The organism is Niallia taxi (assembly GCF_004005475.1).
GTDB classification, from domain to species: Bacteria; Bacillota; Bacilli; order Bacillales; family Cytobacillaceae; genus Niallia; species Niallia taxi.
In genome coordinates this window covers 1-115,343 of the sequence record NZ_RZTZ01000011.1, presented here as the reverse complement: position 1 = coordinate 115,343, position 115,343 = coordinate 1, and the positions used below count along the sequence as shown (strand labels likewise).

Here is a 115,343-nt window from a genome sequence, read left to right as displayed (position 1 = left end):
CACCGCATGTGTCTGGATTTCTGTTTGATGTGGAAAGTAAATGCCATCGGCGACGAACGGATAATCCTTCACTTCTGTATTAGATGTGACGGCTACGATTTTTGCTTTTGTATGCTTGAATACATTCTTTTTTGGTGTTCCTGCTCGCAGCTGTTGTTTCGCTAAGAAATTCCCTGAATTGGAGAAAATAATGATAAGCGTATCCTCGTTTGCTTGCTCAATATACTCCTCCTGCTTTATATCACTTTGGAATGTCACAATGAATTTGCCGTTATATGCTAATTTATATTGTAAATCAATTGCTGCTGATTCAGAGAATAGTAATCCAAAGGCAGCTACGTTTTCGTAGTTTAATAGATCACTTGCTAATCGATCGATAGCATCTAAATCAATTTGATTTTTGTATGCTTCGATATCTTTGATAATGGCATCAAAATAGCTTTCTGTTCCAAGTCTCTCAATGGATGAAAGGATGTTTGAGACATAATTTAAATCATTTTGAAAGCGATTTTCAATAAAGACGGCCGCGTCCTTCAAATCAAAATAATCGTCAAAGCCAATCGAACGCGCAAATTTAGATACAGTTGACTTAGATACATTACATAGCTTTGCAACCTCTGTAATGCTTAAAGTGTTTATATTATGATAATGATTCAATAAAGTCATCGCAATGTGATAGTTGGTAGAATCTAATTTCTCATTATTAAGCACAACAAGTAATCGTAAAATTAATTGCCCCATTTTTTAATCTCCTTATATAATGTAACGGTTTCCAAAAATCGAAATTTTAATGAAAGCGTTAACTAAATTGTTATAGTAAATGTGCAAAGAAAAACTTCATAAAGTAAAGGGAGCGTTCAATATGTCAAAAGATTATGGTAAGCTTTCGCAGGAAATCATTGACAGCGTTGGTGGGGAACAAAATATTGTGAGCCTGTACCATTGTGTGACAAGATTACGTTTTAAGTTAAAGGATGCTGATATTGCTAAAGCAAATAAGGCCAAAATTCAAGATCTGCCAGGTGTTCTGTCCATTGTTGAGGCCAATGGTCAATTCCAGGTGGTGATTGGTAATGAAGTTGCTGACGTGTATCAGTATATCATGAATAAATACAAAATAAAAAGTGCACTTGGTTCAGATAGTGATGATGTGTCACAGGACGAAAAAGAAGAGAAATCAGGCAATATTTTCATACGCTTCTTCAACGTAATCTCATCCATATTTAATCCGATTATCATTGCTTTAGCCGGTGCGGGAATGACGAAAGCTCTATTAGTGCTATTATCTCAATATCATATTTTAGATGCAGAAGGCAGTACGTATAAAATTTTATCTGCTGCAGGCAATAGTGTCTTTTACTTTCTACCATTATTTCTTGCTGTGAGTGCAGCAAGAGTATTTAAGGTAAATCAGTTCGTAGCATTAGCAATCGTTGCCGCATTATTAGAACCGAATTTCACAGGGCTTGTGACAGAGAATGGTGTGACAGTTGACTTCCTTGGCATACCTGCAGTTCTTATGAGTTATTCAGGAACAGTTATTCCTGCCATTGTTGCCATCTATGTTTACTCTCATTTAGAGAAGCTTTTAAAGCGCTTTATTCCAAAAAGCATTCAAATTTTTGCATTATCGATGGTTGCGTTATTAATCATGGTTCCGTTAACAGTTATGGTCATCGGTCCAATTGGTGTTGGTTTAGGGAATGGGCTTGGCGACTTGATGAACTTTATTAGCAGTAAGAGTGGTTTATTAGCTGGATTAGTGATTGGTGCAGGCTGGACATTCTTAGTGATGCTCGGTATCCATTGGGGCATTGTGCCAATTATGATCAATAACCTCTCCACATATGGCTTTGATACACTTCGTCCAATGATTGCAGCAGCTACGTTTGCAAGTGCCGGTGTTGCCCTTGGCGTATTCTTACGAAGCAGAAACAAAGGGACGAAAACATTAGCATTGTCTTCGATTCTGCCAGCATTACTTGGTGGCATCACAGAGCCAATCGTATACGGCTTATCTGTTCGCTTTAAGCGACCGCTTATAGCTCAAGCGATTGCCGGCGGAATTATGGGTGCCTTTATGGGTGCGATGCAAACCAAAGCAATTGTTTATGTTTTCCCAGCAATAACAACATTGCCTGCCTTTCTTGGAGATACATTTATCTATTATGTTATCGGTATAGCAGGCGCCTTTATCTTAAGTGCTGCACTAACCTACTTTATTGGGATTAAGGAAGATGAGATAGAGATTAAACCGACTGCAGATGCAGATCCTTCTAAAATTCAGTTGCCTGTTATTGGTCATGCTATTTCCCTTGATGAGGTGAAAGATGAAGTTTTCTCCTCTCGTGCTATGGGAGATGGGATTGCGATTATACCAGAGAAAGGCATTCTTTATGCACCAGTTTCAGGTACAGTTGAGGTCGCTTTCCCAACAGGTCATGCATTTGGGATTACTTCCTCTTCTGGTGTAGAAATCCTGCTTCATATTGGTATTAATACAGTCGAGTTAAACGGCAAAGGATTTAAGCCTAAGGTAAAAGTCGGTGATAAAGTTGAAAAAGGTCAAGTGCTGGCAGAGTTTGATTTAGAAGTAATAAAAGAAGCAGGGTTTGATCCGACAACGATGATGATTTTTACGAATGTGCCAGAAGCAGCGCAAGCAGACATTATCAAAAACCATGCTAAGGACTTTGTGCCTTTAATGAAATGGAATAACAGTGGAGGTGCAACAATATGAGTAAATTTCCAGAAGGGTTTTTATGGGGCGGTGCGATTGCTGCTAATCAAGCAGAGGGAGCATATCTAGAGGATGGCAAAGGGTTAAGTGTTTCAGATATTCTGCCAGTTGGAAAAAATAGATTCGATGATTTAAAGCTAGAGGTGCGAGATGGCGTGTTTTATCCAAGCCATGAGGCGATTGATTTTTACCACACATACAAAGAGGATATTGCATTATTAGCAGAGATTGGCTTGAAATGCTTCCGCACATCGATTGCGTGGAGCAGAATCTTTCCAAATGGAGATGAACAAGAACCAAATGAGAAAGGCCTTGCCTTCTATGAGGATATGTTTCAAACATTAAAGTCTTACAACATCGAGCCAGTCATTACCTTATCCCATTTTGAAACACCGCTTCATTTAGTGAAGGCATATGGTGGCTGGAAGAACCGCAAGCTGATTAGCTTCTTTGAAAGATATTGTGAAGTTGTCTTTAATCGCTACAAAGGGTTAGTTAAGTATTGGATGACGTTTAATGAAATAAACCATACCCATACGCTTCCACTTTTAGGTGCAGGACTTCATATTGGTGATGTAGATGAAAAAGAAAAGCTTGAGGATATGTATCATGCAAGTCACCATATGTTTGTGGCAAGCGCAAAGGCTGTTTTAATTGGTCATCAAGTCGATAACGAAAATCAGATTGGCTGTATGCTTTCATTAAGCCCGGTATATCCAGCAACATGTAATCCAGAGGATATATTTGCAGCAAATGAGCTAAGAAGAAGATCGTTATTTTACAGTGATGTGCAATTAAGAGGAGAGTATCCGGCTTACTTTAATAGAATAGTAGAAGAACATGAATTGAATTTAACTATACCAAGTGAAGACTTAGCTGTAATTAAAGAGGGTGTGTGTGACTATCTTGGCTTCAGCTTCTATCGCAGTTCTCTACATGAAGCAGGCATGAAGATTCTTGGAAATACGGGTGGCATCATAGGCAAAAAAAATCCGTATTTACAGGAAACTCCTTGGGGATGGCCGATTGATCCATTAGCACTTCGCTATGTATGTAATGAACTGACAGATCGCTATCAAAAGCCGCTCTTTATCGTAGAAAACGGAATTGGCCTGCATGACAAGGTAGTCGATGGGAAAATTGACGATCGAGACAGAATGGTCTATTTAAAGGACCATGTAGAAATGATGGCAGAGGCAATCAAGGATGGCTGCAATATTATTGGCTATACATGGTGGGGACCGATTGATATTGTCTCAGCCGGAACAGGTGAAATGGAAAAACGCTATGGCTTTATCTATGTTGATAAGCAAAATGACGGCAGTGGCAGTATGAAACGTTTAAAGAAAGAAAGCTTCCATTATTATAAAAAGATTATTGAAACAAATGGTGCTAGCCTTGAGCTTCCAGCAGCAGATGAAAAGGGGCAGATATAAATGGCAGAGAAAAGTTATTTTCCAAAAGGTTTTTTATGGGGTGGAGCGATTGCAGCAAACCAAGCAGAGGGTGCTTGGGATAAAGACGGCAAGGGAATGTCTGTCGCAGATGTAGCAATGTATAAGCCCAACATTGATAAAAGCGATTATGTCAGTCAGTGGCATGTTAGTCCAGAGCAAATAGAAGAAGCCATGCAAACAGATGATACTGTTTATTATCCGAAAAGACGGGGCATTGACTTTTATCATCGCTATGAAGAGGATTTAGCGTTAATGGAAGAAATGGGCATGAAGGTTTTAAGGGTTTCGATTGCTTGGACAAGGCTTTTTCCAACAGGAACAGAAGAAGAGCCGATTCAAGCGGGCATTGATTACTATGTACGTCTTTTTAAAGAAATGCGCAAACGAAAAATCGAACCACTTGTTACCCTGTCTCATTACGAGATGCCGCTTTATTTAGTTAATCATTATGATGGCTGGGTTTCACGTGAGGTAGTGGATATGTTTGTTACCTATTCGAAGGTTTGCTTTGAACACTTTGGAGAGTATGTGAAATACTGGCTAACCTTTAATGAAATTGACAGTGTCTTTAGACATCCATTCACAACAGTTGGTGTTGTTGAAGAAAAGTATGCAAGCAAAAAAGAGGCAGAGGCAGCGATCTACCAAGCCTTGCACCATCAATTTGTCGCAAGCAGCTTAGCAACGAAATACGCACATGAAATGATTGAAAATGCACAGGTTGGCTGTATGCTGACAAAAACGCTAGCTTACCCATTAACCTCTAATCCAGAGGATGTCCTGCTTGCGCAAAGACATAATCGAGATAACTCCTTCTATGCAGATGTCCAGGTATTTGGCGAATATCCGCTGTTCATGAAGCGTTATTTGGCAGAAAATGATATTATCATTGATAAACTCGCAGGAGACGATGAAATATTAAAACAGCATACCGTTGACTTTGTTTCCTTCAGCTACTATATGTCGATGATTAAAAGCGTAAATGAAGATAAAATGGAAAAGGTTGGTGGCAATTTAATTACGAGCGTAAAAAATCCCTACTTAGATATTAGTGACTGGGGCTGGCAAGTAGACCCTGTCGGTTTACGCATATCACTGATTGATTTGTATGATCGTTATCACTTACCATTGTTTGTCGTCGAAAATGGGATTGGCTCGATTGATGAATTAGTCGATGGCAAGGTCCATGATGAGTATCGCATCGATTACTTCCGCAAGCATTTTGAGCAAATGAATCTTGCCTGCAAGGAAGGAGTCGAAATGTTCGGCTATACTTCATGGGGCTGTATTGATATCGTTAGTGCGTCCACCTCTCAAATGTCAAAACGCTATGGCTTTATCTATGTTGATGCAGATGATTTAGGTAATGGTTCTTATGACAGAATCAAAAAGGACTCGTTTTATTGGTATAAAAAAGTGATTGAGACAAACGGTGCACAGTTATAAAACAAAAAGGAGAAATGGAGCACCATCCATTTCTCCTTTTTAATGAAAAACACCGAAAAAAAACCGAGTTTCTTCCATTATATATAGCAAATTTCCACATTCACAAATTCCGCAAAACACTACTCGCATTATTCCGATACCTTTGCCCTGCCTGTACATACCGATCAACCATTTCTCTTGTTTTATGACCAGTCTGTTTCATGATGGCAATATCGGTCATGCCCATCATCGCCGCACTTGTCGATAATCCGCTCCGCAGGCTGTGCCCGCCAAATTGTCTTGGGTCCATGCCAGCTAATGCAACATACTTCTTAATGATTAATGAAATGGACTTATCACTAAGGCGTCCCTTCATATTGCCGTGTCGATCAATCGACCGGAACAATGCTCCATTAAAAAGCTTGGCAGTTTCGATCCAATCCTCTGTTGCTTTCACAGGGCAATAATCATTATTCGAAAACACAACCCCTTTAATCAAATCATCGTTTCTCGTTTTCGTATCCCGTACACTAACGTCCATGCCAAAATCATGAAACTCCAAATCATCCACATTTATCGCCACTAACTCTGACCGTCTGCTTGCAAGGGCAAAGCCTAAAAGAATAATCGCTTTATCTCGGACACCTGCTAATGTCGATGTATCAATCTCACTTATTAAATCAGGCAGATTTTGAAGCATCAATGCTTTCTTCGGCTTTTGCCGTGAGCCTTTTTCTCTGCGTATTCCATCCATCAGTGCAATCACTTCTAAGCTTTTTGTCGGACTGACATGCATGCTCATTTTATGTGCCTCACTTATAGAAGCAATCCGTCGTCTTAGTGTCGAGAACCGATGAGTTTCTGCCAGCTCTGTTAAGTAGAAGCAAATCGTTTCTACCTCAGCTGGAAGGGGTGAAACATTATGTAATGTGCACCAATCGGTGAAATGCTTCCAATCCGCATAATAGCTCTTTTTCGTATTGCTGCTTTTCGAGTGGGAGATATAATAGTTTATTTTGTCCATTTGCTGCTTGCTGAATGCGGGGGTGTTTTTATTGTCTGGAACGAGCATTTTTCCTCTCCTAACTGTATTTCTTGACTTCCGATAACTATATATTATCGGAAGTCAGCTTAAAAGAGAAGCATTAAAGCCCTATTTATATAAAAAAAACAGCATTATTTCAAAATGGACTTCGTAACAAGCTGAAATTAAATGGTTGATATCCGCATAAAACAGGTCGTTTCTAGAAAGCTCTAGAAGGAAATTAAATGAACGTAGATACGTGAAGATGAAGTTAATTTCGTCTGAGGGCGAATCTCTGCATACCTAAAATTTGGCATTAAATGAGTAGGAATATAGATAATAACTACTTATTTTGTAACACATACTAAGTTTGTGAAAATTTTCTTTTTACATGTGCATTCATTAGTAAAAAATCAAATCTTGTCTACATAGGAGGATTACCATGAAAAGTATAAAACAACTAGGCTACGTTTTAATGGTGTTAGCATTAATGGTGATTGCCACTGGATGTGGTGGAGGTAAGAATAATACAGATAGTGACGATGGAAACTCTGGTTCTCTTGTTGTTTCTGGTTCGTCTGCCATGCAGCCGTTAATTGCTGCTGCAGCAGAGGAATTTATGGCAGAGAATCCAAATGCGGACATTCAAGTAAACGCAGGCGGTTCTGGTACAGGCTTGTCTCAAGTTTCGGAAGGATCTGTCGATATTGGAAACTCTGATGTGTATGCAGAAGAAAAGGAAGGCATTGATGCAGCGAAGCTGGTTGATCATAAAGTAGCGGTTGTTGGTATTGCTGCTGCAGTAAATCCGAATGTTGGTATTACGGATATTTCAAAGGAAGATTTAATTAAGATTTTTACTGGTAAAATCACAAACTGGAAGGACGTTGGTGGCAAGGATCAAAAGATTGTCCTTGTGAACCGCCCAGATTCTTCAGGAACTCGTGCTGTTTTTAATAAATTTGGATTAGATGGTGCTACACCTGCTGAGGGAATTACAGAGGATTCCTCTAATACGGTAAAGAAAATCCTTAAAGAAACAGAAGGTGCTGTCGGTTATCTGGCTTTCTCATATTTTACAGATGATTCCGTAAAAGCATTGTCTGTTGATGGAGTAGAGGCAAAAGAGGAAAATGTGCAAACTGGAAAATTCCCTATTTGGGCATACCAGCATTCTTACACAAAGAGTGAAGCAAAAGGTCTTGGAAAATCGTTCCTTGATTACGTGATGTCAGATGATATTCAAAGCACATTACTCAAGGAACAAGGCTACTTGCCTGTTACGGAAATGAAGGTAGAAAGAGATGCTGAAGGTAATCTAAAAAATCTTTAAAAATTGAACAGGGTAAATGCATGAAAAGCATTTACCCTGTTTCTGTAAAGGGGTAAATTTCGGCATGGAAGAAAAAACGATTCCTGCAAAACAAAGATTATTAAAATCAGGAAAAACCGGCCTTGGGAATGAGTTTCGCGGAAAAGTCTTGGTAACATTATGTGCCGTTATCATGATTGCCGTCACTATTTCCATTACGATATTCCTTGGTGTAAAAGGACTACAATCGTTTATTAAAAACGGAATCAGTCTTACTGAATTTCTGACAAGCACGGATTGGAATCCGACCGATAAAGCGAACCCGAAGTTTGGTGTACTGCCATTTATTTTTGGTTCCTTTGCCGTAACGTTTTTGTCTGCACTTGTATCAGCCCCACTTGGAATTGGTGCAGCAATCTTTATGACAGAGATAGCTCCTTCCTGGGGAAAAAAGATCATTCAGCCTGTAATCGAGCTGCTTGTTGGTATTCCATCTGTTGTGTATGGATTTATTGGTTTAACCGTACTTGTACCTTTCATTCGTGATCATATTGGCGGACTTGGGTTTAGCTTGCTTGCTGGAACTGTCGTACTGTCCATTATGATATTGCCAACCATTACGAGTATTGCGACAGATGCAATGAGCTCATTACCAAAGAATCTCCGTGAGGGCTCGTATGCTTTAGGTGCAACAAGATGGCAGACCATTCGCAAAGTCCTTATCCCTGCAGCATTGCCAACACTGTTAACAGCAGTCATTCTTGGTATGGCAAGAGCTTTTGGCGAAGCGTTAGCCGTGCAAATGGTTATCGGTAATGTGAAGGTGATACCATCAAGTTTGCTTGATGCTGCCGCAACATTAACGACAATTATCACCTTGAATATGGGCCATACAACATATGGCAGTGTGGAAAATAATACGCTTTGGTCTATGGGATTAATTCTCCTTATTATGTCATTCATCTTTATCATCCTCATTCGCTATGTATCGTCAAGGAGGAAAATGTAATGAACAGTAAAACAGCAGACCGTATTGCTACTGTCGTATTGGTAGTCATTGCCGCTGTGATTGTATCCATTCTCGTTGGTCTTTTTGCTTATATTCTTTTTAATGGGTTACGGTACGTTTCATTTGATTTCTTAACATCCCCTTCAAGCAATGTACGTGCAGGCGGCGGGGTGCGAGATCAGCTATTTAATTCCTTATATATCCTTGTTATTACGATGATTATTTCCCTTCCACTTGGTATTGGCGGCGGGATTTTTATGGCCGAATATGCGCGACCAGGAAAAGTGACAGACATTATTCGTTCCTGTATTGAAGTATTATCTTCTTTACCATCGATTGTTATTGGGATGTTCGGACTATTAATGTTTGTTAATTTAACTGGCTGGGGCTATACGATTTTAGGTGGAGCGTTAGCCTTAACAGTATTTAACCTACCTGTACTAGTTAGGGTTAGTGAGGATGCGATTAGGACGGTTCCAAGAGAACTGAAGGAAGGAAGTCTTGCTTTAGGAATTACTCATTGGCATACCATTAAAACAGTAATCCTGCCAAGTGCTTTTCCATCTATATTAACAGGGGCAATATTAGCATCAGGTCGTGTTTTTGGGGAAGCGGCAGCACTGTTATTTACAGCAGGTCTGTCTACTCCAAGATTGAATTATCTTGATTGGAACCCGTTTTCTGACAGATCACCATTAAATATTTTCCGACCTGCCGAAACGCTTGCTGTTCATATTTGGTCTGTTAATACACAAGGATTAATTCCTGATATAGAGCAGGTTTCCAATGGTGCTTCTGCTGTATTAATTTTAGCGGTCCTAATTTTTAATCTGCTAGCAAGATGGATTGGCACACTTATTCATAAAAAAATCACGGCAACGAAATAGAAGGCTGGTGAATACGTTGACAACAACTATTTTAGATGTAAAAAATTTGGAGTTTTTTTACGGAGAAAAACGGGCAGTTAATGGCATTTCCATGCAAATAGAAAAAAACTCGATTACAGCTCTTATTGGACCGTCTGGCTGCGGAAAATCAACATTCTTGCGAACGGTTAATCGTATGAATGACCTTATACCTGGTGCGAGAGCGGAGGGTGAAATTCTCTACGAAGACATTAATTTATTATCAGACGATATTAATGTGGTAGCATTGCGCAAGGAAATTGGCATGGTGTTTCAAAAGCCAAATCCCTTTCCAAAATCCATTTATGATAATATTACACATGCTTTAAAATACAATAGAATAAGAAGGAAGGCAGAGCTTGATCAAATTGTCGAGGAAAGCTTAACAAAAGCAGCACTTTGGGAGGAAGTAAAGGACCGTCTGCACAAATCTGCTTTATCTCTTTCCGGCGGACAGCAGCAAAGGCTTTGTATTGCTAGAACAATTGCGATGAAACCGACTGTTATGCTGCTGGATGAACCTTCTTCGGCATTAGATCCAATTTCTAACGCAAAGGTGGAGGAATTGATACTGGATTTGAAGAATGATTATACTATCATCATCGTGACGCACAATATGTCACAGGCTTCTCGTATTTCCGATAAAACAGCCTTTTTTTTCTCTGGTGATCTCATTGAATATGATGTAACAGAAAAGATTTTCACAGCGCCTTCCAATCAGAAAACGGAAGAGTATATCTCTGGACGGTTTGGGTGAGGAGGAAAAGATTTGTCTACAAATACTGGTGTGAAGGCGATATTTGATTGTGTAGATCTTAACTTATGGTACGGAGACCACCATGCGTTAAAAAACATCAACTTTCCAATTAACGAGAAAGAGGTTACTGCCATTATTGGTCCTTCTGGTTGCGGGAAATCGACTTTTATTAAAACGCTGAACCTGATGATTAACTATGTACCAAATGTAAAAATGGCGGGACAAATTAATTTTGACGGTCAAAATATTTTAAGGGAAAGACTAGACCTCGTTGAACTAAGGAAGAAGGTAGGCATGGTCTTCCAAAAAGGAAATCCTTTTCCGCAATCGATTTTTGATAATATTGCGTATGGTCCAAGAATTCACGGTATAAAGAAAAAGGAAGAACTAAATAAGATTGTCGAAAGCTCGCTAAAGGATGTAGCTTTATGGGAGGAAGTGAAGGATAGACTTACAGCGCCTGCACTCGGCTTGTCTGGCGGACAGCAGCAAAGACTATGTATCGCAAGAGCGTTAGCGACAAAGCCAGACGTGCTGTTGATGGACGAACCAACTTCCGCGCTTGACCCGATTTCCACCTTAAAGATTGAGGAATTGATCCTTGAGCTTAAGCAAAAGTACACGATTGTTATTGTCACACATAATATGCAGCAGGCATCACGCGTATCAGATAAAACAGCCTTCTTTCTAATGGGTGAGCTTATTGAGCTTGACAAAACAGCCAAGATCTTCTCCAACCCGGCCGATGACCGAACAGAGGGCTATATTTCAGGAAGATTCGGATAAGAGGAGTGAGTAAACTCATGAATATAAGATCAAATTTTGACAGCAACTTAAACCAATTAAAGGATATGCTAATGGATATGGCTCGTCTTACGGAAAGCTCTATTCAAGATAGTATCCATGTGCTAATTAAACAAGATCTCAAACAGGCGAAAGATATTATAGACCGTGATAATGCCATAGATGAATTAGAGAACGATATAAACGATAAAGCTATTTCCCTCATTGCGATGGAAGCCCCTGTGGCAAGGGACCTGCGCAAAATTATCGTTGCATTAAAAATATCCTCTGAGGTGGAACGGATTGCTGACAATGCAGTGAATATCGCCAAGTCTACCTTACATATTGGCAATGAAAAGCTCATTAAGGAAATAGTCGATATTCCAAAGATGATGGATATGGCTTTGAAAATGCTGAGCGATTCCTTGCAGTCTTTTCTGCAGGAGGATGTAGATTTGGCAAGAAAATGTGCGGAGGAAGACGATAAGGTGGATGAAATGTATGGCATGCTTGTGAAGGAATTGATGGGCTATCTTCAGCAAAATCCTAACAACACAAACCAAATTACACAGCTAGCCTTTGTATGCCGTTATATTGAAAGAGTGGCAGATCACTCCACTAATATTGCAGAGCATGTCATTTATTTAGTGACAGGGAAGCGCTATGATTTAAATGCTTAATAAAAGCAGGAGGGGAATAATAGCCTCTCCTGTTTTCTTTTTATACCGATGCATGCTTGGTGTGTGTGGTAGATGTTCGGTGATATACATACATTGTAAGATGAGAATATATCCATGGTATGACAGAAGTGGGTACTATTTATTAAATCTGCGTAAACAGAAAAAGAACCTGAACAGTATTAGTTCAGGTTCTTTTTCTAATTGCTTTTTACAGTTCTTCACCATTTGTTTCAATAACGTTTTTATACCAAGCAAAAGATTCCTTTTTATAACGCTTCATGCTGCCGTTTCCTTCATTATCACGGTCCACATAAATCATACCATAGCGTTTTTTCATTTCTCCTGTTGTGAAGGAAACGATATCAATGATTCCCCACGGAGTATAACCAATTAGATCCACACCATCATACTCAACGGCTTTTTCTAATGCTTCGATATGTGATTTTAAATATTGAATTCTTTCTGGGTCATGAATGGAGCCATCTTCACCAATCGTGTCAATTGCACCAAAACCGTTTTCTACAATGAAAAGAGGGATTTGGTAGCGATCGTAAAAACGATTTAATGTGTAGCGCAAGCCAGTCGGATCAATAGCCCAGCCCCAGTCACTTGATTTAATATATGGATTTTCCACACCATTACGCAAGGCACCGTTCACGATGTCACCAGTGTTGTCATTGACTACATCACTTTTAACAGTTGTTGACATATAGTAGCTGAAGCCAAGGTAATCAACAGTTCCGTTACGTAGGATTTCATCATCGCCTTCTTCAAATTTGATGTTATAGCCCTCACGTTCAAATTCTTTTAAAGCGTATTTCGGATAAGCACCGCGTACATGTACATCTGGGAAGAAGTAGCGTTGTCTCATTTCTTCTTCTGCAAGCATGATGTCTTCTGGATTGCAGGAGAATGGATAAATAGGTACATGTGATACCATTGCGCCAATTTGGAATGCAGGATTAATTTTTTTACCAGCAGCTACAGCAAGGGCACTTGCAATTAGCTCATGATGTCCTGTTTGGTACATTACTTCTTTAGGATTTTCGCCTTCTTGAACCGTAACACCTGAATTTGTCCAAAGGAAGAGCGGGTTGTCAACATCCATTTGGTTATTGATTTCATTAAAGGTCATCCAGTATTTCACTTTGTCTTTGTAGCGGTCAAAGCAAGCCTCTGCAAATGTCACAAAGTGATCAACTACTTTGCGATTGCGGAATCCGCCAAGTTCTCTTGCTAAATGAAGCGGCATTTCAAAGTGAGAAAGGGTAATAACCGGTTCGATTCCATGCTTTAACAGCTCGTCAAACACATCATCATAAAATTGTAAGCCTGCTTCATTTGGTGTTTCCTCGTCACCGTTCGGGAAGATTCTGCTCCAGCCGATAGATGTTCGTAAGCATTTTAAGCCCATTTCTGCGAACAAGGCAATATCCTCTTTATAGTGATGATAAAAATCAATTGCTTCATGGTTTGGATAAAACTCATTTTCCTCAATTGTATCGGTAATTTTTCGTGCTACGCCATGTGCACCTGCTGTCATAACATCGACAACACTTGGGCCTTTTCCACCAGCATTCCAGCCGCCTTCAAATTGGTGTGCAGCAAGTGCGCCGCCCCATAGAAAATCCTTCGGTAATTTACTCATGTTTGTCTTCCTCCTTATTTAACTACTGTAAACAATTTTTGATTAAATGTACAATTTTCCAAATCCTCACTGATGATTTGTTCATAAGCAAAGGAATTTGTAATGATTACAGGTGTAATCGTTTTTAAGCCTTTTTCCAAGATATAGTCTTTATCAAATTCAATTAATAAATCACCTTTATTGAATTTTTCTCCATCCTTTACTTTGACAGTGAATGGACTGCCATCAAGTGTCACCGTATCCAAGCCAATATGAATCAATAGTTCTACATCGTTTTCTGCTTTTAATCCAATAGCATGCTTGGTTGGTGCAATCATTACGACCGTTCCTTCAAAAGGAGCATACACTTTTGCCTCTGTTGGTTCAATCGCAATACCTTGACCCATTGCACCTGAGCTGAACACTTCATCAGGCACAGCAGTTAGAGGTACTACTTTACCGCTGAGCGGGGAACCAATTGTTACTTCGTTTTCGGATGCAGCTGCCATTTCCATCGCAGCTGGTGTAGCTTCAGGCTGTTTGTCTGTCTTCTTTGTGCTTTCTTGCTTTTCACCATATCCAAAGATTTGGACTAACACAACAGGTAGAATGATCGCAATTGCAGACCCGATAAGAATTCCCCAAACGGATGATGGATACTCTGAATTGATGCCATTCACAATTGTCAATGGACCTGGTAGACCTGCATAAGCAAAGTAATATGGATTAAAGAAGCTCGCTGTAATAGCTCCAATACCACCGCCAATGCAACCAAAGATAAATGGCTTCTTAAAGCGCAGGTTGACACCGTAAATAGCTGGCTCTGTTATTCCGAAAACCCCTGTTACACCAGCAGAGATGCTGACTTTTCTCGTTTCCTGGTTTTTCGCTTTTAAAATAACACCAAGTACTGCACCAACCTGTGCGATAACAGCGATTGTTTGATACGCTTGGAAGGAATCTCTTCCATACAAATCAAAGTTAGCCAGAACCATCGGCGTTACGCCCCAATGGACACCGAATATAACGATAACCTGCCATAAAGAGCCAATGATAGCTCCTGCCACGATAGGCGCATTTTCTGCTAAAAAGTTATAGCCGTTTGCAATTCCGTTTGCACCCATTGTTGATAAAGGACCAATAAGCACGATTGTTAACGGTACCATAATTACTAAACTGAAAAAGGGAACAAATAATGGCTTTATCACTTCATTGATTCGCTTGTTTAAGAAGCGCTCCAAGTACGATAAGATCCACACTAGAAACAATGGTGGCAATACAGAAGATGTATAAGTTGTTTCTGTTAACGCAATTCCGATAAAGCTGATGTTTGAACCTTCAGAAATTTGCGCAGCGATTTCTGCCCATGTCGGACTCACCAATGCCGCACAGCATGCTACTGCGATGTACATGTTTGTCTTAAAATGCTTGGAAGCCGTTATGGCAATGAAAATCGGTAAAAATGTGAATGGTGCCCAAGAGATGAAGCTGAAAACTTGATATGTACCAGATTCTGCGAAGCTATCAAACAATAAGCTTATGAGAATTAACAAACCTTGCAGTATACCAGCTGCTGCTAATATGTATACAAATGGTGCAAATACAGCAGACATTGTGGCGATAATCCGATTAAGGATCGTACCTTTATGTTCAGCTGCTGTGTCGTTTGTTGTATCTAAGTTTATGAGACTGGAAAACTCCTCGTAAACCTCGCCAACATGCTGACCGATAACAACCTGGAATTGACCGCTGTTTTCGACAACTGTCACAACACCTGGCATAGCAGATACTTCTTCTTTTGCTTTTGGATTAGAACGCTTTAATACTAGGCGCAGCCTTGTAGCACAGCGCGTCGCTCCTACAATGTTCTCCTCACCGCCAACAGCTTCTAAAATATCCTTGGCCAGCTTTGGATAATCTCTAACATTTCCTGCCAAATTGTACCCCTCCTTCATGCTTTATACGCTTACATTATAATTGTATCGGTATAATTTATCAAGTACCAACAAATTATTTTATGTGTGAATACTAGAAAATGAGTTTTTCGCTGATTTATGCTATAATCCTGTTTAAGTGACTAAATAAGAGGGAATGTATTATGCTAAAGTATCAGCAAATCGCAACAGAAATCGAAAAATACATTGAAGAAAACTCGCTTCAGCAAGGAGATAAGCTGCCTGTAATCGAAGCATTAATGAACCAGTATGAGGTCAGCAAAAGCACCATTACAAAATCACTTGAGCTGCTTGAGAAAAAGGGCATTATCTTTCAGGTGCGAGGAAGCGGGATTTTTGTTAGAAGACATCATAGAAAAGGCTATATAAGTCTCCTTTCTAATCAAGGCTTTAAAAAGGATCTAGAGGATTATCAAATAACCTCACAAATCATTGATTTTGATGTCAGAAAACCGACACAAGAGGCTGCACAAAGCTTGAATCTCCAGGAGACTGATGAGGTTTATTACGTAAAAAGGGTTCGATATATCAATGGCCAAACATTATGTTTGGAGGAATCTTATTATCATAAAGGCATTATCACGTATTTGAATAAAGAAATAATTTCCGAATCAATTTTTCATTATATTACAGAAGGTTTAGGATTGAAGGTAGGATTCTCTGATATGTATCTTCAAGTCGGCAAACTGCAGGAAGAAGAGGCAAGCTTGCTTGGGCTAGAAAGCGGGGACCCTAAACTGTGTGCAGAAAGTATATTTCATTTAACTAATGGCCAACCATTTGATTTTTCTAAGGTTACCTACAATTACGAGCAATCGCAGTTTTTCGTGCAAGGAAACAGTCATTTGCTGTAATTCATAGTGTGTATTATGTATGAAGACCATACGATAAAACCCGTATATTCTGAAAAGTCCCCCATATAAATAAATTAGGGGGTGATGTTTTAATGACTGTTCACGTTGTGGAGAGCGGGGAGAATCTATGGTCTATTTCTGTACGCTATAATATAGATATTAATACCATTATCACCACAAACGGTTTACTCACACCTGCTTCTATTGTCCCAGGGCTTGCTCTCTACATTCCAGACGATATGTTGCCAGTTCGGTCCTATAAAGTAAAAAGCGGAGACTCGCTTTGGAGTATAGCACAAAGCTTTAATACATCCATTTCCTCAATAACTGCCGCAAATCCTGGGGTTAATTTATCTACATTAACAATTGATCAAGTGCTTAATATCCCTTCCGCAACAAAACTCTCCATAAGCACAATAGGATTTATCCTGCCTTCCAATACGGTCAAAGATCTTGCGAGTATCGATGCACTTGCAAATGAGCTGACCTATATCGCAATCGCAAACTATAGTTTCACTGCACAGGGATATGCTTATGTTCAAGCAGATGATACAGCACTTATAACAAGATGCAAGCAATTAAATACCATTCCATTATTAATGATCAGAAATTTTACCTCTGCAGGCTTTGACGCAGCCTTAGCTGGAGCTGTATTAGAAAATGCTACATACCGGCAAAACTTTGTAGCAAGTATTGTCAACTTAGCAACAACTCGTGGTTTTGGTGGAGTCAGTCTCGATTTGGAGTTTGTCCCGCCAGCACGAAGGCAGGAATTTAATTCGTTTATACGGGCATTAAAACAGCAGTTAGGGACATTGATTTTACAAGTAAATGTGCATGCTAAAACAGCTGACCTGCCGACAAATAGAATCGTTGGCGGGTATGATTATGCCTTTATAGGTAATACTGCCGATTTAATGGCAGTCATGACACTTGATTACGGCTATCCAGGCGGTCCGCCTGATGCTGTTTCACCAATCGGATTTGTTGAACAGGTCGTGGCATATGCACTAAGTTTAGTTAGTCCACAAAAGCTATTGATCGCGATGGCTTTATATGGTTATGACAAAGAAGTTTCCACAAATGTTACAAAAGGCTTGTCCGTTTTAGCAGCACAGAATAATGCTATTTCATTAGGGGTAACAATCCAATATGATACAGTAGCACAATCACCCTGGTACCAATACTTTACTGGGACGTTAGAGCATATTGTCTGGTTTGAGGATATAAGAAGCTTTATGGAAAAGTATAAATTAATAGATAGAAATCAATTAGCAGGCACCACGTTTTGGCAAATTAATTTACCTGCACCACAAAATTGGGCTTTTTTAAGGAGGGAGATAACGATTATTAAATGATGTGTCACCTTTAATAAGAGATTAATTTATCATGAACGGTGTATTTGAAACAAGGAAGATTAGATATACTTCTAAACTTAAAGAAAAAGGCACTCCATATTAGGCGAAGTGCCTTGCTGTTAATCATCCTTATTTTGCCGCCTTTTATCCAGTAATTCTGCCGCCATCTTTGCTTTTTCTCTTGATGTATTAATATAAAGGAGGGAAATATCTGATTGAGTATGGCCTAATTGATTCATGATAAGGGGAATATCACCGCCAGTATGCTCTGCTAAGTTCGTAGCATACGTATGGCGCAGTTTATGAGGCGACATTCGCTTATCAAACGACTTTGTATATTTATAGACAATATCCTCAACCGCTCTATTTGTTAACGGCTCTGGATTGCCTTTATACAATTTAATAAACAGATACTCATTTTCACCACTGCCAGCCTTATACTTTGTTGCTCTTACTTCTAAATATTTAATGACATCCTTTAACGAAGAGGGAGTGACAGACACTGTATCCTTTTTTCCACCTTTACGAATGACACTGATTTCACCTGCTGTAATATCAACATCCTTCAAGCGCAGGGAGGTCAATTCATTTACACGAATTCCACTTCCTAAAAAAAGGGAAAGAATGGCGAAATTCCGTTCTTTATCACGCTTATAGTAGCGCAGCTCTGTTGTGGTAAGTGTTTCTTCATAATGATTTTCAATGTAGTCCAAAAACTCGACATCATTGTCATTGATAAAAATCTTTTCGGTGATTTTCTTGGCTCGTTCATTAAATGTTTCGGACACTTTTTTTATCGGAATTTTTTTCATGACATTACGGTGGAAATACGGTTCACCGCCGTCGACCTCTGCTTCTAAAGTGAGATAATTAAACAAAGAACGTAATGCCGACTTCTGCCTATTGATTGTTTTCGGGCTGATTTTTTTCGTAATATCGTCTTTTTCTGTTATTTTGTATTTTTTCCTTGCCGCAAACTTAAAATAATTTTGCACGTCAGCAAGCGGTAATTCTCCTAATGCGGTAACAGGGATTTCCTTTATATTTGGACATGCCACAATATTCTCTGCGAGCAGCCATGAGAAAAATTCCTTATAATCCCGAACATAATTAAATAAAGTGAGAGGGGAGCGAATATCCAATTTGTCGTCAACATATTCAACGACATAATAAGGCATTTCCTTCAGCAATTCCTGGAGCCTCTTTTCATACATTTCATGTTGTTTCGTTATTGCCATTATCACACCTCATATCAGGATAACAAGATCTTTTCGTTTGAATTTATAGATAGGGAGGGGGAGCTTCCCACCTCTCGTGTACTTCAATAGAGAACATATGTACTTACATTTTTATTATATCACTTTATCCTCCACATATCATAGTATTTATACGATCTTTTCTTTTTTTAATGGATAATTCTTCTGTGTGAATAGATGATATAATTTTTAGTAGTAAGCGCTGTTAATAAACTTCAATAAAGTGGGTGTGGACATGCAAAAAATTATTTTTATGGATGTGGACGGAACACTTGTAACAGATAATGGGGTAATTCCTTATTCAGCTATTCAAGCAATTCAAACAGCTAGGAGAAACGGTCATTTAGTTTTTTTATGTACAGGTAGATCTAAATCAATTTTATTTCCAGAGGTATTAGATATTGGTTTTGATGGAATTGTTGGAGCAGCAGGTGGTTATATCGAGCTAGATGGAGCTGTATTTTCACATGATGTAATCGTGAAGGAGGACCTGCATAGATTAATCGATTATTTTAATGAGCAGAAAATTGATTTCTTTTTTGAATCGAATGCTGGATTATTTGCTAGTAAAAGCTGTAAGCAGCGAATAAGGGGTATTATTGATTCTTTACTAGTAGTACAGCAAGAGTCAAAAGAGGATCTGCAGAATTGGCTGCAGTCCTTTTATGACAGTTTAATAGAAGAAGATGAGATAGTAAGAGAAGATATCAATAAGGTAGCTTTTTTAGGATCTGATTATCCTATTGAGAAGATCAGCCAGCAGTTTTCATCAACGTTTACGGTCATTCCAAGCACAGTACCGTTTTTCGGTGAAAACAGTGGGGAGATATCGTTATTAGGGATACATAAAGCAACTGCCATTGAGAAGATTATTCAGCATTTAAACATAAACAAAGAAAATACGTTTGCATTTGGAGATGGACTGAATGATATCGAAATGCTTTCATTTGTTCAATATGGGATTGCCATGGGCAATGCTAATGAGGAAGTGAAGAGAGCAGCAGCTGATATTACCAATCGCCATGATGAAGACGGGATTTATAATAGCTTTAAGAAATACGGACTTATATAAGACAAAAAGACCAACACATTTATTGTGAAGGTCTTTTTGTCTGCTTATTTACAATAGCTAATTCCCTTTTCAAGGATTTCCATTGATAGCAGGGTTTGCTCATCTTTAATAATTTTGTCTGCTCCGTTAATAATAGCCTCATACATGCCATCATAGACGCGGCCATAATCGCCGACTTCGGAAACAACCTTTTCTTCATGATAGTTGCCGTCTTCGTCTAAATACGTTAATACGCCATAATGCTCTGGTAAATCTATGCCGAAATCTTCATTGTCAGGCATATAAAATAACTTTAAATGCTCCTCTTGGCGATCCTTCGTTTGTTTAACAAACACACCTTTTTTTCCGTAAAGAACGAAGCTTGGACGCTCTTTCAAACGGAAGAAGCTGGACTTAATGGAAACCTTCAGCTTGTCATAATAAAAATCCAAGTCAAAATAATCATTCATACGGCCAGGGCCAAGTAGCTGTCTAACATCATAGTTAATATGATCTGGCTTGCCGAAATACGAAATCACTTGGTCAATTGTATGGCAGCCATGTCCATATAAATAGCTATTATAGTACGTAAATGTGTGTGTAGATTCTGGAGTTTGTGGTCTGAAGTAATCATAATGCATTTCTACTTCAAGCAGGTCGCCTAATTTTCCACTTTCGATAATCTTTTTAGCAGTCAAAAAGTCAGAATCGAAGCGGCGATTTTGATAACACTGCACTAATAATCCTTTTTCTTTGGCATATGCATAAATTTCTTCCGCTTCTTTTGCTGTCAGCATAAATGGCTTTTCTACAAGAACATGTTTATTGTGATCTAAAGCCATTTTTGCATATTCATAATGAGATTCAACAGAAGTATTGACAACAACTAACTGAATTTCTTCATCCTTCATTATTTCATCCAAATTCGTAGTATAATTAACACCAGGATGTTTCTCCCAAGCATCACGTGCAGCATTTCTACGGTAAATTGTTTTTACTTTAATATTATCGCGCTGTAAAACGAACGGTAAATGATAACGGTTTGTACTTTTTCCATTGCCAATATAGCCAATTGTTAACATTATTTTCACTCCTTAATTCTCTTGATAGTTATATTATAGGGGCAGGAGAGGAAGAATACTATCATCTATCATGGAAACGCTTATTTAGGTAAAATGGTTCTGGATTTCTTTTGTTTTTCGAGAGATTTCCGGAACAATAGTTCAGGTGCAAAGGAGCGTTTAAGCTTGTTGTTAAGACAGATTGAAAGTAAAACAAATTTTACGACAACAGAGAAAACAATTGCTGATTTTATACTAGAAAATACAGCTTTAATGGAAAAGATATCAATTCAAGAGTTAGCTCGGCAAACATACACCTCTAATGCATCGATCATTCGGTTTGTGCAAAAGCTGGGAATCAAAGGCTTTAAGGAGTTCAAAATCCTGCTTTTAAAGTCGATTGAACAAAGAGCTGATTTAGATAAAGAAATAAATCCAGATATTCCTTTTGAAGGTGACTCGTCCCTTATGAATATAAGTGAGGATATTATGTATTTGTCGCAGCTAGCGATTAAAGAGACATATCATCAGTTAAAGGAAGAATCATTACTGGAGATGACAAAGCAGTTATATCATGCCAAGCGTATTTTTCTGTTTGCTGCAGGTGATTCGCATATTCGAGCAGAGGGCTTTCAAAATAGGCTTTGGAAGATTAACAAGTATGCTATCCTTGCTAAGGAGCGGGAAGAATGGGCATTAAATGCAGCAAACCTAATGCCAGAGGACTGTGCCTTATTCATTAGCTATGATGCAAAATCTATAAATGATTTGCATGCAGCACAACTAATAAAGAAACATAAGGTACCAATTCTGCTACTAACTTCTATACCAGAAAGTGAGCTAGGTAATCTAGCTGATGTAATCATTACTGTACCTCGCTTAGAAACGAAGGAAGTGGAAAAAATAGCTACATATTCCTCGCAAATAGCATTTGACTACATATTAAATGTCCTTTTTTCAGCAATGTATCAAATGGAATACCAAGAAAATCGACTGAACCAATTAAAAAGGGCAGAGGTTTTACAGCAATTGTACTAAATTACATCTGTTCGCATTTTGTTCGCGTTTCTGCTTAGAGTAGGAACGCTTATGAAATTTACACTGATATATGGCAGAGAGGTAGCTGCTGAGATATGATCTAAAACACATCAAAAAAGGCTTGAAAACAACTGTTGATTTCAAATTTAATCACGATTTACAATCGGTAATGTTATTATTAAACAAAAAAATGCCCTTTTTCGCACGACCGAACAATTGTTCGTATAATACAATTTTTACGAATACTAGTTTACATAATTAAATTATAGTAAAGTTGATTTATGGTATGATAAATGTTTTTTTGTATCTTCATAATGAGGATTTTTAAAAGGATATACAGCCAATTACTCCAACTAATAAGCATTAGTATTTAAACAGGAAAAAAGGGAGGGGAACCAATTGCAGTCTGCTTTTAAACAGATTTATTCAATGATATTGTGACTGATTTCTGTACTTTATTTATAGATCAAACCTGTTTGATAGCAATCTTACGGTGATCCATTATAAATCCATAATAAGATTATTGTTAACAAAATGTTTTATATTAGATTTTCAGCTGAAATTTTTAACTTATTGATCAAAATGCATGCTTGTAATACTAGACAAATTACGACATATGAAAATTTTTATGCATATTAGCCATTAATCATCATGAAATTGCTCCAGAATATAATTGGCTTAAAACCAGCGCTGCATGCATTTATATTATAGATTATCGTTATTATGTTAACTAAGCTGTCTTCAATCTAATAATAATTTACCTTAAAACAACTATTCGTAAAATGAGTATTATACGAATAGTTCTATTTTCTTTAAATTACTCCCTTTTGTGCCATTAAGCATAAAATAAAGCGATTTTTTATGTATTGTCATTTAAATTGCATTAATGTATCTTCGTCCGTTTGTCAAATGATCTTTGCTAAGTATAAGGTTGCAAACTTAAAATCTTCTTTCCTTGCGAATTCAGTGTGCTAAATAGTAAATAATTACGTGAATTTACCAGCTGTAGATTAAATTTAAAATTTCTTAATTAGTCGTTTTGTATTTAACTACAAGTTAAATCTTATTAAGTTCGTTAACTAAAACGGAATTTTTTATAATACTTAGACCTTATGGATATTGGCTTTTCAAACCATAATAAAACTCATTTATATTTCATTGGCCAACATAATTCATATTATCCTTTTTGGGTTTTTTTGGGAAAGTTTTGCAATGCGTCTCTATACCTTTTAAATTTAAGATTTTCTCCAACATAACTATTCGTAAAAGGAGTCTTATACGAATAGTTCTTTCGAAGAGGATTATTCTACTCTCTTTTCATAGTTACTAAGAGCATGTTGCTTTCAACAGATGCAATAAAAAAAGACAATCAAGATACACTTCATTGTCTTTTTTTAATGGCTGCCTTGATTATATGCTAACAAAGCAACCATTCTATCTAATTACTAATCTCATCATTTAAACTAATAAACAATCACGGGTTCGTATGTGTCAAGATTATCATACACTTTTTTCATAATGTTCGCAGGTGTATTAACACAGCCGCCAGAACCTGCTGTTAAATAGGCATCGCTTGCCCAGTTTGTTCTCCAGCTAGCATCGTGGAAGCCTTGACCATCGTTTGTAAATGGTGCCCAATAGTCAACTTCTACTTCATATGCACCGCCATGGCCAACAGATGTTCCTTTAAGTGTGTATGGTGTTCGTTTATAAAGGATATACCATACACCTGGATGTGTATCTTCATTTGTGTTATGTCTTCCTGTTACGACATCTGTTGTTACTACTAACTTTCCGTTTTTGTAAATCCATGCTTTTTGTTCTGCAATGGATACTTCGGCATATGTATCGCCTATACCGTTATTGCCTGTTGTTTCATAACCAATTCCTTCATTTGTCCAGCCATTACCGTAAATATTAGCAGCAGAAAGGGATTTATCGCCATTTTCAAAGGCTGTTTGAACACTTGCAGCCTCTTGTTCTTCATTCAGCGCCCATCCGTATCCCTGTCCTTTTACTTGGATAACTGAACCTGTATGTGTCTTAAAGCTAAAGTTTTTATTTAAGGTTGATTGAGTTTCATTTATTTCTGCTACTTTATTTTCGATGTCACCTGGATCAACAGTAATTTTCAAATCCTTGGTGATAGTTGCATTTTTTATGACATCACTGCCTTTTAAAGCATAAGTTTTATCCTGTACCTTGTAATCAATTGTTTGATCCAAAAGCTCTTGTAGTTTTTGCTCTTCTAGTTTTACCATTTGATTATCTTCTTTAATAGGTGTAATATACGCAGCTTCTAAATGGATTTCACTTTTAAATGGCTGTTTTTCATATTGCTCGAGAAGTCCGTCAATGTCATATTGCTTGCCGTCTTCACTTTTTGTAATGACAATTTTACCATCTTTAAGCTCTGCTTGTGCGTCCTTTGGTGGTGTTAAGCTTTTATTTCTGTCTGTTAGCTCAGCTTGGAGCTGCTGCTTTATTTCTGCGAATGATGAAGCATCTGAGCTTGGCTCCAGCTCAAATTCCTTTGCTTTGGAAGAAGGCAGCCATGTACGCTGGCTTTTTAACAATTTTTTGATAGTAGGTAAGTCATCATCTGTATATTCAATTTTCGTATCCTCACCATCAAAGACTTTGTCTTCTCCAATATAAACGACATTTTTGTATTCGGTTGAGCCTAATTTCTTTAATGCTTGGTCAGCAGTCAATCCGCCTATGTTTATACCGTTAATTTTTATTTGAGAATTAAAATGAGTGCTTTGATAATAGAAAAATCCTCCTAAAATAAGTGCTATTCCTACAATGGCAGCGGCAATTCCTATAATAAGCTTTGATTTACCTTTCTTGTTGAACCTGTTTCCTCTTTTATTCTCGTCATCTGCAATAAGATTACGTGCTCCATTCTCCATATTGTACCCTCCGTACCTTTTAAGCAATTCTTTAAAACCAATTCAAATAACTAATCAAGTAGTTCCTTCAAGTCATTTAAAACAGTGGATGAGGATAGTCTGTTAAAGGCTTTCTAATAATATTCTGTACCTTTTTATAGTAACGCTTTCCTTCGTTTCCTACAATTAAAAACTCATGATTTTGTAAAAAAAGGGAATTTTCCACCTGTAACAAAATCACGGCTTATAATATGTGAATTATAGTCTTATCATCCTTATTATTTATCGACAATTTTGTCGCTTAATTAAGCCTGTTCCCTATTATATAAGAACCGCTTTTATACAAAAAACAGCTGTCCTTTGACAACTGAATTCTGTTGAAAGAATAACCACATTCTTTCGCTCTTATTCCATTGTCATTACAGCTTCATACCCATTCTGCTTTTATATCTTTTAATAAGGATTTGGCAATCTACACTTACAACGCCTCGAAGTGGATACATTTTTTCTGTCATAAACTTTTCCATTTCATGATTATCTTCAAAGATACCGTGCATATGTAATTTACTTGGCCCTGTCATATGATACAAGCTTGTGACAGAATGCTCTTCAGCAAGCTTTGCCGCTACCTCCTCTAAATATTGAGGCTCTACCTCAACATTAAAAAAGGCAGATACATGAATACCGATTTTTGTCGGATTAATAACCGTTGTGAATTTTTCAATGACGCCTTTTTCTGTTAAATTATTAATGCGCATTTGGACTGCAACCCTGGACAAATCCACTTCTTTTGCAATATCAGTATAAGAAACACGACTATTTTCATGCAGCATGGAAAGGATCGTTTTATCAATTTCATCTAGCACTAAATTGGGGACACTATAACTCGATGACAACCTAATCATGACCTCTCTTTCGTATGCTTTCTTTCAATATAAGAAAAGCATTGTTGACTGTATTTAACCATATTGATATTTAATAGTAAATAAAAAAGAATATGTATTTCCTTTTGCAAGAAAACTAATTTTATTTAGTTAAATAATTAAAGAAATCATTCTCAAACACTTACATTTCGTAACAAGATGTGATATAAATAAAAATATTAATTATTATTCATAGTATTCATCATTGTAAAAAAAGTCAGAATTTTGCATTTTTACATCTGACTTTAAAAACATCGAGATTTACTGCAGAGAAAGGAGAAATTTTTTTATAATTTTTTAAGTCTGAAAATTTTTAATCTTGTATTTTTATTCATTGTATATTAGGAGGATCTACATGACTATTAATGAACCGGTTTATGCAGCTATGTTAGTTCTTGCATTAATAGCTATTGGGGAAGTTGTTTCCATTATAACGCGTGCACGTGTACCAATGTTACTTATTGCAATATTAGGATTTCTTATTTTCATTTGGACAGGAATATTCCCTGCCGATATCGTAGATACATCTTCATTTAGTGCTATGGGGACTTTACTGACAGGTCCACTTGTTGTTCATTTAGGTACCCTTATACCACTTACCTTAATGGCTAAACAATATCGTGCCGTCCTTATCGCTTTAGGTGGTTCTCTCGTTGCCTTATTATTCGTCTTACCTATCATCACCATGCTCTTTGGCTATGAAACAGCTGTTGCTGGAACAGGCCCGTTAGTCGGTGGAATCGTTGCATTTATTGTTACTTCTGAAGCATTAAATGGGTCTGGCTTTGAGTATTTAGTTGCAATACCAGCACTTGTTTTAGCAGTACATAAATTATTTGGTCTACCAGTAGCATCCATGTTACTTCGTAAGTATGCATTGATTCTTCGTAATAAATGGGATCAAACGGATTCAAGTTCTTATATTGCCGCTGCTGCAGAGGTGCCGCTCCATGGAGCGGCCGTTGTCAGCACACCGAAGAAAAGAAAGAAATATGAGTTCAATACAGCGAATATTTTATTGTTTAAATTATTTGTTGGTGCGTCGCTTGGTACGGTGCTTGGTGAACTAACTGGTATAAGCGGAACAATCTGGTGTTTGTTCATCGGTGTATTAGGTACTAAAGTTAACTTCTATAATGAAAACATCATGGATAAAGCGAAAGCTTCAAGTATCGCAGTATTAGGAACGATTTTTATCGTAATAGCTTCCATGAGCAAAGTAAGCCTTACACAATTCCTGCACTTTATCCCACAGGTTGTTACGATTATCATTATTGGTGAAATCGGCATTCTAGTTGGTGGCTATATCGTTTCAAAATTAGTGAAATGGCATCCATACAAAGGAATGTCACTTGCCCTTACTGCGATGTTTGGATTCCCAGCTGATTATATCCTTTGTCAGGAAGTAAGCCGAAGTGTCGGTAGAACGGAAGAAGAAGAAAACCGCCTGTTAAATGAATTATCTCCGCCGATGTTAATCGGAGGTTTCACAACAGTTACGGTAGCATCTGTTCTTATTGCAAGTATTCTCGTTAAAACATTATCATGATACAAAAAACACTTACCTTGTTCACATTGAATTTGGTAAGTGTTTTTTTTGTGGAAAAAGCGAGCGCCACTTACTTTTATAAGCATTTTATTCGAGCCTAGTTATCTATATAATAGAAGGTAATAAACCGTCCAAATACAAAAATCAATACGTAACAGAGGGTACCAATTCTATATTTGGTTCCCTCTTTTCTGTGGAAAGCATCACGGTGAAACACATCTAAAAGAGGTTTAAACGTGGTGATATTTCTTCTTTGCGATCCATTGATGTGACACCAGTATAACTAATACACTTAAAAGCAGTGTTAGCAGAAGATTCCAACCTAAAGTAGAACTGATTGTGCTCATCGTCAGCACTTCCATCGCATGCTTGCTCATTGCAGCAGGATTAATCAAATCAATAGCAGGACTTAGGCCAACAATAACTCTGCATAGTAATAAAAATACAATGGATAGTAACGCGATTATACCTTGGCCATTAAATAATGTACTTATCATTGTCGTGAACAAAACGATAAATAGTACCCATACTAAATAGATAAGCAGTGCTAACAGCATATCAACAGGATTCACATTGGAAAATAAAAAGTTCACATATAAGTAGGATACAAGATAGCCTATTGCAACACTCGCTGCAACAAAAAGATAATTAGAAAACACTTTAGCTGAAAGATATTCTACAATACTTACTGGTCTTGTCAGGATAAATGCTAACATGCCGTTTGCTTTGTCGGATTGTACTGCACCCATTAAAGATACGATGATAATAATAACTCCTAATTGATCAAATTGTGAGCCTAGCGTACCTGCTAACACCTCTCCACCTTTTTGAGCTATCATATGAGGATCAATGATTATTCCTTGATTTCCTCCTAAAGATTTTATAATAGCAGGTAAATAATAGTTCAAAATTGGTTGGCTCATTCCTAAAAAGATAAACACAAGCGGGAACCAAACGATTTTTAATTCACGCAGCATTTGCACGAATTCTTTTTTAGTTAACACGGCAAAGTTAGTCATTTTTACACCACCAGCTTTAGAAATATTTCTTCTAAACTATCGTTTTCTATGGCAAATTTTATAATATCTACATGATGCTCTAGAGCACTTGCTAATAACATATCTTTATTCGACTGTATATCTTCCACTTCTATTTTCACTTTATTACCAAAGACCTCGACGTTCTTAACATAGGAGAACTCGTTAATAATATTAAGCCAATGCAAACTAGCTGCAGTAATTTCAAAATTAATTTTATTATTGCTATTTCTATTTAATAATTCGACGATTGTAGTATCCTCGATTTTTTGTCCTTCTTTAATAATGACAAATCTTTCACAAATTTCTTCTGCATCCTGCAAAATATGAGTAGACAAAAGAATCGTGGTTTCTTTTTTTATTTCTTGAATGATGTTTAAGACCTCTCTTCTGCCGATAGGGTCTAATGCTGAGACTGGTTCATCCATTACAATAAATGCCGGTTTATGTAATAAGCTTTGAGCAATTCCTAGTCTTTGCTTCATCCCACCTGAGAAGGTTTTAACTCGCGTGTTCCCCTCTTCACTTAAGCCGACTTTCGTTAGTAGTTGCGGAATTTCCCTCTCTAGCGTATCTTTCTTCAACCCCGAAAGCTGTCCCATGAACATAAGCGTTTCCGTTGCTGTCATCCAGTGATAAAAGTTTGGGAATTGTGGCAAATAGCCTATTTCTTTCCTCATGGATGATATTCTCTTTCCATCCAATAAAATTTGTCCTGTATCGGATTCAATAATATTTGCGACCATGTTAATTAACGTTGACTTCCCTGCTCCATTTGGTCCAATTAAACCAAGACATTCACCAGTTTGAACTTCCATAGAAAAGTTATGAACGGCAATTTTTTGCTTATATGCTTTCGTTACATTCTTTATTTCTAATTTCATCGTTACTCTTTCCCCTTTCTTCCTATAATAAAATACAAAATTGGGCCAATTGGATTAACAAGCACAATGATAAGCGTCCACACCAAAACATACTGCCGATATGTTCGATTTCTAAATAAATCAATTAATGCAAGGAGAACTAAAATAAAGCCTATTAAAAAAAACGGCAATATAATTGGCAACATCGCTACAATATCAAAGTCCTTTAAATCATCAAATCCGTAATGTAAATTCATTAAATTTTACCTCCTTTTTATTATCATTATCGATAACGATAACATAAGTTTTTCCTTTTAGCACTCATTTTTTACCTATTATTGTTAAATTCATTATTATTCTATATAATGATAACATTATCAAAATATAAAATTAATTGGCAGAAGTGGATCGATGTGAAGAAGAACAGTTAAGATCTGGTGCTCCCATTACCCCAAATCGACTATAATAACTGTGTTTTAGAGATATACCACTTTAAGATTGGAGCAAATTATGGTAAATAAAGCGGAAGCATTAATCCATCCCGTACGAATAAAAATATCTCAAGCCCTAATAAGAAGTGGTGAAAACGGGCTGACACCGTTAGAAATGGTAAAGATGATAAAAGATGTACCGCAAGCAACTGTGTATCGACATATTCAAGTCATGCTGGATGCCGGTATTATACGGATTGTAAAGGAAAAAAAAGTTCGTTCTGTTGTGGAAAAGTATTATGTATTAAATGCAGAGGAAGCGAAATTAAAGGGTGAAGATTGGAAGAACGCAACAATGGAGGAGAAGCTGAATTATTTTTCGTATTACCAAATAACGCTTTTAAATCAATACGAAAGCTATTTAGCAAAATTAAAAGACCAAGAAAGGACAGAGGATCTTTCCACCTTCTCTTTAGCTGAAATGAAGCTCGATGAAAAGAGCTTTCACCATTTCCAGCAAGAACTGAACGAGCTAATAGTTAAATACCATAACAGCTCGCAAACAAATAACGACAGTGAGCCTTTTAGAACCGTCGCAATAACCATCATACCAGAAACTTAAAAGAGTATGGAGAAAGGAGCATATAAAACATGCTCCTTTTCCATACTGTTATTGTCCTTATGGTATTAGCTCTTTACATAATCACAAAACTCAATCAATGTACCATTCGTTGAAGCTGGGTTTAAATAAATGAGCCGTCTTCCTCTTGCGTTTACTCTTCGTGTATCATCGAGAAAACGGACTCCTTCTTTGCGTGCTTCATATATTGCATCATCTAAATTATCAACACGATAAGCAAGATGGTGTACCCCTTTTCCTCGCTGTTTAATAAAACGGGCCATTGGCGAGTTTTTGTTTGTAGGTTCTAGTAGCTCGATTACTTTATCTTCCGTTCGCACAACAGCTACATGCACTTCAACACCTGGCGCATCACTTGTATAACGGTCCTCTAATGTGCCTTTTAATACAGTAAGATAAAATGGTAATGTATCATCAATACTTCGTACGGCAATTCCGACATGGTCTAAAACATAGTTCAAAATAAATCCCCCATTAAGTAGTTCTTATCCAATTAAAGCATAAATGCTTCTTGTTATTATACCATTTCTATGTATATGATTTTCTATTTACAAATACGGCTTATAATTTCTCTTTAATCTCCTGTAATAATTCAATCAATTCTTTCTGTCGTTGTGCTTGCTTTTTCATGTTGCCTTCGATTGATAAGCAGCTAATCATAATAATTAACACCATTATGGCAATAAAAAATCCCAACTGAATTTCCCCCTTAAAAATCACTATTTACCATATAATACCACACATTCAATTTGCATTTCTCGGTAATTCTTCCAACAAAAAAGACAACCGAAAAATTCGATTGTCTTTTAAGAATAACGTTTCATTAATTCATCTATGTATGCATTGCCGCGTGGAGTTACTACCGCTTCCTTAAGGAATACGACTAGCACTTCATCATGAGCACCTCTTGCGTATTTAACATTCGCAATAATGCCTTCGTGCTCCATTCTTTGCACCTCTGTATTAAACTCTTCTGGGGAAACAGCCATACCAACATCCTTTGGCATTGGCTCACGTCCCTCTAGTAATCCAAGTAGTATCGCAAATCTAATGGTAATAGAATTCTCTGTCATGATAACACCTCCGTATTCCATTATAGCGGCACCTTACGTGCATGTCTTTTTCTAAGGCTGGAAAATCCGTATTTCAGAACTGTCTGTCTATTTTTTCATAGTTGTCCTGCGCAAACAGTCTTATTTCTTAACCCCACTAAAAGATAAACGGTGAAATGTATTAATATAAACGAACAGCTCTTCCCCGTGTTTCTCCGTCACTTTATCTGTTAACGGAAGATACATCGCCTGATAGGTTTCTGGAACCCAAATATATGTTTGGATATACGCAGTGAGCTGAAAGCCGCATGTTTGCCAAAAGGCCATACGCCTTCTATTGTCTGGTGTCATTTCTGACTCTGCTTCGATAATTAACATTTCGTATCCTTCTGCAATTGCCTTTTGTCTCATTTTTGCAACAAATTGTTTGCCAATACCTTGATTTCGCTCTGTTTCTGATACGGCCAAATAGTCAATGAGCATTACCTTATCATTTGTTAGCTTACCAGTGAGTGCCATAACTACTGGTTTTTTGTCACTGTAGCCGACATGTAGCTCGGCTATGCCTTTTGCCAGCATATTTTTGATGATTTTAACTGGCTTTGCCCCTTTTTCTCCAAATGCTTCATTGTACAAGGTATTAGCATCCTGCCAAAGCTCTTCGTCCCATTTGGCCACTGTTTTTATTTCCATGAAGATAACTCCAATCCAGCTTTTTATCCATATTTTACACCAAATGCTGGTTTGCATCCTACAAATAGACTTATTCACTTGCTTTCTATTTTTACACTGTCTCTCTATGCTAAAATAAATATAAAAACTAGCCTAAAAAAAGAGGAAATGGCATGAGTGTTATAAAAAAATTAAAGCAATATACTAACTACTCGGAAACAGAGAAAGACATTGTCAAATTTATTTTTAAAAATCCTGATGTACTGTTAAAATCCACGGCAAAGGATTTAGCTTCCCTTACACAGAGTTCCCCCTCTACCATTGTAAGGTTTTGTCAGAAACTTGGCTTTTTAGGTTATAATGACTTTAAAATTCAATTTGCACATGACAGTCAAGCGACGATTCCTAGCTTTGATTCTGATGCTAATTATCCTTTTAATCATGGTGATGATTTACATACAATTATTCAAAAGATGTCAAAGTTACAATTAGAGGCGATTAACGAAACACTTTTATTAGTGGAATTAAATGAGTACAAAAAGGCTGTTCAATTATTATATGATTCTGAAGTCATTGATATATATGGGGCAGGAATTAATATTCATTTAGCTGCTGATTTCAACTATAAACTAAGACGGATCGGCAGACGTATTGATTTGCCTTTAAATTCTCAGGATCAGCTTTTTAATGCGGCTCGTTCCTCTTTCAACCATTGTGCATTAATTATTTCTTATTCTGGGGAAAGCGAAAATGTATTAAAATATGCCAACATATTGAAACAGTCACATACTCCTATTATCAGTATTACTAGTTTAGGAACAAATACATTATCACAGCTTAGCGATATTACTTTGCATATTGCTTCTAAAGAAACCTTATCTTCAAAAATTGGTACATTTTCCTCGAGACTATCGATTATGATGATTTTAGACTTTTTATATGCTGGTATATTTGAAAAGGATTATGACAAAAACAAAGAATATACGAAAAGAATATCTAAGATTGTAATGGCACAAAACCTAAATGGTTCCACTTTAGAAAACAACTAAAAATGGGTTGCATAAAATTGTTCATTTATGCAACCCTCTCCTATTAGTCTTTGAATAAAGATTGACCATTTGTAGCAATTACTTCTCTATACCAATCAAAACTTTTCTTTTTTCTTCTTTCTAATGTTCCATTTCCTTCATTATCTCTATCTACATAAATCAAACCATAGCGCTTTTTCATTTCTCCTGTTCCAGCACTAACAATATCAATACATCCCCAATAAGTATAGCCCATAATATCACAGCCCTCCTGCATGGCTGCATGAACCTCTTTCAGATGACTTTTCACATAGTCAATTCTATAGTCATCCTGAATGCTTCCGTCCTTCTCCAACTTATCAATTGTCCCTAGTCCATTTTCAACTATGAATAACGGTGCTTGATATCGGTCGTATATTTCATTGCAGACAAGTCTAAGACCTATCGGATCAATCTGCCATCCCCATGGAGTTGTATCCAAATAGGGGTTGCTTGTGCCTGTGTTGCCTGCCGTATCTCCCATAATGACCATTCCGTCTTCATACAAAGAGCTTCGATAATAACTAAAGCCGATATAATCACAGGTTCCTTTTTTTAATATGTCTTCATCCTCTTCCTCCATTACAATTTCAATATTATATTGTTCCCACATTTGCTTGGCATAGCTTGGATAATATCCTCTCATCATCACATCACTGAAATACCATGAACGTTTTTTCATTTGATAGGTTCCTAAAACATCCTCTGGTTTGCAGGTAGCAGGATACATCGTACTAAGTGTAAGCATACAGCCAATTTGAAAGTCATTGTTAATTTTATGACCCATTTGGACGGCTAAGCTGCTGGCAATAAACATATGGTGGCTCGCCTGAAAAACAGATTGTAATTTGTTCCCGTTTGCTGGAATTCTAATTCCTCCGGCGGCAAACGGGATAAAATGAATGGCATTTATCTCATTAAAGGTCATCCAGTACTTTACTTTATCTTTATAACGTGTAAAGATGACCTCACAATAATGAAGATAGAAGTAAATCAGTTTCCGATTTGTCCATCCACCATAATGATCTACTAAATATAACGGTGTCTCATAATGAGAGATTGTCACAACAGGTTCTATACCTAAACGGAGCATTTCAGCAAATAATTCATCATAGAATTTTAGGCCTTCTTCATTCGGTTCAAGTTCATCGCCTTTAGGGAAAATTCTCGTCCAATTAATAGAGGTTCTAAAACAGGTAAAACCCATTTCTGCCATAAGAGCCAAATCTTCTTTATAACGATAATAAAATTCAATGGCATCGTGATTTGGGTAATAAACACCGCTTTCCACCTTATAATGTTTTTCTCCTATTAATCCATTTGGGATAACATCACTAACACTTAAACCTTTTCCATTTACGTTATAAGCTCCTTCAACCTGATTAGCAGCAACTGCTCCACCCCAAAGAAAGCCTTTTTTAAATGTGTTCATCATATCCTCCATTAGCTGCATATTTTCTCACTTCATGTTAATAATAAGGTAAGTATAAAACGAGCAAAAATTTACGTAAACGTTTTTATAGGATATTGGATGGACATTTTAACAAACCTCAAAAATGATTGTTTTTATGAAATTTTGTTGCAGAAGTTTTCTATTATTTCACTAAAAATATGTCTTTTTCGGCACTTCAAGGAAACGGAATTGGAAGAAAGGCTTTATCCTGCATTGTAAACAACATGAATTAGAAAGGTCTATCTATTTTTCTTGAGGTAGTGTCCAAAAATCATCATGCCCTTAGGCTTTATGAAGCTTGTGGTTTTAGAAGCTACCACTCTCAAGATTAATATGAATATCACCTAACTAAATAAAGGACTCAGCCTAATGGTTGAGTCCTGCTTTTTTATATCCGAAAGTGATTTCTCACGAAAAGGTTTTTTTATATAATCCGTTTTTGCCAAAAGCATAAAGATACTTGCCCCGCATGAAAACCTGCCCACTTATCCGCTTTCCGTGTTCATCAATAAGGTACAGATTATCAGCCGGAGTAATCGTACGATTTCTTATTTTATAGCGCATCATTGTGTAGCTATCCACTTGAACAATTAAGCTTTGTTGATCGAGGATAAATTGTTGAAAGGTATCATCACCTTCTACCAGAAACCGTGCTACTTCTTGTTGATCATTAAGCTGGACAAGATGAAAATCATCGTAATAGTAAAAATATACTTCCTTTGAATGTACCACATTTAGTGCATAACATTCAGCAATCTCATAATGACCTGCGCCCCAAAGCTTTTGTCCTTCGATGGAATAAGCAACTAAACCATCACTGCCCATTGGTTCACCATACGTATAATCTCCAAATACACCTTCATCAAAATAACTGACCCAAATAGTGTCTGTCTCATCAATCTGCACGTCATTAATACCATCACCAAGTGTAAATGCACTGATTAATTGTCCATTCGGATTATACCGTCTGGCATTTCGCCCAAGATTTTCTCCATCACCATTACATCGAGATTGTACAATTAAAATAGTACCATCGGAAAAAAAATCAACCATTGACGGCAGGAGCGGTACGTTCTTTAATTCTATGGCTTCGTCCCTATCCTCCTTTATTATTCTAATTGTCCAATTTCTTTTAGGAGCAGGCCACTGTATATATTCGAGTTCCTGTAATTCCGTTTCTATCAACACTAACGTTCCATCATTCGTTATTTGACCATTAACATAATTCTTGTTTATGGTCAAATCCATCCATTTTTGCATCATTAATTTTTCTATTTTTATCACCCTGTTAAAGATTTTTTGTTATTTCGCTATATCTAATGATTCTGTGCAAAAGACGAATTCCCTTTATTTCATTATCCGTTAAGATGGAATTTTCTTTAGTTTTCCATGCACAACAAGTCTGCCTTCATTTGGATCAGAAAGGTTACTGCATGTTGATAATGTAATGATTTGGTCTTGTTCACTTATCGACACATTTGAGTTATAAATAGATTTATCTGAAATAGTTTGTAAATATTCTTTGTAGTCAGCTTCACTTGAGAACTCTGTCTTTAAATAATCAAAGCTTGTAGTTGTTGCATACACAGAAAATATTTCCACCTCGTAACTGGCAGCCTTTGTTTGATAGGAAAAACGCTTATGCTGGGATAAGAATTCTAGGTCTAAAAACTTCTTTAGCTCTCCAAACATAGAGCCATTTTTCATTTCATGGCCATACAGAATGGTTTGTTTTTCTTTGGTGTCTGCACTGTTTCGATAGTCCATAAAAATACTGCCTTCCTTTGACTCTTCGTTTTTGTAGTTATGTGTTAAGTAGTAATCGTTATTTGTGGTCTGAAGGATTGGATAATCAATTTTTGTATCAGCAATTGTAAGCCAGCCAACAATATCTTGATTTATCTCTGTTAGACTTTGGAGCGGTGTAGCTAAAGCTTGGTTATTTGAATTAGCCTCTTCATGATAAACTGCTTGAATGTCCTTCATGATTTGGTCGTTTTTCGCATAGCCGTACACAATATCGCCAATTTTTAATAGACTAAAAACGAATATGCCAAGGGAAATAAACAGAATTAATGCTTGCATCCAATTGAATTTTTTTCGCTGTATACTTGTTGTCATGTTCACCCCGCCTTTTAGCTTGAAATGAAAGATGCTCCTCTTTAGCCACGGCTTTAGGGGAGCATGATGATGAATTATTGGTCAGCTTTTTTCAGCTTTCTTTTCCAGAATACGATGGCAGCAGCTGCTGCTGACGCTAGTAATGTACCTACATATAAGAAGATATTTGTATCATCACCAGTGTGCGGATTTTTCACTGAATCTGTGTCCACTGTTTTACTACCAGTGCTTACATTTTCACTCTTGCTTCCTGTTTCAGCAGTATTTTCTTCATTCGTATCATTTCCAGCATTATTGTTAGCTTGGTTTGTGTTTTCATTATTTGTAGTTTCTTCGTTCGTATGATCATCTGGGTTTACTGGTGTTGGATTGTCTGTATTGTTCTCTTCTTCGTTATCAACTGGTTCATCTGGATTTGATGGATTTTCAGGGTTGTTGTTATCTGTTTCTTCCTGATCCGCTGGCACAATACGGACTGCATTATCTGCATATGCTACTTGATAGTTTTCCGGTAAGCCTGTTATTTCAACTTCGGCAAATTTGCTGTCATTCGCCAATGAGCTGTAGCTAATGACATTTGCATCCTCTGCAGGTACATAACCATCTGTAAAATCAAGCTTTAATGTACCACCGAATGTAGCTTCTCCATCAATATTTAACACTTCTTCCTTGCTGCCAATATGAAGCTCAAGTGTTCCAGCATCCGTTTGGATAAAGTCTTGTTCGATTGTTAAACTGCTCGATACATTTTCATTAACTGTTCCGCCATTATTAATGACATCACCTGAACCAAACGCAGTGCTTGAACTTGCAATCAGAGAACCTTCCTCAATAACTGTTCCACCTGTGTATGTGTTATCACCAGTAAGTGTTAATACACCAGTTCCAGCCTTCGTCAGCTTACCTGAACCTGCGATATCGTTTTTCCAGCTATCCGCGGCATTAAAGCCTCCAAGTGAGCTATCCATTGTTACATTTACATCTGTTTCAAAATCCTCATAACCACCTGCAGCTGCAAATAGATTTAAGCGGCCCCAGCCTTCTGCATCATCTAAAACAGGATATCCAGAAGGCAAGCCTGTTGTATACAGCACCCAGCGGCGTTGCATGTCATCTAAATAAGGAAAACGTGTTTCAAGCAATACTTCCGCACCTTTTGGCACGACCATCGGTTTTGTTGTGTCGCCAATTTGTTGGAACCCGTAAGTAAGGCGCTTTGTATAGTTCTGTTTATTTTTTTCGTAATCACTGTAAGCATCATAAGAAGTGCCTTCCTGTGTCAGCAGTACTTCATGCGCTTCCTTATAGGCAGCATCCTTCACCGCTTTATTTGCTGGATCATTCAATGCTGCTGCTGCAACAGCTGTCGCCATTACTCTGCCGCCAATGACATCAAGTGGTGAATGCATTCCTGCAACAATACGGCTGTTGCCAAGCTCTGATGCTCTTGTCATCATTTCTTCAAAGCGTTCTGGCACTGCGTAAGCAAGTCCGTATGATGCTAAATAAGCAGCATTCGTATGTCCGCTTGGGAAGCCTCCGTCGCTTGATGGATCATCCTTTTTCGCTGGAACAAGCGTTGGAAGTATGCTTACATCCTCACTCCAACGGAATGGACGTTTATAGCTGTAGTAAGCTTTTGCAGACGAGGTTGAAGCTCCTGTCCAGCGGATAGTATTAATAAGATTCACCATATTTCCGAGACTGGAATTAGTTTCTGCCCAATTGCCGTTACTGTTTCCGCCGTCCTCATATTTAACACTTGTCGCATCTTGAGGGATCTCATCTGGAATCGTTGTTCCAGCATTGGCGCCTCTCTTAAAATTATCAGCATAAGGACCAAGACCTGTTATAACACTGTAGTTCTGATTGCGGCGGTCACTAAGGTATGCGTCCTTCGCTTCTGCTTCAGTGCGATTTTTCGTGATGGCGATAGATGTATTTATATTATGATTATGTACACTCTCATTTAAAACTTTACCGTTATCCCAAGAATCTCCTGGCTGCCAAATGTCTAAAAATTTGGAGAGCACACCGATAGAGGAGTTTGTTTCGGGGGTCATATTTGAACTTTCATTACTGCCATATACATCAACATAATAACCGTAAGATCCTGGTTTTGGTTCAATGGCAGAATTATCAGTTGCTGCTGAAGCCGTATATGCTCCTTGTGTAGTTAATAATGTTGTTAATAGTAAGATTGGTATTGTAGACTTTTGATTTTTTTTATTCTTTTTCTGAACTCTTTTATTCGACAAATTTCTTTCCCTCTCTCTCCATATATAACTTTCAACGTAAGTTTAATGATTGATTGTAAATGCAGTGTGAATTTTATGATAATAAACGTATAGTTTTTGAAAACATTGTATATTTATGTATTTTTTCCTCGGAAAATAGAGCGGATGCATATAGTGGATGCGTTTTTTCGACAATGAAAAACCTGCAGAATATTGTCAGATGGCGACATATTCTGCAGGCGATTTATTATGAACGGAAAGGCTGGTTCCTTACAAGTTAACAAAGGCTTGGCATAAAATAACTGGCCAATATTCGAATGTTATTTTATGCATTTTAATGTATAAAACGGCCTCAAAGTGCTCCTGGAATTTTGGAGGTGATTAACTATTTATACATATGGTCATTGCTCGAAATTAACCATTTACTTGTATAAACTTGCTCATTCCTCAAATGATAGATTTACTGGCTCTTCTAATAGCTCTTCAAGAAAATTAATATTTGTTGTAGGTGTTTGTTCGTCTACCTCTTCAAACCGCAATTCATCTAACCAGACTTGACCCGTGCCTGAAAGCAAAACGCCAAAGGCAATGACTGCACTACTTTTCGGTATATCTAAAACGATGGCATAATGATTCCACTCTGTGTCACCTGAAATGGGACGGTTGCTCATATTATCAAATTGCAATACATCACCAAAATTGTCATCGACTCTCATCCAAAAGCCACAACAAACCTCTACCTGTTTTGTTTTCATAAAACCTGATAGCTTTAACCTTTTACCAGCATATTTATCTGCCTTAAACTGCTGCATCATTGTTCCAAACTCATGGGAGGGTGTCGCAGTAATTGTTTTTAAATATCCTGATGCCTTTCCTTTGTGCACCATTTCTCGATCAATCCCTATCTCATATTGGGCAGGACTTGTGCCACTTAAATGCCAGCCTTTTAATAATTGATTATTTTTCATGTCAATTTCCTCCCTTTGTCTTGTTAACTTAGTCATGATTTTGCGATATTGTCCTGGTGGCAGATGATAATATTTTTTAAAGGAGCGGCTGAAGGATTCCTGTGTTTCGAAACGTAGGTAAAGCGCAATATCGATTATTCTGTCATCTGTGTACAGAAGCATGTTTGCAGCAAATGCAAGTCTGCGGTATCGAACATATTCAGAAGCGGAAACCCCAACCTCCTTTCGAAATATCCGATGGTAATGAAACTTCGAAAAGCCTGCTTTTCTGGCAAGCATATCGAGCGGTAGTTCATCGTGAATGTTTTTCTCGATAAATTCAATTGAACGGCGTATTACGTCACTGAAAGTCATACTTCCTACCTCCTACCTATAAGATAGCAAAATAAAAAGATGTTTTTTTGACATTTATTGCTTTTTTTATGTGAATGAACCGTATAAGAAAACGAAAACAGTAAAAAGTAAAAAGACATCTATTTAAGGAATTGATATGAATGAAAAAAAATAATTGGATCATTATTCTGATGGTTGTTTTACCGTGGTTGTCTGCACCATTAATTGGAAAAAAGGCATTTAAGAAGTATTTTTTAGCAGCACTGACGATGAACACGTATCTTGTAATGGAAGGGAGATTGGCAGAAAAAAGAAAATGGTGGTGGTTTCCTTATAATGTAAAACCAAATGTATTAGGAGAACTGCCTTTAATTGTCGGTCCATTTCTTATTGGTTCCATCTGGATTTTAAAATATACCTTTGGTAAGTTCAATCTATACCTTTTAGTCAATCTTGTTGTGGATTCCCTGTTTACATATGTTGGTATGGATTTATTTAAAAAAATCGGTTATGTAACTTTAGTCAGACTAACTAAATTTCAACTGTCCGTCATTTTCCTAATAAAAACGTTTGTATTGTATGGCTCCCAGCTACTTTATGGAAGTTTGAGTGACCGTTTTAAAAAAGAAGAATAAAAAACATGCGGAAAGGCAAAGCTTTTCCGCATGTTTTATTAAAGCAACCCGTATTTCTTAAAGCTGTTATAAATACCGTGCTCGTCATGTGTATCTGTTATATCATCTGCAGCAAGCTTAACGGGCTCCTTTGCATTTCCCATTGCAATCCCATATTGAACATATTCAAGCATTTCTAAATCATTTAAGCCATCACCATAACCAAAACTATGTTGCTTATCCAGTTTCAAATGATTTAGAAGCTTTTCAATAGCAGTTGCTTTATGAATGCCTGGAACAGATAATTCTCCGCTGTTTTCACCGAAAATAGGAACAGTGCTTGAAATAACATTAAATTTGTCAGAGAATTCTTTACTGATTTCAGCAATTGGCAAGTCTGAACCTAAAAACGAAATTTTGTTTATATCCTCTCTGATTAAATCTTCCCCTTCAATCAAGCAATCATGAAAGGGCTGTATGCCTTTCTCCACTTCTCCCTTTGCATGAGGGTTTTCATCAAGAAATCTATCAATAATGTTTTGGATATGCGCTTTACAATTCTTACTTGCGAATAATCCGCCATTGGATTCTAAATAAAAATCTACTCCATGGTTATCAAAATAAGCTACAATATGGCGCACATCTTCTGTAGCTACCTTTTCATGTAGCAAAACCTCTTGATCTACTTCGATATAACCGCCAGCTGCCCCGATAATCCCGTCAAAGCCGACCTCCAATATTTCAGGAAAGAGCTCTGCTTTAGAACGACCAGTACATATATATACTAAATGACCTTTTTCCCTTGCTAAACGTACTGCTAATTTTGCTGAATCTGGTATTATTCCATGGTCATTAACGAGTGTTCCGTCTATATCCAAAAATATGATTTTTTGCATACTGCACCTGCCTGTTTATTTAGTAAAGATGAATTTTCAAAATCATTAGCTATGAAATAATAGTAGCAAAAATGGCTTGTAAGCGCAATATTTTCGTTTTAACAATTCTCTTTTATCTTTTGAACAGCCTTATCGATAACCTGAATGACTATATTTGAGTCTGTTAACTGAGGAAAATGCCCGCTGTTATCTGCAAATGTTTGTTTACTATAACTTGTTAAAGAAAGTAAATCCAGTTGATTTTTTCGTCTAATCGTTAATGCTTCTTTAGGCATAAGCCGATTCTCCTTCGTTCCCGTAATTACATATAAAGGAATGTCTGGAAAAGCTTCATGAAGATTGATTTGGTTAATTGTCTCTTTCACAAAATGTACTTCGCCGAGTTTTTTATGTTGTGATAATGAATCGAATATGGACAGCAATTTATTAATCGTTTTAATTATCTTCCCTTGATACTCTTCAAGCTTCATATCCTCGGGATGGCTTGCCTCTAAAAAAACAATCGCAGCTACTTCATCAGGATAAAGTCGAGCAAAAAGGTTAGCATATAAACCGCCAAGTGAGTGACCAACAATCACATACGGCGGATCTATGGCAATTAATGATAGTGTTTCACGCAAAGTCTCTATTATTGTTATTCCGTCTTGATTTTCTTGCGGTTTGTCACTGCCTCCTACACCTAGCCGATTATAACAAAACACAGAAGACAAGTTAGAAACATCTTCTAGCACCTTTATCCAGCCCTCAATAGGACCTGATCCACCGTTAATTAAGATGATATTCGGTTCTCCACTCCCACAAACTGAATACTCAACGACTCCTTTTGATGTTTCTACTTTTTCCTTATTTATCTGCAAAGTCAGCTCCTCCACCTTTTTGTATCCTTATAGTCTTATACGAAATATATGGAGTTAAGTTCCACAAAGATGTTTAGTTATATAAAGAAATTGATTTGTGGGTTTATTTTTTTAATTCTTAGTTGCTTGTTTTTTAGTTTATTTATTATCTTGAGTGCGTAGAATTATTTATAAACTGCAAAAAAGGAAGCAGTAGTCTGCTTCTCAGATTTGTAATTTCATTCTTCCAATCTCTTTTAAGCCTGCACGAATGAGCAGAAATACAGCAACCCACGAGACTGCCATGAGACCAAGCTGTCCATACGGAAACATCCATGGTGCATCGAAATCCCAAAAGGCATGCATCAGCACCACTAATGCAAACACACGCAAAAATTGGAAGCGAAGCAGCATGCTTGGTCTGAAATTTTCTGAGCCTTGAACTCTGCAAAATGCTGCGCCTGCTAAAGCGGACCAAGCAACATGTCCACCTGGTGCCAGAATTCCTCTCCACAAAATGGTATAGTACAAATGCTCTCCACCACCTGATAGCAATGCCCTTAATGCGTATCCCGCTGTTTCAAAGGCTGCAAAGCCCACACCAACAGCAGCTCCTATTAGGAGGCCATTTAAGATAAATCTGTACTTCCGAAAGCGAACAAATGAAATAACTGTAATTGTTTTGGCAAGCTCCTCGACAATACCTGTTGTTATGGCATTAGATGTGTTTCTCAGTATATCAAAAAACAGCAATGCAACTAGCATCGAAAGAATTCCGCCAAGCAATACGATATACATTACTCTATAAAAGGCAATATTTTGTGGGGCATTCATTTCCCAGAAGAAGATTAAAGTCGTGAATGGGACGGCGAATGAGCCTGTTAAAATCAGACCTGGAATAAAGTTAGCATTGTGGAAATAGCTGACACCTATGTAAAACCCTGCAAATGTAAGGAGTGCAATAATAAAAACCCTTGCAAACAGCCATGGCTTCGGCCATGTATCTGTCACCTCAGACAGCTTTGGTGTTGTTAATGCAGTGCCTACGATAAAAAGTCTTTCTGCTTCTAATTCACTGTGATCATGGAATACACGTGAAAATATATTATTGAATTTTGGGTTAACTGACCGTTCTTTGTTTGGAACCATATCAACATAATGAGCAAATTCGTAAAAGAAGCTGTTGTCGTCGCCAGGAGTATTATCTTTAATGAATTTTTCTCCACAGCTTATGCAAAACTTCACACCCTCTGGATTTGTATATACACATTGTGGACACTTCAAATAACTCGCCCCTCTTTTAACATTCTCTTCAATGAGTATGCTCCAATGAGTGTTGAATTATTTGAATAAATGTTATTAATGGTTTTCCATACACAACATCCTGAAAATCAAATAAATTTTAAATTTTACGTTTACTTTACTATCACTAGGGTAATATAAAACTAATCATGATTTACCGAAAATATATTTCATTACCTCACTAAAAGCCTTCACCATTATGAGTGAAGGCTTTTAGTGTGACATTCCCTACTATAGTAAATCGACAACTCTATACAAGTGAATTTTCTAAACTTTTTCTTTTACGGTAACACACCATCAAGCTGTAAAATTGTCGGCTTTCGTAATCGGTACTGCTGAAAATAAATAGCGGCCTCCCATTTCCACAAAGGGCTCCATATTTAGCTCAAGATGATTTAATTTTTTTTCCGAGATCTTCTTATACATATAATTTTTTTCCATGCTCGTCTGTGAAAATATAGCATCGCCCTCCCCATCCTCATTCAAAATTGAATTATATCGCGGTTGGATATGCGTTAGGATTTGCCCAGACACCCTTTTGGCCATCTGGTATGTATGTTCTCTCAGCATATCTAAATTTCTGCGCAACCCAAAATATCCCATATTTAATATGGATTATAAAGGAATTATAGGCTGTAAAAACTGAGGAATATTTGTTAAGTTTTTCAATGAAGTTTTTTGCAATTTGGTGCTAAAAATCCATGCTTGTCCTAATGTATTTATCTATTTCAAGTTTTGATTTCAGAATAAACTATTTAAGAATAATAATAAAGGAGGGGATTTTGTGAGTAGAAGACCATGGTTCTTAGGTGGAGGAAATAACGGAGGAGATTCCAATCAACGAAACAACTCTGATTCTCGCTCAGGGGATAGTGACAGCCGTTCTGATTCTAATGTAGATTTCGATGTTGATAATGATTTAAGAACAGACACAGAAGTAGATAATGATAACACTGTCAAAAACCTTGATAAAAACACGAATATCGCGAAAGTAAGAGATTCTGGAAATGCGAAAATCGACTTAAACATTGATGTTCATTCCGATTCTAAAGCACGTGTACAATCTCGCTCTCGTGCAAATGCCGATGCAGATCAAGACCAAGATAACGATCAAGACAATGACCAAGATCAAGACAGTTAAGATAAAATCAATGGATAAAACGGGAATGCCTTGCCATTCTCGTTTTTTTCGTACATAAAAATTCGAAAGCCTTCGTTCAACCCCTCTCTTTTCGGAAACGCGATTTTCGAGAATGCTTGTGAAAAGAGAGCAATAGCATAAAACTAGAGAATTCTGCCTTTAATAGGTATTCTGGCAAAATTTACACTACATTACTTAACGATGAAAGGAAATGATAATCGTCAAGGAGGTGAAACACAATGGCAAACAACAATAGCAGCAATGAACTATTAGTGCCAGGTGCTGAATCTGCACTTGAGCAAATGAAATATGAAATTGCACAAGAATTCGGTGTTCAGCTTGGTGCTGAAACAGTAGCTCGTGCTAACGGTTCAGTTGGTGGTGAGATCACAAAACGTCTTGTAGCAACAGCTCAATCACAATTAGCTGGTCAACAAGGTACAACTCGCTAATGATTTTCTAACTTAATATATGGCTTAGAGACTATCTGCTTGCAGGTAGTCTCTTACAATTCTCCTTCCTTAAATAATAAAAAGAATATATAACTCATTAAGTAGTTTATCTCCATAAAAAAAGCGCACCTAATCGATGCGCTTCTACTAAAATTATTTCAAGAAATTTTCTTTAAAGAATGCTAATTGATAGTCTAAAGAAATTGGGTCATTGTAGATAAATTCGTATGCATTTGCTTCCATTACATGATTATTTTTCACAGCAGGAATTTCTTTATATACATCTGTTTCCTGGTATGAGTTATCTTGGTCGTTATATTTGCTGATTACTAAGTAATCACCAACATATTCAGGAAGTACTTCAGAAGAAATTGTGTAATAGCCGTCTTTTTGAGCCATTTCTTTTACTTTATCAGGCATTTTCAAGCCCATTTGCTGATAAAGCACTTCTGTTCCTCTGCCCCAGTTGTCGCCAAGAACATACATGCTCTTATCATAGCTTTCTAATACAGTAACAGTTGCGTCCTCACCGATTTTCGCTTTGACTTCTTCTCCTGCAGCTTTCGCGTCTGCTTTAAAGTTATCAAGCCATTCTTGTGCTTCTTTTTCTTTGTTCAAAAGCTTCCCGATTTCAAGATGCTGTGTCAAATAGTCGACCTTATTATATGTATACGATACAGTTGGAGCGATTTTCCCAAGTTTATCAAGGTTTTTCGTTGTGCTTGCAGCAATAATCAAATCTGGTTTAAGCTCAGCGATTTTTTCGATATTTTCATCTGAGACAACTTCAACATCTTTATTTAGTTTTTCTTCATAGCGCGGGTTAGTCATTGTCCAAGAGTCTACCCCAACAAGGTTAACACCAAGTGCCAAAACATTACCTGCGTTTGTTAATGCAACTACTCTTTGTGGATCTGCTGGAACTTCAATTGGGCCATTTTCAGATTCATATGTAATAGTGTCAGATTCTTCTGCACCTTTAGTATCTTCTTCTGTTGAACCTGTTGTTTTGTTACCGCATGCACTGATAATTAGTACGAGTAAAAGAATGAATGGTACAAGTAATTTCTTCAAAGTATGAGTCCCCTTTTAATGTAATTGCCACAGAAGTGGTTCTTTTTTTATAAACATTAAGTGCTAAGCTGTTATACGTCAGCCTCCTCATTATCAATCTTTTGTTGAGAATGATAATCATTTGCGAATGAAATAATCATAATATCGTTTTCCATTTATGTCAATACTAATTAAATTCATTATGATAATTTTCTGCCATTTTGACCAAAAAATAACCGGCCTCGAGCCAGTTATTTTTTGGTTTGATATTATTCTACTAGAAAGGCTGTTCCTATCTTAGAAAAATATTCTTTAGTTTTGCCATTGAAGTTTTCTTCTGATTTTTTTATAGAATCGGTAAGTATGTCTTATTATATCCAGTGCTTTAAAAGGAATCTTTACAGGGTATTTATATAAGGTTTTTTTATATAATTTATTATATGCCTTGACTAAATCCTCCCATTTCTCATCTTTCCCTTGTTTATAAAAATCTGAAACATCCACAACATATCCTCTGCCATCCTTCATCATCACGTTCTTTCCGTGTATATCAAATGGATTTAAGCCTCTACTTCTAGCATATTCCAGCGCTTCATTGATATCCTTAATAACTGTTTCAGGTATCCTTATTCCTTTTGCGAAAGCATTATACATGGTGATGCCTTCTAGCCTTTTTAAAACAAGATAATTATCTCCCTCATAAATTAGATGAGAATAGCTCGGATGATTGCCTAGTCTTCTGTATATATCTGCTTCCTTTTCTAAATTCTCTTTATCAACTATATTTATTTTAACGACTAGCTCTGGTTCTGTATAATGCATAAACACAGCCGCATAATTGCCAACTCCGACACATTTCCAGCCGATTGGAATATGCTCGGCCGTTACCGGGTTATGAGCTTTTTCGCTCTTTATTACTACTTTCTTTAAAAGCTCTGTTTCTATTAAATGAATAAATTTCTTCTTCATCATTCCCCTCCGCTACTTGCTATTTTATCATCTTTTCCTTATCGTTCCCTTAACTTGAACGGAGAAATTTTTACAAAGTGAAAAATAATAGAGTAGCTTATCCATCGAAATAATTGATGCACATAATCAAAAATATCTGCTTTTCCTCTTTACTCATTCCATTTACAATAAATAATTATAATCATTTGTTTAGGAGTGATGAACTATGTCCGTTGTCGTTATTTTTGGAGGAACACGTCCACAAGGCAATACAGAAATACTAACAGAAAAAGCGCTTACAAATATTAAAGCAGAAAGAATTTATTTAGGGGATTTTCATTTTGAGTCGATTATTGATAAACGCCATGACACTGCAGGATTTCATGATCGTAATGATGATTACAATTCCATTTTAGACCGTATTCTCCCTCATGATACTATTATATTCGCAACGCCCATCTATTGGTACAGTATGTCAGGAATAATGAAAAATTTTATTGATCGCTGGTCCCAAAGCCTAAGGGATGCTAATTATCCCAATTTCAAACAACAAATGGCAGCAAAAAAAGGATATGTCATCGCAGTTGGAGGCGATGCTCCGCATATAAAGGGCCTGCCGATGATTCAGCAATTTCAGTTCATCTTTGGCTTTATTGGTATGGAATTTGCTGGCTACATTCTTGGTATCGGCAACAAACCTGGAGACATAATGGCTGATCAAAAGGCAATTTATGCTGCAGGTGAGCTAAATCAGTTATTAAAAACCATTGTTTAACAAAAAGACTGCAGCACTATTTGCTGCAGTCTTTTTGTATATGCTATTCATGCAGTACTTCATATTGAAGCTCGACGAATTGATTAAATGTATTAGCGCTTTTTAAATGAAGATTTAACTTGTAGTCTCCAGCTTTAAATAAGGGGATTCCATCGCCAATGACAGCAGGAGCAATGGTAACAATCAGCTCATCTACCAATCCTTGTTCCAAAAATGGATGAAGGATGTTTCCACCGCCAACCATCCAGATATTTTTGCCTTGCTTGCTTTTCAAATCTTGCATAAACGAAACAATATCTCCTTGGACAAATTGAACATGGTCTGTTGCTGCTTTAGGTGTTCTTGAAAAAACATAACATTCTTTCCCTTTATACGGGAATTCACCTTTCTCCTGCTCCATTATCCAGTCATATGTACGTTTTCCAATAAGAATAGTGTCAACCGTGTCATAAAATTTTGAATAACCGTTGTCTCCTTCTCCTTCGACCTGGAACAGCCATTCCAAGGAATCATCCTTTGTGGCAATATATCCATCCAAGCTTTGTGCAATGTATACAACTAGCTTTCGGTTTTCCATCGTGCACTACTACCTCCTCAATAAGAATATATGTTCTCTTTTATTATATATTATAATAGTATTGCTTCAAAATTTTTCACCATCATTTTTTTAACAAGATATATGAAAAAAAATCACAAAAAAAGAAGGCTGGAACAAAACAAACAAAGCTTGTAACTAAATAGAATATGGATTTTAAATTAGTTCGTTTCATTGCGCGCTCGTCCTCGCGCTATCCGCGTGTAGGAAGCTAAGCCTCCTTGCTTCGCCTGCGGGGTAGCGTCCTCTATTTCCCTTAAAAGTCGAGTGTCCTCCGCTCCATTTCACTGAGATTTTTAACTATTGTATTAAAACTAAAAACAAAAAAAGAAACGAACTGTTTAATCAACAGTTGGTTAAACAGTTCGTTTTTAACGCAGATTCACATACTTATGTCACAGCCACTTTAAACTTAGTAATACGTCAAAGAGTCCAAAACTTCCTTTACATCCATTTCAATACATGCCATGGAAGTATCTGCAGCTCCATAATACATTTTGATAACGTCTTCTTCTACCAGGGCACCACATGAAAACACAACTCCGCCAAAAAATCCATTTGTTTCGTATTCCTCCTCTGGTTCTACTAATGGGTATTCTGATCTAGCAATAACCTTTGCAGGATCATTAATGTCTAGTAAAACAGCACCCATACAGTAACGGTGGTCTTCTGTTGCGCCGTGATACAACTCTAACCAGCCTTTATTTGTCCTAAATGGTACTGCACCTCCTCCAATTCTGCATGCATCCCACTTCCCTGTTCTTGTACCAAGTAAATGCTGGTGATTTCCCCAATGAAGTAAATTTTTAGATTCAGCAATCCAAATTTCGGGTGATGCATTGCTACACGGAACCGGTCTGTGGAGTGCATAATACCTTCCATTTATCAACTCAGGAAATATAGCGACATCTTTATTTTCAGGTGCGAAAATCATCCCATGATAATGTATTTCTTTAAAATCTTTTGTTGAAACCATTGCTTCGCCAACACCGACTTGGGATGCAGCACTATAGTAAATGTAATAGGAATCCTCTATTTTTGTTATCCTTGGATCTTCAATTCCTAATGACTCTAATTTATTAGATGGATAAATAAATGGCTCATTATCCATAGTAAAATGACGCCCGTCTTTGCTGCGGGCAATTCTTAAATACGATAAAGAGGTTAAATAGGACCACTTTTCTTGATTTGTTTTTCTTATTACGCGAGGATCTGAAAAATCATACCTTGAATCACTCTTAAGAAATTCATATATTTCCAGTGTACTTGTGCAAGAATTATAGACAGGTGCTTTTACAATATTAGGATTATCACATAACGGTCTTTCTGCAATCCGAACGAGCATTATTATCTCTTCTTGATACACTGTTATCCCCGCATTAAATGCACCTATTACTTCAAATCCTTCATGGTACGGCTTTACATCATGAGGTGTTAGCAATGGATTTTGTTCGTAACGATAGATTTTCATCTCATAACCTCCTTAGGTTTCATATTGAAAAAAAGGGTCTGGAATTGTTATTTTTTGCGCTTCTACATCACTAATTCCTGCATACAAATCTGCTGTTTTGTTAGGTTTTCGGATTAATCCGCCACTAAAAACTACATCTTGTAAATCTGCTCGTTTACATGGTCCTTTCTGAAAATTAGCCCTTGTTGCTATTATCTTCATATCTGAATAATAGCCAGTTTCAGGGTCAATCATAAACACCATCGGATAATAATGTCGATTTTTTTGTTTATCAAATCGGGCAACATGTCCTAATACACCAACTTTTCCGTTCGACAGCACTTGAGCCTCATTAACTCCACCCCATTCATTATCCACAAACTGATTTTCTAGCAATGGTGTATTTTCTATTTCGTCCACTGTTATTTTGTCTATGGAAGATAACCGTTTAAATCCTATTTTGCCTCTGCCGCCCTTTTCCCCTTGAGGCCTAGTAAACATACCGATAGAACCGTCTAGTAGTTCTACTAATCGTATATCCTTCATGCCATCAGGTCCTATCGCAAATTGTTTTAAGTTAGCTATTGTGCTACCTTTCATTAAAATAGTCCGCCAACCTAAAGAATGTTTCTTTGTTGGGTGGGAAAAAGTTTCGACTCCTCCAAAAATGAGCTCTCCGGCAATTTTAGTCACAAAAGGATCTTGTAGCTTAAATATTGGGGTATCTTTTTTTTGTTTCCATACCCCATTTTCTTCCGTAAAGAAGTGTACTTCTGATTCCTCGCTGTCCCGTGACTCAACTCTTCCTGCAATGGTTCCTTTTCCGTCGTCCTTAAATGGTGCTGTAATATTGTATATATCCTTATGATCATCATTTGTAAATCTTAGCTTTTCAGGATTAGTTGTCTGAGGATTATTCTGAAATGCCGCTAACAATTCTTTGCATGTTTGTATATGTTGGTTCGTCATCGGTCGACTCCTCTATAATCATTTTGCAACCATTATTTTAATGTGAATTGCATACCCTCTTGGAATTTTTTCGTAAAGAAGAGGAACAGAATTATAATAGGTAACGTCAATAATACAGAGGCAGCATACATCGGTCCCGGATAACCGCCATATGGCCCAAACATTTGCGATAGCAGCACATTTAGCGTCAGCATATTATCACTCTTAATGACAAGCATATCCCATAATAATTCTGACCATCTTTCCATAAACAAGAACAGAAAAACAACCGTTGTAATTGATTTTGACATCGGCAGCACTACTTTCCACAAGATTTGCAGATGGCCTGCGCCGTCCAGCTTTGCTGCTTCTAAAAAAGTATCTGGAATGGCCCGAAAAAAGTTCGTATACATAAACACAGCCCATAAACTCATTGCTTTCGGAATAATCATCGCCCAGTAAGTGTCATACAACCCTGCATTTTGAATAATCAAAAATGATGGTACTAACAAAATTATCGCTGGGAAAAACATTTGAAATAGGATGATGTTATCGACTGTTTCACGTCCTTTAAAGTTCATTTTAGCTAATGCATATGCAACAACCGCACCAGTGACCATCATGAGTGCAGTTGATCCTGCAGAAACAATGACACTATTGAAGAAAGCACGTATCCATGGCCTTGGAACAGACACATCACCTCCACCGAACAGCCATTCATATGAGCGTAATGTGAACTTAGTTGGCATCAAACTTTGGTCCACTTGATCCCACACGGCAAATGAACTCATCACCATATACAAATATGGAAAAACCATCATGCATAAAAGCACGCTTGCGACTATATAGCGGAGCAATATACCCTTTCTATTAGACCCAACCATTGCGCTTTCCCCACATTTCTAATAGTTTTCTTATAACAAAGATGGATAAAAACGTAACAACAGAAGCAACAATTGCTACTGCAGATGCATAACCAGCCTGCAAATTCTTAAAGGCTTGTGTGAAGATTTCCATTTGCCACGTATTTGTTGCATAATCCGGTCCACCTCCGGTTAATTGATATACTTCTGTGAAGATTCCGAATGTAACACCAATAGACAAAATCACAACAGTATAAATTGCTGGATATAGCATTGGCAGTGTTATCTTAAAGAAACGCTGCCAAGCATTCGCACCATCTATTGCTGCTGCTTCATATATTTCAGCATTTATACTTTCAAATCCAGAGGTAAGTATTAACGCATAATAACCAGTGAATTTCCAAGCGATGATAACTGCGACTACACATAATGCAGCAAAAGGAGAACCAAGCCAATCGATATCCATGCCAAACTTTCCTCTGAGAGTTGTGTTAAGGGGACTATTATATGAAAGCAATCCTTTAACGATAAAGGATGACACTACTCCAGATGCTAAATACGGTAGGAAAAATCCGATTAGAAAGATACCTTTAAATTTTGGGAGTCCATGAACGATTGCCGCAACAATCATGGACATGACGATAACCAATGGCACAAACACAGCCATAAATTTAAAGGTAACAAGGAATGCTGCTTGTACACCAGGAGACCGGAACACATCGAAGTAATTAGCAATTCCTTTAAAATTGTATTCTGGTGATATTAAGTTCCAATCAGTTGTCGATAAATAAAAGGACCATACTAACGGAATCGCAAAAAATAAGATGGCATAGAGGAGGTACGGACTGGCAAACAGCCAGCCCACCCCATTGTGATTTCTCAAATCAAAGCCCTCCCTCTATTGCCTTCTTCATGTCATTCCACCCGTTTTTTGGAGTAGTTTTTCCTTTTACAATTGGATTGACAGCATGTTGGCCAATAAAGGTTTGCAGTTCGTTATATTTTGGATTGTCTATAGATGGAATTCCAAATGGCACAGCATTCGCATACGGCTGCAGGGCAGGATTTTCACTAAAAAATGTTGTAAAAGCTTCATTTTCAGCTAAGTCGTCCCGTGCAGGAGGAAGATTTGTTTGTTCAAGCCACTTTAAATCGTGCTCAGGGTTTGAATATACCCAACTGATAAATTTCATTGCTGCTTGTTTTTGTTGATTTGTTGCTGATGCGTAGATAACTAATCCTTTAGTATCCGCAAATGTTCTTACATTTTCTGTATTCATATTATCTGGAACAGGCGGCGGTGCAAGTGTAAATGTTTCTCCGTACACCATTTTCGGAAACTTTTCTTCCCAATATGCCAGCGTCCATGGACCAATGTCAGTGAAGATTCCCACACCTGTTTCAAAAGGATCTGTTACTGTTTTTAATAAATAGGCATTTTCTTTACGCAGATTTTCCATGAAGGTCAATACCTGTAGTCCGGCATTATCATCTGCAACTAGCTTATTTCCTTCAATGAAGTTATTTCCTTCTGAAGCAGCATCATACAGCATAAAGAAATCAAACCAGCGTTTCCACGCTGTCGGATCAGCTAAGTCTGGCTTGGCCCACAAAAATTTATCAGGATACTTGGCCTTCAGCCTTTTTGTAGCTTCAAGCATTTCGCTATATGTTTTAGGAGCCTCATTCATTCCCAATTCTTTTAAAATATCCAGCCTCCAGCCAAATAGCATCGGATTAGAGTAAATAGGCAGTACATATTGATTTCCATCAGAGAACTCCCACGGTTCAACTGTTTCTGTCATGTTCCGATTTGTTAAAATATCTTCCCAGCCCTCTAATTCATTGAGAGGCACAAGCGCTTTACTTTCAGCAAGCTGTGCAGCAAATCCACGATTTATATTTTCAGACATAGTAGGAGCACTTTTCCCAGCAATTGCCGATTGAATGCTGGCTTCTGATGAAGGACTTTCTTTGATAGCGCTAACATTCACGCTAATCTTAGGGTTTTCCTTTTCAAATTCCTTGGCCATTTCTTTCCAATATGCTTGCTGTGGAGGATTTGGTGCAGCCCAAAAATCTATCGTTGTGACTCCATTCTTATCAGAATCTTTTTTACCTCCCCCGCTGCAGCCTGCTAAAACCGACACCGAAACTGTTGCTGCCACCACTAAAGACACCACTTTATTAAGTTTTTTCTTCATGATATCACCCCGTTCATATTTCATTACTTTTCCAGAAAACTTCATGTGAAAGTCCTTTCCAGTAAGGTCAACCTCCTAATTACAAAATAAATTACTAACTATTAAATATAATTATTGTAACGTTACAACTAAAATTATTACATTATCCTTTAGATAATTCAACGCTATATTTGGACTACATATTTGATATAAAACATAGTTAATTTACACTAATAATAAGGATAAATCCTTTCAACATGACATTATTTTGTCATGTATGGTAGTATTATGAATAATATTGTTTTCAATTAGTTAAAGGAATGAGTTTATGACAAAAAAAATTACGATGCAAGATATCGCAAACCAATTAAATATCTCAAAAAATTCCGTCTCGCAAGCATTAACAGGAAAGGCGGGAGTAAGTGAAAAAACACGGCATTTAGTAGAAACAACTGCAAGAGAGCTAGGCTATGAATATTTGCCTCTTCGCAAAAATTATCATTATAGCTCTGACGGCAAAACAATAAAAATTGCGCTAATTGCCTCTGATTATGCCTTTTCACTTAAAGGCTTCTTCGGGGAAATTTATTTAAGTATGGAAAAAGAGATAACTAGTCAAAACAATAGCTTGATGATCCAATCGATAAGCAAAGAAGCCATTGAGTCACTTGAGTTACCTTCCTTTATACTTAATGGTGCGGTTGATGGAGTCTTAATCCTGTCCCACTTGAGAACAGAATATATTCAAAAAATTATCTCTACAGGCATTCCGGCAGTGTTAGTTGATCATCATCATCCTCACATCAACGCAGATGCAGTATTAACAAATAATCGTTTTGGCGCATTTATCGCTGTAGAACATTTGGTGAAATTAGGGCACAAGGAGATCGGCTTTGTTGGCAATATTTCTATTTCTCCAAGCTATTATGAAAGATTGGAGGGATTCCAGCTTGCATTAAACCAATATGGACTAAATAAAGATGACAGTGTGATACTTACAGACATTGAGGAAGATGAGGTCAGTGTTAAAGTAGCGATGAAACGCGTGTCTAAACAGCCAACTGCCTGGTTTTGTGTTAATGACGGCTTAGGGTTTCTTGTCAGCTCGTATCTGTTGCAATCTGGCTATAAAATCCCTGAACATATTTCCGTTGCTAATTTTGATAATGGGCAACTATCAAAGCTTGCCACACCGAAAATCACAACAATGGACATCGATCTTGAACTTTTCGGAAAAAGAGCGGTTGAACAGTTATTGTGGAGAATCAATAATAAAGAAACAGCCAATCAAGAAATTCTTCTGCCTGCCACACTGCTTGTAAGAGAGTCCACCGGGCCTGCCCCCAAATAAAAAACCAGCTTCCAAAAAGAAGCTGGTCTTGTCATTACTCGTTTGTTTTCCAGTCAAACACAAAATCATCATCTGATAAAGGTTCCACCTTCGTTGCTTTAACATAACCATTTCCTTTAACGGAGAAGAAGTCATGGTTTTTCGTATCTGTTTTCATTCCATTTTCAACAATTGGATTGATTGCTTCTGATGCAAATACTGCTTCATAGCCAAGATTCATGCACGCTTTGTTGGCATTGTAACGGATGAATTTATTAACCTCGTCCACTAAGCCGATTTTTTCGTACAAATCCTGCGTATATCCTAACTCATTTTGGTAGAGTGTTTCGATTAGGTCAAGTCTTTCTTTTGCTGCACGCTCTTGTTCTTCAATTGTCAGTTGGCCGTATAGCTCTTGAGCTATTAAACCAACATAAACACCGTGAATACTTTCGTCACGAATTATTAAGTTTATTATTTCGCCAGATGCTGTCAGCTTCCCTTGTCCTGCTAGGAACAATGGATAGAAGAAGCCAGAATAAAATAAGAAAGATTCCAAGTAAACAGAAGCAACTGTAGCCATGTACAAGTCATACTTGCTTACTTCTGGCTTGAACAGCTTCTGATAATATTCAGAGATAAGCTTGCCCTTTTTCTGCAATTGAGGATGATTGTGAACCCAATCAAATACTTGGTCAATCTCTTCCTCTGTAGCAAGCGTTGTAAAAATCGTAGAATAAGATTTCGCATGGATTTGCTCCATCATCCCCATGAAAGACAGTACGCCTTTACGCTGCAAGCCGCTTACATGCATGCTGATCAGCGGCATTCCTTCTCCGCCCTGCTCTGTATCAAGCAATGTCAAACCGCCAAGCACTTTCATGTAAGTGTCTTGCTCTGTTGGCGACAATTCGCCCCAAGTATTTTTATCAGATGAAAGACTGATTTCTTCCGGCAGCCAAAACTGTCTCGTGTTTTGTGTATAAAACATTTGTGTGTAATCATCTTCATGCTGATTCCAGTTAACAGCATACTTAGTCATTTTCTTTCCCCCAGTGTACCCAAAAATAAAGGGGGAGACGCAGCTCCCCGTGTTCTATCCATTAAACTGCACAAGCGATACATTCGTCGATCGCCAAGTTACGTGTGCGTGTATAGTATAGTGATTTTAAGCCGATTTCATTTGCATAAATATAATAGCGTGCCAATTCCTTTGTAGAAACATCTGAGTTTACATAAAGAATTGTTGAGATACCTTGGTCAACATGCTCTTGTGCTGCCGCTATCAAATCCATAACCTTAAATTGGTTCATATCGAACGCTGATTTATAGAACCAAAAATTCGTTTCATCCATATAAGGCATTGGGTAATATGTCGTTGAGTTTGCGTATGTGCGTGACTCAATTTGGTTAACAACAGGCATTACAGATGCAGTAGCATTTTGGATATAACCAATAGATTGTGTCGGTGCAACAGCTAAACGGTAAGCGTTGTACATACCATATTCTTGTACTAAAGCAGCTAGTTCAGCCCAATCTTCACAAGTAGGAATATAGATACCTTCGAATAATTGCTTCGCTTTATCCGTTTTTGGTGCATAGCTCACTTCTTTATATTTTGCAAAGTAAGTGCCTTTTGCATACTCAGATTTATCAAAGTCCTTAAACGTTTCGTTTCGTTCTTTAGCAATCATCATGCTTTTTTCAATGGAGTAATAGTTCATCATCATAAAGAACGTCGCAGTGAAGTCTCTTGCTTCATCAGATTCATAGCTGATGCGGTTTTTCGATAAATATCCGTGCAGGTTCATCGCACCTAAACCGATCGCATGCAGTTCTTCATTCGCTTTTTTAACAGATGGTGCGTTTTGCACATCTGAAATATCTGAAACGGTTGTTAAAGCTTCAATTCCAACATGAACAGAATCTCTGAACACATCACCAGGCTGCATCACATTAGGAATATTAAGCGAGCCTAAATTACAGTTGATATCACGGCGAATAATATCCTCTTGACCGTAATCGGTAATTTCAGAAGTTTCCTGAAGTTGGAAGATTTCTGTACACAAATTGCTCATTTTAATCTGGCCAATATCTTTAAGCGCATGCGCTTTGTTTGCATTGGATTTGTTCATAAAGTATGGATAGCCTGATTCCAGCTGGATTTGGGCAATCTTTGTGATCATTTCGCGTGCTGTCATAGCGACACGCTTTTTCACTTTCGGATTTGCTACTAACTCGTCATACATTTCATCCATGCGCATATCATCTAAATGTACGCCGTATTCTTTAAATACACTGAACGGTGCAAAAACATAAAAGTCTTTGTTTTCCTTCGCTAATTGGAAGAACTTGTTTTCTACGATTAAACCGATGGAAAGTGTTTGAATACGTGACTTTTCGTCGGCATTTATTTTTTTTGTATCCAAAAATTCTACAACATCCCAATGGAAGATGTTCAAGTAAGCAGCACCTGCACCCTTACGTTGACCAAGCTGGTTAGCGTAGGAGAATGTGTCTTCTAACAGCTTCATAACAGGCACAACGCCTGAAGCTGCATTATCGATGCCTTTGATTTGTTCATTACGTGCACGCAGCTTCGAAAGGTTAAGGGCAACACCGCCGCCTATTTTCGAAAGCTGACCAGATGTATTGATATTATGGAAGATGGAATTTAAGGAATCGTCCATTTCCAATAGGAAACAGGATACCATTTCTCCGCGGCGGCTTCTGCCTGCATTCAAGAATGTTGGTGTAGCTGGCTGGTAGCGCTGCTCAATCATTGCGATTGCAGTTTTCTTCGCCTTCGCAGCATCACCTTGTCCTAAGAATAGTGCAACGATGATAATGCGATCCTCGTATGTTTCTAAGTAGTTTTTTTTGTCATCTGTCTTCAAGGCATAATCTTTATAGAATTTCGAAATTGCCATATAAGACTGGAATTTAAATTCATAGTTATAAACAGCATTTGTGATGTCTTCAATGTCTGCTATGCTGTATTGGTCAAGCACCTGCGGATAATAAAAATCTTTTTCCACCATATAAGTAAATTTTTGTGCCACGGATTCAAAACGAATCAATTTCGGCTCAATCTCGGATACTAGAAATTCAGCAACTGCCTCCTTATCCTTCTCCAGACGGAAGAAACCTTTTTCGTTAAGCTGTGTCACTTCGTTGTTTAATTCTATGTGTCTCATAGCTAATATTTTGCACCCTTTCCCTAACTATCTCCACATCTTCGGGCATGCCGCTCATCTCAAACTTATGAAGAATCGGTACCCCGTACATATTTGATATCTTATTTGCACTTAAAGCAAAGTTTTGCCCCCAATTTTTATTACCACTCGATACGACTGCATAAAGATTGGTATGATTTGCCTTAAGGAAGTCTAATGTTGTTTGAGGAACCTGCCCCATCCCAGTTGTATAAGTTAATAGTATAAAAGGTTCATAGACTTTAAGTCCAGCCTTTAGTTCTATTAAATTATGTTCTGGCAGCCCTAGTTTCTGGACAAAGCGGCGCACATTCCCGGTTTTACTGTCAAACACGATAAACAAAATTATTCCCTCCTTAAGATTTTTGATAGAATAGGGGCAAAAGCAATATTCTATCCTATACCCTTAAAACATACAAGGGCTACTAAATACAGATGTTTTTTATAAATATATCTCAATATGTTGTGTCTAAACACTATTCAACCCTTTTTTGGAACTAGAGTCAATAGAGTCTCTTTGAATTTTTTTGTCAACAAAATTACTCAAATTTTAACGATTTTCGATTTGAATTTACTCTAAAAAAATGCAAAAAGTCTGATGAGAGTAGTCCTCATTAGACTTTTTTTATACGAAAATATATTCTATTTATCTTACTTCCCACCAAATAACTTTATAAAACCTTCATACTTTTTTTACTTTTAAATGATAGTCTGACGAAATTCTCCATTTTTCGATTTGTGTCAAAATTCTGCTAGCTGAACCTCTACCATTGCAAAAAAAAATGAACTGAGAATAATAGTCCGTTATTGAATGAAAATTACAGACAATTATTATTTTACTAATCACACTGACAATTTAAGTACTACATAACTTCATATATGTACACAATTAACTATTTTCTTATGTTTGCAGTCTGACTTGCAAATTAATTTCTTTTTATTATTTTCTATATCTCTTTAAAATTTTACTATAAATTTCCTTAACCCATACATCGAAACCTTTGTCCTTATAAATGGAATTAAATTTATCCATTACAGCTTCAACTTTTTTTGTACCACTCCCCTTCCCTCCCTAGTATGAAGTTGCCGGTAACTTAGCATAAAAAGTACAAACAATTAAAAAAGCTTATTTCCCATATATATATAGGAAATAAGTTTTTTTATATTCTTCATTCATTTGACTAAATCCTCTTCCTCTATTATGATAGATATATAATATTTCGAATATCCCTAAAGGGGAGTAGCTTTTACAGCAAAGTCGTCATTACAGAGTGCAAACTCTCGGCTTTGTTGGCAACTGATAAGTTGTTAGCAAGACCTTTACATGTAAATGTGTAAAGGTCTTTTATTTATCCAAAAACCTTTACCGTCATCGGTGAAGGTTTTTTTTGTTTTTACACATGGTGGACAAAAAATCAATAATAATGAGGAGGATTGTTATGAAAAGACAGCTAAAATTGAACTTGTATGAATTGATCAAAAAGAATAAGGAAGAGCTTCTTAAGGATCGAAACCTAGTAGAAAAAATTGAAAAGCGGGTGGAAGAAAAAATCATGAAACAAAACATTAACCTAAGCCATTAAGGAGGAGAACAGTAATTTAAACAAGCTATCGAAATGTACAAAAATATATTATATTATTAGAGTAGAAGACGTATAATTGGAGTGTGTAAGACAACGATATTTGTTTGCTCATATTTCTTTATTACAAGAAGCATATTCTTTGTTACAATGATACCATTAGAAATACAGCCAACAATGCGTATTACGGCATAGCAAACCGCTAATGTCCGCGTATATAAAATCAAACAATATCCTATTAAAAATAGGACTGGAGGATTATAGTTTGTTAACTTTATTGACTAATTTACTAAAAACTGGTTCCCCTTCTGTCGATCTTTCTTTATCAAAGCAATCAGCTGCATACGGAGAGCTTGTTAAAGGCCATTTCTTTATTCAAGGGGGACGTAAAAGCTGCAAAATAAAAAGATTGGAATGCACTTTGGTGAAGGAATATGAAAATGGTCATACAGAAACTGTAGAAGAGGTCACAACCATTCTGATGTCCAGAGTCATAAACAGTGAGGAGAAAGTCGAGCTTCCGTTTTCTTACTTGATTACAGATAAGCTTGAGCCAACTGCCGCAGATTTTACTTATAGACTGCACACTAATCTAGTTTTCGCAGAAAATATGTCCAGAAAGGACCATGATGAATTAGTGATAGTTGATAATAAAGAATAACTTGTATGTACAAGAAAGGATGTGCCCATATAGGCACATCCTTTCTTTATTCCTCTTGTGACAGAAGCATAATAAAGCTCATTAAGCTTTGAGCAATCCGTTCTGTTTGACCATCCTCATGATACCAAACATAAATTGGTTCTTCCATATGACCAGTGCTTGATTTCAGGCATAACTTATCGCCTGTGCCATCTTCTCCAACAACAATCCATCCTTCTGCAAGCCCTTCTTTTCGTGCCTCGATATTCTGTCTGACAATGTCGTCCCATGTCTTTTTTACATTATTCCTATCCTTAATGGGAAATAATAGCCACTCTCCAATTTCTGCATTATTAACCAGATTATATAACTGATGAAATTGTACAGGAAAAGCTGCACCGAGCTTTTCTTCAGCAGCACCTATGTCCATTTCATCTACTCCAGGCTTTTTTGTCATAATACGAGATATTATTTCGTTCATTACTTGCTCCTTAATACCTTTTTTAGAATACTTGATACAAACTCATTTTTACCTGCTGTATAAGCTTGACGGGTTTTTGATGTCCTTGCCAAGTAAAGCTTTAATTTGCCATATTCATCCGCTTCCTTCTCATTGGAACGGAGATAATCGCGAAAGGCCAGATGTCTTGTCAATTCCTCACTGTCCTTTGTACAAACGTAAAGATGATGCTCCATCCAAATTTGTTTATGTTTATCAGCAGTCCACGGGACAAGGTCATCCCTTCGTCCGAAGGCTTCTCTCCCTTCAAAGCTCCACTCCTCTTGATGGAAATAACCAATTGCGCCAAGAACCGCTACCACCTCAGGAAAAATGGCGATATTTTCAATAACAACATCTATATCTAGAATAGGTTTAGCACATAACCCTTTAACAGAAGTGCTGCCAACATGCTCGATGCGAAGAATATCTTTCTTTAAGTTATCCTGTAAAATCTGTTCGATTAAATTGTAGCAGACTTCCCAACAGTCGTTATATTCCTGTATTTCTATCATGGGCAACCACACTTCCTTTCTTAGCGGGTCCACTCCTCTGCCAAAACACCATACACAACATGGTCCACATAATGATCATAAAGCCATTCTGCCTTTCTAATGCAGCCTTCCTCCGTATATTGCAGCTTCTCAGGAATACTTCTACTTTTTTTATTTCCTAATGCGGCTCTTACCTCGACTTTATTTAATTGTAACTCTTGAAAAGCATAGTCAGTTAATGCTCTTACAACATTTATCATAATGCCATTTCCTTGATAGGCATGCCCTAACCAATAGCCGATATAGGCTGTCTTATTTGACCAGTTAATACTGTTAAAGCTTGCAACTCCAACAATTTCCCCTTTAAAAAGAATGACAGTAGTCAAACTATTATTCTCTGAAAATCCCTTTAAACAAAACTTTATATAGTCCTTTGTATCCTTTACTTTTGTTGTTGTATCAAGCCATGGCAGCCATTCTCGCAAATAACTTCTCGATTCTTCCGTTAACTCAAAAACACGGTCAGCATCGTTAAGCTGGATTAGCTTTAATGATAGGTCAGCGTTGATTTTATGTAGGAACATCTTATCCCCTCCAAATTGGCTTTTTTTGTATTTTACCATAATGATAAATTCTTTGGAGCACAAAAAAAGAACAAGGAGCTTTACTGCCTTGAACTTCTCTACAATTTACGTTATATTTTCCGAGCCTTCACGATAAACCTATGCTGCCTAGCCTCAAAGTAACCATTTTTCTGGATATCTTGATGTATGTCAAACAATTTATGTTCGTATTTTGTAACACTAAATCCAGGAACCTGCCAGGAAATTGCATGAAGATAATAAATCAATGCACCAATATCATAAAAACGAGTTACTGGAAATTCCTCTTTCGCAAACAATATTTGAAAATCATGGTTTTCTAACTCTTTCGTCACTAATTGGAGGTTCCATTCAGAGAATTCACCATTTACAGGAACACCTAAGGCTTTATTTATTTCGGAACAATCAGATCCACCAACCTGCTGTGTTAAAAAAACTCCATGCTTATTTAATATTCTTCTCAGCTCAAAAGGAGAATACGATTCATGTCTGTTAAGTATAAGGCTAAATTGATTATCAGCAAATGGTAGATTATTATCGTCTTCTATAAAGGTAACTTGAACACCTAATGGCTCTAAGCGCGCCTTAGCAATTGCTACATTCGGCCCATAGCCTTCCGTTGCGAAAACGTTTGCAGATAATGGGTGAAGTAATGATAAAAATTCACCACCACCTGTACCCATGTCAAGCATACAATCCGTATTGCGGGTTAGCGGTATTGCCATACTTCCATACGACCATGAAAGCACATTGCTGGATGTACGCCCTGTTTCGGTCAAAAAGGAAAAGTCCCAGCCCTTGAAAGCACGATTTCCATCCTTAATAAAGTCATAAAAAGCCTGATCTTTTTCCATTATTGTCTCCCTTCAAATTTTCTGAATCGGTAAATTTAATAGTGATTCTTCCACATCTTTTTGGTGCATCATATTTCATTTTCCTTCTAGCTCTATATAGATGTATGAAACTATTCTACATAAAATGGTAACTTCATACATTTATTCTCCATGAAAAAGCTATTTCCTCTTATCTGTACGAACCGAAATAATATTAGCAGCTTGCCCGTATTCTTGCAGCAACAGGCGTCCTTGCTGTAATTGGCACTACAAGCTTCTCTCCATTTTTCTCCAGTTCCACAAAAAAGCATTTTGCTCCACATTTCATTAGATGCACTCCTAAATCTATTTTGTGAATAAATTATACTCTACTCATGAAACAAAACAAAAGGGAGATGCTTTAGTTAGCCGCTCCCTATTTCCTATTCCTTGCTTATTGCACCTAAGCCTTCTAGCAATACCTTTGCATCGCCATTTAAATAACTTCTGGCTGCTTTTTTCAATAATGTTTGTTCATTACCTTGAATGAGCAGCTTTAAGCCCCTAACATCAAACTTAGAAGCATATGAATTGATGGAATTATAGATAGCTAACTCGTGCCGTGTTGGATGCTGATAACCTGATTCAATAGAATCTGTAATAAACTTCAGAAGTTCTCTGCCGTTTTTCTTTAATTTTCTTTCGTTTTTCTTCAAATAATCTATATTATCCTCCATTAGCTTTCTTGCAGTTACTAAATCCAGTTCTTCTACCTTAGCATTAACCGTTTCAATTAGTTGCTCAACATACATGTGAAAACCCCTTCCTATACACTAATATCGGAATGAACTTTCTCTATTTTCACGTAGGAAAGACCTATTTTTTCAAAATAAACTATATTTTAAAAAAGGCGTTTTTTCGAGCAATTAATTTCCTTTTTTAGGATGTTTACATTATTTGTAGTTGTTCTTCCGTTTCTTTAATACTAAAATGAAAGAAGTGGACTTAAATTCAGTCCGAAAACAGATCGATATATGAAAGAGGAGGCGCATCAGCTTGGGCTTGGACAAAAAGGAAAGTGGTTATAGATGGATTGTATTTAGCGCCGTCTTGTTTGCCTATTTCTTAATCGTAAGTCAAAGAACTGCTCCAGGACTTATTACGGAGCAAATCATGAATGATTTTCATATTTCAGCCTCAACAGTTGGAATGATAAGCAGTATTCAGTTTTTAGCATATGCAGGATTGCAAATTCCTGTTGGCCTATTATCAGATCGCTTTGGACCAAACCGATTTCTAATCATTGGTACTTTGCTCACAGGAGTCGGAAGTCTTTTTTATAGTATCGCACCTAATGAATATGTACTAATCATATCCCGTTTTATAGTCGGAGTTGGGGATGCTGCTATTTTTGTAAACTTAGTATTAATACTTAATGAATGGTTTAAAGGAAATGAATTTGTTAAATTGATGGGAATCGTTGCACTTATCGGCGGCATTGGTTCGTTATCTGCGACACTGCCCTTTTCCTTGTGGATTACGAATGCTGGCTGGAGGATTCCTTTTTTAAGCGTCAGTATCATTCTAATTTTGTTCTCGTTCATGCTTCATTTCGTATTAATCTCCAAGTCTAGGAGAATATTCAAACAAAATACTCCATCAAAACCGGAAAAGCCTGTTAGAAGGGAAAGCGTCTGGAGCATTCTCCGGCGTGTTGTAACTACCCAACAGGCTTGGGCAACCTTTCTTTGTCACTTTGGCGTAGTGGGAACCTATGTTGGCTTTATCGGTTCATGGGCTGTACCTTATGGCATGAATGTCTTTGATTTAACACGCTCTAGTGCGAGCCAAATTGTGATGTACGCATTAATTGGTACAATGATTGGCGGACCATTCCTCGGCTGGTTTTCCAGCAGAACCGGTCAAATAAAAAAAACATATACAATTGTCCATCTAGTTGTCATTATTGGCTGGGTTGGATTATTCAGCTTAAACACAAGCCCGCCTTTCTTAATGGTATTGTTCATGCTCTTCATCTTAGGATTTGGTAATGGCGCAAGCGCCTTAACATTTGCCATTGTACGCAAGTCATTCCCAATAGAAGAAGTAGGTGTTGTAACAGGTTTTGCGAATATGGGTGGTTTTTTAAGTGCTGTGTTATTGCCAATCTTTTTTGGCCATGTATTAGACTTCTTTCCGAAGGAGTCAATCAGTCTAGGCTATCATTACGGCTTTATCGTTCCTGTGATATTCTCATTATTCGGCCTTGTAGGCATACTATTAGTGAAGGAAGAGAAGGTTGCTGGCAGTAAAAAGGTTTTAAAAACCTCATAACAATGAAAAAAGGGGACTCCGAACGGGCTCCCTTTTTTTATTCTTGCTTGATTTCATTATTGATTTCATTAAATTTGCATTTATAAACAACGAAGTGGCTCAACAAATAAAAAACCGTCAGAATAATAAAGGAGTATGTATACTGCCATTGGAGCTTTTTATATAAATCAATCATACTAAGCAACGGTAAGCCTATATATGCCCCAAAAGCCCCAAACCCTATCGCTTTAATAAACGGATTTATCTTTGGTTTAAACTGCAGCAAAAGCATGACAACAACAGGCAACACCGAAAGCCGAAAAGAAAAATTAATTGATGCAACCGGAAAAACCTTTATTGGGTAGGACCAGCTCCCAAACATTACTCCAATGGTATCCAATATTTCAGACAAAACCATTACTAATAAGCCACCAGCAAATAATCTGCCTGAACTATTTTTATCACGAATAAAAAGCCATACTGACCATGGGATAATAATCATGCCAACAGCGATCCACCACTGCCATGTAAATAAAAAGGCGTGAAGGATGGCATCCACAATCATACTATTTCCTTCTGTAATTTTATCGTTAGCTTCATCAATTAGCCGCAAACCTTCTTGATATTTCATAGTATCCACCTTTAAATAATTACTCAAGTTTTTGTGTTTGGAAGCTCTGATTTGCTTTGCAATCTCAGGAAGAATTCCACTATTCCCTTTGACACAATTGTTATTAGTACGTAGCCTAAGAAAATATAAAAGTAATTAGTTCCCTTACTTAAATAGAACAAATGAATTTCCACAAAAAATGGCTTTAACAAAAAGGAAATAAGGGCAATTAGTAATAAGGAATGCAGGTAAAAGTTAGCCTTCTTTTTGAGCGTATATTGGTACATAAAGATAAAGAGCACTGGAACTAACGAACTGTCCATTCCAAAATGAATCGGAAGTGTTGGAATTGCTTTATACGGGTATCCCATATAATTGGCTCTTGTTGCCATACTATCGATATAAGCGGTCCACACATGTATATTAAATCCAAAGAAAAGCAGCAAAAACAATCTTTTTCGATCAATAAATAGGCACAGTATGATTAATGGCAGAATAATCATCAATACATTAAACCAAAATTGCCATGTATTAAAAGCTGAATACTCTAGCCAATATTCATTCCAAAGATCGAAGACTGCTTCTTGCGCCTCCTTTATTTCTTCATATTTCCTGGCTTGCTCTGTTGATATTACTGACATATTCTCCCTCCTTTTTTCGCCAATATTTACATTTAAAAATAAAGAGTAGTTTTATTATGCTACAGTGTGATTCCTGATATTCTTTTCCGTTTGTTTTTAGTCTCGATAACAAAAAAAAGGCTGCCAAATGGCAGCCTTTACTTGTCTATAAGTGCAATACATGCATGATAAGAAATACTAATGGCGGAATCAGCAAGGATGGCAAAAGATTAAGGGTATTGCATTTTTTTATTCCTAATATGCTTAAGCCTGAAGCGAGAATTAATATCCCCCCGACAATAGTAATTTCATTTAGTAGGGCATTGCTTAAGGAGTTTTCCATTAAGAGCGCTATTAAGTAAATGGAGCCTTGCCAGCAAAAAAGGACAATAGCAGCAACTGCTATGCCAATTCCAAATGTTGAGGCTAAAACAATGGATGTTATGCCGTCTAACATTCCGTTTGCAAGCAAATATGTATAATCCCCTTTAAGTGCTGCTTCTACAGGTCCTAAAATGGACAATGATCCTATACAAAATAATAAAATGGCTGTAGATAAACCTTCTGCTAAATTCCCTTTTGAATATTTATTGACTAAGGCATTGAATCTTGTTTCTAAGTCAAGCTTTTGACCGATAATTCCTCCAATTGCAAGACTGACAATAAAGAGGACTGGATATTTACTTGAAGGCAAATGCTGTACGATAGCATTTATGCCTAATCCCATTGCAACTAACCCCATTGCCTGCATGAGAATGGAATGGTATTCATCCTTAATCCCTTTTTTAAAAATGCTGCCAATAATACTGCCTGCTATAATCATTCCGACATTAAAAAACGTTCCAAACATGTCCTTTCCCCTTTCGAACTTTAATGAACCTAAAATTAAAAATAAACCCTCCAGTAACTAGAGGGTCAAGAAAAAAATTATCTTTTATATGGCAGCAATATTTCTGTTACATATTTTTCTACGTCATTTGTTAAACCAGAGTCAATGATCGTAATTTCAATTGAATCATCAATAAGTTTGTAATCGCAATCCTTCATATAAGTAAGTAATCTTTTATAATGATAGGCGGCCTCCATATGGGTACCTTTAAAGCGAATTCTAAGATACTCTCTCTCAGGTATCGTAATAGAGGCAGAATCGAGTTGATCTCCCTCCTCTAAAACCATAAACACACTTGAATATGTAGCAAAGTTGGCAGCTTCTAATTGAGGCATTGAAATGGATATTCCTATCTTCCCTAAAAATACGCCCCCGTTTATGCCGAAATTACTTCTTAGTTCTGTTATAGGGTGCTCAAGATCCTCCCCAAGCACATATTGATGTCTTAAGTAAGCTAATCGCATCTCAGGCAGCTTTATCTCCATAATCTCGTCAAGTGGTGTATGGACAGCATCTTCTATTTGCAAAATCCGATGAGAGATTTTCTTTTCCATTATCTCCAGATTTCTTTTTTTCTTTGCCACTTCCTCCTTTTGCTCCTTTAGCATACTAACAAGAGAATCAATATCTCGGAGTGCAAAAAAATCGATAATTTTGCTGATAGGTAAATCCAATGCTCTTAAGTATTTAATTGAATTTAACCGTTCAAATTGCTGTGTCGAATAATAACGGTAGTTTGTTTTTTCATCCATATAGGCTGGATGCAGTAACCCTATTTCATCATAATAACGGAGTGTCGCCACTTTAATATCGAACAGTTTGGACACTTCGCCAATTGTAAAATAATCCTTCATAAAGAAACCCCTTTACTGTTAATCCTAAAAAAACTGCACCCTTACATTGGTTTCTCTCCAATCAGAGTGCAGCACTTTATTATTTTTGGATACTACTGTAATTGTAGTCAGAACGATCTATCGGAGTAAAGCTCTTCGGTGTGTAAAAGCGCAATAAATCCCCATTAACTACCTTATCGGAAAGTCTTAATGTTTCCTCCACACTTGCTTGATAATCCTTCGCTTTTTCGAGTAATTTCTCATCATCAATTAACTCACCTGTTTTGGAATCATAGTATTTACCATCTGTTAATGTAAATTCAGGACTGACAAATTCTCCATTTCGGAATGGAATTACTTCGTCATGCTCTTCTGAGAGAATATCTGTCCCAAAATGGATATAATCCTTCGTATTAACACCTAACAAATGTAACAATGTTGGCAGAAGATCAATTTGACCAGCATATTGATGCATTGTTCCGCCTTCCATTCCTGGCACCCGAATCAGAAGTGGAGTTCGTTGGAGTCCGGCACTTTCATAGGAATTTACTTCTTTACCGATCACCTTTTCCATTGCTGCATTATGATTTTCTGAAATACCATAATGGTCACCATACATAATAATAATCGAATTGTCGTATAGACCTTTCTCTTTCAGGTCTGCGAAGAACTGCTCCATCGCTTCATCGGCATAACGTGCTGTTTGAAAGTAGTTATCTACAACCTTATTGCCAGTATTGTTTGGTGCGATTGTTGCTTCCTCTTGCTTCATTGTAAAAGGATAATGATTTGTCACTGTAATGAATTTCGTATAGAAAGGCTGGCTCATCGAACTCAAGTACGGCATAGACTGCTCGAAAAACGGTTTGTCCATTAAACCATAGTCTGCCAGCTGTTCAGGATTCATGTCATAGGAATTTGAATCATAAAAGCTGTTATATCCAAACGATTTATAAATTTCATCCCGATTCCAAAAGCTGCCAGTATTTCCGTGAAATACAGCCGACGTATAACCAAGCTGACCTAATACTCCAGGAGCTGCCTGATAGGTGTTCAAGCCTTTCGTAGTAAAAGCAGAGCCTTGCGGAAGACCATATAAGGAGTTCTCAATCATAAATTCAGCATCTGCTGTTTTTCCTTGGGCCGTTTGGTGGAAGAAATTATCGAAGTACAATGTGTTTTCATCCTTTGTCAAGGAATTAAGAAATGGAGTTGCCTCTTCCCCGTTCAATTCATAATTAATAATGAAATTTTGAATGGATTCCATATGGACATAAATAACATTCATGCCCTCTCCAACACCAAAATACTTAGCGTTTGGTTCTGCATAATTTGATTGTGTATAATTAATAACTTCCGCCATATCATCTGTATCTGCAAGCACACGCTGAGCAGAAGCCTTTGTACTTTGCACTGCATCATAGATGGTATAATTATACATCCCTAAATATTTAACAATATAATTCCGGTCAAATCCCCTTGTCAATAACTCAGGACGGTCTACTTCAGCTAATGCCAAATTCATGCCTGAAATTCCTAAGGCAATACCGAAAATACTTAAACCTTGTTTAAAACCGACGGGCTTCACATTAACTTTCACCCTTTTAAAAACAAGCAATAAAACTAGCAGCACACTGTCAATAAAAAACAAAAAGTCTAATGGCTTTAATAATGAATAGATACTTCCGCTTACATCTCCGAAGTTTTGCGTTTGAGTAAGTGTCGGCAATGTAATAAAATCATTAAAAAAGCGATAGTACAGTGCATTCGCATAAAGCAGGAATGAAAGGACAAAATCAATAACAATTAGCACAACATATTTTTTTCTTCCTTTAAATGTCAGGGCTAACCCCAGAAATAAAAGGGATGAACCAAGCGGGTTTAAGAAAAGCAAAAATTTCTGAAGTGAATTACCTAATCCTAAATCAAATTGCGTCAGCTGTACCACATATGTTTTCATCCATAGCAGAAACACTGCAGCAAAAAAGAAGGATAAATATTGTTTATTTGTGTCTTTGTTCATATTTAAATTTTTTATTTTTAACACCAACCTCTATCTTTTATATCCGTCTCCATATGAATTTTTTTATCATTTACAAGTGTACCATTTTTGGTCTAGTAAATTAAATAAGATGGAGAGTGTGAGAAAATGGGATACACCCAATAATTTCGGAAAATTATACTTTGGTACATACCTCCATAACCACCACTTTATATTCACTATTAATCCCTTTATTAATTATACGTAAAAAAGAAGTAAAAAGTTTCACCACAATTTCTTCCATCTAAAGAGTTTCCATGTATTGTAAGCGAATACCATAGCATTATAACGTATTATACGATATGGCAGCGTTTTGTTCCACCCTCCACCTATGCAAGCTTAGAGCAACTGGGACAAAATTATTTCTACCTTAGATTTATCCGAAACAATTTAGGGAGATTCCATTTATAAATTCATGTTTAGGTTATCTGTAAGGGTAAGGACTTTCAAATTAATTATTAGAAGGCTTAGGAGAAGCACACTCCAAATGAAGAATAAAAATGGATCTAATAGCATGCTGCTATTAACCGAAGTGGAAAACAGGGGCTGAGAAATAAGGTTGTAGCTCTGAAACAAACCCGACTATTTAATCGTTAATCGTTCGGATTTTAATGTTTTTGGTTTTAAATATCGTAGTGGAATGGAGAGGAGGCCACTCGACTCTTGCAGGAAATAGTGGAAAGGATGAGACCCCGCAGGCGAAGCCGCGGAGACTCAAGCTTTGCCCGCTAAAAGCGCGAGTACGTGCGCGCAGTGAAACGATTTGAAGCCTTATTTTATTTATAATCCAAAGCTCCATTGTTTCAGGGGTAGATGATAATTATTTATTATTCATGTTTAGATAGGTTACATTTTGTTTAACTTCTGTGCCTTATGCAATTTCCCAGTAGAATGGGTCACCTAGTGCAGACCAGTCATCGGCATATTCGTCCTCTGTTAATAAGCACTCATCTAATTCCTTTCTGATTAAATCGACATCTAAATCCATTCCAATAAACACTAATTTTGTGTGTCGATCACCATGGTCATTGTCCCAGCTATCGATCAATTGGGGGTTTGTTTTCATTATCTCCTCTTGCCTGTCTTTAGAGAGGGATGCAACCCAATAGGAAATAGGCTCGACTTTCACAGAAGGACCTGCTTGTGAAAGAAGGATAGCTATATTATTACGAGATGCACACCATGCAATCCCCTTTGCACGGACTATTTGCATGGGCATTTGTCCGCACCATGAATTAAAGCGTTCTGAATGAAATGGCCGTCTGCTATAATAAACGAAGGAGCCCACTCCATATTCCTCTGTTTCTGGCGTATGTTGTGCAGGTCCTGCGTTTAACTCCTTCAGCCACCCAGCAGAAAGACTCGCTTTCTCAAAATTAAATAAATTGGTATGTAATATTTCGTTAATATCTATTGAACTATTTACTGTACGAATAATTTTTGCCTCGGGCTGCAGGCTTCTTAAAACCTTTTCTAAGCTTTCAATTGCTTCCTCTGTTACTAAATCACATTTATTCAATAACAGAATATCGCAAAACTCAATTTGGTCTATCAAAAGGTCTGCAATATTACGCTCATCATCCTCGCCAACTGCTTCTTTTCTGTCTAGTAAGGAATCTCCTGATTCATAATCATGCCAAAACCGATTAGCATCCACAACTGTTACCATTGTATCTAATTCACAAAATTTCGTAAGATCAATCCCCAGCTCCTCGTCAATATAGGAAAAGGTTTGCGCAACAGGAATTGGTTCACTAATGCCTGAAGATTCTATCAGGATATAATCAATATCTCCTTGCTTAGCAAGGCTTTCTACCTCTTCTAACAAGTCTTCTCGTAATGTGCAGCAAATGCAACCATTAGACATTTCAACAAGCTTTTCCTCTGTTCTCGAAAAGCCACCTTTTGTCTGGATGATTTCACTGTCTATGTTAACCTCACTCATATCGTTAACGATAACCGCTACCCTCAGCCCTTCTCGATTATTTAACACATGATTAAGCAAGGTCGTTTTCCCTGAACCTAAATAGCCACTTAGCACTGTTACAGGTATTTTTTTCATTTCTCATCGCCCTCTTTTTCAAATTTTATGTAGATGTATTAATTCACAAAAACAAACGACCATTTGCTTTTTATTTTATTTTTGGCTGCTGGCTTGTAATCTGTCATATCTATCCATTTTATTCGTTTGTATCTCTCTATCATTGTCCGGTCAATTTCTCCTTGAGCTTGATTAATTACTGCTTTAATATGTGGTACCTTCAGTGAAAAATGCTCTGCCGCTTTTCTTATAGGAGATTTTTCATTCATTAGTTTAATAAAGTGGCTTTCATTAACTGCCATCCTTTCTAATTCATCCTCTTCGCATTCAATGAATCGGTATATTTCTCGCATTGTTGACGGCAGGCTTTCAATTGTACTCCTATAAAGGAACTCAACCAGAATAGGATTAATCAAATTCATATCCATAACATCCTCCAGTAAAGTTATTCAAGCCGCCAATACTAGATATGACGGCTGTTTTATTATTACCAGCTAGCCTTTTTCACACCAGGAATTTGTCCTTTATGTGCATATTCTCTAAAAGCAATCCGCGACATTTTGAATTTTCTCAAGTAACCTCTTGGTCTTCCTGTCACTTCACATCTGTTTTTTAATCGGGTTGGCGAAGAATCTCTTGGGAGTTTTCTAAGTGCCTCATAATCCCCTTTTTCTTTCAACTCCATTCTTAATTCCGCATATTTTTCCACCATAACTTGGCGTTTTTTTTCCTTTACTACTTTAGACTTTTTTGCCATTCCATTCATCCCCTTCTATAATCGTAATGATTACGATTTAAAATCTATAATTGTCCAATGACCATTTTATTTTTACTTTGTTTCTCTATGCAGTGTCCTTTTTTGTAACCGAGGGCAATACTTCATGAACTCTAAACGATCCGGATTATTCCGCTTGTTTTTGGTTGTAATATAATTCCTGTCCCCAGTTTCTGTACATGCTAACGTAATTTTTACTCTCATTATAATTCCTCCTTTTGATAATACCGATAAGTGATTATCAGCTGTTATCAAATCGTAATGATTACGATTTGATGTTATATAAATTTATATTTTAGTTGAGTAATTTGGTTTTTGCAAGTCTTTTCACTAAAAAAAGTGATTTTTATCTCTCTTCCCTTTTCCGAGCATAAAAAAAAGATCAGCTTTTCCTATCAAACTGATCTTTTTCTTTCTATAACCAACTGCCCAAGTCAGATTCAATTAAATGAAGCTCATTAAGTGGCAAAGGCTTGCTGTAGTAGTAGCCTTGTGCTTTTTCACAGTTCATTCCTTTTAAAACACTCACTTGCTCCTCTGTCTCTACTCCTTCGGCAATAACCTTCAGACCTAGATTATGAGCCATGACGATAATTGTGGAGGCAATACTGCAATCATCCATATTTTCCCCGATGTTTTGAATAAAAGATTTATCTATTTTCAGATAATCAATCGGAAACTTTTGCAGATACTGCAAAGAGCTGTACCCAGTTCCAAAATCATCGATAGAAATTTCTACTCCTAGATCCTTCAATTGATAAAGTATTTGAGTTGCTTTTTCAACATCCATTGTCATGCTTTCCGTAATTTCCAGCGTAATATAGGCAGGATTTATACCTTCCTCGGTTAAAATGCTTGCCACTGTAGAAACAAAGCTACTGTCAAAAAATTGCCGTAAAGATAGATTGACAGAAAAGTTCATTGGGGAAAGGCCCCTCTCTTGTCTTGCTTTCAGCTCCTGGCATACCTTCCTTAGCACCCATTCTCCAATCGGAATGATTAAACCAGTATCTTCCGCAATTTTTATGAACTTTTCAGGTGAAATAAGACCAAGCTCTGGATGCTGCCACCTTATTAAAGCCTCAGCACTTGTAGCAGCATTTGTCTTTAAATCTACTATTGGTTGAAAATGCAGTTTAAAATGCTTAGAAATATCAGCCTTTCTTAACTCCGTTTCTAAAAGAAACAGGTCAGATGACTGAAAGTCGAACTTCTCATTGTAAAATTGATAATTATTTCTTCCTTCTTTTTTTGCTTCATACATAGCGATATCTGCATTTCGAATCAATGTCACATTATTTTCACTATCCTTTGGATACATAGCAATCCCTATGCTTGGTGTAATAAAAATTTCATGTCCATCAATAATAAATGGGGAAGAGAGGATTTGGATAATTTTTTTTGCCTTTTTTCTTACTTCCTCTTCCGTAACATTTCTAAGTAATACCGTAAATTCGTCCCCGCCTTGTCTTGAGACTGTCTCCCTTTTTTGAATGCATTTATTTAACCGCTCTGCAAACTGCTTTAAAAGAATATCTCCCACATGGTGACCAAGTGTATCATTAATAAATTTAAAGCGATCCAGATCCATAAATAGCAGTGCCAAATGTTGATTATTATTTGCAGGCTGGAAATCAGCAATCGCGGCTTTCAGCTTTTCCTCAAAGAACCGCCTGTTAGGCAGCCCTGTCAGCTCATCATGGTAAGCCAGATGCTGAATCTTCTCTTCTGCCATACTTCTTTGAATGACTAAACTCGTCAGATATGTAGCTTCTTCAATAAGCTTTATGTATTTAGGGTTAGGAGTATTGGGTTTTGAATGATAAATCGCAAAGCAGCCAATAACATTATTAAAGCTATCAAATACCGGTGTTGACCAACAAGCCTTCAGTCCATGCGCTAATGCTTCATCCCGGTAATCCTCCCATAATGGATCAACAGCAATATCTGAAACAATAATCCGCTGTTTAAAATAAGCTGCTGTTCCGCATGAACCGCTTTTTGGGCCAATGGGAATACCATTGATGAAGGTAGCAAATTCACTTGGCAACTTTGGCGATGAAGCGGTATATAATTTGTTTTGTTCTTTGTCAGCAATCATAACTGAACAATGACTATCCTTCGCAACTTTTTCCACAATTGAAACAATCTCGTCTAAAATGGTTGTATAATTTATGCCATCCACAATCATTTTGAGGATTTTATTTTGTTCCTTTACAAGAAACTCCATATAATTTTGCTGTGTGACATCTTTGGCAACACCTACAATCCCCATTGGCCTTTTAGCTCTGAAAATCGGCACAGCAACTATTGATAAATCAATTTTTTCTCCTTGTTTATTACGAATAGATACCTCAACACTATCCTTGTCGCCATTTAGCAAGCCTTCCAGTTTTTTTATTGTTACTTTCCTATCCTGTTTCTCAATTAAATCCTCATATGACAGATGAAAAAACTCTTTATCAGAGTAACCTGTCAGGATTTCTGCAGCCGGATTTACCAATAGGAACTCACCGCGCATGTTTAAAGCAAAACAAGCTTCACTATTATAGTTAAATAGTGATTTATAAGTATCAAATAGCGAATCTTCACTTACTGGATTATCCATCTTGACCTCTTCTTTCTTTACAATGCAATCGTTTAATAATTCTCTTCATTCTTTTATCGGCTGATTTACTATAATTTTCACATGAATATACAACTAATGGTGGAAACAACCATAAATGGAAATAGAAAAGAGCCGCCATTCGGCAGCTCTCTATTAAAAAACTATTTCTTGCAAGTAATTATCAATATCTATTAAAAAGCTAGAGAATACTGCGTTTTGATAGATAAAGAATAATAAGTAAATTGAAAAATCTGATAAAACTTCAAGCACTCGTAATCAAAAATCGTAACCAAAAATTAAAAAGCACTTCCCTCGAAAAAGAGAAGTGCTTTGAAACGTTGATATAACAATGATTAACGTTTGCTAAAGTGTGGTGCACGACGAGCGCCTTTAAGACCTTATTCTTTAATTGCTTTTAAATGCCAGCAATAGCTTTGAAAGTCTCCTTGCAATTCTATTGGTATGCTCATTCCAGCATAGGTTAGTTCGTCTCCGCCATAGATAATATCTGTACCGGTTACCTGATAACCCTTCTGAACATCAATCCCTGTTAATTTCAGAACAGAAGCTGGGGCTGCTGGTTCTGCGAGCACCCTAAAATAATAAACAATCATTTCTGTTTTGTCTTTATTGGTAAACAGCCATGCTGTTTCATTTCCTTCAAACGGACTTTTCAAGCGGTAAAAATCACCAAACTGTATGAGCTTGCGAGTTTCCTTATAGCTTGACACTTGATTTTTCACTGCTGTTTTCTCGTCTGCTGTCAGCTTCGTCAAATCTAGTTCATAGCCAAAGTTGCCGGACATAGCAACATGTCCGCGCATTTCAATAGAAGCTATTCGCTGTACCTGGTGATTTGGAACGGCAGAGACATGTGCTCCAATAGAAGAAACCGGATAAACCAAGCTTGTTCCATATTGGATTTTCAGTCTTGAGACTGCATCAGTATTATCGCTGGTCCATGTTTGCGGCATATAATAGAGCATCCCTGCATCAAACCTTCCACCACCCCCTGAGCAGCTTTCAAAAAGGATATGTGGAAAATCTTCCGTAATTTTCTCCAGCATCTTATATAAACCAAGCATATATCTATGTGCCGTTTCTCTCTGTCTGTCCGCTGGAAGATGAGCTGAACCAATTTCTGTCATATTACGATTCATATCCCACTTTACGTAGGAAATCGGGATATTTGTTAAAATATCGCTAATTCGTTTTGTAATTTCCTTGCGAACATCCTCCCTCGAAAGATCTAACACTAATTGATTGCGGCTTTCTGAGGATTCACGTCCTGGTACATGAAGGCACCAATCTGGATGTTCACGGAACAAATCACTGTCAACAGACACCATTTCCGGTTCCATCCATATACCGAATTGCATCCCCTTCTCTTTTACTTGATTTGCGAGATTATCAAGTCCCTCTGGAAGCTTACGAAGGTCGACGAACCAATCACCCAAGGATGACTTATCATTATCCCGCTTTCCAAACCAGCCATCATCAAGAACAAATAATTCGATTCCCAGCTCTTTTCCAGCATCAGCTATTTCAAGAATTTTGTCTGCAGTGAAATTAAAATAAGTAGCTTCCCAGTTGTTAACCAAGATCGGACGTTCCTTGTCCCTATACTCTCCTCTTACTAAACGTGTTCGATACAGGTCGTGAAAGGTCCTCGACATATCGCCAAGCCCTGCTGATGAATACACCATAACAGCCTCAGGTGCTTGAAAAACTGCTCCCGGATCAAGCTTCCAGCTGAAATCAAACGGATTAATCCCCATTGTGACCCTTGTGTTGCTGAATTGATCTACCTCCGCTTGTGCCAGGAAATTACCGCTATAAACAAAGTTAAACGCATATACCTCACCTGCATATTCTGTTGTGTCCTTCCTAAGTAAGGCGATGAACGGGTTATGCTGGTGACTGCTCGACCCGCGTGCGCTTTCAATTGATTGGATGCCATGTCGCAACGGCTGTCTTTCTATGTGACGCTCTCTTACATGTGCTCCATGAAGATGCAGAAAATCAAAGTCAGCCTCCCGAAAGTCTACACTAAGACTCTGTACATTTAGAAGCTTGAGTGAGGAATTGCCGTCATTAACAATTTTCACTGAACGGGTCATCGCATTAAAATGTTTGAACACCGTGTAGCTTAAAATGACCTTTAACCCGATAAGCTTATCAATCATTGTAATTTCCAATGTTTCCGCTTCTTCTTCCTTTTCAACATATGTAGCTGGCAGCCCATCTAACGGCTTTTTTCCTTTATGAATAGTATGCGAATCGTAACGCAAATCGGTCACTGTCGATCCATTCTCCAGCTGAATTTGATAGGCTGGCTTTCTAAAATCAGAGTTTCCATATTGCGGATATTCTTGCGGCAATGTATCAAGTGAAAATGTTCTGTCCTCCTTATGCTGATAGGGATTTCCCGAAAATCCTCTGTCCATTTGCTGCAAATAGTTAGGATGATGGTATTCCTTAACCTTTCGGCCCCAATAAAGATGAACTAAATAACCGTCTCTGACCACTTCCATAACATAACTTGTATCTTTTGCTTTTAGATGAAAAATTTTCCTCTTCGCGTCAAAAAAAATCCCCATAAACCGCCAACTCCCTCTATTAATAGTCACACTGTTTACTTTTCCAAAACATTTAAATAATAGATAATTCGCTATACTGATTTCTTTGCATCACTTACACTATCACGAAACACTAGTTCAGTAGGTATTGTCACTTTCATTGGAACACTTCTGCCATTTAATCTGTCATAAAGCAGCTTTACCGCTGTTTTCCCCATCTCCTCTCCATATACCTTTACAGTAGAAAGCCGTGGGTTCATGAATGCAGCTGCTTCAATATCATCAAAGCTGAATACAGATACGTCCTGCGGTACGTTTATGTCATTTTCATGCAATGCACGAAGAACACCTAAAGCCATCGGGTCACTTGCAACAACAATAGCCGTCGGAATTTGCTTGGAGTCAATGAGTTGCTTCGTTAAGGAATAGCCCCCACCTGGTCCCCAATCTCCTTCAAGCACGTGACAGATTAACCCGTTCTCCTTCATAACCTGTTCATACGTTTTTCTTCTTATATCTACCTTGGCAGCTGTATGAAGATTACTCACACTAAATACCTTTCCCTCTCCTCCGATATAGGTAATTTCTGTATGCCCTAATTCAAAGAGACGATTAAGCACATTCCGTGTTGCTCCTTTCAAGTCCGCTACAACAACATCAATATTCGAAACTGCTGGCACTTGATCTACGGCAATAATATGCTCGTTTTCCATATACAGCGTTTGCAAATCTGCTATATCAATGTCGCCAATCACAATCAATCCATCTAACCCAACAAGACCCTCTGAGGCAATGGGAGTGTTCCCGACTGTCATCATTACTGCAAGATTAATAGAAAATTGACTGCAAATGGTTTCTACACCAAGGCGGATGGATTGAAAATAAGGATCAATTGCTTCATCATTTAAAAAGATAATCCCGATTTGATAATTGTTTCCTTTTTTTATTTCTTTCGTTTGTTTTTTTCTTACTGGTTTATAATCTAACTCACTTGCCACCTTCATTACACGCTTTTTCGTTTCCTCTGTTACAGACAGGGTTTGATCTTTATTAAGTATTCTTGAGACAGTTGCAGTAGAAACATTCGCTTTTTCTGCAATATCCTTTATAGTTGCCACTAGTTCACCTACCGCCATTAGTTATATTAACTAAATATTCTAACGAAAATATAACACGGAATACGCTTACATTCAATATATTCTTAAAAAAACACTTAAATATTTGTTTTTATACTTATTTTTAAGTGAAATTAGAATTTAATTACTAAATAAACGAAATAAATATCAGGTTTCAATCTAGTTATCAACTTACATTTACTAACCATTTACTAAACATTTACTTACATTCAAGCATTTCTTTTAATAAATTTGAAAATAATAAGAAAAAAATAAAGCGGCTTTCCTTTATATTGGAATGCCGCTTTATTCAGTATTTGTTAAATTTCATGAAAAGTAATTTGGAAAATGGTCCCATTCTTTTTATCGCTTGTTACGCGCCATTTTCCACCCATCTCACCAATTATTTGAAGTGTTACCATTAACCCCAGGCCTGTCCCTTTTTCCTTAGTTGAGTAAAAAGGCAAACCAAGCTTATCAATTTGGTCTGTTGTTAGGCCTTCTCCATCATCTACAATAAAGATATCAACCTGCTTCTTATTCTGGCTGATTGTTACATGAACATTTTTCGCAGCTGCTTCAATGGAGTTTTTGATTATATTGATAAACATTTGCTGAATTTGGGATGAATTCCCCAAGATGACCGCTCGTCCATCTACTTCTAAGGAAATCTCCACATTGCTCATAAGTGCATAAGAAGATAGGGAGGAAATTGACTTTTTTGCTTCTAGCTCTAAATCCATAACACTATGTTTTTTTCTTGTTTGATTTTTTCCTAAAGAGAGATAATCAGAAATTATTTCATTTGCTCTATTTATTTCTTCTAAACTTATTTTCAAGTACTCTTTTTGCGGCTCTGTTATATTATCAGCTGTTTGGAGAAGCTGCAAAAAGCCTTTAATACTCGTCATTGGGTTTCTTATTTCATGTGCTACACTAGCAGCGAGCTCGCCAACAACCTGCATTTTTTCATTTCTTTGAACTTCTTTTCTTAACAGCACCTTTTCACGGTGTGACTCGATTAAGTAAATCGAAAACCAAGCTAGCATACCGTTGACTAGGATAAACAAAAGATAATTTAATAATATCGTCATAGTCATTATATCGTTGCCGAATAATACCGCAATAAACGGCAGCATCGCAGAACAAATAGTAACATAAAAAACCGATAAATAAATTTTCTTCTTAACAGGCAAAAAATGAAACTTCTTCTGTGCAATGAAAATAAACATAATAGAAATCAGCATTGCGACAAAGGAGGGAATCATACCGACTCCACCAAATAAGGAACGAACACAAAAGAACGAAATGGAAACAAATAATCCCGCACCTGTTCCCCCGTATATAAACGCTAAATACCAAGGCACCACACGAGCATCAAGACGAACTCCATCAAGAATAATCGAAAACATAATGGATAGTGCCAATGTAATAGTACAAAATAATCCCCACATGACTTTTTCCTTTTTATCATCTATTCGGCCATTTGCTAACACTAAATAGAGAATAATAGGAATTTGAACGATTAACATTTGAAGCAGGAGCTGGTTGTATTGAAATTGCATTGTAATCTCCTAAATTTTAACTAAACTTATTTCGTGTCATACACACCATTATTATATACATATACTTACAAAATAGATAGAGAGATTATGAGTCTAACAGATGCTCTCTAAGAGTCCTTAAAAAAAGAGGACTTCCTGCCTATTCAGGAAAATCCCCTTAATAGTTTAAGAAGCCTTTCTTATCCGCCTGTATAAACACCTTCACACGTGCCTGCCTTTGGTTCATAATAACAGTGATTTTTATATTGACCAGATTGAGGCTGACCGTACCATGTCGGGGGACATGGAGCATATGGATTAAAATACCAAAGAGCAAATTTCCCTGGATGATCTCGCCAATAATCCAAGTTCATTTTTGCTAATTTTTTTTCTGCTGTTCTTGCTCTCTGATAAAAAACATTGCCTTTTTGTACTGCTTCAAATGAATAATTATTTCCTTGAACCTGATATATAACCTGTGGAATTGTTCGCAATCCTTCAAAATCGGAGCAATTTGCCTTCAAACGGTTTACAATAACATTTCCAACGTACAACATTCCTTGTTGCCCTTCGCCTTCTGCTTCTGCTCTCATCATCCGTGCCATTAAATCTACATCCGAGCTTTTATAATTTACGCGCGGCATTTTCTCACCCCCAAAATATAGTATGAAAAAATGCACCTCTTCATGTCAGTGGTCAGGTTGTTTTCCATTGGCTTTAAAAGACAAGAAAAAAGCCAAAGGATTGTCTATTTTTACAAGACAATGTCCTTTGGCAGCTTATGATAGGATGGTATCAACCGCAAGCTGAAGATTTGATAGTATCTACCTTTGTTTCCTTCCAAACATCTTCATATTTATATCCAGTCAGGTTTTCCACTACTGCTCGTGTTTCTGGGTCAACCTCTCGTTTAGAACCGTTATCTTTTAATCGGTCAATCTCCGCCACTAATATTTGGTGTGTATTTTTGTTTAACTTAAAGGTAAATACAACTGTCAATGCTGCTATAAGAAGCAACGAAGAACCGATGACCATTGTATATACAATTGTATGAACTGCCTGAGGTGTTTGGGTCGTTGCCCCAGCAGTGTATCCACCAAATTGTAATATAACCCCTACAAAGAAGGTTGCCAGCGCGACAGTGCTTTTTCTAGTAAATGTCATTACTGCAGCAAAAACACCTTCACGTCGCTGTTGTGTTACAATTTCATCAATATCCGGAATGAATGGGAAAACATTCCAAGGAGTAAAGTCCAATATTGCTCTGCCTATTTGATAAATAGCCGAAATAATAAATACGTACATTATCATCGAGTCTGGTTTTATAGCATAAACTGCATAAAAGGCTGCTAAACACATAATCATCAAACTATAAGAAACCTTATATAAACTGTTTGGACCTATTTTAATCATAAGGAATCCAGCAACAATTGTAATAGGAATACCAATGATACTTAAAGAAAGCATATTTCCTGCTACTGACGAAGAAATGCTTAATGCAAAAACACAGAAGTAAACAAACACAGCATTAAATACATCCTTTGCCGTATAAGAAAAAAGATAGATCATTAAATGTTTTCTGAAACTTCTGATTTTTAACGTGGAAATATACGCTTTTACCGTTTCGGAAAAAGCTGCAAGTAATTCTTTAGCACCTTTTCGTTCGCTTGTTTTACTTCTATTTATCCACTCTCGTTCTTCTTCAGGACTCAGTTGTTTTTCCCAAGTAGCCTTATAAGAAATGAAGATACAAATGGCAAATATTATCGCAAAAATGACTGCATTAATAAAATAAGCATAGCCATTGTCTTCACCAAAGAACGCAATTAGTCTTCCAGGAATAAATGTCGCAAAAAACACGCCTAAACTGGACAAGAACATTCTGGCTGTCGATAATTTCGTGCGCCCATTAAAATCTTTTGTCATTTCTGACGGTAATGTTTCCCATGGGATTAACACTAATGCCATCACTATTTCAAATAATAAATAACTAACTAAATAATACCAGTAATTCATGCCTGTTACCCATAGCAAAATATAAGTAAACATTAACGGAGCACCAATTAAAAGAAAGAATCTTCTCCTGCCGAATTTCCTGCCGATCTTATATTTATAGAAATTATCTGTTATGCTGCCAATAGCGAGGCTGACAATCGCATCAACTATTCGAGCAATCGCAATGATAGATGCTCCCTCAACAGGAGTTAATCCAACAAAGGTTGTGTAGTAATAGAGCAGCCAGGCTGAAATAATGGTAAATGCTCCGCCTCCCATAATATCCGTTAATCCATAGCCTATACTTCTTGGGATTGTAATTTTTTTTGTATTGTTCCTCATGTAAGCTCCTTCCCTTTCGATGCCTGTCCGAAAATAGTATGTATTTGCGCTCTTGCACGCATTATAATCTTTTAGGATAGTTACTTATTCCCAACTAACTAGCTAACTAAACTAAAGTTGACGCATACAGCAAAGTAGAATTTAAGCTTTAATTATAAGAATGGAGTTAAATACTAGCAATCAAACAGTACAAAAGGAATGCACTGCAGGTTTAGTTTCTTTTAGGATAGGTATACTGTATTCTCCTATAATCACGATAGTTTCAGTATACAGTAAAAAAACGACTGCATAAGTAGTCGTTTTTCCTTCTTGCATAATGCTTATCCTCGAAAAATAATGCCATTGTTTCTTGGAAAGAAGTTATACTGCAAATGAACAAACAAAGCGAGCCATAGCCATACATCCTTTTCGTAATGAGAATCTACTTCATAACTTTGTTTATTGTTATTCCCCTGTTCAAATTTAGCAACAAACGCTTTATTTTTTTGGATTTCAAATATGAAGCCATCATCGTCGAAAAAAACTTGATAGGAGTCATTATTGTAATGAAATTGATAGTAATACTTAGCTGCTGCATTAAGATAATCAATATGAAATGTATGAGTCTCTCCATCATGAGTATAATGGACTTTTCTTTCTAATACTTGATTACCTATTGTTCTGGGACCCGTATTGCATGTGATGGTGACAATATTCTCCTTGCTATTGTCCTGCAGGCTAAAACAATTTTGCCTTACTAGAACCTCTTTGTTTGAAAATAAATTGCCTTCTTCCTTTTTTCTAGAAAACACCCAAACGACAATTCAATTAATCCTATTTGGTTTGCTTGTGCATCTAAAATAGGAAACACCACTGTCAGTAGTCCTATGCATAAGTGAATGGAACTTCCATGGAATAACAGAAATCATTAGTATACCTCCATTTGAGTGCTACCTTTTCTATTAATTTCTTGCTGATAGTAAGTATACGGATTAAGACTGAAAAGGGTTTCATTTTTCTGTATTTACAGTAACAAAAAGAAAGATGCAGAAAAAGAACTATTAACCGATAAAATAGTTCTTTTTCCACTTAGACTTAAATCCTAATTTGATAGCCATAATTCCAATTGAAACAGAATATTCGTTCCTGCCAACATTAAAGACCTTTAATCAAGATTCCAATAATAAATACAAAACCAGATGTCATAAAGATGTATGAAACGGACTTGTTCTTTGATTTATAATCGTCAATCCAAAAAAAGATCAATGCCATACCAAAGAGTAATACTGCAAGATTATATTGAAAAAAGACAATAATAATGGAAATGATTGCAATAACAAATCCAATAAGTTTCATTATTTTCTCTCCTAAAATTGATAATAAAAAAGAACTTCCACGTAGGACAGGTGGAAGTTCTTTTTTTGCCACATTTATGCGACAGCTACACTAATATTATAACATGGTATTTATTGGTTTTAAAAGGAATAATTTCAAGTCGCTCCAAAACAAGTAGTAAGCAACCTTTTTACATGTCATTTATCTGACGAAACCTGTGAAGGACATTTTATCAATTTATTGTATACTACTTTTAATCCTAAATAGCAAAGAAGGTAAACAGGCAAGGAGTACCATAACCTCCACTCATAATGCTTCATAAATCCTGATAGAGATAGTAAATACTCAATTAAAAAAGATCCTACCGACCAAATAACAGCATACATCATATAATGATTATTTTTTAAGTAGTTTAAATATGTAATCGCTAGTAATGGAGGTATAAGTGTCACTAGAAAAAAATCCGGATACTCTACCTATTTTGTTGGACCGAAATCGACGAAATCGAGTTTTACTGCGATAAGAAAATGTGCAATCCAAGCACAATAGCTTACAACTGGAATGGCAAGGATATTTTCCCGCCACGTTAACTTTTTCGGCATAACAAATAGGAAAATAATCAATATAGCAAAAGTAATCCATAATACATACATAAATCTACCCACCTTCATTCGATGAATGAAAAAATAAATAATTTATATATATATTTTGTAAAAAAGGACCTATTTATACAAAGTAAAAGGCTTCTTACAGCAACCGCAGCAAATTCTCTGGGACTAATCTTAACCTCCATGTTTCGAAATCACTAATAGGTTTCCATAGCAGTTTTATAGTTTCTCCATTATCCTCCTGGCCGAAAAAGACAGGTTTTTCATATAATGTTTCATCTATAAACACAGCATCGTAAACTGAAACCATTTCATGTCCAGGCATCCCATTGTATGTAAAGATATTTTCAATTGTCCCTAAATATTTTACGTGCTCTATCTTTGCATTAATTTCCTCCTGTACTTCCCGAATTAATGCTTCCTTACTTGTTTCTCCGAATTCAATTCCACCGCCAATTGGCCGGTAATAATACTCCTGCTTTAACTCATCATAGCCTTCACAAACTAGAATTGTATCATTTTTGGTAAATACACATATAACAATCGCTCGAATTTGCCCTTCCTTCATTTTGCACCTCCAAAAAATTATTATATAGGAGGATTCTATGCTGTAGTAACAATAGGATACCATTTTCATGAAATTAATCACTATATTACGACAGCTGCTTGCTCTCCATATCATTAATGGAATAGCTGACATTAATATTCGCATTTATCGAATTAGATACAGAGCAATATTTATCCTTTGAAAGCCGGATAGCACGCACTACCTTTTCTTCGGGTAAATCACCCTTAAGTGAGTAATGAATATGGACGTCTGTAAATCGCTGCGGATGATCCTCTGCACGTGTACTGTTCAATTCCATTTCGAAGGAAACTATTTCTAAACGCATTTTAGTTAAAATGGAGACGATATCTATTCCCGTACAACCAGCGACAGCTTGGAGAAGTAATTCAGTTGGCCTTGCACCTGTATTATTGCCACCGACTTGTTCTGCAGCATCCATTTTTAATTCATGTCCAGATGGTGTTTTCCCTAAAAACGCCATCCCGCCTGTCCATGTTGTTGATATTTTCATCATTCATCAGCCCTTCATAAACTATTTTCAAAAGATAATACTAATTATATTGCCCCTCATTAATTAGTATTAAGTATTCTTTCGCAGCTTTTTTCATTCCTTTATGACAAACTGGTGCAAAGTCTTTGTTTTCCTTCCTTACCCTTTTCCTAATGAAAGTCCAGCAGAATTAAACCCCTCGCCAAACACCTCAGTTGCATCACTCATAATAATAAAGGCTTGATGATCTATACTTTGGACCAGATTTTTCAGCTCATTTACTTTTGATGGATCAAGGACAATCATCATAATAATTCTTTCCGTATTTGTGTAACCGCCAGACCCTGTCAGTTTAGTTATGCCTCTGTCAAGCCTATGTAGTACCTTATTGCTTATTTCATGTTCATACTCCTTGGAAGAGATAATGTACGCAACCTTTGAACCCTTCTTATTGCCTTGAATAACATCCATTGTTTTACGTGTTATGAAGGCTCCAACTAACGCGTACAATGCATTCTCAGGAGAAAACACTATTCCACCAGCAATCATGACAAGTGCATCCAAGCATAACACTGTTGTGCTGTGCTTAACCGATTTTAATTGAAAAAGCAATTGTGCGATTAATGTGAATCCTCCTGTATTACCACCTGCACGGAAGACAATACCTAACCCAATCCCTACTCCTAATCCGCCAAATATCGATGCCAATAATGGATCATTTGTTAGAATCGGCATCCCATTTGTTAAATAAACAAATAGTGGTATTAACAGTGAACCGACAATAGATTTCATCAACGATTGTATTCCTAGAAAATAAGAGCAAGCTAATAATAAAAACACTGTAGCTCCCCATAAAACCATGGATGAAGGCAAGTGTAATATATTGCTTATAATTAGCGATGCACCTGTAAGTCCTCCAGAGGCAATTTGATTGGGGCCCTGTAATAAGGTAAATGACAAAGAAATAATAAGAGTGCCTACCACAAGTGACGTATAATATTTTATTTGATTCAAACTATTCCCACCTTTCTTTCAAGCCATTATAAACGGAAATTCACTTTAGCGCAATAAAGTGAATTAACGCTTTCATGTGTTTTTACAGTTATGCTTTCAAGCTTTTATCGAGCAAAGGGATGTTGGTATACTGTGAAATCTTCCATAAAAAAAGAGATGCGCATAAGCTCACCTCAAAGGATGTTAAAGGAGTTTGGGTTTTTCATACATAGAGATATGTGATGAATTATCCTGATATTATCCTATGCCTCTTGTCCAGCCTTGTATCAGCACTTGTCCTTTTCCCGCTGAAATTTATTTTAGTAAAATAATTTATTGTGGGTAAAATAAAATAATAAAACTTGGGAGGCATGCATATGACTTCACGTGAAGTTCCAATTACATCATCCGAATTGGCGAATTTATGGATGACGTATCAAGAAAAAACGATGTTGCTAAGAATATTGGAACATTTTATAGAACATGCTGATGTGGAAGCGAAGCAGCTTTTACAAATGCATTATGATAGCACTATTAAAGCAGTTGATTTGATTACGGAAATCTTCAAGGAAGAAGGAGCGGCAATTCCAATCGGTTTTACAGCGAATGATCTTAATAAAGGTGTTCCGAAGCTGTTTGATTTTCTTTATGACATTATGTATTTACATATGATGACGAAAGTGGAAATGAGCTTATTTTCCCTTTTTTGTGGAATTTCCTATCGGGAAGATATTAATAATCTTTTTATTAATTTGACCGCAGAATCACAAGCAATGAACAACCAAGTAACGCAATACTTGTTAAAGAAAGGCGTTTTAGTTCGGCCACCATTTGTTTCCATGCCAAAAGAGGTGCATTTTGTACAAGAAAATCAATATAGAAATGGATTTGGTCTGTTCGGTGAAAAAAGGTCTTTAAATACAATAGAAGTTTCACTCATTCATCATGCAATTGAAACAAATCTTGCAGGTATGCAATTAATGATTGGGTTTGCTCAAGTAGCGGAAAACAAAGCTGTTCAAGAATACCTTGTTAAAGGCATGAAATTATCAAAAAAAATCGAGGTCGATCTAGGAGAATTTCTGCGGCACAGCTATATCGAGCCTCCAGCAACCCATGCAGGGAAAGCAACTGCCTCCAAAGTCGCACCTTTTTCAGACAAATTAATGATGTATAACACTAGCCTATTAACTTCATTTGGACTTGGAACAAATGCATTAGGCGGTGCATTCAGCTTGCGCAATGATCTTCCTACAAAAATGTCACTACTTGCCAAAGACATATATACATTTGCGCAAGAAGGCGGGAAAATAATGATTAAGAACGGGTGGATGGAGGAGCCTCCACAAATGGAGGATCGGAATAAGCTGACTAAATGACAGAACTCCCTACTACGCAGTAGGGAGTTCTTTTTCCATTAAAAATTTATTACCTGTTTACCTGCTAAAATCGTGCTAATCCCGCTTTTAAACACTAATTGCTGTTTGCCTTCCACGTCCAGCAATAAGGTGAATTTATCATTTCCCGTTATTTTGCAGCGGATGGGAACACCTTTTTTGGTTGTATAGACGGTTACAAATCTTTCTTCCTTTATAATGTTGTTTATTATGCTGTTTTGTAATTCAAAACCTGCCAAGTCACTCATCTCCCCATCTTATATTGTTATAATAATGTTACTACATTTAATTGCTGCTTTTTAGTCTTTATTTTTTTTGAAAAATGTGAACAATTAATGGAGGATGAGCTCTTTAACAGTGGTTATTGGTCTGTTGTCTTTCTTTTTTGCAGTATCATCCGTAAACCGCGCCTCGGTCTCAGTGTAATTGACGGAAATGTCTTAATTTCATGATGGTTTGGAGCTAGGTTAAGTTTGAAGCGCTGTGCCACTGACACTAATACTAGAACTGCCTCCATTAACGCGAAGTGGTTTCCGATGCATACCCTTGGTCCTCCTCCAAACGGGAAATAAGCATATTGTGGAATGGTTTTAATAAAATTATTTTCAAAGCGTTCCGGAATAAAGGATTCTGGACTCTTAAAATACTCGGCTTTTCTATGCATCACATATTGGCTGACAAGAATCATGTCACCTTTTTTGAAGTGATATCCATTTACTTCAACATTTTTATCCACTTTCCTGCTAGTGACAAAGGAAGGAGGAAACATGCGCATGGATTCCCGAATAAGATTTTGCGTAAAAGTTAATTTCATGAAATCAGCTGGAGTTGGCTCTTTATCTCCTATAACGGTATTGATTTCTTCGTACAGCTTTGCCTCCACCCCGGGGTTTTGGGAAAGTAAATACCACGTCCATGATAAGGCGTTAGCTGTCGTTTCATGTCCAGCGATAAAAATAGTCATCACTTCATCACGCAACTGCTTGTCTGACATACCAATGTGATTTTCATCATCCCTTGCATCCATTAATATGCCAAGCATATCGTCATACTTTACTGGATCATTTCTTCTTTTTTGGATTATTTCTAAGATAACACGATCAAGCTCCTTAATCGCCTTCCTAGTCTCTCGATTAGTACGCGTCGGAATCCATAATGGCAGCTTAATGACACTTCTCATCCTTTTAACGGTTAATTTCAAAGCAGTTTCAAGTGGTTTTCCAACAACCTGATACCCTTCTTTAAAATCCATACTGAACATCGTTTTACAAATGATGCCGAGGGTGATATTCATCATATCCTGGGTAATGATTCGTTCCTCATCATCCTTCCAAGTTGACAAATATTCTTTAGTTATATTGATCATATCCTGAGCATAATCAATGATATGTGTTTTTTTGAAGGCTGGTTGAATAAGTCTTCTTTGCTTCATATGAAATTCTTTGTCACTAGTCAGAAGCCCCTCACCGAAAATAGGCTTTAATACCTTAAAATCATCAGATTTCACAAAATGTTGCTGTTTTGTTACAAGAATTTGCTTAATCATATCTGGATTAGAAACTAAATAAACTTTTTTCAATGGACCTAAACGGAACCTTGTAACATCGCCATATTCCTCCGCCATTTGTTGAAGAAATACTGGTGGATCGGAACGGAATGCATCCAAATTACCTGTAAGAAATTTTCCCTTTGGTCCTTTTGCAGACTTAAAAAAAGTAGCACGGTCACTCAACTATTTCTTTCCTCCTTTGTAAATTCATACTTTTCTTATAGTATGAAAGAAAGTGAACGCGGTAGTGTTACAAAGGTGGAGTCTGAAAAAAATAAACAGCTAACGATGATAAATCATTAACAAGTGGATGGTGATTTACACTTTATTTACATTGCTTTTAAACTTACGGCTGGAACCTTTATACATATGGAGCAAGCTGCTCTGCATAGCAACTGGAATTTCAGAAACCATTGTTTAAATAATGCTACCTCTGTATTTAGGATATATTATTCAACACAGCACAAATAGCAAAATATAGTGTCTATTTATAGTGTCTATATTAGGTCTCTTTTGAAAAAACCCTACTGTCTCTTGAGTTAATTATGTAATTTAATTTAAAAATTGCTTCACTTTAATAGCATCAGTTTCTTGTATATGCTTTTCTCGAAATAGAAGAACATGATTAAACTCTGAGAACGTTAAAGTCACATCCTGTCTCCTTCCTTTATTATGTTCTTGTTTAAATTCCTCCGAATAAGTAATCCCCTTTGGACTAACCGATTTTACATATAGATTACTTGATAGTACTGCGATTTCTTATCAGTAAATATATTTTTAGACATAATAAATCCCCCACTATTAAATGATTTTAATCCATTATCCATCCAAAAAATACCCTATGAATAGACCTTTTTTCAAAGCGTCTACTCAATAGGGTACATTTATTATATGTGGGTATTTTTCTACTTAGATTAATTAAAGTGTATCTGGCTTGCTTCTTTCTGTTTCTGAAATCCATCTAGTAATAGCATTCAGCAGTTCCTGAATTCCCTCTCTACTTGCTCATCAGATGTATACTATATATCCGCTTAAGTCGGAAGGATAGCTTACACTGTCAAGCTGTAGCACTTGGTGAAAATTTGGCCCTGCTTTCATATCTGCTTGTCCACCATGTAAATTTGCCGATACTTCCCATCCTTCTGTGTAAGACGGAATACATCATCATGCCCCCATCTATTCGTGTGACTCAGAAATCAAAAGTTTTATTTAGAGTAACATCAGCAGGTGGATTGTTTGCTTCTTCATCCTCTAAATAGTTTAATAAGTCTTCAACAACATGCTGATGGTTATAAAATGCTCTGTCTGCTGGTGTTAAATCATCTGCTCCATTTAGTACTTCCTGAGAAAATACTGGCAGTGTATTTAACGATGTAGCTAGTTGAAAAGCAAGTTCGGTCATTTCGTTAAACTCTTCATTATAAGCTTCGCCATACCCCCCTGCACTGTTCCCCTCTCTAACTAGGTTAAAGCTTTCTTGCAAACGCTGTTTAAGTTCTTCTTGTTCTGCTGTTAAATTTATTCTTTCACCCAAGATAATCACCTCTTCTAATATTTTATAAGTTTACTATTCCCTTAATATCACTTATTAAGCATTAATCCCCTCTTTAAATAGTAAACTATCGCAAAGAAACTCCAATATTTTCTAGGTCACACCAATATGATCATTAGTCCTTGTAGTTAGATACATCCAATTCAGTAGCAAGATTCCGTTCGTATTTTCTCTTCTTCCCATCTCAAAAAGACATAACCTAGAACTTTTAATTTAATGTGTACTAATAATAATAAATAGTTAAAACGTAACGATCGAGTTGCTGAACTTTCACACCCGTTAGTTAAATAATTTGTTGTTTTTAGTGTCTGCATCTCTTTTGTATTCCAAATTATCACCTGGCTGCCAATCTAATGTTTTAAACCCTTGACCGATAATTCCGAGAACACTTTGCTTTTATCAATGTAATATAAAAGGTTGAAAGCCTGATAAAGAGCAAAGTAAAAAGGCACAGTCGCTCCATACAATAGTTTAGAACGAGAGATTTCATATAAGGTAATATTTTGATACAAAAAATACAGAACTGGTATTACTATAGTACAGATATTTTTTAAAACTATGTGGTAATCGCTTCATAAAAACGGGCTTTCATTGTTTTTTAAAATGTTAATCATTTTTTTGTTGCTCATCCAAGACATATTTTAAAGGTTTTTGAAGAACGTTCACAAAAGTTGCGACTACGCTTGTTGCTAATATTCCCATTAGACCAAGTGATATTGGACCTGCTGGGTCATCACCTGTGAATTGAGCAAGTACCCTTAAATAAACTATTGCTAACAAAATGAGGAAAATGACAGTAAAAGCGCATTTATTGATTAGCTTCAAAGATTGAAGAGATAACTCAGAGAAAGTATGGTTCATTTCGATATAGGTTAAAAGTTTAAATACTTGAAACAAAACTACAAAAAACGTTATACATATTCCATATGCACATGCCAAAAGTGGATATAGCGAATAATCACCTGGGCGCTCTATCGCATCTCTTCTGGCTGCTTCAGGCAACCAATATACACACACCGCCAGCACTGCAATTCCACTAAGAAAAGCAATGACCTTTAAGAAAAAAGTTGAACCTAATTTAACATTCATTTAAAGCACCTCGCTGATTTAATGACAAAATCACTTTAACATACTATTTATCGTTTTACAATAAATTAATGTTGTGTTTTATTATATTGTTATTGTTATAAAATAATTCCGATAAAAATATTGAGCATTCGTTTAACGCAACATACTTTTCGCTGCTATACAGATAAAGGATTAGTTCCAAATTTAAAGCGAAATAAAAATAATAACCGAATATTTAATGATGAAAATATGAATTTTCTTAGAGGAGCAAAAAAAATGTGGGATGTATGTGGATAAAAATTAAAAACTATAGATTTATGGTTAGAAGGTGTTTCTACCATTCATGAGCGTTATGAAATTATTCTATATCAAAAAGAAGCTGCGCTAGCCCAATTGGAAGAAGCCAAACAAAAAGCGAACTTTTATAATAAAGAAAGAAAAACATTATCGTGATATTATCAATCAAGTCATACCGGATGATATCAATCCAATAAAATGGCTAAAAGATAAAATGCCGTCCTCTCATTAGGTGTATTATTGATAATTAAAATGGTACTAGTCAATGTGCTAAACCGGAACATTGACTATGAATGCTTTGTGAATACATAAATTAAATAATCCTTCCACGTTTCTACCAATGGAAGCTGCTTTACAAAAAAAGAACTGTAATATCCTACAGATCTTTTAAAAATACTTTTTATAAAGTTTGAATCTTAAATATCCACTTTAATGTGCATCTTTCCTAGTAGTTTCACTCTTCTCATGTCCCAATAAAAATTATTTTAAAAAACTTCTCAAAGCTCACCAATGTAACACCATCTCTTCTAAAATCATTTTCCTTTTTGCTTCTCCAGAAAAAATTGAAATAAATACAATAACAGGGTATCAATCATAAAAATACATAGTAATTGAATTTTTTTGAATTTCATCAACGAAAATACCTTTGTTTTTTTAAAAAAATAAACAAATATATAAGTGAATGCTCCATCTACAATTAAATTTAACACTAAGTACCTAAAAAATTTCCCGTATGTATACTTTAATATCCACAAAGAACCAATTAAGAATGGTCCCCATGTAAAAGGATATACCCAAGTTAACTTTGGAGAAAATACTTGGTACCATAGCCACCATTTCCGCTTTTTAGCTATAAAATTGAACATATGGACTACGAAGGATATAAATATTCCAGCGGGCAAAAAACGCTTTATAGATTCTTTTCCTAGCAAAGGTGCTGATAACCAAGGAATTACCAAAATTAACAGTGCCATTGATTTTGAATATTTTTTTATTCTCATTTTGTAACCTCCAATGCAATTAATTGCTGTTTTAATTTCCCCTGAAAACAGGTTAATTATCAATTAACACAACAACATTTCAATTACAGGAGGCAAACTTTATTACTTTTTGGTTCACAGATTCTATAGACAAGACAACATATGTATCTCCCCTCTTTTTTTAGCTTTAGCCTATCTAATTACTGAATTATGCACTGGAAGAATAATAACTCATTATCTGGAAAAAAATATTGAAAGCATGAAATATATGGAGGAACATATGGCTGAACATTATGAGGTTATACTATGGTCTATAGGAGCATTTATTATGTTATTAATTGGCTCCCGTTTATTAGGAAAGCAGACCATTTCCCAAATGAGAATTTTTGATTTTATTTCTGCTATTTCTATTGGGGCAATTACGGGTAACTTGGCTTTTAATTTAGATATAAAAATTCATCACTTACTCCTTGCCTTTTTCATTTTTATTTTTACAGCTATATTAACTGCAGTGATAGCAATGAAAAATCGTAAGTTAAGAAAATTTTTATCAGGAGATCCTACTGTAGTCATACAAAATGGAAAGATATTAGAAGATAATATGAAAAAAATGCGTTATACACTTGACTATTTAAATCAACAACTAAGAGAAAAGGATGTATTTAATATACAAAAGTATTATATGCATTAGTTGAGACAAAAGGCACTTTAACCGTATTAAAAAAACCGCAGTATCGAAATGTTACCATGCAGGATATGCATTTATACATACATTCTGAAAGGAAACTCCCTATAGAGTTAATTATGGATGGAAAGGTTATAGAAGAAAATTTGCAACAAAATAACCTTTCAACACAGTGGTTGGATGATGAACTCAAGAAATGTCGGCTATACATAACAGATGTTTTTTATGCCGTTCTACTTGCACAAAACAATCTTTATATTGATTGTTATAATGATTATATTTCCGCCCCCATCGATATAGAGTAGAAATTTATTATGGTCCATTTCATTCCGATTAATCAGTTAATATTTGTTTTCTTGTGGGTGCCATGTTATTAATTCTTAAGAACAATACATTGTAAAAAAAATCACCATTTATAGGATGTGATTTAATAAAAGGGATTATACATTTGTCTATGTGCTGCTGGAACTATTGGTCCTAAATATTGATAGTAATTCATCGGATAATGTGGTGGATGTTGAATGTTATACATGTTATGACCAAAATGAACATGGCAAGAAGGACCTGAACAATGAAATGGTTGACCCCATGGACCATGATGAGCATGGGAATATCCCTGATAGATCACACTATCAAGTCCAGTAATTACGGAAGGTTGCATATTAATAACTCCTCTTTTTTTCATACATAATATGCATTTACTTGTTTAGTGAAGGTTGTCTGTATGTAAATGGGTATACGTGTTACCAAGAACTTGTATTGAATATAGACATACATATAATAAGTAAATCTACCATTAATTAATTTTATTTTGCTTACGACATCTTCCACATCAATTTCCCATAAAATTACTTACATATTGACTTCAATCATCTTTTATACTGAAAAAACGAAAAAACTGCAGATCTGCAGTTTTTTAAGATTGTTCCCTACCCATATATAATAGAATCCTTTTAGAGATTTACTTTAATAAAAAAGGATACATGCTAATAGCAAAATTTTAATTATTCCGCTGCTAAAGCTTGTGCTTTGTTTAAATGAACCGTGCCAAATGGATGTTCTGGAGTAGCATATATAGAATAGAGTTTTAATGGTGTATTACCTGTATTGGTTACATTATGCCAGGTATTAGCAGGTATCATAATGGCAAAATCATCGTAAACCTTTTTAACAAAGTTTAAATTATCTTTTCTTTTGCCCATTTGTACGACCCCTTGACCTTGTTCAATTCTTAGAAATTGGTCAACATGAGGGTGAATTTCTAACCCAATGTCTTCCCCAACATTAATACTCATTAAAGTCACTTGCAAATGGTTTCCTGTCCATAAGGCAGTACGGTAGGTATTATTTTGCTTCGAAACCTCATTGATATTTAAAACAAAAGGTGTCTTTCCATGATCTTTTACTTTGCTTCTTGCATCATCATAACTATTCCAGTAATTAGACGGTCTTAGATAATTATTATATACTGGAAAATTAACGCAATAATTATTAGGTTGATAAGGGTATTGGTGCAACCAAGGATTATAGTACATTATATTTCATTCCTTTCATAGATCAGATTTATACAAATCATCATATGAAAAATTTATGGGAATGTACTTATATGTAGGTCCACATTGCGCCAAAAACTGAACTACATGTAGCTAGTTAATGCCATACTTATTTAACCACACACTCTTTGTGAAATTCTTCACTTAAAGTAAAGTGGCACGTTTCTTCCGTAAGCCAGGTTTTCTTTTTATTACGGGAATGCTCCCGGTTTGTAAAAGAAATACAGCTGCTCTTGGCAGCTGTATCCTGTTCACCTTATACTTATATCATTTTAATACTTTACTTTTGGATATGTTTTTAAATGTTTAAATGAGATTAATTTTCCCTCTGCACTGACCACTATTTCATCTTCACCATAAAAATTATGTGCACCATAGTAAGAAGATACTTGTAAAGTTACTTTATAAGCTCCACCAATTCCGTTAGTTTGTTTTATTTTCAAGATTTTCGTAGTATATGGAGCCCAGGTCAGACCTCCAGGCGCTTCCTTATCACCTTGATATATTTTTGCAATTGCTACATCTATTGGTTCACTTAAGCTTATGATTAATGCCACCCCTAGAGCATCACATAATTTTGAATCTGTCTCATTTACAGTAGCTGAGTAAACCAAATTATTAAAGTGCATACATATAAAGAAAGTAATGAACAGAACTACTAATTTTTTCATATTATCACCTATAAATAGTATGCAAGTAAAAAATATTAATATGCTCAATTTTTTCGGGAGATATTTCATATCCTTCTTCCACTAAACTTCCATATTTGTGCATATGATACGTTCTCTTCACTTATTACAGGAATGATGCCTGTTAGTAATATTGCAAAAAAAGCACATTACTCCTTCCTTAATCAGAGTTCCCAAACCTTCTCTTTTTCTCAATTATTGTATATTTAGGAATCCTACACGATTGAAAAGGATAATATGCTGCAACCTCTTTTATTAATCTGTCATAAACCTGTTAACTAATTCATAACATCGTTCTTTGGTTAATTCGTAAGAGGATATATAATAAGCAACCCATTCATGGGTTTTTCCAGCATACTTTTGTCTCTCATTTTCTGCCTCTGCTTCTTTCCGTTCTATCCATTTGATTTGTTCCATTTTTAAACTCTCCATTGTCTCAGGAGTTAACTCTTGCTTTAGTAAATCATATATTCTATTTAATGCAATGTCATACTTCTCGTCAGAAATTCCATAATAGTTCTTCATAGCATTAGTTGTACCTGTATCTGAAAACTTCTTATCTGGTAAGGAATCCAGTTCTCTCTGGATGTTATCTAATCTCTCTAAAAACTCTTTTCTACTACCCTCTATCTTGTCCGGAAAGGCAGTAAGGTCTGTTTGAATATTATCTAAAACCTCTTCCCTTTTTTTGTCCATTTTATCAGGCGTGCTTGTTTCTGACTTAAATTCATTCCCATTTACATCACTAATTGAATTTGTTGAAGTTTCATTGTCTGAATTATTATTTGTTCCAGTATATTCTTCCTCCTCCAGGTTGTTAATACTGTTATCATCAGTAGTTGCACCATTAAATGTATCCGTATTATTTGATGTATTATTAGGTTCAGACTTATTTTTATTTGAATCATCAATAGATGATTTGCTACAAGCTGACATGCCTACTAAAAAAACGACTAATAAGGTTGTTGAAAAAATTTTTTTACTTTTCTTCATACTTACAACTCCATTTTCTTTTTAAAATAACGCACACTAAGTATTGGGCTTTCTCTCTACTTAAAATAAGGCAAATAGCCACTTCTTTAGGTCTACCTCTATAGATAACAGGTTATCAATATCACCTTTGTATTTTCATCTATTACTATTGAACCTCAGATTCGCACTAGTTAACCACATAACTTTAATTTCTAAAAAATGTTTTTCAAAATTTTTTTTAGCTTTCGAATTAGAATTTAAAGATACGTCATTTCGTCTGACATAAGCGGTTTTTTTAATCCCCTAACAATATAGTAGTTAATATAATTTCTATAGAAACAATGATTTTCCTTCTTCAACAAAACTCCCTGTTTCTACAATAAGCTTCTGTTTGTTCATTTAATAGGAAGTTGGTTCAATAAAAAAAGCGACACCTATATTAAAACAGTGCCCCAATTCCTTTTTTAATCCTTAATACCTAACTAATTCACCTTTTGAATAGGTATCGGACCGGTTCCCCTTGTTCATGCTCTCCTTGAAAATAGGCTAACTTACCAGGTATACATGAAATAATATAAGGCATTCCATTAAATATTAGTTCCTCTAATGCGTCATTTAATTTATAGTGTTTTCCATCATACTCTTGGTCGTATGACAATACGTAACAAATACTTGGTGCTCCTTCTCTTTTAAGTAACTGTATTATTTCAGGAATTTAGATGAAGTCAATCTTTCGAATATACCTTTTCTCCACTGTTGTTTCAAAATAGTTGGTTAACCTACTATGCAATTTATCTCGATACTTGAAAGTTCGAATAAAACTCTATCTTGAAGTCTTTTAACTATAAAACTTTTTATTATTTGTTCTTCATGATTTTGATCCAATTAATCACCTCATTACATTCCTATATACCCAATATATAACAATTAACAAATAGCTTTTCTTTTTATGATTTTTCTAAGTTATCAATATTTTTATCCGAACTTAAACTTCCCTTAACACCAAAAACATGATTATAAATTCTACTTTCAATTTAGAATTAATCCCTATGTAACTAACTTCCATTTTTGTTCCATAAAAGGTCTCTAAAAGATAGTAAACATAAAAACAGCTGCGTAAAGCAACTGTATAAGTTCTAACTAAGGAATAAAAATGAAATAGCAGTTTTAAGACCTGTAATTAAACACAGATCTTTCTCTATGTCATCTTTTCACTTATGCTAACCTGCCCCACTTCTTCAATAATCTGTTTTTTCTTTTATTACAGGAATGCTGCCCTTAAAGAGTATGAAAGTTTTTTGTAGCTAGCTTAAAAGAAATACTCTTCTTTTAATATAGAATACATCCTTATATCTTGATGTTTTCCCTTTGCAAATAGCCCTTTTCTCATTATTCCTTCAAAAGACATTCCTATTTTCTCCAATACTCTAGCTGATCCTATATTCTCTACCATACATTTGGCTTGAATACGGGTTAGATTCATTTTTTCAAAACCAAACTTTATTACTTCCATTGCTGCTTCGGTTGTTAATCCTTTTCCCCAACAATCTTTAGAAATGGCATAGCCTATTTCAGCAATTTGCTTATTTGGTTCCCACCATACAAAGTCTATTGTTCCAATTAATCTTCCACTTTTCTTACATTCGATTCCCCAAGGAGCAACTTCATTATTATTATATTTGTTTAGAATAAAGTTAATAAATTCTTCTGTATCAGCTAAAGTCTTATGAGTACCCCAAGTAACATATTTAGTTACCTCTTCCCTTTTCCCATAATAAAAAATATCTTCAGCATCCTCTAAAGTAACTTTTCTAAGTATAAGACGGTCAGTTTCTAATGTTGGAAGGTTACAATATATATGTGAAATCTCCATCTTATTGCTCCTCTCCATTTTACTTTATTAATTATAGTTCTACAGACATTTGAATCTTCCTTTCGCTAAACAGCCACGTTTCTTCTATAACCTAGTTTTTCATTTATTAAAGGTATGCTTCCCTACTTGTTACATAAAAAGTTGAAGCAATCTTCTTGAAATAACATGAGTTCTTAAGTTATTATAATATTCCAAAATATGTTATCCTGGTTTTATAATAGGTAGAAAGGAAATAAATAATGGAAATTAAATCGTTAAGAATATCTTCAAATAAATTATTAGAAACAAGGATTTTTTATACTAAAACGCTTGGTTTTACATTAGTTAATGAGGACGAATATAGTTTTCAAATAAGGGTGGGCTCAAGCAAATTAACGTTTACTAATCAGGATTCTAATAACAATCCTTTTTATCATTTCGCATTTAATATTCCATCCAATAAATATAGTGAAGCGAAACAATGGACTAAGGAAAGAGTAAATTTATTAATAGAAAATGGAGAAGATGAAGTCGATTTCTCACATTTACCTGCCCATGCTTTTTATTTCTACGATCCTTCTGGTAATATTGTGGAGTTTATTGCTAGATATGGGATTAATCAAGAAAGTGAGCACCCATTTACTCCTGATAGTATTCTAAACATCTCTGAAATTGGCCTAATTGTTGAAGATGCAGTGAACATAGGTAATATAATGATTCAAAACAAGATTTACGAACGTGATAAAAAAACCATTAGTAATCATTATTTGAATTTTATGGGTATAAAGAGTAAAGGGATATTTGTTATATTAGCGCAACCAGGTAGGAAATGGCTTTTTTCCGAAAAATATTCTGCTATTTTTCCACTCGAGATAGAATTAGACAATAATAAAGTATTAAAAGTTAATGTAGATAAAGAATTTAAAATAGAGGATTCTTGATAAAAATGGTATTTATTTAATATTTTATCATTAAGTTTAAATTTCTAGATTAACAATGTCTCAGATTAATTCCTTTGAGGTATTTTATTCGTTTTGCTTCTCAAACTATCCTGCCATTTATTTACCATAAGCAAGATTTCACTGACTACAGGAATGCTGCCCCGTTTATTTCAAAACCAACATATAAATATACTCTGAAAATGGTGAGCCCATACTTAGATAGTCCAATCACCATTTTCCATGATTAAAATTTCTCCCTTTTCTAATATTCCGTAAACACTCATAGAGCTATCACCAATCATTATATCTTCGTGGATGGCTGATTTATTCATACCTAACTCTGTTAGTTCTTCTTCATTTTTTAAATACCCATCCAATAAGTTATCAATGTATGCTTGTCCAAGTGCAATATGACAAGCAGCATTTTCATCTAATAGAGTACTTTGAAATGTTATCCCCATTTTAGCAATACTTGAATTTGCTGAAACAAGAGCAACTTCCCCTAACATTCTAGCCCCTTCATCTGTTTGAAGAGTATCAAATAGGACTTGTTGTTTAGGTTCCATTCTAATAACTTTTCCATTTTTAATAAATAGTTTTACGTTCCGAATGGTTGTCCCAGCTAAAATAATAGGCTTTGTGGTTGTAACATATCCATTCACATAATATCTATTCGGCATTGTCCAAACCTCTTCTACAGGAATATTAGACATAAATTTTTTGCCGTCTTTAGTTGTTTCTGATCCACCTATCCAAACATGATTTTTTACTAAACCAACTGTTAAATCTGTTTTTTCACTTACAAAATGTAGTGCTGAAAATTGATAATTATTTAACTTTTTAGCTTTGTTCTTCAGCAGACAATCTTGTTTTTCCCAGGCTGAAATAGAGTTAGATTCATTTGCTTTAGATGCATCAAGTATATATTTCCATAAAAGTTCAATAGCTTTATCTTCCTGATGACTCGGAAAAACTTGCAGTGCCCATTCCATTGTAGGTGCATTAATAACTACCCATTTATTATGATTTTCCATTCCAAAAGTTCGGCAGGGTTTCATGGCAATTGATTTTGCTCTATTGATTTTCGAAGCTCTTTCGACCCAATTAGAATCTTCAGCAGAAAATGAGGGTGAAATTATGGTAATTGTTGAATAGCCGGACTTTGCATAAATCCATTCATTTTTAATAACGGATTCTGGGTATACCTCTAAAAATTCATCCTCTAGGTAACGTACACGACTTTTTTCCACTTCTGAATCCCTAAGGCATAGCGAAACAAATTGCGCTCCATTTTTGTAGGCTTCCTTTGAGATTTCACGGACTAAAGGTAAATGTTCGGATGAAAAATTTATCTTAATTAAATCCCCCTTTTCAACAGTCACTCCAACACTAACAATCACTTTTGCATAGTTATTTAAATACATAAAGTTCACGGCTCCTTTTGTTAAAGAGCAAACCTCTTTGTAATAATCTCCTTACTAAATAATTCAACCATTTATGTACCAATACCTTCTTCTACTAAACGGTCACAATATCAACATAAGAAAAAAGCTTTCCTTATTATATAAGAAAGCCCCTTATAGTTTTAGTAATTTCTACAAAATACTATTTACTCCTAGAGATTCTTTCATATTGATAATTGAATTCGAAATCATTGCACTTTGTACATTAAATAAATTTGATTTGCTATATAATCTGAACTAAAATGAAGTCCCTGCTTGATCCACCACATGATGATTCCTACCAATGAGGCTGTTTTAATATCAATCGCAACATAATTAGCTGGTAGTTCCTTCTTTGTATTCTTCCTTCTTGTTTCTAGTAGTTGCTTTAATAATAAAAACAATTGCTCCTCAAATTGATTCATTTTAAATAAAATAAGTAAATAATTTCGATGGATATATAAATAATCGAGCACTTGTGTTAGCTGCTGTTTTTCCGATAAATCTTTTGCTTGTATCAAATCAACAATTCTATCCGAAAGCTCATTTAGAATCTCACCGGTGATTTGCGCTAGCAAATCTTGAATATCCAGATAATGCAAGTAAAATGTTGTCCGGTTTAATCCTGCTTTGGCTGCGACTTTCTGTACTGTTAAATTCGAAATAGTGTGGTCCTCTGAAAGAAGCGAAAAGACAGCATTTTTAAACATTTCTTTTGAACGAATAGCACGAGGATCTTCTTTTTTTATAGACATTTTAAACTCCTTTATCGATTTTTTTTGACTTTCTCATCACAATAAATATTCTGTGTTGATTAGTGAACAGTTTTAAAAAAACTGTTCATGGTCAGGAAGAATTAGTTTTGTTATTATAATTTTCATCGACACATTGTTGATAAAACAAGTATATAATAAAGGAGTTTATGAATGAATAAGGAAATCACAGAGAAAAGCAAAAAAATAATATTAATTATTCTGATAGCAGGCTGTTTTTTATCAACCTTAAATCAAACACTTTTAAATGTTGCATTGAGTAGCTTCATGGACATATTTGATGTAACAGCTGCCACAGTACAATGGCTATCAACAGGATATATGTTAGTAAACGGAGTTTTAGTGACGATTACGGCGTTTTTAATGAAACGATTTTCAACAAGGCAGTTATTTATTAGCTCAATGTTCTTTTTATTAATCGGGTCTATACTTTGTGCATTTTCTCCAAATTTCGCCATACTGTTAACTGGAAGAATGATTCAAGCCATTGGTGCAGGCATTATTATCCCATTATTGATGACCGTTGTTTTATATTTATATTCAAGTGAAAAGCGTGGAGGTATTATGGGAACAATTGGCTTTGCAATAATCTTTGCACCAGCCATCGCTCCTACATTGTCTGGTTTTATTCTTGAATATGTATCATGGAGATGGCTATTTATTGGATTAGCTCCATTTCTATTAATCATCATTGTTCTTGCATTCAAATATTTAACGAATGTTGCAGAAACAACAAAAGCGAAATTAGACATTGTAAGTGTCATTTTATCAACGATTGGTTTTGGAAGTATTTTATTTGGATTTAGTAGTGCAGGAAGCAAGGGATGGGATAATTCCATTGTTCTAACGACAATTATTGTCGGAGCTATTGTTACAACTCTATTCTGTTTACGTCAAATAAAATCCAACGATCCCTTATTAAATTTATCTGTATTTAAGTATAAAATTTTCACTCTCACATCGTTCATCAATATTTTAATTACATTGATTATGTATGCGGATTTAATCCTTTTACCACTCTACTTACAGAATGGACGAGGTTTTACAGCTTTAGAGGCAGGTTTTCTTTTATTACCAGGAGCAGTGATAAATGCCTTCTTATCACCGGTGACAGGTAGAATGTATGATAAATACGGTGCTAGACCACTCTTTATTACAGGTTTATTATTTATCATTATTTCCATGTGGGGAGTAATAGATCTAACCGAATCCACAAGCTATATGTATTTAATGGTTCGCACTTGTATTTTACGTATTGGTTTAAGTTTTATTACTATGCCTTTAAATACAGCAGGGTTGAATGCTTTACCAAGACAATTAGGTTCACATGGTTCAGCTGTAAATAATACCGTTCGACAATTAGCAGGTGCTATTGGGACAGCAGTTGTCATCACAGTTTATTCCACTCTATCCACTTCACATGCTTCTGAGTTATCTATTGAAAATGTAAACATTTCAGCTGTGCAATTAGCCAAGCTAGCATCAATCTATGGTTCAAGTGGTGCCTATTTATTTATGTTAGTTTTATCTTTTGTGGCGTTAATTGTTACCTTCTTTATGCCTGCAAAAAAAACAGAAAAACGAAAAAACAAGGGTAAAAAAACTGCTTTAGAACAACGCGGAATCAGATAACAGATATATTTACATTTTGATCAAAACGGAAGCATATCTGAGATTTTTCAGATATGCTTAAATTTTTCACTTAGTTTTACATGATTATTCACTAATAGGTGACTAAGCTTATAAACAACTTTATTAACCCTAAAGTGAAACAATTGTAATCAAATCTTTCACTTTCATCCCAGTTTTATCTTTTTTAAAATTAAGATATGCACTACCTTCCTCAACTACCGTTCCAGAACAAAAATAGCATATCCAAACTGGATTAAAGCCCCAGTACATTTTGTTCACAATGCTTTTATTTTAAAAAGTTCATTTATTACTGGATTGCTGCCTCGTAAGGTTTTTTTTCTAATTCCGTTCTTATTCTAGGTAATCAGAATATTTTTTACCCTAATAAAAAGAAACTTTTTTATTTTATTATGAGTGCGTAAATTTTTTATAAGCTAAGTATAATGGATACATAGATCATCCACTTTTACATAAGGAAAATAGATAATAGGTTCTACCGATTTTTTCAACTTCTACTGGAAAACCTTAAGGTGCTGGCTCTCCTCCCACCACCTCCTCAGTTACAATAATGCCTTTATACATCTGGCTTATCCACATATAAACCTCTGATACTTTCATAATTGAAAGATGCGTGGCATTTTGCCACGCATCCTGTATTATTCCTATAATATTAAGCCTTCTCCGTATTGACCAAGCTGTTCTCTTCCTCTGCCTTCTGTTTATCCCAAATTCTAAAAAACGGGAAGTAAATAATAAAGGAAAGCACGATGATTACAAGCTGAAGGATCGCTCCAGAAATACTGCCGGTAATCAAATACCCTTGGATGATAGGTGGCATTGTCCAAGGTGGTACAATGCCAATCGGTTTGGCGACAAGTCCTATATCCATTGATACATAAGCGATAATTACAGACACTATTGGTGTTAATATAAAAGGAACTATCATTAATGGATTAAGAACAATCGGCATCCCAAAAGTAATTGGTTCATTAATATTGAAGATTCCCGGTCCTATACTTAAACGCCCAAGCTGCTTCATTTGTTGGCTTTTTGCAAAAAATAACATGGCAAATACTAAGCCTAAGGTTGTTCCAGATCCTCCAATAAAGATGATGTCATTAAATTGATCTGTGACAATATGCTTCACTGGTTCCCCAGCTCCAAACGAAATCGCATTCTCATTCGTTAAAGTGAGCCAAACTGGGGTCATGACTGCACCAACTATACTAGCCCCATGCAATCCTGTTGTCCATAAAAGCGTTATGAGGAAGAAAATAAAAATCGTCCCTAAAAAGCTCGTTCCAACTCGTGTTAGTGGTTCTTGTAACAGGACTGTTACAATATTATGCAAGCTGCCAAAATCTCCAAAATTTTCTACTAATAAGCGTAAAACCCACACAACAACGATCGCAAAAAAACCAGGTATCAATGCCGTAAAGGATTTAGCAACAGCAGGCGGAACTCCATCAGGTAATGTGATTACGATATTTTTCTGCAGAATTTTCCGATAAATTTCTGTACATAAAACAGCTATAACCATCCCGACAAATAATCCTTTGCTTGTGAAGAGGGCTGTTTGATAAGCTGTTTCAACTATATCAACTCCCTCAGGTGTTTGACCAATAACATAGGAAACAAACGGTGTACCAACAAAATAGGCAGCAAGTGAAATAGCTCCAGAAGCTAATGGGTCGACTTTATAGGATTCCGCTAACCTGTAGGCGATTCCAAACGTGGCTACTAAAGCCATGATTTCAAATGTTCCCCTGTATGGATAAAGCAAGCTTGCTTTAAGCTTCGGATGCTCTGTTAGATAATCTAAATACCCTTGAAAAGGCAAATTAGCCAAAATTAAAAATACGGAACCGATAATAATAAGGGGCATTGCAAGGATAATACCGTCTCTTAATGCTTGTAAATGTCTTTGCTCTGCAATTTTCGCTGCAACCGGCATTACTTTTTCTTCTAAAAACGTATTAACTTTACTCATAAAATACCTCCTCATAATTAATGAAAACGGTTACAAGATACTTATGAGCGGTTAACTAAAAATATGTTGGAAATTATACATTTTTAAACTCTGTCTATACTTGTCAGTTGCTGCCAAAATGATAAAGAAATTGTTGCTTCATTACACAAAAAAAACAGCCGCTCACAGCAGCTGTTTTGCAACTAATTCATGGTAATTGCGGGAACAATATAGTAAATTCTGTTCCTATATTTTGATTGCTGTTTACTTTGATTTTGCCTTTAAAAGAATGGATTATTTGATAGCTTACCATCATTCCTAATCCTGTTCCTTTTTCCTTCAAGGAATAAAATGGTGAACCAAGACTATCTAATTGTTTTCTTGTCATGCCAATGCCTTCGTCCTTTATCATAACCTTAATAAAGCCATCTTCTGTAGACATGCAAGCAACCCAAACATTTCCGCCATTCGGCATTGATTCAACTGCATTTTTTAAAATATTAATTAGTGACTGATTCAGTTTTTGTGGATTTGCAAATATCCAGCAGCTATCATGAATATCTTTTTTTATCTTTACATCATAATTCAATGCAAAGTTTTCAAGGATATTCACTACCTGTTCCAGTTGCTTTCCAACATTAATTTTTGTACTGTTATCTACAGTTGGTTTTCCAAAGGATAAAAATTCATTAATGATATCATTTGCTCGATCTAACTCTTCAATAGATATTTTGATATACTGTTTCTTACTTTCTGAAATGTCGGGGTCGTCAAGTAGTTGCAGGAATCCGCGGGTAACTTGCATTGGGTTTCTGATTTCATGTGCAAAAACACTCGTCAGTTCACTAATAACACGCAATTTTTCTGCATTTTGAATATCTAAACGAAGCTGCTGAATTTCTCGGATTGTTTCATATAGCATTACAAAAAACCAAGTGACTCCGACTACAAAAATCAGATGAATAACTTGCACTTTTATCGCATCGAAGGAGAATCCTTTTATTATCCCTAATAAGGATAATCCAACAAAACAATAGTAGAAGGAAAGAAAAACGGCAATCAAAACTCTTTTATATTTCCGAGAGTGCATAAATAATTTTTGATAAAACAGGATAACAGGTAAAGTAACTGCCAAAACAAGCACCGTATTGTAAAATCCAATACTTATGCCCCCAAAATTAAGCCGATAAAGGATAATTAATGCTGCTAGAAACACACCTGGCCCGAACCCACCGTATAATGCTCCAAACAATAATGGAATAATACGAATATCTAATCTGGAATCGTGCCCAAAATTTAGTGGAAAGGACATGCATAACAGGATGGAAATTCCCCAGAAAACAGTCATCAGAATGGTTTTATTTCGATCATGTTTAACCCTTTCTGTAATGATTGTAAAGTATATGAAAATGGGTAAAACCATAAGAGTCATTTGCAACAAAAAATCTTTTATTATACTCATTTTCGCTACCTTTCCTATGTTAAACGTTATTTTTGGCTACCCTACGACTAGTATTTTTACTTTCGCTATTTAAGCTGGAAATCATTCCACAATTATACTCTAAATCTATCACAATTTGTCGATTGATGACGAATTTGTTGTAATTGAATTTATTTTATCGTCAGCAAGTAGTTTCTCCCTTTTATATATTTCGGCAAGGCAGGCGATTTTTTTATCAAATATGTATTAATTCATAGATTATTAGTTTTTAACGACAGGGAATTAATAATGAAGAAAACAAACTAGGTTTTTTGTGAACTCCATAGGTAGAACCATCATGTAAAAAAGAGGGATAATTATAAATAGATATTATAGATGATGACACCAATAATAATTGCTACAACAATAAAACCGCCTATTGTGGGACTTCCATAAACAGCTCTGTTCCAGCCATCGTCCGTATCTATTTTACTGTTTTCCTTCTCCTTATCCTCTTTTTTCATTCTAACGCCTCCAATCATAAAAATCACCCTATTATCTATATTCCAACTAATGGCGCTCTATCCTTTATATAGGAGTTAGTTAAACGTTATTTTAAGGTCATTTCCATTATTATGTATTCTTTGTCTGCTTTTATGAAGCCTTCTCCTGTTGCTTGCATGCCAAATTTCTGATAAAAACCAACCTTTTGTTCTCTAGCATTACACCATATCCTTTTTAAACCTAGGTTCATCCCTTCCTTAATTACATAATTTAATAGTGCACTTCCAAAACCATTCCCCTGCTCTTCGCTTAGTGTTGCAAACTTCCGAAATTGCCCTTCATTATTGGTAACAAATAAGGAGAGAACAGAAACGATTTGGTTATCCTTATATAATCCATAATGGATGCCTGACTCATCATTATCCAGCTTAATAAATTCAAATTCTTTATCAGGCCACATCACTTTATGCCTAATTTCCCAAGCCTCTTCTTTATGTATATTTGTTATGATGATATTCATAGTTTCTCCTTTTTAGTCTTTCTAAATAAGAATGAGGCTGTTGCATCATGTTATCCATTCTGCGACAGCCTTAGTTCTTTTTCTATTTCCGTTTATTTTTCGTTCGATACATGTCAGCGTCTGCTGTTTTCAAAAGCTCCTCCATCGTGCTGCCAAATTCTGTAGTTAAAGCGAAGCCAATACTGACACCAATAAAAAGTTGATTTCCTGCAATTAAAATGGGCTTTGCAATCTCAGCCTCTATCTTTTCTATTAAACAGTGAACTTTTATTTTGTTTTTAATATTTCCACAAATGATTGTAAACTCATCTCCACCCCAACGAGCTACTAAGCCTGCTTTTCCAACAGCATTTGTCAGTCTTTTTCCAACCTCAATTAGGAGTAGATCACCTATTTCATGTCCAAAGTTATCATTCACATGCTTAAATCCATCTAAATCTAGTAACATTAAACAGTGAACTTTAGATTTACTTTCCTGTAGAAGCTTCTCCGCTTCCTTTTTAAATAAGCGGCGGTTCGGCAAGTCTGTGACAGCATCATGATAAGCTAAGTGTGAAATGGTCTTTTCAGCTTCAATTCGGTCTGTTACGTCGCGACCAACACATATTTTTTCCACAATTTCGCCAGACTCATCACGAATCATTTCTACCGTTGTTTCATACCAGCGATATTCGCCGTTTTTATGGAGAACACGCCCTGTAAATCGCACGGTATCTTGATCAATAATATAGGTGTTTTGAACATCCTTTAGTCTCTTAAAATCATCAGGATGATTAAAAAGCACTTGTGGCTGTCCTATGACTTCTTCTTGTGTATAGCCAAGAAGTGTATTCACTGTCGGAGATATATACGTAAATACCCCATCATTTGTAAAAGCTGAAATAATATTCTGAGATTTCTCGGAAATGAGTGTAAACATTTCGTGGATATTTAAAACACCTTTGCGATGTTTATAGTACTGGGTAATATTTTCCAAAGTGATTATTTTTCCGCATTCTTTTTCATTGTCTATCAGTGGCATACAAGTCAATTTAACATAAAGAAGATTTCCTTTTTTATGAGGTATCGCCATTTCTCTTCTAAAAACACCAATGCCAGCAGAAATCAGGCTCGACCAATTCAGCAGCTGATCCAAATCCTCAAGCAGCTCTTCCCTTGTGTAACCGAACATATTCAAAGCTGATTCATTAACTTCCATAATTCGTCCATTTTCATCCAAAAATACTATTCCGTCAGGATGATTTTTATAAAAGCTTTGAAATACACCAGGTTGTTTCAATATATTTTTTTGCAAAACCATTCAACTATCCACCTTTAACGACATTGTGCTTCTATAACACATATATACTTCAACAAAGATATTACATCCTTTTATTATATTTCCTGTATCCAAATGAACGCAAAGGAAATTTATAGTTTTTCATAAAGAAATAAGCCTAGTGTACAATGCTCTAAGCTTATTCGTTCAATCCTTTTTTAAACCAAAAAGCAAACCTTTTTATGCTATATAATAGGATAAAGTTTATGCCAATACTATAGAAAAAGTTCCAATACTTAAATTCAATTAACGAGCTATATTTATTTAACAGGAAAGTATATAAGGCTAATAGTAAATTAAAAAGGCAAGTATGTAAAAGCTTCTTCATTTTCCCTTGGCTTACTGGAAAATATAAAATATAAAAGACACAAAAAGTAGGATAGACTGCATAATGAAGCGAAAAGCTCATTTTCGAAGCCTTCTCAAACTCTCTAAAAGGAAATTCTATTAGCCCAAAGGAAACTTGTACATATTCATATGCCCAAGCAACTGTTGAAGAAAATAAGAAAGTAATCACATAATATCTCAGTTGTTTTCTAGGAATAAACAGCCATAATAAACAAATGGACAATGACCAAGAGCTGATAAGAATTAATGCATTTATCATTCGCTTGTACCTGGTTTAAATCCTTTTTTGAACCATTTATAGCAACTGTCATTGATGACAAGTGAAATCACGACAGTTATAAAGGACCAATACCACGTCCATTCCTTATATTTAACCAATGCAGTATACCTTTCTAAAAACACTTCCAGGATAGTAAAAAAACCAGCTATACCTACGTAATATAATAATATAATCTTCCAATTCTTCCTTCGTGGGAAATATAAGCTAAAAAAAATGGCTACGACAGGAAAAAAGAAAAATTCAAAGGAGAAGCTGGTTTTATTATATTCGTTAGTTTGTGGAAGCAGCTGTATAGGATACTCAATCCACCCTTGTTCAACAGTAAACAGTCCTGCCGGCCAAGTGATAAGCTGAAGAAATAAAAATAACACCCATGCATCTCGCTTTTTATACTTTGGCACAAATTTAAACAACGAAATGATACATATTATGGTAAAGCCAATAAGAAACCATCTTTCAAAACTCATATCTATATCACCATACTAATACTTTTATTTTTTAGTATGAAGACAATGAGATTATATATTCTCCCATGTGAATTTTTTCTAGCTAAATTTAACATTCATTAACTACTTTCACACAAAAAAACAGGAAAATGTTTTTCTAGTTTGAATAGTGTATTATTGCTTTCTATTATTCCATCCCTTAGTTACCAATTCTCCATTAAAATTAGCAATGCCAAAAAATGAGACTTGAAAATCCACAGAAAACCTAGTAGACTAACTAAGGTACTTCATACAACGAATAATATTACCTGTATAACCTCAAGAATATGGCTTGAGGGTCTCTACCAGGAACCTTAAAATCCTGATTACAGAAAATGAAATTAATTCATTTTTTGTAATCAGGATTTTTTTGTTGTAAAAAAATTCATTATATGTATTAAAGAAAGGATGTAAATATGAATTTAAAAGTAATTATCCTCGCAATATCAACTGTTGCTGTCGGTTTAGTTGAACTAATCTTAGGTGGTATATTGCCAACCATCGCTGATGATTTTCATATTTCCATAAGCTCTGCCGGCCAATTAATCTCGATATTCGCACTTATCTATGCTATTTCAGGGCCAGTGCTGCTTGTATTAACAAGTAAAATAGAACGAAAAAAATTATATCTTGCTTCTTTATCAGTATTCTTTCTTGGGAATATTTTGACTTATATTAGTCCCAATTTCACCTTCATGATGATCGCAAGAATCATTACCGCGATGAGTACAGCTCTTATTGTTGTATTATCATTAATAATTGCTACAAAGGTTGTGTCACCAGAGCATAGAGCAAAAGCATTAGGGCTTATCTATATGGGTATTAGCTCATCACTTGTCATGGGTGTACCACTGGGAATATTGATTGCCACTAATTTTGGATGGCGCATCATATTCCTTGGTATTGCAATATTATCAATAGGTTCCTTCATCCTAATATCTGTCTTCTTAGAAAAAATTCCTGGTGAAAACACTATACCACTAACACAGCAGCTTAAAGCAGTTGCTAGTTTCAAAATAGGCAGTGCCCACCTTGCCACGATGTTTATGCTAGCAGGACATTATACACTTTATGCCTACTTCACTCCGTTCTTAGAAACAGAGCTGCATCTTAATGCGAATTGGATCAGCCTTTGTTACTTATTGTTTGGAATTGCAGCAGTAAGTGGCGGAGCATTTGGAGGGATTCTTTCTGATAGATTCGGAGCACCTAAAAGCATTATCGCCGTGATCAGTGCGTTTGCTGTTATTTTATTTTTAGTACCATTCACTACATTTTCACTAATAGTTTTCATACCTGTCATGATGATATGGGCAGCATTAAGCTGGAGTCTTGCACCACCTCAGCAAAGCTATTTAATACAAACAGACCCTGCTACATCTGACATTCAGCAAAGCTTTAATAATTCCGCCCTTCAAATAGGAATTTCTATTGGCTCTGGATTTGGCGGTATTGTGTTAACACAAACCGGAACTGTTTCCCAAACAGCTTGGTTTGGTGGCATTATTGTTATCATCTCTCTATTATGTGCACTCTTTTCACTAACAAGAAAAACGGTAAATAGAAATTATTCAACGGTGCATTCAACTGCACCACGTAAAGAATCCACCAATTAAGTACAGAAAACAAGTAAAATATCCAGTGTTTTACTTGTTTTTTTCATTTTTTTATGATAATCATTTATGGATACTATCGTCAGTAATTGATAAACTGCATGAAAACAGAATATTTAATAGTTGCATCTGTTCTTTTATCGAATTCCCTTGAACGAAATCCAAACGTTACACTTACCTTCACTTCATATGGATTGACAATTTGCGTCTTTGTGTCAATGGTGCTCCTAAAAAACATGCCTTCCTCGTCGGAAAATCCATAATCAATGCCGCTTAGAACACTGGTTGCTTGATAAACACGATAGGGGTAGGTTTTATACGTTCTAGTAATAGTTCTCCCTTTTTCTAAAGCCTCAGGGAAACGCACTGTATCCTCAATAATATTGAGCATCTACATCACCTCTCCTCATATTTATTCTATCTGTCTCGTACAATATGCAGTATTTTGTTAAATGCAAGAATACATAATATGTAATATGCAACAGTAAATGACAATTTTGAGTCTGAGCGGTAAATCCTCATTAAAAAAGAGGAATAAAATTTTCCTATTCCTCTTTTTGGTTCTCATTGAATGAAACGGGTAATGTTAGTCCATCTAATTTCCGACGTAACAGTTGTAACAGAAGTTGTAGTTGTAGTTAAAATACTTACAGTATAAGTGTTGGATCCTGCTACAGGAGGACTATCTACATAAGAGAAAGATTCATTAAATCTCTCAGTAGCACCAAGAATACCTGCAGCTCCAGACCTAGTAACAGTCTGCTGCGCAATCAATGTCCCATTTCTCCGGATAAGAATATTAAAGCTGATATTGTAAGACAAATTCAAACCAATAACAAATGCCAGCTGCTGAGAAGTATCAATTTTAATCCTGTTATTCCCAGTCACAGCAAGAGTTACTGTATTTAATGTCGTTTCTGTTCCTATTGTTACAGGTGCCGTAGTAGTTGGCTGATCGAAATTGATAGCAGTTACAGATGGTAAACCACTTGCACCGGTTGCTCCCGTTGGGCCTGTGGGACCCGTTGCTCCCGCTGGGCCTGTTGCTCCTGTTGGACCCGCCACTCCCGCTGGGCCTGTTGCTCCTGTTGGGCCCGCTACTCCCGCTGGACCCGTTGCTCCTGTCGGACCTGCTGCTCCGGCTGGGCCTGTCGCTCCGGTTGGACCGGCTGCTCCTGATGGACCTGTTGCTCCTGTTGGGCCTGCCACTCCCGCTGGACCTGTTGCTCCTGTCGGACCTGCTACTCCCGCTGGACCGGTTGCCCCAGTCGCTCCTGTTGGACCCGCTACTCCTGCTGGACCTGTTGCTCCCGTTGGACCCGCTACTCCCGCTGGACCTGTTGCTCCCGCTGGGCCTGTTGCTCCTGTTGGACCCGCCACTCCCGCTGGGCCTGTTGCTCCTGTTGGGCCCGCTACTCCCGCTGGACCCGTTGCTCCTGTCGGACCTGCTGCTCCGGCTGGGCCTG

General features: G+C 36.2%; 109 protein-coding genes, 5 pseudogenes and 1 riboswitch (1 of these 115 running past the window's edge). Of the genes and pseudogenes, 30 read left to right on the top strand and 84 right to left on the bottom strand.

Annotation, left to right across the window (positions count from 1 at the left end; all coding sequences use genetic code 11):
- Positions 1–741 carry the 5' portion of a MurR/RpiR family transcriptional regulator gene (locus tag EM808_RS21200; RefSeq protein WP_127740522.1) on the bottom strand. The gene continues 72 nt to the left of window position 1, outside the view, so 741 of the gene's 813 nt are visible here — the first part of the coding sequence; it begins with the start codon at positions 739–741; the stop codon falls past the left edge of the window.
- A 121-nt stretch (positions 742–862) separates the two neighbouring features.
- Between EM808_RS21200 and EM808_RS21195 the strand changes: the two genes are divergently transcribed.
- Genes EM808_RS21195 through EM808_RS21185 form a run of 3 tightly spaced genes read left to right on the top strand, consistent with a single transcriptional unit; the run spans position 863 to position 5,643 of the window.
- Positions 863–2,740: a beta-glucoside-specific PTS transporter subunit IIABC gene (locus tag EM808_RS21195; protein WP_127740521.1), complete on the top strand. Its 1,878-nt coding sequence runs from the start codon at positions 863–865 to the stop codon at positions 2,738–2,740.
- On the top strand, positions 2,737–4,176 hold the full coding sequence (locus EM808_RS21190; RefSeq protein WP_127740519.1) for a glycoside hydrolase family 1 protein: 1,440 nt from the start codon (positions 2,737–2,739) through the stop codon (positions 4,174–4,176). The genes EM808_RS21195 and EM808_RS21190 overlap by 4 nt, the downstream gene beginning before the upstream one ends.
- Entirely contained in the window at positions 4,177–5,643 is a 1,467-nt protein-coding gene (locus EM808_RS21185) for a glycoside hydrolase family 1 protein (protein ID WP_127740517.1), read from the top strand. It begins immediately after the preceding gene.
- 100 nt (positions 5,644–5,743) lie between these two features.
- On the opposite strand, the gene EM808_RS21180 is transcribed toward EM808_RS21185, so the two are convergent.
- Positions 5,744–6,694 carry a site-specific integrase gene (locus tag EM808_RS21180; RefSeq protein ID WP_127740515.1) on the bottom strand — a complete coding sequence of 317 codons (951 nt, stop codon included), beginning with the start codon at positions 6,692–6,694 and terminating at the stop codon, positions 5,744–5,746.
- A gap of 394 nt (positions 6,695–7,088) precedes the next feature.
- On the opposite strand from EM808_RS21180, the gene EM808_RS21175 reads away from it, so the two are divergent.
- The 6 genes and pseudogenes from EM808_RS21175 to phoU all read left to right on the top strand — a co-directional run bounded on the left by EM808_RS21175 (position 7,089) and on the right by phoU (position 12,092).
- Positions 7,089–7,979: a phosphate ABC transporter substrate-binding protein gene (locus EM808_RS21175; RefSeq protein ID WP_127740513.1), complete on the top strand. Its 891-nt coding sequence runs from the start codon at positions 7,089–7,091 to the stop codon at positions 7,977–7,979.
- Between the two features lie 96 nt (positions 7,980–8,075).
- Positions 8,076–8,967, top strand: a pseudogene (gene pstC, locus EM808_RS21170) (phosphate ABC transporter permease subunit PstC).
- Positions 8,967–9,854 carry a phosphate ABC transporter permease PstA gene (gene pstA, locus EM808_RS21165; RefSeq protein ID WP_127740509.1) on the top strand — a complete coding sequence of 296 codons (888 nt, stop codon included), beginning with the start codon at positions 8,967–8,969 and terminating at the stop codon, positions 9,852–9,854. Before pstC ends, pstA begins: the two are co-directional and overlap by 1 nt.
- 16 nt (positions 9,855–9,870) lie before the next feature.
- Entirely contained in the window at positions 9,871–10,629 is a 759-nt protein-coding gene (gene pstB, locus EM808_RS21160) for a phosphate ABC transporter ATP-binding protein PstB (protein ID WP_225314709.1), read from the top strand.
- A 12-nt stretch (positions 10,630–10,641) separates the two neighbouring features.
- Positions 10,642–11,415, top strand: a complete 774-nt coding sequence (gene pstB / locus EM808_RS21155; RefSeq protein WP_127740507.1) for a phosphate ABC transporter ATP-binding protein PstB — start codon at positions 10,642–10,644, stop codon at positions 11,413–11,415.
- Between the two features lie 17 nt (positions 11,416–11,432).
- Positions 11,433–12,092, top strand: coding sequence for a phosphate signaling complex protein PhoU (phoU, locus tag EM808_RS21150; protein WP_127740505.1), 660 nt, complete (start codon positions 11,433–11,435; stop codon positions 12,090–12,092).
- A 208-nt stretch (positions 12,093–12,300) separates the two neighbouring features.
- On the opposite strand, the gene bglA is transcribed toward phoU, so the two are convergent.
- Positions 12,301–13,740, bottom strand: a complete 1,440-nt coding sequence (gene bglA, locus EM808_RS21145; RefSeq protein WP_127740503.1) for a 6-phospho-beta-glucosidase BglA — start codon at positions 13,738–13,740, stop codon at positions 12,301–12,303.
- 14 nt (positions 13,741–13,754) lie between these two features.
- Positions 13,755–15,656 carry a beta-glucoside-specific PTS transporter subunit IIABC gene (locus EM808_RS21140; protein WP_127740501.1) on the bottom strand — a complete coding sequence of 634 codons (1,902 nt, stop codon included), beginning with the start codon at positions 15,654–15,656 and terminating at the stop codon, positions 13,755–13,757.
- Positions 15,657–15,817: 161 nt separating this feature from the next.
- Between EM808_RS21140 and EM808_RS21135 the strand changes: the two genes are divergently transcribed.
- A complete protein-coding gene (locus EM808_RS21135; RefSeq protein ID WP_127740499.1) occupies positions 15,818–16,528 on the top strand; it encodes a GntR family transcriptional regulator in 711 nt (236 codons plus the stop codon).
- Between the two features lie 92 nt (positions 16,529–16,620).
- Positions 16,621–17,886, top strand: a complete 1,266-nt coding sequence (locus tag EM808_RS21130; protein WP_127740497.1) for a glycosyl hydrolase family 18 protein — start codon at positions 16,621–16,623, stop codon at positions 17,884–17,886.
- Between the two features lie 119 nt (positions 17,887–18,005).
- Here the strand turns inward: EM808_RS21130 and xerS are convergent, their stop codons facing one another.
- A complete protein-coding gene (xerS, locus tag EM808_RS21125; protein WP_127740495.1) occupies positions 18,006–19,124 on the bottom strand; it encodes a tyrosine recombinase XerS in 1,119 nt (372 codons plus the stop codon).
- A gap of 253 nt (positions 19,125–19,377) precedes the next feature.
- On the opposite strand from xerS, the gene EM808_RS21120 reads away from it, so the two are divergent.
- Positions 19,378–20,214, top strand: coding sequence for a Cof-type HAD-IIB family hydrolase (locus EM808_RS21120; RefSeq protein ID WP_127740493.1), 837 nt, complete (start codon positions 19,378–19,380; stop codon positions 20,212–20,214).
- A gap of 44 nt (positions 20,215–20,258) precedes the next feature.
- On the opposite strand, the gene EM808_RS21115 is transcribed toward EM808_RS21120, so the two are convergent.
- On the bottom strand, positions 20,259–21,275 hold the full coding sequence (locus EM808_RS21115) for a Gfo/Idh/MocA family oxidoreductase (RefSeq protein ID WP_127740491.1): 1,017 nt from the start codon (positions 21,273–21,275) through the stop codon (positions 20,259–20,261).
- A gap of 165 nt (positions 21,276–21,440) precedes the next feature.
- Between EM808_RS21115 and EM808_RS21110 the strand changes: the two genes are divergently transcribed.
- Positions 21,441–22,292: a MurR/RpiR family transcriptional regulator gene (locus EM808_RS21110; RefSeq protein WP_127740489.1), complete on the top strand. Its 852-nt coding sequence runs from the start codon at positions 21,441–21,443 to the stop codon at positions 22,290–22,292.
- Between the two features lie 1,463 nt (positions 22,293–23,755).
- Here the strand turns inward: EM808_RS21110 and EM808_RS21105 are convergent.
- Positions 23,756–25,207, bottom strand: coding sequence for a L,D-transpeptidase family protein (locus EM808_RS21105; RefSeq protein WP_127740487.1), 1,452 nt, complete (start codon positions 25,205–25,207; stop codon positions 23,756–23,758).
- A gap of 398 nt (positions 25,208–25,605) precedes the next feature.
- Positions 25,606–26,091, bottom strand: a complete 486-nt coding sequence (locus EM808_RS21100; protein ID WP_375545232.1) for an Lrp/AsnC family transcriptional regulator — start codon at positions 26,089–26,091, stop codon at positions 25,606–25,608.
- A gap of 373 nt (positions 26,092–26,464) precedes the next feature.
- On the opposite strand from EM808_RS21100, the gene EM808_RS21095 reads away from it, so the two are divergent.
- On the top strand, positions 26,465–27,658 hold the full coding sequence (locus EM808_RS21095) for a hypothetical protein (RefSeq protein WP_127740483.1): 1,194 nt from the start codon (positions 26,465–26,467) through the stop codon (positions 27,656–27,658).
- 230 nt (positions 27,659–27,888) lie between these two features.
- Here EM808_RS21095 and EM808_RS21090 read toward each other — a convergent pair whose 3' ends face one another.
- Genes EM808_RS21090 through EM808_RS21080 form a run of 3 tightly spaced genes read right to left on the bottom strand, consistent with a single transcriptional unit; the run spans position 27,889 to position 29,815 of the window.
- Positions 27,889–28,677 carry an ABC transporter permease gene (locus tag EM808_RS21090; protein WP_127740481.1) on the bottom strand — a complete coding sequence of 263 codons (789 nt, stop codon included), beginning with the start codon at positions 28,675–28,677 and terminating at the stop codon, positions 27,889–27,891.
- Between the two features lie 2 nt (positions 28,678–28,679).
- The gene (locus EM808_RS21085; RefSeq protein ID WP_127740479.1) at positions 28,680–29,579 is read right to left on the bottom strand and encodes an ABC transporter ATP-binding protein; all 900 of its coding nucleotides are present in this window, start codon (positions 29,577–29,579) and stop codon (positions 28,680–28,682) included.
- 2 nt (positions 29,580–29,581) lie between these two features.
- Positions 29,582–29,815 (bottom strand): PLD nuclease N-terminal domain-containing protein, encoded by a 234-nt coding sequence (locus tag EM808_RS21080; RefSeq protein WP_127740477.1) that lies wholly within the window; start codon positions 29,813–29,815, stop codon positions 29,582–29,584.
- A gap of 253 nt (positions 29,816–30,068) precedes the next feature.
- Between EM808_RS21080 and EM808_RS21075 the strand changes: the two genes are divergently transcribed.
- Positions 30,069–30,611 carry a helix-turn-helix domain-containing protein gene (locus EM808_RS21075; protein WP_127740475.1) on the top strand — a complete coding sequence of 181 codons (543 nt, stop codon included), beginning with the start codon at positions 30,069–30,071 and terminating at the stop codon, positions 30,609–30,611.
- Positions 30,612–30,676: 65 nt separating this feature from the next.
- Here the strand turns inward: EM808_RS21075 and EM808_RS21070 are convergent, their stop codons facing one another.
- From EM808_RS21070 to EM808_RS21060, 4 genes are all read right to left on the bottom strand, one after another.
- Positions 30,677–31,090 carry a VOC family protein gene (locus tag EM808_RS21070; protein WP_127740473.1) on the bottom strand — a complete coding sequence of 138 codons (414 nt, stop codon included), beginning with the start codon at positions 31,088–31,090 and terminating at the stop codon, positions 30,677–30,679.
- 100 nt (positions 31,091–31,190) lie between these two features.
- The gene (locus EM808_RS29580) at positions 31,191–31,325 is read right to left on the bottom strand and encodes a hypothetical protein (RefSeq protein ID WP_259347283.1); all 135 of its coding nucleotides are present in this window, start codon (positions 31,323–31,325) and stop codon (positions 31,191–31,193) included.
- Positions 31,326–31,435: 110 nt separating this feature from the next.
- Positions 31,436–31,702 (bottom strand): hypothetical protein, encoded by a 267-nt coding sequence (locus tag EM808_RS21065; protein ID WP_127740471.1) that lies wholly within the window; start codon positions 31,700–31,702, stop codon positions 31,436–31,438.
- Between the two features lie 120 nt (positions 31,703–31,822).
- Entirely contained in the window at positions 31,823–32,374 is a 552-nt protein-coding gene (locus EM808_RS21060; RefSeq protein WP_164849737.1) for a GNAT family N-acetyltransferase, read from the bottom strand.
- A 152-nt stretch (positions 32,375–32,526) separates the two neighbouring features.
- On the opposite strand from EM808_RS21060, the gene EM808_RS21055 reads away from it, so the two are divergent.
- Positions 32,527–33,402, top strand: coding sequence for a MurR/RpiR family transcriptional regulator (locus EM808_RS21055; protein ID WP_127740467.1), 876 nt, complete (start codon positions 32,527–32,529; stop codon positions 33,400–33,402).
- Positions 33,403–33,445: 43 nt separating this feature from the next.
- On the opposite strand, the gene EM808_RS21050 is transcribed toward EM808_RS21055, so the two are convergent.
- The 6 genes and pseudogenes from EM808_RS21050 to EM808_RS21025 all read right to left on the bottom strand — a co-directional run bounded on the left by EM808_RS21050 (position 33,446) and on the right by EM808_RS21025 (position 40,553).
- Positions 33,446–34,864, bottom strand: a complete 1,419-nt coding sequence (locus EM808_RS21050; RefSeq protein ID WP_328590387.1) for a 6-phospho-beta-glucosidase — start codon at positions 34,862–34,864, stop codon at positions 33,446–33,448.
- Between the two features lie 417 nt (positions 34,865–35,281).
- Positions 35,282–36,136, bottom strand: coding sequence for a hypothetical protein (locus EM808_RS21040; protein WP_235856674.1), 855 nt, complete (start codon positions 36,134–36,136; stop codon positions 35,282–35,284).
- Between the two features lie 99 nt (positions 36,137–36,235).
- Positions 36,236–36,994 (bottom strand): class B sortase, encoded by a 759-nt coding sequence (gene srtB / locus EM808_RS21035; protein WP_235856673.1) that lies wholly within the window; start codon positions 36,992–36,994, stop codon positions 36,236–36,238.
- A gap of 74 nt (positions 36,995–37,068) precedes the next feature.
- Positions 37,069–37,170 (bottom strand): annotated as a pseudogene (locus EM808_RS29830) (LPXTG cell wall anchor domain-containing protein); the annotation flags it as partial.
- 318 nt (positions 37,171–37,488) lie between these two features.
- A pseudogene (locus tag EM808_RS21030) lies at positions 37,489–39,252 on the bottom strand (acid phosphatase); the annotation flags it as partial.
- Between the two features lie 419 nt (positions 39,253–39,671).
- A complete protein-coding gene (locus tag EM808_RS21025) occupies positions 39,672–40,553 on the bottom strand; it encodes a helix-turn-helix transcriptional regulator (RefSeq protein WP_127740463.1) in 882 nt (293 codons plus the stop codon).
- Between the two features lie 140 nt (positions 40,554–40,693).
- Between EM808_RS21025 and EM808_RS21020 the strand changes: the two genes are divergently transcribed.
- Positions 40,694–41,167, top strand: coding sequence for a hypothetical protein (locus EM808_RS21020; protein ID WP_127740461.1), 474 nt, complete (start codon positions 40,694–40,696; stop codon positions 41,165–41,167).
- A 38-nt stretch (positions 41,168–41,205) separates the two neighbouring features.
- Here EM808_RS21020 and EM808_RS21015 read toward each other — a convergent pair whose 3' ends face one another.
- The 4 genes and pseudogenes from EM808_RS21015 to EM808_RS29225 form a co-directional block, all read right to left on the bottom strand.
- On the bottom strand, positions 41,206–42,042 hold the full coding sequence (locus EM808_RS21015) for a Cof-type HAD-IIB family hydrolase (protein WP_127740459.1): 837 nt from the start codon (positions 42,040–42,042) through the stop codon (positions 41,206–41,208).
- A 98-nt stretch (positions 42,043–42,140) separates the two neighbouring features.
- Positions 42,141–42,899 (bottom strand): alpha/beta fold hydrolase, encoded by a 759-nt coding sequence (locus EM808_RS21010; protein WP_127740457.1) that lies wholly within the window; start codon positions 42,897–42,899, stop codon positions 42,141–42,143.
- Positions 42,900–43,103: 204 nt separating this feature from the next.
- Positions 43,104–44,162, bottom strand: a complete 1,059-nt coding sequence (locus EM808_RS21005) for a PrsW family glutamic-type intramembrane protease (protein WP_127740455.1) — start codon at positions 44,160–44,162, stop codon at positions 43,104–43,106.
- Between the two features lie 333 nt (positions 44,163–44,495).
- Positions 44,496–44,655: pseudogene (locus EM808_RS29225) on the bottom strand (DUF6044 family protein); the annotation flags it as partial.
- A 309-nt stretch (positions 44,656–44,964) separates the two neighbouring features.
- Here EM808_RS29225 and EM808_RS20995 point away from each other — a divergent pair.
- The gene (locus EM808_RS20995) at positions 44,965–45,321 is read left to right on the top strand and encodes a hypothetical protein (protein ID WP_127740451.1); all 357 of its coding nucleotides are present in this window, start codon (positions 44,965–44,967) and stop codon (positions 45,319–45,321) included.
- Between the two features lie 239 nt (positions 45,322–45,560).
- Complete coding sequence (locus tag EM808_RS20990) at positions 45,561–45,773, top strand: alpha/beta-type small acid-soluble spore protein (RefSeq protein WP_127740449.1); 213 nt, start codon at positions 45,561–45,563, stop codon at positions 45,771–45,773.
- A gap of 153 nt (positions 45,774–45,926) precedes the next feature.
- On the opposite strand, the gene EM808_RS20985 is transcribed toward EM808_RS20990, so the two are convergent.
- On the bottom strand, positions 45,927–46,847 hold the full coding sequence (locus EM808_RS20985) for an iron-hydroxamate ABC transporter substrate-binding protein (protein WP_127740447.1): 921 nt from the start codon (positions 46,845–46,847) through the stop codon (positions 45,927–45,929).
- Between the two features lie 291 nt (positions 46,848–47,138).
- The gene (locus tag EM808_RS20980; RefSeq protein ID WP_127740445.1) at positions 47,139–47,798 is read right to left on the bottom strand and encodes a serine/threonine protein kinase; all 660 of its coding nucleotides are present in this window, start codon (positions 47,796–47,798) and stop codon (positions 47,139–47,141) included.
- A 202-nt stretch (positions 47,799–48,000) separates the two neighbouring features.
- On the opposite strand from EM808_RS20980, the gene EM808_RS20975 reads away from it, so the two are divergent.
- Positions 48,001–48,549, top strand: a complete 549-nt coding sequence (locus tag EM808_RS20975; RefSeq protein WP_127740443.1) for a flavodoxin family protein — start codon at positions 48,001–48,003, stop codon at positions 48,547–48,549.
- A 43-nt stretch (positions 48,550–48,592) separates the two neighbouring features.
- Here EM808_RS20975 and EM808_RS20970 read toward each other — a convergent pair whose 3' ends face one another.
- The 6 genes from EM808_RS20970 to EM808_RS20945 form a co-directional block, all read right to left on the bottom strand.
- The gene (locus EM808_RS20970; protein WP_127740441.1) at positions 48,593–49,126 is read right to left on the bottom strand and encodes a dihydrofolate reductase family protein; all 534 of its coding nucleotides are present in this window, start codon (positions 49,124–49,126) and stop codon (positions 48,593–48,595) included.
- A gap of 430 nt (positions 49,127–49,556) precedes the next feature.
- On the bottom strand, positions 49,557–50,615 hold the full coding sequence (locus EM808_RS20965; RefSeq protein WP_127740439.1) for a BtaManbiosPhlase: 1,059 nt from the start codon (positions 50,613–50,615) through the stop codon (positions 49,557–49,559).
- Between the two features lie 12 nt (positions 50,616–50,627).
- A complete protein-coding gene (locus tag EM808_RS20960) occupies positions 50,628–51,563 on the bottom strand; it encodes an MTP-1 family protein (protein WP_127740437.1) in 936 nt (311 codons plus the stop codon).
- A 32-nt stretch (positions 51,564–51,595) separates the two neighbouring features.
- Complete coding sequence (locus EM808_RS20955) at positions 51,596–52,426, bottom strand: carbohydrate ABC transporter permease (RefSeq protein ID WP_127740435.1); 831 nt, start codon at positions 52,424–52,426, stop codon at positions 51,596–51,598.
- On the bottom strand, positions 52,413–53,288 hold the full coding sequence (locus tag EM808_RS20950; protein ID WP_127740433.1) for a carbohydrate ABC transporter permease: 876 nt from the start codon (positions 53,286–53,288) through the stop codon (positions 52,413–52,415). The genes EM808_RS20955 and EM808_RS20950 overlap by 14 nt, the downstream gene beginning before the upstream one ends.
- 1 nt (position 53,289) lies before the next feature.
- Positions 53,290–54,609 (bottom strand): ABC transporter substrate-binding protein, encoded by a 1,320-nt coding sequence (locus EM808_RS20945; RefSeq protein ID WP_127740431.1) that lies wholly within the window; start codon positions 54,607–54,609, stop codon positions 53,290–53,292.
- Between the two features lie 307 nt (positions 54,610–54,916).
- Between EM808_RS20945 and EM808_RS20940 the strand changes: the two genes are divergently transcribed.
- Positions 54,917–55,939: a LacI family DNA-binding transcriptional regulator gene (locus EM808_RS20940; RefSeq protein WP_127740429.1), complete on the top strand. Its 1,023-nt coding sequence runs from the start codon at positions 54,917–54,919 to the stop codon at positions 55,937–55,939.
- Between the two features lie 34 nt (positions 55,940–55,973).
- Here the strand turns inward: EM808_RS20940 and nrdF are convergent, their stop codons facing one another.
- The 3 genes from nrdF to nrdI form a co-directional block, all read right to left on the bottom strand.
- The gene (gene nrdF / locus EM808_RS20935; protein WP_127740427.1) at positions 55,974–56,960 is read right to left on the bottom strand and encodes a class 1b ribonucleoside-diphosphate reductase subunit beta; all 987 of its coding nucleotides are present in this window, start codon (positions 56,958–56,960) and stop codon (positions 55,974–55,976) included.
- Positions 56,961–57,021: 61 nt separating this feature from the next.
- Complete coding sequence (gene nrdE / locus EM808_RS20930) at positions 57,022–59,115, bottom strand: class 1b ribonucleoside-diphosphate reductase subunit alpha (protein ID WP_127740425.1); 2,094 nt, start codon at positions 59,113–59,115, stop codon at positions 57,022–57,024.
- The gene (gene nrdI / locus EM808_RS20925) at positions 59,075–59,476 is read right to left on the bottom strand and encodes a class Ib ribonucleoside-diphosphate reductase assembly flavoprotein NrdI (protein ID WP_127740423.1); all 402 of its coding nucleotides are present in this window, start codon (positions 59,474–59,476) and stop codon (positions 59,075–59,077) included. The genes nrdE and nrdI overlap by 41 nt, the downstream gene beginning before the upstream one ends.
- Before the next feature lie 1,096 nt (positions 59,477–60,572).
- Between nrdI and EM808_RS20920 the strand changes: the two genes are divergently transcribed.
- Positions 60,573–60,716 (top strand): FbpB family small basic protein, encoded by a 144-nt coding sequence (locus EM808_RS20920; RefSeq protein ID WP_127740421.1) that lies wholly within the window; start codon positions 60,573–60,575, stop codon positions 60,714–60,716.
- Between the two features lie 262 nt (positions 60,717–60,978).
- Entirely contained in the window at positions 60,979–61,374 is a 396-nt protein-coding gene (locus tag EM808_RS20915) for a sporulation protein (RefSeq protein WP_164849736.1), read from the top strand.
- Positions 61,375–61,420: 46 nt separating this feature from the next.
- Here EM808_RS20915 and EM808_RS20910 read toward each other — a convergent pair whose 3' ends face one another.
- The 5 genes from EM808_RS20910 to EM808_RS20890 form a co-directional block, all read right to left on the bottom strand.
- Complete coding sequence (locus tag EM808_RS20910; protein WP_127740417.1) at positions 61,421–61,834, bottom strand: SMI1/KNR4 family protein; 414 nt, start codon at positions 61,832–61,834, stop codon at positions 61,421–61,423.
- Complete coding sequence (locus EM808_RS20905) at positions 61,834–62,367, bottom strand: GrpB family protein (protein ID WP_127740415.1); 534 nt, start codon at positions 62,365–62,367, stop codon at positions 61,834–61,836. The genes EM808_RS20910 and EM808_RS20905 overlap by 1 nt, the downstream gene beginning before the upstream one ends.
- A 20-nt stretch (positions 62,368–62,387) precedes the next feature.
- A complete protein-coding gene (locus EM808_RS20900) occupies positions 62,388–62,930 on the bottom strand; it encodes a GNAT family N-acetyltransferase (protein ID WP_127740413.1) in 543 nt (180 codons plus the stop codon).
- A gap of 110 nt (positions 62,931–63,040) precedes the next feature.
- Positions 63,041–63,802 (bottom strand): class I SAM-dependent methyltransferase, encoded by a 762-nt coding sequence (locus EM808_RS20895; protein WP_127740411.1) that lies wholly within the window; start codon positions 63,800–63,802, stop codon positions 63,041–63,043.
- A 401-nt stretch (positions 63,803–64,203) separates the two neighbouring features.
- Positions 64,204–64,572 carry a hypothetical protein gene (locus EM808_RS20890; protein WP_127740409.1) on the bottom strand — a complete coding sequence of 123 codons (369 nt, stop codon included), beginning with the start codon at positions 64,570–64,572 and terminating at the stop codon, positions 64,204–64,206.
- Positions 64,573–64,822: 250 nt separating this feature from the next.
- On the opposite strand from EM808_RS20890, the gene EM808_RS20885 reads away from it, so the two are divergent.
- Positions 64,823–66,094 carry an MFS transporter gene (locus tag EM808_RS20885; RefSeq protein ID WP_127740599.1) on the top strand — a complete coding sequence of 424 codons (1,272 nt, stop codon included), beginning with the start codon at positions 64,823–64,825 and terminating at the stop codon, positions 66,092–66,094.
- A gap of 37 nt (positions 66,095–66,131) precedes the next feature.
- Here the strand turns inward: EM808_RS20885 and EM808_RS20880 are convergent, their stop codons facing one another.
- The 21 genes from EM808_RS20880 to EM808_RS20785 all read right to left on the bottom strand — a co-directional run bounded on the left by EM808_RS20880 (position 66,132) and on the right by EM808_RS20785 (position 88,059).
- On the bottom strand, positions 66,132–66,704 hold the full coding sequence (locus EM808_RS20880) for a CBO0543 family protein (protein ID WP_225314712.1): 573 nt from the start codon (positions 66,702–66,704) through the stop codon (positions 66,132–66,134).
- 23 nt (positions 66,705–66,727) lie between these two features.
- Positions 66,728–67,324 (bottom strand): CBO0543 family protein, encoded by a 597-nt coding sequence (locus tag EM808_RS20875; protein ID WP_127740407.1) that lies wholly within the window; start codon positions 67,322–67,324, stop codon positions 66,728–66,730.
- Between the two features lie 145 nt (positions 67,325–67,469).
- Positions 67,470–68,153: a DUF554 domain-containing protein gene (locus tag EM808_RS20870; protein ID WP_127740405.1), complete on the bottom strand. Its 684-nt coding sequence runs from the start codon at positions 68,151–68,153 to the stop codon at positions 67,470–67,472.
- 77 nt (positions 68,154–68,230) lie between these two features.
- Entirely contained in the window at positions 68,231–69,046 is an 816-nt protein-coding gene (locus tag EM808_RS20865) for a MerR family transcriptional regulator (protein WP_127740403.1), read from the bottom strand.
- A gap of 79 nt (positions 69,047–69,125) precedes the next feature.
- Positions 69,126–71,048 carry an LTA synthase family protein gene (locus EM808_RS20860; RefSeq protein ID WP_127740595.1) on the bottom strand — a complete coding sequence of 641 codons (1,923 nt, stop codon included), beginning with the start codon at positions 71,046–71,048 and terminating at the stop codon, positions 69,126–69,128.
- A gap of 889 nt (positions 71,049–71,937) precedes the next feature.
- Positions 71,938–73,128, bottom strand: coding sequence for a GTP-binding protein (locus tag EM808_RS20855; protein ID WP_127740401.1), 1,191 nt, complete (start codon positions 73,126–73,128; stop codon positions 71,938–71,940).
- Between the two features lie 38 nt (positions 73,129–73,166).
- Positions 73,167–73,535 carry a hypothetical protein gene (locus tag EM808_RS20850; RefSeq protein ID WP_127740399.1) on the bottom strand — a complete coding sequence of 123 codons (369 nt, stop codon included), beginning with the start codon at positions 73,533–73,535 and terminating at the stop codon, positions 73,167–73,169.
- Positions 73,536–73,594: 59 nt separating this feature from the next.
- Positions 73,595–73,864 (bottom strand): 30S ribosomal protein S14, encoded by a 270-nt coding sequence (gene rpsN, locus EM808_RS20845; protein WP_127740397.1) that lies wholly within the window; start codon positions 73,862–73,864, stop codon positions 73,595–73,597.
- A 72-nt stretch (positions 73,865–73,936) separates the two neighbouring features.
- Positions 73,937–74,086, bottom strand: a complete 150-nt coding sequence (gene rpmG / locus EM808_RS20840) for a 50S ribosomal protein L33 (protein ID WP_127740395.1) — start codon at positions 74,084–74,086, stop codon at positions 73,937–73,939.
- Positions 74,087–74,297: 211 nt separating this feature from the next.
- Complete coding sequence (locus tag EM808_RS20835; protein ID WP_127740393.1) at positions 74,298–76,490, bottom strand: bifunctional diguanylate cyclase/phosphodiesterase; 2,193 nt, start codon at positions 76,488–76,490, stop codon at positions 74,298–74,300.
- Positions 76,491–76,888: 398 nt separating this feature from the next.
- A complete protein-coding gene (locus EM808_RS20830) occupies positions 76,889–79,090 on the bottom strand; it encodes an alpha-galactosidase (protein ID WP_127740391.1) in 2,202 nt (733 codons plus the stop codon).
- A gap of 71 nt (positions 79,091–79,161) precedes the next feature.
- A complete protein-coding gene (locus EM808_RS20825) occupies positions 79,162–80,187 on the bottom strand; it encodes a LacI family DNA-binding transcriptional regulator (RefSeq protein WP_164849735.1) in 1,026 nt (341 codons plus the stop codon).
- Between the two features lie 317 nt (positions 80,188–80,504).
- Positions 80,505–81,749, bottom strand: a complete 1,245-nt coding sequence (locus EM808_RS20820) for a sensor histidine kinase (RefSeq protein WP_127740387.1) — start codon at positions 81,747–81,749, stop codon at positions 80,505–80,507.
- 179 nt (positions 81,750–81,928) lie between these two features.
- Entirely contained in the window at positions 81,929–82,372 is a 444-nt protein-coding gene (locus EM808_RS20815; protein WP_127740385.1) for a cell wall hydrolase, read from the bottom strand.
- Between the two features lie 151 nt (positions 82,373–82,523).
- Positions 82,524–84,065 carry an MFS transporter gene (locus EM808_RS20810; protein ID WP_127740383.1) on the bottom strand — a complete coding sequence of 514 codons (1,542 nt, stop codon included), beginning with the start codon at positions 84,063–84,065 and terminating at the stop codon, positions 82,524–82,526.
- Positions 84,066–84,385: 320 nt separating this feature from the next.
- The gene (locus EM808_RS20805) at positions 84,386–84,856 is read right to left on the bottom strand and encodes a hypothetical protein (protein WP_127740381.1); all 471 of its coding nucleotides are present in this window, start codon (positions 84,854–84,856) and stop codon (positions 84,386–84,388) included.
- Between the two features lie 343 nt (positions 84,857–85,199).
- Positions 85,200–85,400, bottom strand: coding sequence for a hypothetical protein (locus tag EM808_RS20800; RefSeq protein ID WP_127740379.1), 201 nt, complete (start codon positions 85,398–85,400; stop codon positions 85,200–85,202).
- A gap of 455 nt (positions 85,401–85,855) precedes the next feature.
- Positions 85,856–86,032 carry a hypothetical protein gene (locus tag EM808_RS28725; RefSeq protein ID WP_164849734.1) on the bottom strand — a complete coding sequence of 59 codons (177 nt, stop codon included), beginning with the start codon at positions 86,030–86,032 and terminating at the stop codon, positions 85,856–85,858.
- A 94-nt stretch (positions 86,033–86,126) separates the two neighbouring features.
- Entirely contained in the window at positions 86,127–86,555 is a 429-nt protein-coding gene (locus EM808_RS20795; RefSeq protein WP_127740377.1) for an NUDIX hydrolase, read from the bottom strand.
- An 85-nt stretch (positions 86,556–86,640) separates the two neighbouring features.
- Positions 86,641–87,066: an OsmC family protein gene (locus EM808_RS20790; RefSeq protein ID WP_127740593.1), complete on the bottom strand. Its 426-nt coding sequence runs from the start codon at positions 87,064–87,066 to the stop codon at positions 86,641–86,643.
- 138 nt (positions 87,067–87,204) lie between these two features.
- Complete coding sequence (locus EM808_RS20785) at positions 87,205–88,059, bottom strand: YitT family protein (RefSeq protein WP_127740375.1); 855 nt, start codon at positions 88,057–88,059, stop codon at positions 87,205–87,207.
- A gap of 350 nt (positions 88,060–88,409) precedes the next feature.
- Between EM808_RS20785 and EM808_RS20780 the strand changes: the two genes are divergently transcribed.
- Positions 88,410–89,417, top strand: coding sequence for a DUF3231 family protein (locus tag EM808_RS20780; RefSeq protein WP_127740373.1), 1,008 nt, complete (start codon positions 88,410–88,412; stop codon positions 89,415–89,417).
- A 38-nt stretch (positions 89,418–89,455) separates the two neighbouring features.
- Here the strand turns inward: EM808_RS20780 and EM808_RS20775 are convergent, their stop codons facing one another.
- The 5 genes from EM808_RS20775 to EM808_RS20755 all read right to left on the bottom strand — a co-directional run bounded on the left by EM808_RS20775 (position 89,456) and on the right by EM808_RS20755 (position 93,625).
- Positions 89,456–89,674 carry an RNA chaperone Hfq gene (locus EM808_RS20775; RefSeq protein ID WP_225314713.1) on the bottom strand — a complete coding sequence of 73 codons (219 nt, stop codon included), beginning with the start codon at positions 89,672–89,674 and terminating at the stop codon, positions 89,456–89,458.
- Between the two features lie 122 nt (positions 89,675–89,796).
- A complete protein-coding gene (locus tag EM808_RS20770) occupies positions 89,797–91,167 on the bottom strand; it encodes a cytochrome P450 (RefSeq protein ID WP_127740369.1) in 1,371 nt (456 codons plus the stop codon).
- A gap of 1,006 nt (positions 91,168–92,173) precedes the next feature.
- Complete coding sequence (locus EM808_RS20765) at positions 92,174–92,518, bottom strand: hypothetical protein (RefSeq protein WP_127740367.1); 345 nt, start codon at positions 92,516–92,518, stop codon at positions 92,174–92,176.
- A 368-nt stretch (positions 92,519–92,886) separates the two neighbouring features.
- Positions 92,887–92,988: a DUF2975 domain-containing protein gene (locus tag EM808_RS29220; RefSeq protein WP_412758974.1), complete on the bottom strand. Its 102-nt coding sequence runs from the start codon at positions 92,986–92,988 to the stop codon at positions 92,887–92,889.
- A gap of 154 nt (positions 92,989–93,142) precedes the next feature.
- Positions 93,143–93,625 carry a DUF2975 domain-containing protein gene (locus EM808_RS20755; RefSeq protein ID WP_127740365.1) on the bottom strand — a complete coding sequence of 161 codons (483 nt, stop codon included), beginning with the start codon at positions 93,623–93,625 and terminating at the stop codon, positions 93,143–93,145.
- A 120-nt stretch (positions 93,626–93,745) separates the two neighbouring features.
- Here EM808_RS20755 and EM808_RS29215 point away from each other — a divergent pair, with 120 nt between their 5' ends.
- Complete coding sequence (locus EM808_RS29215; RefSeq protein ID WP_235856672.1) at positions 93,746–93,901, top strand: MerR family transcriptional regulator; 156 nt, start codon at positions 93,746–93,748, stop codon at positions 93,899–93,901.
- A 533-nt stretch (positions 93,902–94,434) separates the two neighbouring features.
- On the opposite strand, the gene EM808_RS20745 is transcribed toward EM808_RS29215, so the two are convergent.
- The gene (locus EM808_RS20745; RefSeq protein ID WP_127740363.1) at positions 94,435–94,902 is read right to left on the bottom strand and encodes a hypothetical protein; all 468 of its coding nucleotides are present in this window, start codon (positions 94,900–94,902) and stop codon (positions 94,435–94,437) included.
- 259 nt (positions 94,903–95,161) lie between these two features.
- On the opposite strand from EM808_RS20745, the pseudogene EM808_RS20740 reads away from it, so the two are divergent.
- A pseudogene (locus tag EM808_RS20740) lies at positions 95,162–95,871 on the top strand (DUF421 domain-containing protein).
- 122 nt (positions 95,872–95,993) lie between these two features.
- Here the strand turns inward: EM808_RS20740 and EM808_RS20735 are convergent.
- From EM808_RS20735 to EM808_RS20715, 5 genes are all read right to left on the bottom strand, one after another.
- The gene (locus tag EM808_RS20735) at positions 95,994–96,227 is read right to left on the bottom strand and encodes a hypothetical protein (protein WP_127740361.1); all 234 of its coding nucleotides are present in this window, start codon (positions 96,225–96,227) and stop codon (positions 95,994–95,996) included.
- A 343-nt stretch (positions 96,228–96,570) separates the two neighbouring features.
- The gene (locus tag EM808_RS20730; protein WP_127740359.1) at positions 96,571–97,101 is read right to left on the bottom strand and encodes a cupin domain-containing protein; all 531 of its coding nucleotides are present in this window, start codon (positions 97,099–97,101) and stop codon (positions 96,571–96,573) included.
- Between the two features lie 290 nt (positions 97,102–97,391).
- A complete protein-coding gene (locus EM808_RS20725; protein ID WP_127740357.1) occupies positions 97,392–97,790 on the bottom strand; it encodes a DUF3888 domain-containing protein in 399 nt (132 codons plus the stop codon).
- Positions 97,791–98,063: 273 nt separating this feature from the next.
- Complete coding sequence (locus EM808_RS20720) at positions 98,064–98,801, bottom strand: lysozyme inhibitor LprI family protein (RefSeq protein WP_205685886.1); 738 nt, start codon at positions 98,799–98,801, stop codon at positions 98,064–98,066.
- A 1,288-nt stretch (positions 98,802–100,089) separates the two neighbouring features.
- Complete coding sequence (locus EM808_RS20715; protein WP_127740355.1) at positions 100,090–100,653, bottom strand: GNAT family N-acetyltransferase; 564 nt, start codon at positions 100,651–100,653, stop codon at positions 100,090–100,092.
- Positions 100,654–100,892: 239 nt separating this feature from the next.
- Between EM808_RS20715 and EM808_RS20710 the strand changes: the two genes are divergently transcribed.
- Positions 100,893–101,573, top strand: a complete 681-nt coding sequence (locus tag EM808_RS20710) for a hypothetical protein (RefSeq protein ID WP_127740353.1) — start codon at positions 100,893–100,895, stop codon at positions 101,571–101,573.
- Between the two features lie 215 nt (positions 101,574–101,788).
- Here the strand turns inward: EM808_RS20710 and EM808_RS20705 are convergent, their stop codons facing one another.
- Together EM808_RS20705 and EM808_RS20700 are read right to left on the bottom strand one after the other, a co-directional pair.
- Positions 101,789–102,997, bottom strand: coding sequence for an aminopeptidase (locus EM808_RS20705; RefSeq protein WP_127740351.1), 1,209 nt, complete (start codon positions 102,995–102,997; stop codon positions 101,789–101,791).
- Between the two features lie 227 nt (positions 102,998–103,224).
- Positions 103,225–103,770: a TetR/AcrR family transcriptional regulator gene (locus EM808_RS20700; RefSeq protein ID WP_127740349.1), complete on the bottom strand. Its 546-nt coding sequence runs from the start codon at positions 103,768–103,770 to the stop codon at positions 103,225–103,227.
- Positions 103,771–103,941: 171 nt separating this feature from the next.
- On the opposite strand from EM808_RS20700, the gene EM808_RS20695 reads away from it, so the two are divergent.
- A complete protein-coding gene (locus tag EM808_RS20695; protein WP_127740347.1) occupies positions 103,942–105,420 on the top strand; it encodes a DHA2 family efflux MFS transporter permease subunit in 1,479 nt (492 codons plus the stop codon).
- 670 nt (positions 105,421–106,090) lie between these two features.
- Here the strand turns inward: EM808_RS20695 and celB are convergent.
- The 7 genes from celB to EM808_RS20670 form a co-directional block, all read right to left on the bottom strand.
- The gene (celB, locus tag EM808_RS20690; RefSeq protein WP_127740345.1) at positions 106,091–107,410 is read right to left on the bottom strand and encodes a PTS cellobiose transporter subunit IIC; all 1,320 of its coding nucleotides are present in this window, start codon (positions 107,408–107,410) and stop codon (positions 106,091–106,093) included.
- 187 nt (positions 107,411–107,597) lie between these two features.
- A complete protein-coding gene (locus EM808_RS20685; protein ID WP_127740343.1) occupies positions 107,598–108,851 on the bottom strand; it encodes an ATP-binding protein in 1,254 nt (417 codons plus the stop codon).
- A 335-nt stretch (positions 108,852–109,186) separates the two neighbouring features.
- Positions 109,187–109,333 (bottom strand): hypothetical protein, encoded by a 147-nt coding sequence (locus EM808_RS28720; RefSeq protein ID WP_164849733.1) that lies wholly within the window; start codon positions 109,331–109,333, stop codon positions 109,187–109,189.
- 86 nt (positions 109,334–109,419) lie between these two features.
- Positions 109,420–109,833 carry a GNAT family N-acetyltransferase gene (locus tag EM808_RS20680; protein ID WP_127740341.1) on the bottom strand — a complete coding sequence of 138 codons (414 nt, stop codon included), beginning with the start codon at positions 109,831–109,833 and terminating at the stop codon, positions 109,420–109,422.
- A gap of 82 nt (positions 109,834–109,915) precedes the next feature.
- Positions 109,916–111,133 carry a sensor domain-containing diguanylate cyclase gene (locus EM808_RS20675; RefSeq protein ID WP_127740339.1) on the bottom strand — a complete coding sequence of 406 codons (1,218 nt, stop codon included), beginning with the start codon at positions 111,131–111,133 and terminating at the stop codon, positions 109,916–109,918.
- Positions 111,134–111,290: 157 nt separating this feature from the next.
- Positions 111,291–111,758 (bottom strand): CBO0543 family protein, encoded by a 468-nt coding sequence (locus EM808_RS29825; RefSeq protein WP_412973753.1) that lies wholly within the window; start codon positions 111,756–111,758, stop codon positions 111,291–111,293.
- Entirely contained in the window at positions 111,755–112,246 is a 492-nt protein-coding gene (locus EM808_RS20670) for a CBO0543 family protein (RefSeq protein ID WP_127740337.1), read from the bottom strand. Before EM808_RS20670 ends, EM808_RS29825 begins: the two co-directional genes overlap by 4 nt.
- A 267-nt stretch (positions 112,247–112,513) precedes the next feature.
- Positions 112,514–112,613, top strand: a riboswitch (purine riboswitch).
- Positions 112,614–112,680: 67 nt separating this feature from the next.
- Here EM808_RS20670 and EM808_RS20665 point away from each other — a divergent pair.
- The gene (locus EM808_RS20665) at positions 112,681–113,880 is read left to right on the top strand and encodes an MFS transporter (RefSeq protein WP_127740335.1); all 1,200 of its coding nucleotides are present in this window, start codon (positions 112,681–112,683) and stop codon (positions 113,878–113,880) included.
- Positions 113,881–113,959: 79 nt separating this feature from the next.
- On the opposite strand, the gene EM808_RS20660 is transcribed toward EM808_RS20665, so the two are convergent.
- Together EM808_RS20660 and EM808_RS20655 are read right to left on the bottom strand one after the other, a co-directional pair.
- Positions 113,960–114,268 (bottom strand): hypothetical protein, encoded by a 309-nt coding sequence (locus EM808_RS20660; RefSeq protein WP_127740333.1) that lies wholly within the window; start codon positions 114,266–114,268, stop codon positions 113,960–113,962.
- A 173-nt stretch (positions 114,269–114,441) separates the two neighbouring features.
- On the bottom strand, positions 114,442–115,343 hold a 902-nt coding region (locus EM808_RS20655), incomplete at its 5' end, for a collagen-like domain-containing protein (RefSeq protein WP_205685885.1).

Bases quoted from the DNA above. Each gene is read 5' to 3' on its own strand.
- EM808_RS21195 (WP_127740521.1), top strand. From the start codon at position 863: ATGTCAAAAGATTATGGTAAGCTTTCGCAGGAAATCATTGACAGCGTT.
- EM808_RS21190 (WP_127740519.1), top strand. From the start codon at position 2,737: ATGAGTAAATTTCCAGAAGGGTTTTTATGGGGCGGTGCGATTGCTGCT.
- EM808_RS21185 (WP_127740517.1), top strand. From the start codon at position 4,177: ATGGCAGAGAAAAGTTATTTTCCAAAAGGTTTTTTATGGGGTGGAGCG.
- EM808_RS21180 (WP_127740515.1), bottom strand. From the start codon at position 6,694: ATGCTCGTTCCAGACAATAAAAACACCCCCGCATTCAGCAAGCAGCAA.
- EM808_RS21175 (WP_127740513.1), top strand. From the start codon at position 7,089: ATGAAAAGTATAAAACAACTAGGCTACGTTTTAATGGTGTTAGCATTA.
- pstA (WP_127740509.1), top strand. From the start codon at position 8,967: ATGAACAGTAAAACAGCAGACCGTATTGCTACTGTCGTATTGGTAGTC.
- phoU (WP_127740505.1), top strand. From the start codon at position 11,433: ATGAATATAAGATCAAATTTTGACAGCAACTTAAACCAATTAAAGGAT.
- bglA (WP_127740503.1), bottom strand. From the start codon at position 13,740: ATGAGTAAATTACCGAAGGATTTTCTATGGGGCGGCGCACTTGCTGCA.
- EM808_RS21135 (WP_127740499.1), top strand. From the start codon at position 15,818: ATGCTAAAGTATCAGCAAATCGCAACAGAAATCGAAAAATACATTGAA.
- EM808_RS21130 (WP_127740497.1), top strand. From the start codon at position 16,621: ATGACTGTTCACGTTGTGGAGAGCGGGGAGAATCTATGGTCTATTTCT.
- xerS (WP_127740495.1), bottom strand. From the start codon at position 19,124: ATGGCAATAACGAAACAACATGAAATGTATGAAAAGAGGCTCCAGGAA.
- EM808_RS21120 (WP_127740493.1), top strand. From the start codon at position 19,378: ATGCAAAAAATTATTTTTATGGATGTGGACGGAACACTTGTAACAGAT.
- EM808_RS21115 (WP_127740491.1), bottom strand. From the start codon at position 21,275: ATGTTAACAATTGGCTATATTGGCAATGGAAAAAGTACAAACCGTTAT.
- EM808_RS21105 (WP_127740487.1), bottom strand. From the start codon at position 25,207: ATGGAGAATGGAGCACGTAATCTTATTGCAGATGACGAGAATAAAAGA.
- EM808_RS21100 (WP_375545232.1), bottom strand. From the start codon at position 26,091: ATGATTAGGTTGTCATCGAGTTATAGTGTCCCCAATTTAGTGCTAGAT.
- EM808_RS21095 (WP_127740483.1), top strand. From the start codon at position 26,465: ATGACTATTAATGAACCGGTTTATGCAGCTATGTTAGTTCTTGCATTA.
- EM808_RS21090 (WP_127740481.1), bottom strand. From the start codon at position 28,677: ATGACTAACTTTGCCGTGTTAACTAAAAAAGAATTCGTGCAAATGCTG.
- EM808_RS21085 (WP_127740479.1), bottom strand. From the start codon at position 29,579: ATGAAATTAGAAATAAAGAATGTAACGAAAGCATATAAGCAAAAAATT.
- EM808_RS21080 (WP_127740477.1), bottom strand. From the start codon at position 29,815: ATGAATTTACATTACGGATTTGATGATTTAAAGGACTTTGATATTGTA.
- EM808_RS21075 (WP_127740475.1), top strand. From the start codon at position 30,069: ATGGTAAATAAAGCGGAAGCATTAATCCATCCCGTACGAATAAAAATA.
- EM808_RS21065 (WP_127740471.1), bottom strand. From the start codon at position 31,702: ATGACAGAGAATTCTATTACCATTAGATTTGCGATACTACTTGGATTA.
- EM808_RS21060 (WP_164849737.1), bottom strand. From the start codon at position 32,374: ATGGAAATAAAAACAGTGGCCAAATGGGACGAAGAGCTTTGGCAGGAT.
- EM808_RS21055 (WP_127740467.1), top strand. From the start codon at position 32,527: ATGAGTGTTATAAAAAAATTAAAGCAATATACTAACTACTCGGAAACA.
- EM808_RS21050 (WP_328590387.1), bottom strand. From the start codon at position 34,864: ATGGAGGATATGATGAACACATTTAAAAAAGGCTTTCTTTGGGGTGGA.
- EM808_RS21040 (WP_235856674.1), bottom strand. From the start codon at position 36,136: ATGATGCAAAAATGGATGGATTTGACCATAAACAAGAATTATGTTAAT.
- srtB (WP_235856673.1), bottom strand. From the start codon at position 36,994: ATGACAACAAGTATACAGCGAAAAAAATTCAATTGGATGCAAGCATTA.
- EM808_RS21025 (WP_127740463.1), bottom strand. From the start codon at position 40,553: ATGACTTTCAGTGACGTAATACGCCGTTCAATTGAATTTATCGAGAAA.
- EM808_RS21020 (WP_127740461.1), top strand. From the start codon at position 40,694: ATGAAAAAAAATAATTGGATCATTATTCTGATGGTTGTTTTACCGTGG.
- EM808_RS21015 (WP_127740459.1), bottom strand. From the start codon at position 42,042: ATGCAAAAAATCATATTTTTGGATATAGACGGAACACTCGTTAATGAC.
- EM808_RS20990 (WP_127740449.1), top strand. From the start codon at position 45,561: ATGGCAAACAACAATAGCAGCAATGAACTATTAGTGCCAGGTGCTGAA.
- EM808_RS20980 (WP_127740445.1), bottom strand. From the start codon at position 47,798: ATGATGAAGAAGAAATTTATTCATTTAATAGAAACAGAGCTTTTAAAG.
- EM808_RS20975 (WP_127740443.1), top strand. From the start codon at position 48,001: ATGTCCGTTGTCGTTATTTTTGGAGGAACACGTCCACAAGGCAATACA.
- EM808_RS20970 (WP_127740441.1), bottom strand. From the start codon at position 49,126: ATGGAAAACCGAAAGCTAGTTGTATACATTGCACAAAGCTTGGATGGA.
- EM808_RS20965 (WP_127740439.1), bottom strand. From the start codon at position 50,615: ATGAAAATCTATCGTTACGAACAAAATCCATTGCTAACACCTCATGAT.
- EM808_RS20960 (WP_127740437.1), bottom strand. From the start codon at position 51,563: ATGACGAACCAACATATACAAACATGCAAAGAATTGTTAGCGGCATTT.
- EM808_RS20955 (WP_127740435.1), bottom strand. From the start codon at position 52,426: ATGGTTGGGTCTAATAGAAAGGGTATATTGCTCCGCTATATAGTCGCA.
- EM808_RS20945 (WP_127740431.1), bottom strand. From the start codon at position 54,609: ATGAAGAAAAAACTTAATAAAGTGGTGTCTTTAGTGGTGGCAGCAACA.
- EM808_RS20940 (WP_127740429.1), top strand. From the start codon at position 54,917: ATGACAAAAAAAATTACGATGCAAGATATCGCAAACCAATTAAATATC.
- nrdF (WP_127740427.1), bottom strand. From the start codon at position 56,960: ATGACTAAGTATGCTGTTAACTGGAATCAGCATGAAGATGATTACACA.
- nrdE (WP_127740425.1), bottom strand. From the start codon at position 59,115: ATGAGACACATAGAATTAAACAACGAAGTGACACAGCTTAACGAAAAA.
- EM808_RS20920 (WP_127740421.1), top strand. From the start codon at position 60,573: ATGAAAAGACAGCTAAAATTGAACTTGTATGAATTGATCAAAAAGAAT.
- EM808_RS20910 (WP_127740417.1), bottom strand. From the start codon at position 61,834: ATGAACGAAATAATATCTCGTATTATGACAAAAAAGCCTGGAGTAGAT.
- EM808_RS20905 (WP_127740415.1), bottom strand. From the start codon at position 62,367: ATGATAGAAATACAGGAATATAACGACTGTTGGGAAGTCTGCTACAAT.
- EM808_RS20900 (WP_127740413.1), bottom strand. From the start codon at position 62,930: ATGTTCCTACATAAAATCAACGCTGACCTATCATTAAAGCTAATCCAG.
- EM808_RS20895 (WP_127740411.1), bottom strand. From the start codon at position 63,802: ATGGAAAAAGATCAGGCTTTTTATGACTTTATTAAGGATGGAAATCGT.
- EM808_RS20890 (WP_127740409.1), bottom strand. From the start codon at position 64,572: ATGTATGTTGAGCAACTAATTGAAACGGTTAATGCTAAGGTAGAAGAA.
- EM808_RS20880 (WP_225314712.1), bottom strand. From the start codon at position 66,704: ATGAAATATCAAGAAGGTTTGCGGCTAATTGATGAAGCTAACGATAAA.
- EM808_RS20875 (WP_127740407.1), bottom strand. From the start codon at position 67,324: ATGTCAGTAATATCAACAGAGCAAGCCAGGAAATATGAAGAAATAAAG.
- EM808_RS20870 (WP_127740405.1), bottom strand. From the start codon at position 68,153: ATGTTTGGAACGTTTTTTAATGTCGGAATGATTATAGCAGGCAGTATT.
- EM808_RS20865 (WP_127740403.1), bottom strand. From the start codon at position 69,046: ATGAAGGATTATTTTACAATTGGCGAAGTGTCCAAACTGTTCGATATT.
- EM808_RS20860 (WP_127740595.1), bottom strand. From the start codon at position 71,048: ATGAACAAAGACACAAATAAACAATATTTATCCTTCTTTTTTGCTGCA.
- EM808_RS20855 (WP_127740401.1), bottom strand. From the start codon at position 73,128: ATGAAAAAAATACCTGTAACAGTGCTAAGTGGCTATTTAGGTTCAGGG.
- EM808_RS20850 (WP_127740399.1), bottom strand. From the start codon at position 73,535: ATGGATATGAATTTGATTAATCCTATTCTGGTTGAGTTCCTTTATAGG.
- rpsN (WP_127740397.1), bottom strand. From the start codon at position 73,864: ATGGCAAAAAAGTCTAAAGTAGTAAAGGAAAAAAAACGCCAAGTTATG.
- rpmG (WP_127740395.1), bottom strand. From the start codon at position 74,086: ATGAGAGTAAAAATTACGTTAGCATGTACAGAAACTGGGGACAGGAAT.
- EM808_RS20835 (WP_127740393.1), bottom strand. From the start codon at position 76,490: ATGGATAATCCAGTAAGTGAAGATTCGCTATTTGATACTTATAAATCA.
- EM808_RS20830 (WP_127740391.1), bottom strand. From the start codon at position 79,090: ATGGGGATTTTTTTTGACGCGAAGAGGAAAATTTTTCATCTAAAAGCA.
- EM808_RS20820 (WP_127740387.1), bottom strand. From the start codon at position 81,749: ATGCAATTTCAATACAACCAGCTCCTGCTTCAAATGTTAATCGTTCAA.
- EM808_RS20815 (WP_127740385.1), bottom strand. From the start codon at position 82,372: ATGCCGCGCGTAAATTATAAAAGCTCGGATGTAGATTTAATGGCACGG.
- EM808_RS20810 (WP_127740383.1), bottom strand. From the start codon at position 84,065: ATGAGGAACAATACAAAAAAAATTACAATCCCAAGAAGTATAGGCTAT.
- EM808_RS20800 (WP_127740379.1), bottom strand. From the start codon at position 85,400: ATGAAACTTATTGGATTTGTTATTGCAATCATTTCCATTATTATTGTC.
- EM808_RS28725 (WP_164849734.1), bottom strand. From the start codon at position 86,032: ATGTATGTATTATGGATTACTTTTGCTATATTGATTATTTTCCTATTT.
- EM808_RS20795 (WP_127740377.1), bottom strand. From the start codon at position 86,555: ATGAAGGAAGGGCAAATTCGAGCGATTGTTATATGTGTATTTACCAAA.
- EM808_RS20790 (WP_127740593.1), bottom strand. From the start codon at position 87,066: ATGAAAATATCAACAACATGGACAGGCGGGATGGCGTTTTTAGGGAAA.
- EM808_RS20780 (WP_127740373.1), top strand. From the start codon at position 88,410: ATGCATATGACTTCACGTGAAGTTCCAATTACATCATCCGAATTGGCG.
- EM808_RS20755 (WP_127740365.1), bottom strand. From the start codon at position 93,625: ATGAATGTTAAATTAGGTTCAACTTTTTTCTTAAAGGTCATTGCTTTT.
- EM808_RS20745 (WP_127740363.1), bottom strand. From the start codon at position 94,902: ATGAGAATAAAAAAATATTCAAAATCAATGGCACTGTTAATTTTGGTA.
- EM808_RS20735 (WP_127740361.1), bottom strand. From the start codon at position 96,227: ATGCAACCTTCCGTAATTACTGGACTTGATAGTGTGATCTATCAGGGA.
- EM808_RS20730 (WP_127740359.1), bottom strand. From the start codon at position 97,101: ATGTACTATAATCCTTGGTTGCACCAATACCCTTATCAACCTAATAAT.
- EM808_RS20725 (WP_127740357.1), bottom strand. From the start codon at position 97,790: ATGAAAAAATTAGTAGTTCTGTTCATTACTTTCTTTATATGTATGCAC.
- EM808_RS20720 (WP_205685886.1), bottom strand. From the start codon at position 98,801: ATGAAGAAAAGTAAAAAAATTTTTTCAACAACCTTATTAGTCGTTTTT.
- EM808_RS20715 (WP_127740355.1), bottom strand. From the start codon at position 100,653: ATGGAGATTTCACATATATATTGTAACCTTCCAACATTAGAAACTGAC.
- EM808_RS20710 (WP_127740353.1), top strand. From the start codon at position 100,893: ATGGAAATTAAATCGTTAAGAATATCTTCAAATAAATTATTAGAAACA.
- EM808_RS20705 (WP_127740351.1), bottom strand. From the start codon at position 102,997: ATGTATTTAAATAACTATGCAAAAGTGATTGTTAGTGTTGGAGTGACT.
- EM808_RS20700 (WP_127740349.1), bottom strand. From the start codon at position 103,770: ATGTCTATAAAAAAAGAAGATCCTCGTGCTATTCGTTCAAAAGAAATG.
- EM808_RS20695 (WP_127740347.1), top strand. From the start codon at position 103,942: ATGAATAAGGAAATCACAGAGAAAAGCAAAAAAATAATATTAATTATT.
- celB (WP_127740345.1), bottom strand. From the start codon at position 107,410: ATGAGTAAAGTTAATACGTTTTTAGAAGAAAAAGTAATGCCGGTTGCA.
- EM808_RS20685 (WP_127740343.1), bottom strand. From the start codon at position 108,851: ATGAGTATAATAAAAGATTTTTTGTTGCAAATGACTCTTATGGTTTTA.
- EM808_RS28720 (WP_164849733.1), bottom strand. From the start codon at position 109,333: ATGAAAAAAGAGGATAAGGAGAAGGAAAACAGTAAAATAGATACGGAC.
- EM808_RS20680 (WP_127740341.1), bottom strand. From the start codon at position 109,833: ATGAATATCATCATAACAAATATACATAAAGAAGAGGCTTGGGAAATT.
- EM808_RS20675 (WP_127740339.1), bottom strand. From the start codon at position 111,133: ATGGTTTTGCAAAAAAATATATTGAAACAACCTGGTGTATTTCAAAGC.
- EM808_RS29825 (WP_412973753.1), bottom strand. From the start codon at position 111,758: ATGATAAATGCATTAATTCTTATCAGCTCTTGGTCATTGTCCATTTGT.
- EM808_RS20670 (WP_127740337.1), bottom strand. From the start codon at position 112,246: ATGAGTTTTGAAAGATGGTTTCTTATTGGCTTTACCATAATATGTATC.
- EM808_RS20665 (WP_127740335.1), top strand. From the start codon at position 112,681: ATGAATTTAAAAGTAATTATCCTCGCAATATCAACTGTTGCTGTCGGT.
- EM808_RS20660 (WP_127740333.1), bottom strand. From the start codon at position 114,268: ATGCTCAATATTATTGAGGATACAGTGCGTTTCCCTGAGGCTTTAGAA.